The organism is Blastococcus sp. TF02A-30, from assembly GCF_003319185.1.
Classification (GTDB): Bacteria; Actinomycetota; Actinomycetes; order Mycobacteriales; family Geodermatophilaceae; genus Blastococcus.
In genome coordinates, this window is record NZ_QOHJ01000003.1 from 165,304 (window position 1) to 274,433 (window position 109,130).

Consider the following 109,130-nt stretch of genomic DNA (forward strand, 5'->3'; position numbering starts at 1 on the left):
CGACGGAGAAGTCAGCTGCCACGTCTAGCCAGGGTAGTGCGCTCGCGCCAGGGGTAGTCACCGTGCCGTGGACGAGCCGCGGCGACCCCGCTCCCGGGAGGACTACGAGCGCGGCCTCCCCGGCTACCACGACCCCACCGCCGGCTTCGGTGGCGCGGCGCCGGCGCAGTCGGCGCTGACGCTGCGGCTGGTGCTCGCCCTGTTCGGGCTGGTCGTCTGCCTGGCGGGCGGCATCGGCTGGCTGGCCACCGACCTGCCGGCGTGGCCCGGGGTGCTGCTGCTGGTCGCCGCCGCGGTCGCCGTCGTGGACCTCGTGGTGATCATCCGCCGGAAGGCGCGCGGCGAGCCGGGCTGAGGGTCAGGCCCCCGACCGGGCGTAGCGCTCCGCGGAGGTCTCGCGCAGCCAGCGGGCCAGCTCGCCGGCCGCCATCGGCCGGGCGATGTGGAAGCCCTGCGCGAACGTGCAGCCCAGCGCGGAGACGACGGCGAGCTGCTCGGCGGTCTCCACCCCCTCGGCCAGGCTGCGCATCCCGAACGCCTCCGCGAGCCCCACGACCGCGCTGATCGCCGCGGCGGACTGGCTGGTCAACCGGTCGGCTCCGGCGACCAGGCTGCGGTCGATCTTGAGCGACCCCGCCGGCAGCGACATCAGCTGGCTGATCGAGGAGAACCCGCACCCGAAGTCGTCGATGGAAACCTCCACGCCGCTCACCCGCAGCTGGGCGAGCTGCGCCGCGGCCGCGACCGGGTCCTCGGCGACGCTGGTCTCGGTCAGCTCCACCACCAGCCGGTCGGCGGCCAGCCCGGACCCCGCCAGCGCGGAGGCGACGTCGTCGACCAGCGTGCCGCCGGCGAAGTGCTCGGCGGCGATGTTCACACCGACGATCAGGGGCAGGCCCTCGGCCTCCCACGCCACCGCCTGCCCGGTCGCGGTGCGCAGCACCCACCGGGTCAGGTCGGGCATGAGGTCGTGCTGGGCGGCGAGCTGGACGAAGTCCGACGGCGGCAGCAGCCCGCGTTCGGGGTGCTGCCAGCGGACCAGCGCCTCCACGCCGGTGCAGCGGCGGCTGGGCAGGTGCAGGATCGGCTGGTAGTGCAGGACCAGCTGGTCGCCGGCGATCGCGTCCCGCAGCTCCGCGGCCAGCTGCATCTTCTGCTCGGCAGCGGTGCGCAGCTCCGGGCTGAACACGCGGACCCTGCCCCGCCCGGCAGCCTTGGCCGCGTACATGGCCAGGTCGGCGTCGCGGACCAGATCGGTGGACCGGACGCCGCGCCGGACGCCGCGCGCGGTGCCGGCGATGCCGATGCTCGCGCCCAGCCGCAGGCTGCGACCGCCCAGGAGGAAGGGCTCCTCGAACGCCGCGTGGCAGCGGGCGGCGAGCACCTCGGCGCCGTCGGTGTCGCAGTCGCGGCACAGGACGACGAACTCGTCGCCGCCGAGCCGGCCCACGGTGTCCTGTCCGCGCGAGGCCCGGAGCAGCCGGGCCGAGAGCTGGCGGAGGAGCTCGTCACCGACCTCGTGCCCGAGGGAGTCGTTGACCGTCTTGAAGCCGTCGACGTCGAGGAACAGCACCGCCACGGCGGGACGGTCGGGGCGCTGGAGCTCGCGGTCGATCAGCTCGTGCAGGTGGGCGCGGTTGGGCAGCTCGGTGAGGTGGTCGTGCCGGGCCTGCCAGGAGGAGGCGCGCTCGGCGAGCACCCGCGCGGTGACGTCGGTGTGCGTGACGACGACGTGCCCGCGGCTGCCGACCCGGGTGGCCTGCACGTGGAACCACAGCCGCCCGCCCCCGCCGCCCGGGCTGGGCATCGAGCGGTCGATGGACACCTCGGTCCGCAGACCGGCGATCAGCTCGCGCAGCTCCGAGACGAGCGTGCGGCCCTCCGGGTCGTCGGCGAGCCCCACGGCCTCGGCGTAGTAGTCGGCGCCGGGCCGGATCGCCACGCCGTGGTCGCGCCCGTCCTGCTCCCAGGCCCGGTTCACCATGACGATGACGCCGTCGGGGTCGAGCACCACGGTGGGCGAGGGCAGCGCGTCGACGATCGCCGCGACCAGCCCGGCGTCCCGGGCGCGAGTCGCCTCGCTCTCCGGCACGTCGAGCGGCGGCTGCACGTCGCCCGCGTCTGCTGCCACGTCTCCCCCGGCCTCGAGGGGCACCTCGCCGGTGCCCTGTCCCGTTCCCTATCGGCAACCGTGACCGCGCCCACAGGTCGCCAGGAGGGTTCTCCCCGCAAAGGGTGAGCGGCAATCAGGCGGGCGCGACCGTCTCCTCCGCGATCCAGGCGAGGTAGTCGGGGTTGCCGCCCACCAGCGGCAGGGCGATCACGCAGGGGACGTCGTAGGCGTGCAGCTCGCGGACCCGGGCGGTCACCGCGTCGACCAGCGACCGCCGGGTGTGCAGCGCGACCCGCGCCTCGGCCTCGTCGTGCACCGCGCCCTGCCACCGGTAGACCGACCGGATCGGGGCGATCTGGTGCCCGCAGGCGGCCAGCCGCTCCTCGACGAGCGTGCGCGTCAGCCCGGCCAGCCGGCCGGCGTCCGCGGCGGTGACCACGACCTCGCAGAACTCCTCGTCCACGCCGGCATCCTCGCGCCTTCCGGGCTCGCCGCGCGTATCGCGGGGCCGGCCCGGGGTAGGGGTCGGCCATGACCGACGACATGACGTGCGAGATCGACGGCGAGGAGTACGTGCTGCGCCGGGACGGCGAGGGCCTCCAGGTGGGCCGCCGGGTGGCCGGCGACGTCGCCTGGCTGGACACGGTGGACCCGGGCCTGCTGCCGGACGCGGCGCGGGCGGCCCTGGAGTCCGGCGACACCTCCGACCAGGCGCTGCTGACCGCCGTCCGCGGCGTGGTGCAGGCCGAGGTCCAGCGCGGCGGCTGAGCGGACCGGTGCCGGCGGCCGCTCAGGCGGCCGCCAGCACCGTCGGCTGCCCCAGTGGCAGCCACCGGAAGAGCCGGCGCAGCTCCTCCGGCGCCTCGGCGATCTGCCGCTCCGCCGCGGTCCGCCCCTGCCGGAAGTGCGACCACCCCTCGTAGTGGACGGGCACGACCGTCGCCGGGCGCAGCTCCCGGCACAGCTCCACCGCCTCCCGGCCGGTCATCGAGTACCGCAGCGGGCCGCTGACGGGGAACCGCACCCCGCCCAGGTGCAGGACCGCGGTGCGGACGTCGAAGCGCCGGGCCACCTCGCGCACCCCGTCGAAGAACACGGTGTCGCCGGAGATCCACAGCACGCCGTCCGGGTCCGGCAGGTGCAGCGCGAACCCCACGACCTCGCCGACGACCGGCCGGCTCAGCGGCGGACCGTGCCGCGCCGGCGTGGCGGTCACCTCGATCGGTGCCCGGCCGGGCGCGGTCAGCGTCGTCGTCCCCCAGGGCGGCAGCCCCCGCGCGTGCCCGCCGAGCCGACGGGCGCCGGGCTCGGTGGTGACCACGGCGCCGGCTGCGGCCAGGAGCCCCCGGCCGGCGTCGTCGAGGTTGTCGGCGTGGTGGTCGTGGCTGAGCAGCACCGCGTCCACCGGCAGCACGTCGTCGGCCGGTACCGCCGGGCCGGTCACCTTCCGCGACGACGTCCCCCAGCCGAAGGCGTACCTCCGGCCGGCGGCGTCGAACGTCGGATCGGTGAGCAGCCGCCAGCCACCCACCTCGATCAGCAGCGTCGGGCCGCCGACGTGCGTGAGCCGCAGGCCGGTCACTGCGCCCCGGCGGGCTCGGGCCTCGTGCCGGCGTGCGCGACCGCCCACTCCAGCGCGACGTCGGCGATCTCCTGCCAGCCCTCCTGCGCCGGGAGCAGGTGCGCGAAGCCGGGGTACTCGCGGTGCTCGACCACGCCGGTCGTGTAGTGCTTGACGTTCGACCGCTGCACGCTCGGCGGCATGATGTGGTCCTCGGTGCCGGAGATGAACAGCAGCGGCGCGCGGTCGGGCCGGGCGTAGTCGACGGCGGCGTCCTGCGGGCCGGGCATGAAGTTGGCGAGCACGGAGCTCCACAGGATCCGTCCCGAGGCCGGTACGTGGTACCGCTGGTAGAGCCGCCGCGACTCCTCCTCCGAGAACGTGTTGGTGAACGCGTAGCGCCACTGCTCCTCGCTGAGCCCGACCGCGCGGTGCCGGTTGGCCGGGTTCTTGAACGCCACGAAGGTCGACCGCAGCTGCGACAGCGGCAGCACCCGCACGCCCTCCGTCGGCGCGGAGTTGAGGACGACGGCGGAGGCGCCGTAGCCGCGGTCGAGGAGCAGCTGCACGAGGGTGCCGCCGGCGGAGTGGCCGATGAGGATCGGTGGCTTCTCCAGCGCCTCGACCACCGCCGACAGCGACTCGACGATCGGGGGCAGGGTCAGCTCGGCGATCGGCGTCGGATCGGCGTTGAGCGCCTCCACCTCGACCTGGAGGCCCGGGTAGGCGGGGGTGATGACGCGGTAGCCCTTGGCCTCGTAGTGCGCCTTCCACTCCTCCCAGCTGCGGGGGGTCACCCAGAAGCCGTGGACGAGCACGATGGTGTCCGGCGCACCGGGGACCGGGCCCGAGGACGCGCGCGGGGTGGGGATCTCGGTCATGCCGGTTCTCCTCTCAGGCCCGCGCGAAGGCGAGCAGATCGGCGTTGAACTCCTGCTCGTGCGCCCCGGTCAGGCCGTGCGGCTGCCCGGGGTAGACCTTGAGCTCGGCGTTCTTGAGCAGCTCCGCGGTCTTGGGCGCGGAGTCGGCGAACGGCACGATCTGGTCGTCGTCGCCGTGCGCGACCAGCACCGGGACGTCGATCTGCGCGAGGTCGTCGGTGAAGACCGTCTCGCTGAACTGCGCGATGCAGTCGTGGGCTGCCACGAGGCCGGCCATCATGCTCATCCGCCAGAAGTCGTCGATCACGCCCTGCGGCAGCTCGACGCCGTCCCGGTTGCCGCCGTAGAAGGGCACGGCGAGCTCCCGGTAGTACTGCGACCGGTTGCCCAGGACACCGGCGCGGATCTCGTCGAAGACCGCCATCGGCAGGCCGTCCGGGTTCGCCTCGGTGCGCAGCATGGTCGGCGGGATCGCACCGAGCAGGACCACCTTCGCGACGCGCGCCGTCCCGTGCCGGCCGACGTACCGGGTGACCTCACCCCCACCGGTCGAGTGGCCGACCAGGATGGCGTCGTGCAGGTCGAGCTCCTCGATCAGCCCGGCGAGGTCGTCGGCGTAGGTGTCCATGTCGTTGCCCTGCCACGGCTGGTCGGAGCGGCCGTGCCCCCGCCGGTCGTGCGCGATGGCCCGGAAGCCGTTGCTCGCCATGTGGAACAGCTGGCCGTCCCAGGCGTCGGCGCACAGCGGCCAGCCGTGGCTGAAGACGACGGGCTGCCCGCTCCCCCAGTCCTTGTAGAAGATCCGGGTGCCGTCGGCGGTCGTGGTGGTGGGCATCGCTCCCCCTCGGTGGATTCGGCTGTCGGCCATCCGATGCGGCGAACCCTGGCAGCGGACCGGCTCGGCTGATCGGCTGTGCGTGCAGACCTCCGGCCCCTGGGTGCACGGTGGCCCGTGCGCGAGGCGGTTCCTGGAGAGGCGGTCGTCTGCGAGGCTGGTCGGCGCGTTCGACGGGGAGCGCGACCGGGCCGTGCACGTCCCTCCACCGGGAGACGCCGATGCTGCTCCTCGACACCGCCGCCGTCGCGCCCGAGCACCGGGTGAGCGCCTTCCGGGGGGCGTTCGACCTCGCGTCGGTGCCCTGCCGCATCGAGCACCTCGGTCCGGACGAACGGGTGCACTCGCGCATGCACCTGTGGCAGTTCGGCAGGGGGAACGTGTTCAGCACCGACGCCTCGGGGTTCCGGCTGGTCCGCACGCCTCGGCACGTGCGGATGGAGAGCCCGCAGATCGTGGCGCTGGCCGTGCAGACGCGGACGGTGGCCCGGTTCAGCCAGTTCGGGACCGACCACGTGGTGCGGCCGGGCCAGCTCATGCTCAACGACCTGACCGCCCCGTACGGCTTCTCCTGGTCGGGGACGGGCGGCTCCCGCGCCTTCCAGGCGCCGGTCGAGCAGCTCGGCCTGCCGCTGCCGGTGGTGCGCGCGGCGGCCCTGCGGCTGGCCGCCAGCCCGCTGCACGACCTGGTGCGCGACCACCTGGACCGGCTGGCTCGCGAGGGCGACGTGCTGGCCGCCGGGCCGGGAGCGGCCGCCCTCGGGACGGCGACCGTCGAGCTGGTGCGCGCGCTGCTGGTGTCCGCCGCCGGGGACACCGCGCTCGCGCCGGCGGTCCGCGCGGAGACCCTGCTCAGCCGGGTCCTGACCTACGCCGGGCAGCACCTGGGCGAGCCGGATCTGGGACCGGCCCGGTTGGCCGCCGTGCACAACGTCTCGCTGCGCCAGCTCTACAGCGCCTGCGCCGCCGGCGGCGTCCGGCTCGAGCAGTGGCTGATCGAGCAGCGGCTGGAGGCGGCGCGGGCGGAGCTGGCCTCCCCCTCCGGGCGGCGGCGCCCGGTCGCCGCGGTGGCCCGTTCGGCCGGCTTCGCCGACCCCAGCCACTTCGCACGCCGTTTCCGCGGCGCGTTCGGGGTGAGCCCCCGCGAGTGGCAGCGGGCCGCCGCGGAACGGCGGTCTCCCCCCGAGGGGTGAGATCCCGTCAATCCCCACTCCGGGGTACCCGATGGATCGGGCATGGAGCTCCGTCCGCGCCGTCACCTGCGCCGCACCGCGCTGGCCGCCCTCGTCCTCGCGGGCGCCGCGCTGACCGCCGCGTGCCAGTCGGCGATCGCCGCTCCCGCGGCACCGGACGACGTCGTGACCGGCACGCCCGTCGTCGTCACGGGCGTCGACTGGAAGGCCGTCGCCTACGACGCGGCGGGCTGTCCCAGCCGCGAGGCGTGGCTCGCCGACGGCCTGCCGGCCGCCGACTGGGACGACGCCACCGTGACGACGACGTCCGCCGACGTCACCTCGGACGGGCGGCCCGAGACGCTGATCGCCCTCGCCTGCCCCGCAGCCGTGTCCGCGCCCTCGCAGCGGGTCGTCGTCCTCGACCTGTCCGGTTCCGCCCCGCGTCCGCTCGGCGTGCTCGGCGGCGAGCTCGGCTTCTCGGCCGTGGACGTCGCCGCCGGACCCGGCACCGTGACGCTGACCGGGCCGACGGTGGGCGGCGACGACCCGACCTGCTGCCCCACGCACGAGGGCACGCTCGTGCTGCGCTGGACCGGGAAGGGCTTCGCCGTCGACTCGCGGATCGAGACTGCCTCCGCCGGCCCGGCCCTCCCCGACGGCGAGCACGTCGGCGTGCTCCGCTCCGCCGCCACCGGCACGGTCGAGGTCGACCTGGTCGAGTGGTTCGAGGGCGACGACGCCGCCGCGGCCTGCACCGAGGACGGCGTCACCGACCTCGGGGTCGCCTGGTGCACCCAGTACTACGTCCGCGACGCCGACGCCGCGGTGACCGCCCTGCCGGTGCGGGACGGCGCGCGGCTGGCCTACCTGGACCTGGCCGACCTCACCCAGGTGCCGGTCGCCGGTGCCACCGACCTGGTCGGCACCTCGGCGCTGCCCGCCGACCCGGAGGCCGCCACCTACGTGCGGCTGACCACGGTCGGCGGGAGCGTCACCGCGCTCGAGGGCGTCTTCACCCCCTGACCCTCACACCGGCTGGAAGTCCCGGCCCTCGCTGAACCAGGTGGCGCGGCTGGTCGGGTGGTTCAGGTCGCGGGTCTCGCCGGCGAGGTGGAACCCGGGGAGCGCGAACTTGTTCGGCCTCAGGTCGCCGGTGTACTGCCCCTTCGACCCGTCGCTCCAGACGATGGTCATGTCCAGGTGCGTGCCGCGGACGACCCCCGCCGTGGGGTGCAGGCTGAACACCCGCCCTCCGGAGTGCGACGCCTGCACGTCGAGCTGGTCGCCGCGCTGCGCGACGTTCACCGCCACCCGGAACCCGTTGCTCTGGACGATGTCCCACCGGCCGTCGACTCGCATGGCTACCTCCCTCGAGGGTCCGGCGCGGGGGCAGGGACCGGGTCGCGTCGGTGGATCCCGCCTGCGTGGCTGCCCGACCCTCAGAGGGCGGTACCGGGCTCCTGGATGCGGTCGCGCGGCGGCTCGACCCGCGCCGGCCGTCCCGGATCTACCCTTCCCCCGACGGCCGGGCAGGTGCCCGTCCTGCCCCCGTCGTGGGGGCCGCGGTGTTCACCGTGATGACCTGGAACGTGGAGAACCTGTTCCAGCCGGAGCCGGACCAGCAGGCGGACTTCGACGCGAAGGTCGACGCGCTCTGCGGCGTGATCGCCGACGCGGCGCCGGACGCCGTCGCCCTGCAGGAGGTCGGCGACGAGGAGTCCTTCGAGCTGCTCCGCTCCCGGCTCGGCGACGACTGGGGAGGGGCGCTGGCGACGCGGTTCGAGAAGAGCCACCCGATCCGAGTCGGCTGGCTCTCACCGCACCCGCTCGTCGACGTCGCGGAGGTGGTGGACCTGCCGGCGTCGCTGTCCCCGGTGAAGGTCGCCGACGACGGCCGGACGATCCGGCAGCTGGGCCGCGGGGCGCTGGCGGTGACCTGCCGGACCGGCGACGACGCCGAGGTGCGGGTGCTGACCGCGCACTTGAAGTCCAAGCTGCTCAGCTTCCCCGGTGGGCGATTCAGCACCGGCGACGAGGACGAGCGGGCGCGCTACGGCGTCTACGCCCTGAACCGGCGGGCGGCCGAGGCCGCGGCGGTGCGGGAGTGGGTGACCGACGAGCTGGCCGGGGACTGGGCCGGCGGGCCGCTGCTGGTGTGCGGCGACCTCAACGACACGACCGACGCCGCGACGAACCAGCTGCTGCTGGGGCCGCCCGGGTCGCAGTTCGGCACGGGCGGGTTCGACCGGCCCGACCGCGGCGATCGGCAGCGGCTGTGGGCGGCCGGCCACTGGATGGACCCACCCGACGACTGGTCGCGGATGCACGAGGGACGGCCGGAGCTCATCGACCACGTGCTGGTCTCGCACGCCCTGGCCGCGTGCCTGAGCGAGGCGCGGACCGTGCCCATCGACGTCCCCAGCATGGGTTCGCGGCCGCAGCTGACGGCCCGGGCGGCGGGCGAACCGCCGTCCGACCACCGCCCCGTGGTGGTCCGCTTCGACCTGTGACCGCTCAGCCGTCGACGGCCGGCGGTGGTCCTCCTCGGACGGACCGCAGCGCGATCGGCAGACGTCCGCAGTCAGATCGTCACATCGCTCCGGCAGGCTCTCGCCCATGACGGCGACCCTCTCCGCGACGACCACCTACGCTGCCTCGGCGGCCTTCTCCCCGGACGCCGCGTCCCTCGGGCACGCCGTCGCGCGGCCGGTCGTCGATGGCCTCGACCAGTCGGTCTGCGGCGTCCTGGTGACCGTCCGCGCCGACGAGCACTGGGTGGCCGAGCCGGGCAGCGACCGCTGCGCGGAGTGCCTCCGCATCACCGGCTGAGGGACGCGGTCGTCCCCTCGGTCCCGGGAGCCGCTCAGCCGGCCTCCGCGATCCGCCGCACCGCCTCCAGAGTTGCCGGGATGCCCTCGTGCGCCATGCGGGTCCGCTCGGCGATCTGGTTGTCGGCGTCCTCGCCGTAGACCCGGTGGAACCGGGCGATGCCCGCGGGGAGGAACTCCCACGACTCGGTGAGCCGGGTGCCCTCCTCGACCGGCTCCATCGTGAACGCCCAGCGGACGAAGCCCTCGCCGACCACCCAGGCGAACTCCCGGCCGCGGTCGGCGACCACGACCTCGCTGCGGGTCTCCCACGTCCGGCCCGGCACCTCGTTGCGCCCGGTGAACCGCGCGCCGACCCGGGGCGCATCGCCGTCGTCCCACCAGCAGGCCCGGCACACCGGGCTCCACTCGCCGGTCCGCGTCACGTCCGAGACCAGGTCGTACACCGCCTCCGGCGACGAACGGACGACGACCGACGACGCGTGCGCGAGGGTGTCCACGACCCGCATCCTGGCAGCCTGCGTCCGGGCGGTCCGCCCCCGAGGAGCGGGCTCAGCCGTCGACGTAGCGGTCGCGCTCGACGACGAACTGCCCGGTCGCGGTGTTGGCGTCGACGAATTCCGGCAGCATCGGGATCCGCACGGTCACCGTCACGCAGACCGAGAACTCCTCCCCCGGCGTCAGCGTCGGCGTGTAGCCGCCCGCCGCGTCGCAGCCCGCCCCCGCCGGCGCGAACGCCAGCCGCAGGTCCGTCGGCCGGATCGACTGGTCCTCCACCGCCAGCTCAGCCGCCCGCAGCGCCCGCTCCTGCCCGCTCACCGGGTCGGCCGCCGTCCCCATCGCCCGGCCGGCCTCCCGCGCCGCCGCGTTCGCCGCGAACACGCCGCGCTGCACGGCCGAGAACCCGGCGACGACGTAGACCAGCGGCACGAACACCACCAGCGCGATGAAGACGAACTCCACCAGCGCCGAGCCGCGCTCGCCGTCCACCTTGCCCAGCCGGGCGCGCAGCCACCTCACGAGCCCTCCTTCACCGCACGGCCGGTGGCCTCCAGCGGCAGCAGGTCGCCCAGCGACGCCAGCAGCGCCGGCACCGACCCCGAGCAGCGCACGACCACCACGGTCAGCCCGGTGGGATCCGTCTCCTCCCCCGACGAGCACGACAGCCCCCGCGCCGTCCGCTCGCTGGTCGCCCGGCCGACGATCTCCACCGCGCGCCCCGCCCCGGCCGCCGAGTCGACGTCGGCGTTGGCCGCGTACCGGGCGCCCTCCTGCGCGCTGGCGGTCACCACGTTGCGCACGTGCACGTAGACGGCCACCTGCAGCACCGCCAGCAGCAGCGTCATGATCAGCAGCGAGACCATGACGAAGTCGACGACGGCGCTCCCGCGCTCGCCGCCGTCGTCCGCGATCCGTGCCGGCTCAGCCACCAGCGCCGGTGACGGAGTTCAACGCGTTCGTCACCGCGTCGACGATCGCGTCCTGGAAGACGGCGAGGATCGCCAGCACGAGCGCCGCCGTCATCACGGTGATCATCACCCAGCCGGGGACGTCGCCCCGCTCCGGATCGTCGTCGCGAGCCCGCTCGGCGAGCGCCGCCAGGGCGGCGGTCAGGAATGCGTAGGCACGCATGGGTCGTCCTCTCTCCTGCTCACTGCGTGAGCGACACGATGCTGATCAGCCCCGGGTACAGGGCGAACAGGACGGTGACCGGCAGCACCAGGAAGACGACCGGGACCATCATCCCGATCTCCTTGCGGCCGCCGGCCTCGAGCAGCCGCCGCTTGCCGGCCTCGCGGACGTCGGCGGCCTGGGCGCGCAGCACCTCGGCCAGCGGGGTGCCCCGCTCGATGGCGACGAGCAGCCCGTCGATGAAGCGGGCCAAGGGGTCCAGCGAGGTGCGGTCGGCGACCTCCTGCAGGGCCTCCGTCAGCGGCACGCCGGCGCGCGCCCGGCCCAGTGCGCCGCCGAGCTCGCGCGCCAGCTCGCCACCGGACAGCCGGGTGACCCGGGCGATGGCCGCGGTCGGGCTCTCCCCCGCCGTCACCGCGAGGGCCAGCAGCTCGGCGACGACGGGGAACTCGGCGAGCAGCAGCTCCTCGCGCCGCGACACCTGCTGGGTCAGCCACCAGTCGCGGCCCAGGACGCCGCCGACGAGCCCCGCCACGCACAGCAGCCCGGCGGACAGCACGTTGAGGCGACCGGCCGACAGCGAGGCGGCTCCGGAGACGACGACGCCGCCGAGCAGCCCGAGCCCGCCCCAGACCACCTGCTCGACCCGGAAGTCCTCGACGGTCGTCTCCCCGCCGAGCGCGTCGAGCCGCCGCCGGACCGCCGAGCGCCCGCCGAGCACCCGGTCGACCAGCCGGGCGCCGTCGCCGATGGCCGGGCCGAACACCCGGCGCACGGCGGTGAGCAGCCCCGGTTCGGTCGCGGTGCCGAGCAGCCGCGACGGCGGCGGGGTGTCGTGCACGTAGGGCGCCAGCCGGTCGACCAGCCGGACCGACCGGAACGGCGGAGCGAACCGGACCGCCAGGATCAGCCCGCACGCCGCCGTCAGGCCGAGCAGCATGCCGAGCACAGGGCCGCTCACTGCAGCACCCGCACGTCCTCGGGCAGCCGCCCGATCCGCAGCATCACCCGGTAGGCGAGCAGGCAGACCGCACCGCCGGCGACGAGGACGACCGTCCCCGTCGGTGAGTCGTACGCGGTGAGCGTCGTCGACTGGGTCGCCAGCAGGAGCAGCACGATCCACGGAGCCGCCACCGCCAGCCGCGCGGCCGACACCACCCAGCCCTGCCGGGTCTCCAGCTCCGCCCGGGCCCGGGCGTCCTCGCGCAGGAAGGTCGCCAGCGTGCGCAGCACCCGGCCCAGGTCGGTGCCGCCCACCTCGCGGGCCACCCGCAGCGTCTCCACGATCCGGTCCCCCACCGGGTCGGCGAGGTCGTCCTTGAGCCGGTCGAGCGCCTCGGCGAACCGGCCGCTGGAGCGGTAGTGGGCGGCGAACCGGGCGAACGGCGGGCGCAGCACCTCCGGCCCGCGGGTGGCCAGCGCTCCCAGGGCCTCGGGGAGGGAGAGCCCGGCCCGCACGGCCGACGACAGGTTGTCGACCACCTCGGGCCACACCTCCCGCAGGTCCGCGCGCCGCTTGCCCGCCAGCCGGCGCACCTGGGCGTGGGGCAGCAGGACGCCGAACAGGCCGAAGACGAGGCTGACGGTCACCGTGCCGGTGGCGAGGAGGACGACGACGAGGACCACGACGCCGAGCCCGATCTGCAGCGCGAGCAGCTGTGCGGCGTTCATGCCGGTGAGCCCGGCCGCGGCGATCAGCTGCTGCCGCCGACCCGCGCGGCGCACCGTCGAGGACCGCTGCGGCGCCCGCGGCCCGCTGCGCCAGATCAGCAGCAGGCCGATGCCGAGGAGCAGCCCCAGCAGCGCACCGGACTCCGTCATGCCAGCAGCCCGGCGAGGTCGAAGCCGCGGGCGGCGAACCGGTCGGGGTGCGGCGGGAAGCCCTCGGCGCGGACCAGCCGCCCGTCCCGGGTGGTGAACACGTCGGCGGTCTCGACGACCCCGCCCTCGGCACGACCCGGCAGCGCCACGATCTCGCGCACCCGGCGCTGCCCCGACGGGTCGGTGCCGACGTGGACGACGAGGTCGACGCTGGAGGCGACGGTGGGCACCACGAACGACGTGCCGATGTTCTCGCCGGCCAGCAGCGGCAGGGTGCACATCTTCACCACGGCCTCGCGGGCGCTGTTGGCGTGCAGCGTGCACATGCCGGGCAGGCCGGAGTTGAGCGCGATCAGCAGGTCCAGGCACTCCTCCTGGCGCACCTCGCCGACGACGATCCGGGAGGGCCGCATGCGCAGCGCCTCCTTGACCAGCCGGCGCAGCGGGATCTCGCCCGCGCCCTCGAGGTTGGGCTGGCGGGTCTGCATCGCGACGACGTCGGGCAGGGGCACCCGCAGCTCGAAGACCTCCTCGCAGGTGATCACCCGTTCCCGGGCCGGGATCGCCGCGCAGAGGCAGTTGAGCAGCGTCGTCTTCCCGGCCTGGGTGCCGCCGGAGACCAGGATGTTGAGCCCCGCGGCGACCGCCGCCTCCAGGAACCGGGCGGCCTGCGAGGTGATCGTGCCGAGCGCGACCAGCTCGTCGAGGGAGTGCGCCTGCAGCACGAACTTCCGGATGTTGACCGCCATGTGCCGGCGGGTGATGTCCGGGATGACCACGTGCAGCCGCGAACCGTCGGGCATCATCGCGTCGACGAACGGGGTCGACATGTCGATCCGTCGACCCGAGGTGCGCAGCATCCGCTCCACCAGGTCGGCCAGCTCGCCCGGCGCCAGGATCGTCGTCGTCAGCTCCGAGCGGCCCCGGCGGGCCACGAAGACGCGGCCCGGCTCGTTGACCCAGATCTCCTCGACCTCGGGGTCGTCCAGGAAGCGCTGCAGCGGCCCGAACCCGGCCACCCGGTCGAGCACGTCGCGGACCACCGACTCGACGTCGCCGATCGGCGGCAGCGCAGAGGTCAGCGCCCGCTCGGAGTAGTCGGCGACGACGTCGCGCACCAGCACCCGCACCGGAGCCGGGTCGGTGAAGGGGTCCAGGCCGCGCCGGCGGATCAGCTCGCGGACCTCGCCGTCCACGACGTCCAGAGCGCTCGCCACGCCCGGGACTGTAAGAGAACCGCGCAGTCCGAGGCCCGGTGCCGACCGGTTCCTGTGGACGACGGGAGCGAGCTCCACCCGGCCGGGTGAACGGGCGCGGTCGACGGCCGCCGCTCAGGCGGGGCGGGAGCCGTCCGGAGCGATGACCACGCGCCCGTGCTCGTCCGCGACCGTGTAGTGGATGGTCTGCACCCGGATCCGGCCGTCCTCGATCAGGTACGAGTCGGCGCCGTCGCGGATCCGGAACGGCCCCTCGTCGACCGTCCACTCCAGGAACGCCATCCGGTCCTCGACCAGCTGCGTGGTGTAGGTCCACCGGCCGCTCGGGATCTCCGACATCAGCTGCCGGGCCAGCTCCCGCACGCCCTCGTGACCGCGGAACACCCCGCGCCCGGTGAGGACGACGACGTCGTCGGCGACGTTGCGGGCGAGGTCGCCCTCCAGGTCTCCCTCGTCGGCCGCCCGCAGGTGGTCCTCGTACACCTCACGGGCGGAGCGGGCAGCGAGATCCATGACGACCTCCCGGGTCCGGTGGCGCCCGATCCTGCTCCGATCGGGCGCCAGCGTGAACCCGGTCAGCGCAGGACGGCGTCGATGAGGTGCGGCCCCGGTTCGGCCAGCGCCGTCCGCAGCTGGTCGGCCAGCTCCTCCGCCGTCGTCGCCCGGGTCGCCGGCACGCCCATCCCCTGCGCCAGCGACACGAAGTCGAGCGCCGGCCCGCCCAGGTCGAACAGCTTCCGCGCGCGCTCCCCGTCCGAGGAGGCGCCCACCTTCTCGAGCTCGTGCTCGAGGATCGCGTAGGACGCGTTGTCGCAGACGATCGTGGTGATGTCGGCCTGCTCGCGGGCGTAGCTCCACAGTGCCGAGATCGTGTACATCGCGCTGCCGTCGGCCTGGATACCGATCACCGGGCGGTCCGGGCACGCGACCGCCGCGCCCAGCGCCATCGGCAACCCGTCACCTATCGCCCCGCCGGTCAGCGACAGCCAGTCGTGCCGCGGCCCGGCGGAGGTCAGCTCGGTCAGCCCCACCCCGGAGGTGAGCGCCTCGTCGACGACGATCGCCCCCTCCGGCAGCAGCGCCCCCACGACGGCGGCCATCGTCCGCGGGGTCAGGGGACCGATGGGCAGCTCGGGCTGCTCGAACTCCGCGACCTCCGGTGTCGCGTCGGGGGCGACCAGCTCCGCCAGCTCGCGCAGCGCGGCGACGCCGTCCTCTCCCGGCTCGCTGAGCACGTGCACGGTGCAGTCCTCCGGCACGGGCGTGCCCGGGGTGTCCGGGTAGGCGAAGAAGTGCACGGGCGCGGTGGCCCCGGCGAGCACCAGGTGCTTCGTGCCGGCCAGCGCGGCCATCGCCATCTCCGGCGGGTACGGCAGCCGGTGCAGGTCGGGCAGCCCAGCACCCCGCGCCGACCGCGCCGGGAAGGTCTCCGCCACCAGCCGCGCCCCGGTGCCCGCGGCGACCTGCGCGGCCGCCAGCTGGCCATCGGCCGTCATCACGTCACCGCCGACGAAGAGCACCGTCGGCTCGCCCGACCGCAGCGCCTTCGCGACGTCCTCGAGCACCGGGGAGGCGACCCTCGGCCGCGGGCGTCCCGGCACCGGCGAGGCCACCTCGGCGCCGTCACCCCAGGAGACGTCGGCCGGCAGGACCAGCGTGGCGATGCCGCCGGTGCTGATGGCCGCGACCGCCTCGGCCGCGTCGGCGGCGACGTCGGCCGGTGACAGCGAGCGGCGCACCCAGCGCGACACCGTGCCGGCGAGGGCGTCGATGTCGGACTCCAGCGGGGCGTCCAGCCGCTTGTGCGACCGGCCGTGGTCACCGACGACGTTCAGCAGCGGTGCCTTGCCGCGGCGGGCGTTGTGCAGGTTGGCCAGCCCGTTGCCCAGGCCCGGGCCGAGGTGCAGCAGGGTCGCCGCCGGGCGGCCGGTCATGCGCGCGTAGCCGTCGGCCGCCCCGGTCGCGACGCCCTCGAACAGCGTGAGGACGGCGCGCATCTCGGGCACGTCGTCCAGCGCGGCGACGAAGTGCATCTCCGACGTGCCGGGGTTGGCGAAGCAGACGTCGACCCCCGCGTCGACGAGGGTGCGGATCAGGGCCTGGGCGCCGTTCACCGGCCGCTCACCACCTGGACCTCGTAGTGCACGAAGGTGGCGCCGCCGGTGGCGAAGTTGGCGAGGTCCTTGCCCGCGGCGCGACCCTCGGGCGAGGACAGCGACTCGTTCATGACCTGCTCGGAGTCGAAGTCGAGCTCGGCGACGAGGTAGGGCGCCGGCTGCTGCGGGTCCAGCGACCGCGGGTGGCCCACGCTGATCCGGACCAGCCCGGGCTGCTGCAGCGCCAGCGGCGTGTGCGTCTCCCGGTAGTAGGCGTCGAACGCCTCCGGATCCGCCGGCTGCCCGTAGCTGACGACGAGCCTGTGCACCATTCCGAGCTCCCGTTCCGCGGGCTCCGCTGCCCGCCCCGACCCCAGCCAACCGGTCCGGGCCACGGCGCGCGACCGGGACCGGCGGCGAGCCGGAGCGCTCCGCCGGAAGCGACCCCGGCAGACTCACGTGCATGGCCGAGACCACCGCGACCCCGACCGCACGCCGCGCGCACCCCGCGCACAGCGCCCTCGTGGGCCTGGCCTCCCTCGGCGTCCTGCTCCAGGGCGTCTGGGCCGGGCTGTTCATGGGCGGCTCCGACGACTACGGCACCTGGGTGGAGGTGCACCAGCACGGCGCCGAGGCCACCGTGGCGCTGGCCGCCCTGGCCACGATCGCGGCGCTGGTCTGGCTGCGGCACCGGACCGCCGTCGTCGTCGGGACGGCACTGCTGTTCGTCCTCGCCCTCGCCGAGATGCTGCTCGGCATGGCGATCGACGACGCCTCGTGGGCCGTCGTCGTCCACGTGCCGCTGGCGATGCTGCTGCTCGCCCTGGCGGTCTGGCTGCCCACCCAGGCGCGGCGGGGCTGAGCCCCGTGCCGGCCGCCGGGCTCGCCGCGGCCGTGCGCCGGGCGCTGCGCGCGGCGGCCGATCCCGAGCGGACGCCGGCGATGCAGGCCTACATGAAGTCGGCGCAGCCGTTCCTCGGCGTGCGGCTGCCCGAGGTGAGCCGGCTGACCCTGGCCGCGGCCCGGGAGCACCCACCGGCCTCGGCGGAGGAGGTGGGCGCGGTCGCCGCCGACCTCTGGCGGGGAGCCACCCACCGCGAGGAGCGGTACGCCGCCGTCGCGCTGACCGGGCTGCCGGTCGCCCGCGGCGCGCTGGAGCTCCTCCCCCTCTACGAGGAGATGATCACCAGCGGCGCCTGGTGGGACCACGTCGACGCGATCGCGGGCCGCACCGCCCGGCTGCTGGTCGAGCACCCGGCGCAGATGACCCCGGTGATCCGCGGCTGGGCCCGCTCACCGGACAGGTGGCTGCGGCGCAGCGCCGTCCTCGCCCAGCTGGGGCTGAAGGACCGCACCGATCGCGACCTGCTGGCCGAGGTCATCGGGGCCAACGCCGGCGACGGCGAGTTCTTCGTCCGCAAGGCGATCGGCTGGGCGCTGCGCGACTTCGCCCGCACCGACCCCGCCTGGGTGCTCGCCTTCGTCGACGAGCACCCGCTCAGCCCGCTCTCGGTCCGCGAGGCGACCAAGCACCTCAGAAGGTGAGCACCAGCCGGCCGCGGACGCCGCCGCGCTCGAGCAGGCGGTGCGCCTCGGCGGCCTGCTCGACGGGGAACGTGCGGGCCACCCGCAGGGTCAGCACCCCCTCCTCGACCTGCTGCCGCAGCCGGTCCAGCGAGGCCCTGTCCTCGGCCACCTTGCGCACCATCGTCGGGAAGAACCGCAGCCCGCGCTGCCCGTCGCCGCGGTAGCCGCGCACCGTCGCCACCGCCCCGCCGTCCTTGACCGCCGGCAGCACGAGCGCGTCCTGCACCGAGCCGTCGGCCAGGCCGTCGACGCCGTCGGGGAACTCGGCCCGGATGCGCTCGGCGACGTCGTCCCCGCGCCGCACGACGACGTCGGCGCCGAGGTCGCGCACCAGCTGCTCGTCGGCCTCGGACGCGTCGGCGACGACGGTGAGCCCGTCGGCCTTGGCCAGCTGCACCACGTAGCCGCCGTACGCGCCGGCCGCACCGGTCACCGCCAGCACCTGCCCCGGCTCCAGTCCCATCAGGTCGAGCGAGAAGCGCGCGGTGAGCCCGTTCATGGGCAGAGTCGACGCCTCGACCGTGGTGGCACCCCGCGGCGTCCGCACGACGGAGTTCGCCGACAGCACCTTGTCCTCCCGGTAGCCGCCGTAGGGGCCGAACGGGACGACGAGGCCCATCGCCGCGTCGCCGACGGCGAGGTGCTCGACGCCGTCCCCCACCTCGGTGACGACGCCGGCGACGTCCATCCCGGGCACCCACGGCGGCGTCTTCACCGGATCACGGTCGGCGTAGGCGCCGGAGCGGGCGTGGGTGTCGGTCGGGCTCACCGCGGCCGCCTCCACCGCCAGCCGGACCTGCCCGGGACCCAGCGGCTCCGGCTCGACGTCGACGATCTGCAGGGCCTCGGGCCCACCGAACTCCATCACTCCCGCGGCACGCATGCGACGTGCATACACCGGCCGCGGGGGCCCGGGCCGACCGGGCCGTCGCCAAGTGACACCACGAAGGGGCTTGCGCTGACGTCATCGTGGTGTCACAGTGACGTCATGAACCTCGACCCCTTCGTCGACCAGCTCCGCCGCGATCTGCTCACCGCGGCCGACGCCGGCGGCGAGGAGGCCCGCGCCCTGGCGGAGCGGCTCACCGCCCCGCTGGAGTCCTCGGTCCGCCTGGCGCTGCTCAGCGCGCTGTCCCAGGCCGCCGAGGAGATCACCGGCCAGCTCGCCCCCGGCACCGTCGACGTGCGGCTGCGGGGGGACGACCTCGGCTTCGCCGTCACCCCTCCCCCTGCACCCGAGGCGCACGAGGCCCCGGCACCGGGCACCCCCGAGCCGGCCCCGGACGTCGACGAGGGCGAGACGGTCCGCATCACCCTGCGGCTGCCCGAGCAGCTCAAGGCCCGCGTCGACGAGGCGGCCACCCGTCTCGGCGTCTCGGTGAACACCTGGCTGGTCCGCGCCGTCGCCAACGCCGTCGAGCCCCAGCCCCGCCCGACGTCCGCACCCCGCCGCGGCCGCCGCTCCTCCGGCTCCGAGTTCACCGGCTGGGCGCGCTAGCACCCGCTCCACCCGCGCACCGCGCACCACCGACCCCGACCGACCGGTCCGGGGGCGATCCCCCCTGCCCCGAGGAGGGCGCAGCCATGCCCACGTTCGACACCCCCGGGCCCATCGCGGCCCGCATCGAGGTCGTCCACGGAGCCGTGCTGGTCCGTGCCGGCGACCGGCACGACACCACCGTCACGGTCCGGCCGCGCAACGCGGCCAGCGCCGCCGACGTCGCCGCCGCGCAGCAGACGCAGGTGACCTTCACCGCGGGAGAGCTGGTGGTCCGGTCGACCAGCCGGCCCCGGCTGCTGTTCTTCGGGTCCAGCCCGGAGATCGAGGTCGACGTCGTCCTGCCCGCGGGCTCCTCGCTCGACGTCCACACGACCTCCGGCGACATCACCTGCACCGGCCGGCTCGGCCGCGCCGAGCTGGAGAGCAAGCACGGCGGGGTGCGGATCGAGCAGGCCGGCAGCCTGCGCGCCCGCAGCGCCAGCGGCAGCATCTCCGCCGTCGCGGTCGCCGGTGAGACCGAGGCGACCACCGCGTACGGCGACGTCCGGGTGGGCGAGACCGCCGGCCCGGCCCGGCTGGAGACGGGGTACGGCGACGTCACCGTCGACCGGGCCCTGGGCTCCCTGACCGGCACCACGCAGTACGGCCAGGTGCGCGTCGGCCAGGCCGTCCGCGGCTCGCTCGTGCTCCAGACCGCCTACGGCGAGGTCGAGGCCGGCGTGCGCGAGGGGACGGCGGCCTGGCTCGACGTCTCCGCCGGCGCCGGGCGCATCCGCAACCTGCTCACCGAGACCGAGGGACCCGAGGGCGCCGACGAGACCGTCGAGATCCACGCCCGCACGTCCTACGGCGACATCCTGATCCGCCGGGCCTGAGAGGACCTGACCGTGACCGCTACCGCCATCGCCGTCCGCGGCCTGCGCAAGTCCTTCGGGGCGAAGGTCGTCCTCGACGGCCTCGACCTGACCGTTCCCGAGGGCACCGTCTGCGCCCTGCTCGGCCCGAACGGGGCCGGCAAGACCACCACCGTCGACATCCTGTCCACGCTCACCCCCGCCGACGCCGGGGAGATCCGCGTCGCCGGGCACGACCTGCACCGCGAGCCGGACGCCGTGCGCGCCTCGATCGCGCTCACCGGCCAGTTCTCCGCCGTCGACGACCTCCTGACCGGGGCGGAGAACCTGCGGCTCATGGCCGACCTGCTGCACCTCGGCCGGAAGGAGGGGCGGCGCCGGGCCGCCGACCTCCTGGAGCGGTTCGACCTCGTCGACGCCGCCGACCGGGTGCCGAGCACCTACTCCGGCGGCATGCGCCGCCGGCTCGACCTGGCCATGGGGCTCATGGGCGACCCCCGCGTCGTCTTCCTCGACGAGCCGACGACCGGGCTGGACCCGCGCAGCCGCCGCGCGATGTGGGACGTCGTCCGCGGGCTCGTCGCCGACGGCGTCACGATCCTGCTGACCACCCAGTACCTGGAGGAGGCCGACCAGCTCGCCGACCGGATCGGCGTGCTGGACGCCGGCCGGCTGGTCGCCGAGGGCACCGCCGACGAGCTGAAGCGGCTGGTCCCCGGCGGGCACGTCCGCCTGCAGTTCTCCGACGAGCCCGCGCTGCACGAGGCCGCCCGCCTGCTCGGGTTGCCGACCCCCGAGGCGGCCGCGCTGGCGCTCGAGGTGCCCGGCGACGGCGGGGTCGCCGAGCTGAGGACCCTGCTCGGCCGCCTGGACGACGCCCGGATCGACGTCGCCGGGCTGACCGTGCACACCCCCGACCTGGACGACGTCTTCCTGGCCCTCACCGGCCGGCCGACTCCCGAGGAGGTGCCCGCGTGAGCACGCTGGCCCTGACCCTGGACGACTCCGCCACCATGCTGCGGCGCAACCTCGTGCGCGCCGTCCGCTACCCCGGGCTGACCGTCATCGTCGCGGCGATGCCGATCGTCTTCCTGCTGCTGTTCGTCTTCGTCTTCGGCGGCACGCTCGGCGCCGGGCTGGGCGACCCCTCCGGTGGGCGCACCGAGTACCTCGCCTACGTCGTCCCCGGGATCCTGGTCCTCGCCATCACCGGCGGCGCCCAGGGGACGGCGATCGGGATCGCCATGGACATGACCGAGGGCATCATCGCCCGGTTCCGCACCATGTCGATCGCCCGTGCCGCGGTGCTGACCGGCCACGTCGTCGGCGCCGTCATCCAGACGGTGGTCGGACTGGCGCTCGTCGTCGCCGTCGCGCTGCTGATCGGCTTCCGGCCCGACGCGAACGCCGTCGAGTGGCTCGCCGCGATCGGCGTCCTGGCCCTGACCAGCTTCGCGCTGTCCTGGCTGTCGGTGGCGATGGGCCTGTCGACGAAGACCGTCGAGGCGGCCAGCAACGTGCCGATGCCGCTGATGCTCCTGCCGTTCTTCGGCAGCGGGTTCGTGCCGGTGGAGTCGATGCCGGCCGGGCTGCGCTGGTTCGCCGAGAACCAGCCGTTCACGCCGATCATCGAGACGGTGCGCGGCCTGCTGACCGGGACCGCGATCGGGTCCAGCGGCCTGGTCGCCATCGCCTGGTGCGCCGGCATCGCGCTGGTGGGCTACCTGTGGGCCCGCCGGAACTACGAGCGCCGCCCCGCCCGCTAGCCGGCTTTCGGTACCGAAAGCCGAACGCCCGCGCCCAGCTCTCGGCACCGAGGGCTGGGCGCGGGCGTTCGTGGCGCGGTCAGCGCTTGAGCTGGTACTCCTTGAGCAGGCCGCGGCTGATGATCGTCTTCTGGATCTCGCTGGTGCCCTCGCCGATGAGCAGGAACGGCGCTTCGCGCATGAGCCGCTCGATCTCGTACTCCTTGGAGTAGCCGTAGCCACCGTGGATGCGGAACGACTGGGTGGTCACCTCGGCGCAGTACTCGCTGGCGATCAGCTTGGCCATGCCGGCCTCGACGTCGTTGCGCTGGCCGCGGTCCTTGAGCCGGGCGGCGTTGACCATCATCAGGTGGGCGGCCTCGACCTTGGTGGCCATCTCGGCCAGCTGGAAGGCGATCGCCTGGTGCTGGGCGATCGGCTTGCCGAAGGTCTCCCGCTGCTGGGCGTAGGCGACGGCGAGCTCGAAGGCCCGGATGGAGATGCCGCAGGCGCGGGCGGCCACGTTGACCCGGCCGACCTCGACGCCGTCCATCATCTGGCTGAAGCCCTTGCCGGGCTCCCCGCCGAGGATGTCGGACGCCTCGGCCCGGTAGCCGTCGAACACCAGCTCGGTGGTGTCGACGCCCTTGTAGCCCATCTTGTCGATCTTGCCGGGGATGGTGATCCCGGGCTTGACCTCGCCGAAGCCGGCCGGCTTCTCGACCAGGAACGTCGTGAGGTTCTGGTGCGGCTTGTCCGCGCCCAGCTCGGTGCGCACCAGCGCGGCGACCAGGGTGGAGCTGCCGCCGTTGGTCAGCCACATCTTCTGGCCGTCGATGACGTAGCCGCCGTCGTCCTGCTTGGTCGCCTTGGTGCGGATGCCGGCGACGTCGGAACCGAGACCGGGCTCGGACATCGAGAACGCGCCGCGCACCTCACCGGTTGCCATGCGCGGGAGGTAGTACTCCTTCTGCTCCGGCGTCCCGTGCTGCTTGAGCATGTAGGCCACGATGAAGTGGGTGTTGATGACGCCGGAGACGCTCATCCAGCCGCGGGCGATCTCCTCGACCACGAGCGCGTAGGTGAGCAGCGACTCCCCGAGACCCCCGTACTCCTCCGGGATCATCAGCCCGAAGATGCCGAGCTCCTTGAGGCCGTCGACGATCTCCTGCGGGTAGGCGTCGGCGTGCTCGAGCTCCTGGGCGTTGGGGATGATCTCCTTGTCCACGAAGCTCCGGACCGTCGACAGGATCTCCTGCTGGATGTCGGTCAGGTCCGCGGTCTGCGCGAGGCGGGTCATCGGTCTCCTCCGGGACTCCGGTGTCCGTTGTTACCCGGGAGTATGGGCCACGCCGGCGCACCCTCCGGCGTGTGCCTGCTCACGGCCGCCGCCCCGGCGAGGAGAGGAGCACGCAGTGACCACGCTCAGCACCGAGGAGCAGGCGGTCGTCGCGGCGGTCCGGGAGTTCGTCGACCGCGACGTCCGGCCGGTCGCCCGCGAGCTGGAGCACGCGGACGCCTACCCCGAGAAGCTGATCGAGCAGATGAAGCAGCTCGGCATCTTCGGCCTGGCGGTGCCCGAGCAGTGGGGCGGGACGCCGGTGTCGATGCCCTGCTACGCGCTGGTCACCGCCGAGCTCGCCCGCGGGTGGATGTCACTGGCCGGGGCCATGGGCGGGCACACCGTCGTCGCGAAGCTGCTCGTCACGTACGGCACGCAGGAGCAGCAGGACCGCTGGCTGCCGCGGCTGGCCACCGGCGAGGTGCGCGCCACCATGGCGCTCACCGAGCCCGGCGGCGGGTCGGACCTGCAGGCGATGACCACCACCGCCCGCCGCGACGGCGACGACTACGTGGTCGACGGCGCCAAGACCTGGATCACCAACTCCCGCCGGTCCGGGCTGATCGCGCTGCTGTGCAAGACCGACCCGGCCGCGCAGCCCCGCCACGCGGGCATCTCGATCCTGCTGGCCGAGCACGGGCCGGGGCTCACCGTCTCCCGCGACCTGCCCAAGCTCGGCTACAAGGGCGTCGAGAGCTGCGAGCTCTCCTTCGACGGCTACCGGGCACCGGTCGACGCGCTGCTCGGCGGCGTCGAGGGCCGCGGGTTCGCGCAGATGATGAAGGGCCTGGAGACCGGCCGGATCCAGGTCGCCTCGCGCGCGCTCGGCGTCGGGCAGGCCGCGTTCGACGACGCGCTGCGGTACGCCCAGGAGCGGGAGAGCTTCGGCAAGCCGATCTGGCGGCACCAGTCGATCGGCAACTACCTCGCCGACATGGCCACCTCGCTCACCGCCGCCCGCCAGCTGGTGCTGCACGCCGCGGAGGTCTCCGAGACGGGCCGGCGCTGCGACCTGGAGGCGGGCATGGCCAAGCTGTTCGCCTCCGAGACCGCCATGCAGATCGCGCTGAACGCCGTCCGCATCCACGGCGGTTACGGCTACTCGACCGAGTTCGACGTCGAGCGCTACTTCCGCGACGCGCCGCTGATGATCGTCGGCGAGGGGACCAACGAGATCCAGCGCACCGTCATCGCGGCGCAGCTGGTGGAGCGCGGCGGGCTGGGCTGAGCGCCGGTTCGTGGTGGAGTGTCCGCAGCCGACCACGGGGAGGACGCGGTGAGCACACCGGAGGACGCCGGCCGCACCGAGCACTACGGGCAGGCCCCGCAGCACGGCTACCCGCCGCAGCAGAGCGCGCCGCCGCCGTACGGGCAGCCGCCCTACGGCCAGCCCGGCTACCCGCCGCCGGGCTACTACCCTCCCCCGGGCTACGCCCCGTACGGCCGGCCGACCAACACGCTGGCGATCGCCTCGCTCGTGCTCGCGTTCGTCTTCGCGCCGGCCGGGCTGATCACCGGGATCGTGGCGCGCAGGCAGATCAAGCAGACGCACGAGGACGGCGACGGCCTCGCGCTGGCCGGGATCATCGTCGGCGGGATCGTCACCGCCTTCTTCGTGCTCTTCATCGTCATCTGGATCGTCGCGGTGATCGCCCTGAGCCGGAACGGGTTCAGCTGACGCGATGACGCTCGCGCTGCCGGACACCGCGTTCCACTGCGCGGACGCGGAGCCGGGCGAGGCCTCGCGGAGGTAGCGCTCAGGAACTCGGCCGGATCTCACCCACGAGCACTCGACCGAGCGTGTGGATGATGTGCGGGATCCTCGAGTGGTCGAAGCCGACGCTGGCGATGCTCGTCTCGTCGGTCTCCGGGTCCCACACGATCTGGATCACCGGCTTCCCGCCGGACGCGGCGAGGAGCGCCGCGATCGTGGCTTCCCGGCTGCTCGTCAAGACGTCGTCGGCCATCGTGACCCTCCGCCCCCGCTGTCGCTGCGGTCGCGTGCGACGGTCACGGTGGACCGCCGGGTCCGGTTCCGCAACGACCTGAGAACTCCGCCGGGCGGCCAGCGACGGGTCGTGACCGACCGCACCGGCGGAGTTCCGAACGGTTCCGTTCCATGCTCCTGTCAGCGACCGGTCACGCCTCCGGCGGGGTGAACGACGACGTGCGGGACATGCCCGCCGCGCGGCCCTTGCCGGCGATGACCAGCGCCATCTTGCGGCTGGCCTCGTCGATCATCTCGTCGCCGAGCATCGCCGAGCCCTTCTTGCCGCCGGCCTCCGACGTGTACCAGTCGTAGGCGTCGAGGATCAGCTCGGCGTGGTCGTAGTCCTCCTGCGACGGCGCGTAGATCTCGTTGGCGGCGTCGATCTGGCCGGGGTGCAGCACCCACTTGCCGTCGAAGCCGAGGACGGCCGACCGCTTGGCGACCTCCTCGAACGCCGGCACGTCGCGCACCTGCAGGAACGGGCCGTCGATGGCCTGCACGCCGCGGGCGCGGGCGGCCATGAGGATCTGCATGAGGATGTAGTGGAACGGGTCGCCCGGGTAGTCGGGGTGCAGGGCACCCACGACCAGCGACTTCATGTTGATGCTGGCCATGAAGTCGGCCGGGCCGAAGATGATCGTCTCGATCCGCGGGCTGGCGAACGCGATGTCGTTGACGTTGATGAGGCCCTGCGCGGTCTCGATCTGCGCCTCGATGCCGATCCGGCCGACCTCGAGCCCGTTGCTCTTCTCGATCTGGGTGAGCAGGAAGTCCAGCGCCCGCACCTGGGCGGCGTCCTGGACCTTCGGCAGCATGATGCAGTCGAGGTTCGCGCCCGCGCCCTCCACGACCTCGATGACGTCGCGGTAGGTCCACTCCGTCGTCCAGTCGTTGACCCGGACGGTGCGGATCTTCTCGCCCCAGCCGCCCTCGTTCAGCGCCGCGACGATGTTCTTGCGGGCGCCGGGCTTGGCCAGCGGCGCGCACGCGTCCTCGAGGTCCAGGAAGACCTGGTCGGCGGGCAGCCCCTTGGCCTTCTCCAGGAAGCGGGGGTTGCTGCCGGGAACGGCGAGGTTGGAACGACGGGAACGGAGCTCGGCCACGGTGCCTCTCTTCGTGCAGACGACGGCGTCTTCAGCTACCGGAGGGTAGCGACGCGGTGATCACGCCGCTCCCCCGCCGATGCCCCGGCCGGCGAGCCGAGCGGGCGGGTGTGGTGGACGCCACGCGCCGGCTCGCCGGATCGGGCGACGGTCAGCGGCCCACCCGCTCCCGGGAGACCTCGGCGACCCACTGCGCGAACGTCCGGACGCCGAGGTCGGCGCCCGGTCCCGCGGTGAGGGTGCCGTCGCGGAACGCCCTCCCCAGCTTGCCGGGCAGCGGGACGGGCAGGACGAACCCGCCGCGGCCCGCGGCCCGGGCGTAGGACCGCACCATGTCGGTCATGCGCAGGACCTCCGGGCCGGCGAGGTCGGGCACCCGCCCCGCCGGTGCGCCCTCGGCCAGCGCGACCAGGCGCTCGGCCACCTCCCGGGCGGCGACCGGCTGGGACCGCATGACGGGGGCCGCGTGGAGCGGGCCGATCCCGAGCTGGCCGTGGAGCTGCTGCGCGAACTCGTGGAACTGGGTGGCCCGCAGCAGGGTCCAGGCGACGGGACCCCGGGCCACCAGCTCCTCCTGCACCACCTTGCCGGCGTAGTAGCCCCACGGCGCGCGGTCGGCGCCGACGACGGACAGCGCGACGTGGTGCGGCACACCGGCCCGCTCCTCGGCGGCCAGCAGGTGCGTGGTGACGGCGCGGAAGAACCGCACGGACGACTCCGCCGACTGCGTCATGACCGAGGCGACGTCCAGGACGGCGTCGACGCCGGCCAGCGTCGACCCGAGGCCGGTACCGCCGACGAGGTCCACGCCGGCGGAGCGCGACAGGACGAGGACCTCGTGGCCGCGGTCGCGGGCCACCTCGACGACGTGCCGCCCGACGGTGCCGGTCCCCCCGGCGACGGCCATCCTCACCGGGCCACCTCCACGCCGCGGTCGGGCGCCGCGGCGCGGACCGGCAGGAGCAGCGGGAGCGCGAGCACCAGCGTGGAGCTCAGCGAGACGACCTGCCCCACGACGTCGGCGGCCCCGAGGTGGTCGAGGTGCCGGAGGTGGTAGCCGAGGTGCGGCAACGAGTAGACGATCCACGCCAGGCCGACCACGAGGCCGGGGGCCGGATCCCGGTACCGGGTGGCCGCCGCGCTGGCCGCGGCGAGGCCCAGGTTGAACGTCCCGACGTCCCGGATGAGGTGCTCGTTGTAGGGGCCGTCGAGCGCGATCCAGGAGCTGAACGGCCCGGGGAAGGACTCGTAGAACGATGCGGGGAAGAAGGCGGCCCAGGTCCCCACGTAGAGCCCGAGAAGGACCAGGAGCCACAGCAGGGTGCGGCGTGCAGTCGGCGTCATGCCCTCCAGACGATGCGGGGCGCCGAAGTGTGAGGCCGGACCGCCTGACATCCGGGACGGCCGCCTCGTCATGCAGGTGACCGACCACCACCCGGAGCCCGAGGGAGCGCCGTGAAGCACATCCTGATCGTCGGAGGCGGGTACGCCGGCTTCTACGCCGCCCGGGGCCTCGAGCGCCGGCTGCGACGCGGGGAGGCCCGGGTCACCGTGGTCGACCCCCGCCCCTACATGACCTACCAGCCGTTCCTGCCCGAGGTCACGGCCGGCTCGGTCGAGGCCCGGCACGCCGTCGTCCCCCTGCGCCGCCACCTGCGGCGCACCCGCGTCGTGGCCGGCTCGGTCACCCGCGTCGACCACGCCCGGCGGACCGTGCAGATCACCACCGCGGACGCGACGCGGTGGGAGGAGTCCTACGACGAGCTGGTCGTCACCGCCGGCGCGGTGACCCGGACCTTCCCCATCCCGGGGCTGGCCGACACCGCGATCGGGCTCAAGCAGATCGAGGAGGCCGTGGCGATCCGGGACGGCATCATCACCGGCTTCGCCCGGGCCGCGGCCCTCCCCCACGGACCGCTGCGCCGCAAGCTGCTCACGGTCACCTTCGTCGGTGGCGGGTTCACCGGCGTCGAGGGCTTCGGCGAGACGCTGTCGCTGGCCGCCGCGCTGCTGCGCCGCCACCCCGAGATCGCGCCGGGCGAGGTGCGGTTCCACCTCGTCGAGGCCACCGACCGGGTGCTGCCGGAGGTCTCCGCAGCGCCGGGGCGGTGGGTCGTGCAGCACCTGCGCGACCGGGGCGGCCTGGTGCACCTCGGCACCCAGCTCGTCTCGGCGGTCGACGGGCACGTGGTCCTGTCGGACGGGCAGGAGTACGACTCCGGCCTGGTCGTGTGGGCCGCCGGGAATGCCGCCAACCCCGTCATCGCCACGCACACCGACCTGCCGCTGGACGCGCGCGGTTTCGTGACCGTGCGACCGGACCTGCGGGTCGTCGACGGCGACCGGGTCGTCCCCTCCGCGTGGGCGGCCGGTGACGACGCCGCCGTGCCCGACCTGGCGTCATCGAGCGAGGGAGCCAGGACCGTGCCCAACGCCCAGCACGCCGTGCGGCAGGGCCGGCTGCTGGCCCGGAACCTGGTGGCCGTGCTGCGCGGGGAGGAACCCCGGCACTACGTGCACAGCAGCCTCGGCGTCGTGGCCACGTTGGGCATCGGCCACGGCCTGTTCCAGTGGCACCGGGTTGTCGTGCGCGGCCCGCTGGCGTGGCTGATGCACCGCGGCTACCACGTCCTCGCCGTCCCCACCTGGGAGCGGAAGGTGCGCGTGCTGCTCGACTGGGCGGGCGCCCTCGTCGGGGGCCGGGACACCGCCTCGCTCGCCGACGTGGTCCACCCGCGAGCCGCTTTCGTGGCCGGTGCCCGCGGCCCGCACGACGACGAGCGCGCCGCGTGAGCGCGGGCACCCTCGGCCTGCCCGAGGTCGCCGACGAACGGCACCGCCTGCTGTCCCTGGCCTACCGGATGCTCGGGACCTTGGCCGAGGCCGAGGACGCGGTCCAGGAGACCTACCTCCGCTGGTACCGGATGACCGACGCCGAGCGCGCGGCGATCACCACCCCGCAGGCGTGGCTGACCCGCGTCGCCAGCCGGATCTGCCTCGACGTCCTGGCCTCGGCCCGTCGCCGCCGCGAGCGCTACGTCGGCGAGTGGCTGCCCGAGCCGGTCCCGGCGGACCTGTTCGCAGGCAGCCCCTCCCCCGCTCCCGGCGCCGACCCGTTCGACCGGATCAGCCTCGACGAGTCGGTGAGCACCGCCGTCCTCGTCGTCATGGAGGCCATGACCCCCGCCGAGCGCGTCGCCTTCGTCCTGCACGACGTGTTCGCGCTGCCGTTCGCCGAGATCGCCGACGTCGTCGGGCGGACGCCGGCCGCCGTCCGGCAGCTCGCCTCCTCGGCGCGGCGCCGGGTGCGGGAGCACGGCGCCGTGGGCGCGGGACGGCACGAGCACGACGCCGTCGTCCGCGCCTTCGCCCACGCCGCCGGCACCGGCGACCTCGACCGGCTCGCCGGCCTGCTCGACCCCGCGGTGACCCTGCGGTCCGACGGCGGGGGCGTGGTCAGCGCGGCCCGCCGCCCGGTGCTCGGCATCACCAACGTCGCCCGGTTCGTCCTCGGGGTGGTCCGCAAGTCCCCCGGCCTCGCGTTCGTGGAGGAACGCACCGGCGACGGCCTGGCCTACCGGATCGTCCAGGGCGACGCCGTGCGGGGCGTGCTCAACGCGCACGTCGTCGACGGCCGCATCACCGACGTCTGGCTGCAGGTCAACCCGGAGAAGCTGGGCAGCTGGCACGGGGCGGGCCGGACGTGAGGCTGTTCGTCGCGGGCGGGCAGGGGCTGGTCGGCGGCCGGCTGGTGGAGCGGCTGCGCGCCGCCGGACACGAGGCCGCGGCCGGATCGCGCCGGACCGGGGTGGACGCGCTCACCGGTGCCGGGCTCGGCGCCGCGCTGGCCGGCGTGGACGTCGTCGTCGACGTCCTGGACACCCCCGACATGACCACCGAGGCGGCGACCGCCTTCTTCCGCGGCACCACGACCCGGCTGCTCGCCGCCGAGCAGAGCACGGGGGTGCGGCACCACGTCCTGCTCTCGGTGGTCGGCGCGGACCGCGCGCTGGCCAACGGCTACCACGCCGGGAAGGTCGCCCAGGAGGACGCGGTGCGCGACGGCGACGTCCCGTTCTCGATCGTGCGCGCCACCCGGTTCCACGAGGTCGTCCCCCTGCTCGCGGACCTCCTGACCGTCGAGGGCGTGGTGCACGCGCCGCGCACCCGCGTGCAGCCGGTGGCCCTCGACGACGTGGTGGACCTGCTCGCCCGGGTCGCCGTCGGGCCGCCGACCGGCGACACCACCGACCTGGCCGGCCCGGAGGTGTTCGACCTCGACGACCTGCTGCGCACCGCCCTGACCGCCTCGGGGGACCCCCGCCCGGTCCGGACCGTCGGGGGCCAGGCGTTCGGCGCGGAGTCGGCGGACGCCCTCCTCCCGCTCGGGGACCACCTCACCGGCGCCCGCCCGTTCCCGGGGCGGCCCGCCGGCTGACCGGCCTCAGGTCGCGGGCTCGACCAGCGTCGTCGGCCGGCTGGCCCGCACGACCAGGGCGACCCCGGCGACGACGGCCGCCATCCCCGGCAGCGCCAGCAGCGGCGGCGCCTGCTGCAGGAGGATCAGCGCCACCAGGGTCGCCCCGGGCACCTCGAGCAGGATCACCAGGCTCACCATCGTCGGGCCCACGGAGGAGAGCACCAGGTTGAGCAGCGTGTGGCCCAGCAACTGGGCGCAGAAGGTGATGCCCGCGATGAGCAGCCAGTCGCGCCCGGAGAAGCCGAGCAGCGGGACGTCGGCGAGCACCGCGCCGACCGCGACGGCCACCGCGCACACCGAGTAGGCGACGACGGCGTAGGCGGAGGTGGACAGCCGCTCCCGGGCCCGGGCGCCGGCCAGCACGTAGCCGCCGGCGAAGATCGCGCCGAGCAGCGCCAGCCCGTCCCCGGCCAGGGCCTCCAGGCTGACCGAGACGTCGACGCCGGCGATGAGCCCCGCGCCGACGACGGCCAGCGCCAGCCCCCACCACACCGCCGCGGACAACCGCACGCCGGAGAAGTGGGCGACCAGCGCCGTCCAGATCGGCGTCGTGGTGACCAGCGCCGTCGAGGCGGCCACCGACGTCATGTTCAGGCTGGGCAGCCAGGCGGCGAAGTGCGCGGCCAGGAAGAGCCCGGCCACGACGGAGCTGCGCAGGTCCCGCCACCGCAGCCCGGCCACGGCGGCCCGCTCGCTGGTGAGGAGCACCGGCAGCAGCGCGGCGGCGCCGGCGGCGTTGCGCCAGAAGGCGACGGCGAGCACCGGGGCGGCGACCAGGGCGGTGAGCGGCCCGGACATGGAGACCCCGACGACGGCGATCGCCATCAGCCCCACGTCCCGGCCGCCCGGCCGGTGCACCGCCCAGGCCGCGTTGGCCTGCGCGGCCGTCACAGCTCGGGCACCCGGATCCGGCCGGCGGCGACGGGGACGACGGCGCCGCGGACGGTGGCGGCCACGGCCCGCCCACCCGAGGCGGTCACGGTGCACTCGAGCAGCGACGGCCGGCCCATGTGCTCGCCCTGCCGGATCGTGTACGACGACGTCCCCTCGCCGTCGAGCAGCCCGGCGCTCACGAGGAAGACGCCGGTGCCCAGCGCGGCCGAGCCGGTCGCCGGGTCCTCCCACGCGTCGGCCTCGGCGAACACGCGGGCGTAGGCGGTCGACGTCGCGGCGTCCCAGGACAGCACCGAGACGCCGTCCCCGACGCCGAGGCCGCTCAGCGCGGCCGGGTCGGGCGTCGCGCGGTCGACCACCTCGGGGTGCACGAGCAGGTAGCTGAACGGCAGCCCGCACCCGGCGACGGCGCTGGGCGGGCCCACCAGGTCGGCGGCGCTGAGCCCCATCGCCCGGGCCAGGACCGCGGCCTCCGGCCCGTCCTCCAGCGTCGGGCGGCCGCCGGTGAGCGTCGCGCCGTCGCCGTCCACCACGACGTCGAGCACACCGGCGCCGCACTCCTGGTGCAGCGTGCCGGCGGCCAGCCGGCCGGTGCGCACGAGGGTGTGCGCGGCGCCCACGCTCGGGTGACCGGCGAAGGGCAGCTCGGCGGACACGGTGAAGATGCGCACCCTGTAGTCGGCGCCGGGCTCGGTGGGCGCGCAGAGGAACGACGTCTCCGACAGGTGGAACTCGTTCGCCAGCGCCTGGCACTGCTCGGTGGAGAGGTCGTCGGCATCGAAGACGACGGCCAGCGGGTTCCCGGCGAACGCCCGCGGCGCGAACACGTCGACGATCTCGTAGTCCAGCATCCGCAGGCCGCTCACGGCGCCGACGGTAGCCTCCACAACCGTGACCACGGCGACCAGGGCGTACGTCTCCCGGCTCGCCGGGCTGACCGTCTTCGACCCCAACGGCGACCGGGTCGGCAAGGTGCGCGACGTCGTCGTCGCCCTGCGCGTGGGCACCGCCTGCCCGCGGGTCCTCGGGCTCGTCGTCGAGGTCGTCGCCCGCCGCCGCATCTTCGTGCCGATGGGACGGGTGACCGCGATCGACCCCGGCGCGGTGATGCTCGCCTCGGGCACCCTCAACCTCAAGCGGTTCGAGCAGCGCGGGGGTGAGACGCTGGTGCTCGGCGAGCTGCTGGACCGCTCGGTGCGCATCGCCGAGTCGGGGAAGCCGGCGACGGTCGTCGACGCGGGCATCGAGCAGACCCGCACCGGCGACTGGCAGCTGTCCAAGGTCGCCGTCCAGGAGCCGGGGCGGCTGGGCCGTCGCGGGCAGCTGCAGACGCTGGCCTGGGACGAGGTCGAGGGCCTGGCCGTCGCCGAGACCGGGCAGGGCGCCGAGACGCTGCTGGCCACCTACCGCGAGCTCAACGCCGCCGACCTCGCGCACGCGCTCCAGGAGCTGCCGAGCAAGCGCCGGCACGAGGTCGCCGAGGCGCTGGACGACCAGCGGCTGGCCGACGTCCTGGGCGAGCTGCCGGAGGCCGAGCAGATCACCATCCTCGGCACCCTGCAGGAGAGCCGCGCCGCCGACGTCCTCGAGGAGATGGACCCCGACGACGCCGCCGACCTGCTGTCGGAGCTGTCCAACGTCGACCGCAACCGGCTGCTCGAGCTGATGGAGCCCGACGAGGCCGAGCCGGTGCGCCAGTTGCTGAAGTACTCCGAGGACACCGCCGGCGGGATGATGACCAGCGAGCCGGTGATCCTCGCGCCGGACGCCACGATCGCGGAGGCGCTGGCCCGCGTGCGGGAGCCCGAGCTGACCCCCGCCCTGGCCAGCCAGGTGTACGTCTGCCGCCCGCCGTCGGCGACGCCCACCGGCCGCTACCTGGGGCTGGCGCACATCCAGCGGTTGCTGCGCGAGCCACCGTCCAACCTGGTCAGCGGCGTCCTCGACGACCTCGAACCGCTGAAGCCGGAGGCCCCGCTGGCCGAGGTGACCCGCTACTTCGCCACCTACAACCTGGTCGCGGCGCCCGTGGTCGACGAGCTGGGCCACCTCGTGGGCGCCGTGAGCGTGGACGACGTCCTCGACCACCTGCTGCCCGACGACTGGCGCGAGCGGGCACGCCGTGCCTGACGGCCGGCGGCTCGACGTCCCCAGCGGCGGCCCCCGCCGGTTCACCGGGTTCCTGCGGCTGAACCCGGACTCGGTCGGGGCCTTCGCCGAGAGCATCGCCCGCTTCCTGGGCACCGGCCGGTTCCTCGCGGTGCAGACGATCATCGTGGTCGTCTGGATCACGCTGAACGTGGCCGCGGTGAACCTGCGCTGGGACCCCTACCCGTTCATCCTGCTCAACCTGGCGTTCTCCACCCAGGCCGCCTACGCCGCGCCGCTGATCCTGCTCGCGCAGAACCGGCAGGCCGACCGCGACCGCGTGCAGGCCGAGGAGGACCGGGCCCGCGCCGCCTCGACCCGCGCCGACACCGAGTACCTGGCCCGGGAGCTGGCCTCGCTGCGGGTGGCCGTCGGCGAGCTGGCGACCCGCGACTTCATCCGCGGCGAGCTGAACCGGCTGACGTCCGACGACGGCGAGGACGTCGAGAAGCGCGAGAAGAAGCGCCGGAAGCGGGAGCGCGAGGAGCGGGAGCGCATGGAGGCCGAGGCCCGGGGCGGCGTGGCCCCCGCCTGACCGCTAGCCGATCAGCCCGCCGAAGGCGTCGAACAGCCGCAGCGCGACGGCGGTCGACGGGGCGAGGAGCAGGAGCCCCCAACCCCGGGTCGACCGGTGCCGCGGCAGGGCCACGACCAGGACCAACGCGACGACGGCGTCGACGACGCCCTGCACGGGGTGCACCAGCGGCGCCCCGTCGCCGGTGCCGGTGAGCCGGTACCAGAGCGGCAGGAACTCCCCACCGGCCAGCACGATCCCGCCCGCCAGCGCGACGGCCGCACCGGGCAGCAGTCCTGCTCGCCCGGTCGCCCACGAAGCCACGGCGGCGGTCGCCGCCACGGCCGTCGCGGAGAGCACCAGCCAGATCGGCAGCAGGCGGTTCCAGCCGAAGCCCAGCACCCACGCGGCCCAGGCGTAGTAGGCCAGCGTCATCGCGGCGAAGAAGGCGGCCGCCCGTGCCGCGGCGACCAGCGGCGCGGGCGCGAACCGGCCGATCAGCGCGACGGCCAGCACCCAGGCCGCCGGGTAGCTGCCCAGGTCGGCCGCCCAGCGCCAGCCGGACTCGTCGGCCGCCTTCGCGGCGACCCCGGCGAGGAGGCCCGCGCCGACGGCGACGAGGAACGACGTCGAGGTGGACCGCGGGAGCGCGGCGGTGGCGGTCATCGCGACGGATGCTGCCGGAGCGGCGATGGCCCGGGGAGCCGGACGCGCCGGGACCGGTTCTGTCGGTGGCCGGAGGGACCATGCGCGCATGCGCTCGCACGCGGTGCTCGGGTCGCCCATCGGGCCTCTCACGGCGGTCGTCGAGGACGGCGACCTCGTCGCGCTGTTCCTGCGCCCGCCCGACGCGTCGGCCGACCTCGGACCACGGGACGACGCCGGGTGCGCGGCGGTCGCCCGCCAGCTGGCCGAGTACTTCGCCGGCACCCGCACCGTGTTCGACCTGCGGCTGCGGCCGAGCGGCGACGACTTCGCGCTGGCCGTCGGCCGGCTGATCGCCGAGATCCCCTACGGCGAGACGCGCACCTACGGCGAGCTGGCCCGGCGGCTCGGCGACCGCTCCCTCGCCCAGGCGGTCGGCGGGGCGTGCGGGCGCAACCCGCTGCCGATCGTCGTGCCGTGCCACCGGGTCGTCGGCGCCGACGGCAGCCTGGTGGGGTTCGGTGGCGGCCTGCCGAGCAAGCGCTTCCTGCTCGACCTCGAGCAGCGCGCGCAGCGGTTGTTCTGAGGCCGTCAGCCGGCGAGGAGGTGCACGCCGGCGCCGGTGGCCCCGGCGAGGAGGAGCACCACGATGAACGGGGCCCGCAGCGCGAGCGCGGCCGCCGCGACCGCCAGCCCGGCGAGCCGGCCGTCGACGACGATCGCGCCGTCGGTGGTCAGCGCCTGCACCGCCACGAGGGCGGCCAGCAGCGCGGCGGGCACGAAGTCGACGACCCGCGCCACCCACGGCTGCTCCACCCAGGCGGCCGGCACCGAGAGCCCGGCCAGCTTGAGCAGGTAGCAGCCGACAGAGGCGACCAGCACCGCCGTCCAGAGCGCGGACGGGCTCATGCCGGCCGCTCCACCCGCGGCCGCCCCGCCAGGGCGACCGCCACGACCGCGGCGATGACCTGCACGCCGGCGGGCACGAACGGCGTCAGCGCCAGGGCGACCACGGCGCCGCCGAGCGCCACCCGCCGCTGCACGGCCGGCTCGGCGAAGCCCGCCCGCAGCCGGGGCCAGAGCAGGGCGAGGAACGCGGCGGGGACGATGGAGTCCAGCGCGGCGCCGGCGGTCTCCCCCAGGCCGGAGGCGCCGAGGACGCCGACCAGCGTCATCGCGTTCCAGCCGAGGTAGATGGTGGCGCCGGTGGCCCAGAAGGCCAGCCGGCCCAGCTCCCGGTCGGGGGCGGCGACCGCCATCGCCGTCGTCTCGTCGATGACCCAGTGCGCGGCACCGGCCCTGCGCAGCAGGCCGCGCGGGGCCAGCAGCGGCGCCATCCGCACGCCGTAGACGGTGTTGCGGGTGCCGAGCAGCAGGGCGCTGCCGACGGCCGCCGCCGCGCTGCCACCCGCGCCGAGCACGCCGACCATCGCGAACTGGGACGCCCCGGTGAACATCAGCGCCGAGAGCACCATCGCCTGCCAGGCGTCCAGGCCCGCAGCGTCGGCCGCGGCGCCGAACGCGATGCCGTAGAGGCCCACGGCCAGCCCGAGCCCGACGGCGTCGCGCAGCGTGGCGGAGCGCTCGGGGGACGGCACGGCCGCGACCCTAGTTCGCGCTCGTGTGCGGCCCGGATCACCCTCCGGCGGGCCGCCCCGCCGATCACCCGCCGTACAGTGGCAGGCGATCCGAGTGCGCTGGTCGCGCTGCACGGCACCGGCCCGGATCCCCCCGTCGAAGGAGACACACACCGCATGTCCGACACGCTGACCGGCACGCCGGCGCTCGACGCCGTGAACGCCGCTCTGGCCACCGTCCAGGACCCGGAGATCAACCGCCCGCTCACCGAGCTGGGCATGGTCAAGGACGTCCGGATCGGCGCCGACGGCTCCGTCGCCGTCGAGGTCTACCTGACCGTCGCCGGCTGCCCGATGCGCGAGACCATTACCAACCGGGTCACCACCGCCGTCTCCGCCGTCCCCGGCGTGACCTCGGTGCAGGTGGCGCTGGACGTGATGAGCGACGAGCAGCGCGCCGAGCTGCGCAAGACCGTGCGCGGCACCGACGCCGCCGACCCGGTCATCCCCTTCGCCCAGCCCGGCTCGCTGACCCGCGTCTACGCGGTCGCCTCCGGCAAGGGCGGCGTCGGCAAGTCGTCGGTGACGGTGAACCTGGCCGCGGCGCTGGCCAAGCGCGGGCTCTCGGTCGGCGTCGTGGACGCCGACATCTACGGCCACTCGGTGCCGCGGATGCTGGGCGTGGACGACAAGCCCACCCAGGTCGACAACATGATCATGCCGCCGCAGTCGATGGGCGTGAAGGTCATCTCGATCGGGATGTTCACCCCGGGCAACACCCCGGTGGTGTGGCGCGGGCCCATGCTGCACCGCGCGCTGCAGCAGTTCCTCGCCGACGTGTGGTGGGGCGACCTCGACGTCCTGCTGCTGGACCTGCCCCCGGGCACCGGCGACGTCGCGATCTCGATCGCCCAGCTGCTGCCGAACGCCGAGATCCTCGTCGTCACGACCCCGCAGCTGGCCGCCGCCGAGGTGGCCGAGCGGGCCGGCGCCATCGCCACGCAGACCCACCAGCAGGTCATCGGCGTCATCGAGAACATGAGCTGGATGGAGCTGCCCGACGGTTCCCGCATGGAGGTCTTCGGCTCCGGCGGTGGTCAGACGGTGTCCGACGCGCTCACCCGCACCCTCGGCGCCCGCGTGCCGCTGCTGGGCCAGGTGCCGCTGGACACCCGGCTGCGGGAGGCCGGCGACGCCGGTGCCCCGATCGTCCTGGCCGAGCCGGAGTCACCGGCCGCGCAGGCGCTGACGAAGATCGCCGACGGGCTGGCCAGCCGCCAGCGCGGCCTGTCCGGCATGTCGCTGGGGCTCACCCCCGTCAAGCACTGAGCTGAACCGCCGAGAGGCCGGAACCCCGACGGGGTCCCGGCCTCTCGCGCTTCCCGGGATCAGCCGAAGACCGCCATCAGCAGCAGCCCGACCGCGATGACCATCAGCAGCGCCGCGAGCATGCGGAGGCCCCGCCGCCGTCCTCGGCGGTTCGTGACCAGGCCACCCATGAGGTCGCTCAGCCCCTGCAGCTGCCCGCTCGGCGACAGGCTGTTGACCTCCTTGCCCGGGGAGGGTTCGTGCACGACGGGCCTCCTGCCTCGAAGCGGGCTCGCCCCGAGGGTCTCCCGCTCCGCACGAGCGGACGCCGGGCCAGCTAGGTCGCGTCCCAGTCGAAGGGCGGTGGGGTCGAGCGGTCGCGGGGACGTCCGGCGTCGCGGGCCGTGACCGCCCCGGTGGCGGCGGCCAGCCCGGCCGAGCCGGTGGCGCTGCCGCGGTGCACGGTCGGGGCGTCGTCGTCGAGCAGCAGCTGCTCGCGGATGAACGTCCGCGGGTGGTACCTGCGCAGGTCGAGGTCGCGCAGCTCCGGCAGGTCGTCGCCCAGGGTCTCGTTCACCTGGGCGCGGACGCCGGTGATCGCGGTGCGCAGCTTCTTCAGCCCGGACGCCGCGTCCTTGGCCAGGTGCGGCAGCCGCTCGGGGCCGAAGATGAACAGCGCGGCGAGCGCAAGGACGACGATCTCGCCCCAGCCGATCGAGTCGAACACCTCGCCCCCTCCCTCCGGATGCGTCCCAGCCTAGGTTCAGGCCGCGTCGAGGATGGCGCGCACCTCGCGGGAGCTGCCGTCGCGGACCAGCTCGATGGTCACCTCGTCGCCGGGGGCGAACCGGTCGACGGCGACCACCAGCTCCTCCGACGAGCCCACCGGCCGGCCCTCGACGGCGATGACGACGTCCTGCTGCTGGATGCCGGCGTTGGCCGCGGCGCTGCCGGGCTCCACGTTGAGCACCAGTGCGCCGTCGCGGGTGCCGTCGGTGACCGACCGGGCGTTCACCCCCAGCGAGGCGTGCACGGCGCGGCCGTCGTCGATCAGCTGCTCGGAGATGTCGCGGACGGTGTCGACCGGGATGGCGAAGCCGAGGCCGATCGAGCCGCCGCCCGTGGACGCGATCGCGGTGTTGATGCCGACGAGCGCCCCGGTGGCGTCGACCAGCGCGCCACCGGAGTTGCCCGGGTTGATCGGGGCGTCGGTCTGCACGGCGCTGATGACGGCGTTGGTGTCGCTGCCCTCGCCGGCCAGCCGCACCGGCCGGTCGAGCGCGCTGACGATGCCGCTGGTCACCGTGCCGGCCAGCCCCAGCGGGGAGCCGACGGCCACCACGGGGTCGCCGACGACGACGTTCTCCGACCGGCCCAGCGACAGCGCCACGAGGCCGGGCTTCTCCACCTTGATGACGGCGAGGTCGCTGGCCGGGTCGCGGCCCACGATGCGCGCCTCGGAGCCGCTGCCGTCGGAGAACACGGCGCGGATGCCCGCCCCGTCGACCCCGTCCGCGCCGGACACCACGTGGTTGTTGGTGACGACGTAACCGTTGTCGGCGTCGACGACCACGCCCGAGCCGGTGGCGCCGGCCTGGCCGACGCGGACCTCGATGGAGACCACCGCGGGAGTGACCTTCTCCGCGATCTCCGACACCGAGCCGGGCTCGCGGGTGATGCCGGGGTCGACCTCGGACAGCTGCGTGCCGGGCGCGAAGAGCGGTGACTCGGGGGTGGCGCGGGACAGGTACCAGCCGACGGCGCCGCCGACCGCCCCGACGAGCAGCACGGCGAGCAGCACGAGGGCGGACAGCCGCACCGAGAGGTCGCCGAGCCGCAGCTTCCTGCGCCCCCGGGGGTCGACGACGACCGGCCCCTCCTGCTCGTCCTGCTCCACCGGGTAGACGGCGGGGGCGCCCAGGCCGGCGGGGGCGTACGGGTCGCGCCACGGATCGGTGCGGGCGTCGGGCTTCCACCACGGACCCGACGCGGTGCGGCGCCGGCCGGCGCGGCCCGACGGCGGCTCCTGGAGACCGCGCTGCCCGGGGGCGGCGGGTCCGAACGCCCGGATCAGCGCCTCGGCGGGCGGCGGCGGGGGCGGCGGGGTGGGTGCCACGGGGCGGTCGGCGGAGAAGCTCCCGGTCACGCTTCCCGGGCGGCCGAAGGCGGCCTGCTGCCCGGCGGTCGGCTCGGGCGCCGGCACGGATCGCGGTGCCAGCCGGTCGGGCACCTCGCCGAACGGGCCGGAGGCGCCCGCGGGACGGGCGAAGGCGCCGTCGTCCCCGGGCTGCGCTCCGCCGCGGTCGTCGGGACTGGTCAGGGGGTCCCGCCCGGACCGGTGAAGGCGGTGGTGGTCGTCGGAGCGCCGACGGTGACGGTGCGGACCACCGGAGGCACGACCTCGGTGTGCTGGCGCACCTCGGCGCCGGCGGTCGTCCCGGAGCCGCCCGTGCCGGGGCTGCCGGGCAGCGTGAGCGCGAGAGCGGCCACGCCGGCACCGAGCCCGGCGAGCGCGCCGACGAAGCCGCGGCGCAGCCAGCGGGCGTGGTCCGGTCGCTGCGGCGGGTCCTGCGGGCCGAGGTCGACCTCCCACGAGCCGCCGCCGTCCTGGACGGTCAGCCCGCGCGGCCCGGCCGACAGCGAGCCCAGTCCCCCGCCGGAGCCCGGCACGTCGGCGGTGAACGGGATGGCGCACAGCCGCGACACCAGGTCACCGGGCACCGCGACCTGCTGGGAGCCGTGCAGGGCCTCCTTGGCCTCCCGCTGCGCCTGCACCGCCATCCGGCACTGCGGGCAGCCGGCCAGGTGCCGGGCCGCGCGCGCGGCGGGACCGGCGGCGAGCTCGCCGTCGACGAGCGCTGCGATCGCCTCCTGGGCCAGGTGGCTCTCCGCGATGCTCACCCCTCGCCCCTCCCGGGGAGCGCGACCGCGTCGTCCTCGGACGCCGGCACCCGGCCGGGGGCCAGGTGCGCGAGCGCCTGCCGCAGCTGCACGCGGCCGCGGTGGATGCGGCTGCGGACGGTGCCGAGCTTGATGCCGAGGGTCGCCGCGATCTCCTCGTAGGTGAGCCCCTCGATGTCGCAGAGCACGACGGCGACGCGGAACTCCGGCGACAGCGCGTCCAGCGCGGCCTGGATCTGCGGGTCGAGGTGGGTGTCGGCGTAGACCTGCTCGGGGCTGGGCGCCCGGCCGGGCAGCCGCTCGGTGTCCTCCGGCAGCGCGTCGAACCGGATCCGCTGCCGGCGGCGGACCATGTCGAGGAAGAGGTTGGTCGTGATCCGGTGCAGCCAGCCCTCGAAGGTTCCGGGCGAGAAGTCGGCCAGCGAGCGGAAGACCCGGACGAAGGTCTCCTGGGTCAGGTCCTCGGCGTCCTGCGGGTTGCCCGAGAGGCGGTAGGCCAGCCGGTAGACCCGGGCGGAGTGGTCGCGCACGACCTGCTCCCAGGTCGGGGCGACCCAGACCTCGGGGCTCGGTGCGGACTCCGTCACGTCCTCAGGATCGCAGACGGCAGCCGTCGCGACCCCTTCGGCGTCGATGGGGCGGGCTGCGGCGTCTCGTCGGAGCACATCGTGATCAACGGGCCGCGGCGCGACGGGTGTTCCCGCCGCACCGGATTCCCAGCGAACGCACAGGATGCGGCGAGCGTCTCGCACCGGGCGCCCGCGGCCGCGGTGCCCGGGCCACTACCCTCGGCCGGTGATGAGCGCCCACCCCCCGCCGCCGGGCAGCGGCAGCGAAGGCGCCGCGTACGCCGACCGCTTCGCCGCCGAGCCCCCCGAGATGACGGCGGCCCGCGAGCGGGCGGCGCACCTCCCCGGGCCCGCCCCGGTCCAGCCGGCGGTCGGCGCCACCCTGGCCGTGCTGGCGGCGCAGGTCGAGGCGCGGTCGGTGGTCTCCATCGGCAGCGGCGGCGGGCTGGCCGGCCTGTGGCTGCTGCGCGGCATGCGCCCGGACGGCGTCCTCACCGCCCTGGACGGCGACCCCGAGCAGCTCCGGGCCACCCGCCGGGCGTTCGCCGACGCCGGGATCGCCCCCGGCCGGGCGCGGATGATCTTCGGCACCCCGGCCGAGGTCCTCCCCCGGCTCTCCCCGGGCGCCTACGACCTGGTCGTCTGCGCCGGCCCGCCCCGCGAGTACGCCGCCCACCTGGGCGCGCTGCTGGACCTGGTCCGTGTCGGCGGCACGCTGGTCTGCCACGGGCTGCTGGCCGGCGACCGGATCGCCGACCGCACGGCCCGCGACCCCGACACCGTCGCCTGGCGGGAGATCAGCCGCGCCGTCCGGGAGGACGAGGGGCTGCTGCCCGCCGTCCTGCCCATCGGCGCCGGCCTGCTGGTGGCCACGAAGCGCTAGAGGAGCGCGCGGGCGCCCTTGCCGAGCACGGTGATGCCACCGGCGCTCACGTGGTACCGCTCGCGGTCCGCGTCGAGGTCGACCCCGATGCGGGCTCCGGCCGGGACGACGGCGTTCTTGTCCAGGATCGCCCGGCGCACGACGGCGCCCTCGCCGATGAAGACGCCGTCCATGACGACGCTGCCCTCGACCCGGGCACCCCGCTCGACCCGCGCCCCCGGCGAGATCACCGAGGTGTGCACGGAGCCGCCGCCGATGATGGCGCCGGCGCTGACCATCGACTCCTCGGCGCGGCCGCCGAGCACGAACTTCGCCGGCGGCAGCTGCGGCGGGAGGGTGTAGATGGGCCAGCGGTCGTTGTAGAGGTTGAAGACCGGGGTGACCGACACCAGGTCCATGTGCGCGTCGTAGTACGAGTCGATCGTCCCCACGTCGCGCCAGTACCCGTGGTCGCGCTCGGTGGCACCCGGGACGACGTTGGTCGAGAAGTCGTAGACCCACGCCTCCCCCGCGTCGGCGAGCATCGGCATGATCGAGCCGCCCATGTCGTGCACGGAGCTGTCGTCGGCGGCGTCGGTGCGCAGCGCCTCGAGCAGGGCGTCGGTGGTGAAGACGTAGTTGCCCATGGAGGCGAAGCTCTCCTCGGGCGAGTCCGGCAGGCCGGGCGGGTCGGCGGGCTTCTCCAGGAACCCGAGCACCTTGCCCGCGGCGTCGGCGTCGATGACCCCGAACTCGGTCGCGTCGCGCCGCGGTACCCGCAGCCCGGCGATCGTCACGCCGGCACCGGTCTGCAGGTGCTGGTCGATCATCTGCCGCGGGTCCATCCGGTACACGTGGTCGGCACCGAAGACGACGACGATGTCGGGCCGCTCGTCGTAGATGAGGTTGAGGCTCTGGAAGATCGCGTCGGCGCTGCCGGTGTACCAGCGCGGGCCGAGCCGCTGCTGCGCCGGGACCGGGGTCACGTAGTTGCCCAGCAGCGCCGACATCCGCCAGGTCTGGGTGATGTGCCGGTCGAGGCTGTGGCTCTTGTACTGGGTGAGGACGGCGATCTGCCGGATGTCGCCGTTCACCAGGTTCGACAGCACGAAGTCGATCAGCCGGTAGTTGCCCCCGAACGGGACAGCCGGCTTCGCGCGGTCCTGGGTGAGCGGGGACAGCCGCTTGCCCTCACCGCCCGCCAGGACGATGCCGAGAACCCGAGGACCGCCGCGCATGGACGCAACGTATCCGCTGGCCGTGATCACCGCGCCCGGTGGAGCTGCGATCCGCCCCCTAGGGTGAGGAATGTGCGCATCGGCATCGTGACCAGGGAGTGGCCGCCGGACGTCTACGGCGGCGCCGGGGTGCACGTCGAGCACCTCGTCGCGGCGCTGCGCGAGCTGCCCGACGGCCCCGGCATCGAGGTGCACACCTTCGGCGAGCCGCGCTCCGACGCGACCGCCCACCCCGTCCCGGCCGGCCTGCGCGGGGCCAACGGCGCGCTCCAGGCGATCGGCGTCGACGTCGAGATGGCCGCGGCCCTCGGCGGTGTCGACCTGGTGCACAGCCACACCTGGTACGCCAACACCGCGGGCCTGCTGGCCTCGCTGGTGCACGGCGCCCCGCACGTGGTGACCGCGCACTCGCTGGAGCCGCGCCGACCGTGGAAGGCCGACCAGCTCGGCGGCGGCTACCGGCTGTCCTCCTGGGCGGAGCGGACCGCCTACCTGGCCGCCGACGCGGTGATCGCGGTGAGCCGCGGCATGCGCGACGACGTGCTCGACGCCTACCCCGAGCTCGACCCGGCGCGCGTGCACGTCGTCGGCAACGGCGTCGACGCGCAGGCCTACCGGCCGGTGCACGACCCCGACGTGGTCCGCTCGCTCGGCGTCGACCCGGACCGCCCGTACGCGTTGTTCGTCGGTCGGATCACCCGGCAGAAGGGCGTCATGCACCTGCTGCGGGCCGCCGAGCAGCTGCCCGCCGACGCCGGCCTGGTGCTCTGCGCGGGGGCGGCGGACACCCCGGCGGAGCGCCAGCAGGTCGCCGACGCCGTCGCCGAGCTCCAGCAGCGGCGCAGCGGGGTCGTGTGGATCGAGGAGATGCTGCCCCGGGAGAAGCTGGTCCCGCTGATCACCGGTGCGACGGTCTTCGTCGTCCCGTCGGTCTACGAGCCCCTCGGCATCGTGAACCTGGAGGCCGCCGCGTGCGGCACCGCCGTCGTCGCCAGCGCCGTCGGCGGCATCCCGGAGGTGGTCGCCGACGGCCGCACCGGGCTGCTCGTCCCCTACGACGCCGCCGACCCCGGCGCCTTCGAGGACGGTCTCGCGGCGCGGATGGCCGAGCTGCTGGCCGACCACGACCGGGCCGCGGGCATGGGTGCCGCCGGGCGCGACCGGGTGCTCGCCGAGTTCGGCTGGGCGGCCATCGCGGAGCAGACGGTGGCGGTCTACTCCGCCGTCCTGGCGGCCCGGGCGTAGCGCCTGGCGCTGGTACCTTTTCCCCGCCGGCCCGTGCGCCGGCGGCGCAGGCGCAGCGAAGTCCGGTGAGATCCCGGCGCTGTCCCGCAACTGTGGTGGCCGCCCGCGCAGCGGAGGGCCCGAGCCAGATCGCCTGCCCTGCGCCGTGCAACCGACCCTCGCGGCAGGGGTCGCGCATCGGGCGTCGGGTCAGCTCGGAAGCGGCCCGCCGCCTCCTGGAGGCCCTCCTTGTCCGGCACCACCCCCCGCGCGGCGCGGTCGACGTCGCGCGCCCTCCTGGCCCTCCCCGCGGCCCTCGCGCTGGTCCTGACCGGCTGCGGCGGCTCCTCGTCCGACGACGACGCGGCCGCGGCCCCGTCGTCCTCCGGCGACGCCTTCCCGGTGACCGTCACCGGCGACGACGGCGAGCTCACCCTCGACGAGGCGCCGGAGAACATCGTCTCGATGTCGCCCACCGCCACCGAGATGCTCTTCGCGATCGGCGCCGGCGACCAGGTCGAGGCCGCCGACAGCTACTCGACCTACCCCGAGGAGGCCCCGGACACCGAGCTCTCGTCGTTCACCCCGAACGCCGAGGCGATCGCCGGCTACTCCCCCGACCTCGTGGTGCTCAGCGACGACCTCAACGGCATCGTCGACGCCCTCGACGCGCTGTCGGTGCCCACGCTGCTGCTCGGCGCCGCCGAGGACCTCGACGAGAGCTACGCGCAGATCGAGACGCTCGGCCAGGCCACCGGCCACACGGAGGAGGCGGCCGAGGTGGTCGCCGACATGCAGCAGCGCATCGAGACGGCGGTGGCGTCGGTCCCCGCCGAGGCCGAGGGGCTGCGGGTCTACCACGAGCTCGACCCGAGCTTCTACTCCGTGACCAGCGGGACGTTCATCGGCAGCGTCTACTCGCTGTTCGGCCTGGAGAACGTCGCCGACGCCGCACCCGACGCCGCGGGCGGCTACCCGCAGCTGTCCGCCGAGTACGTCGTCGGCCAGGCGCCGGACCTGATCGTGCTGGCCGACACGAAGTGCTGCGGCGAGAGCGCCGCGACCGTGGCGGAGCGCCCGGCGTTCGGCTCGGTCCCCGCGGTGCAGCAGGGGCGGATCGTGGAGGGCGACGACGACATCGCCTCGCGCTGGGGTCCGCGGGTCGCGGACTTCGCCGAGCAGATCGCCGCGGCGCTGCAGGGCTGAGCGGCAGGGGAGGACGGCGATGACGGCGACGGCGAGCCCGCGCACCGGTCCGGCTCCGGCCGGGTCGGTGCGCGGGCACCGCCGCGCCCGGCTGGTGACGGCGGGCTCGCTGCTGAGCCTGGTGCTCGTCGTCCTGGCCGGCATCTGGGTCGGTGCGCTCCCGCTGCCGCCCGGCGCCGTCGTCGCCACCCTCCTGGACCGGCTGCTCGCCCCGTTCGACCTCGACGTCGCCGGGGGGCTGGAGCCGACGGGCGAGGCGGTCCTGCTGCAGCTGCGGCTGCCCCGGGTGGTCATGGCGGTGCTCGTGGGCGCGGCCCTGGCCGTCTCGGGTGCGGCCTACCAGGGCGTCTTCCGCAACCCGCTCGCCGACCCCTACCTGCTCGGCGCCGCCGCCGGCGCGGGCCTGGGCGCGACGCTGGTCATCGCCTACGCCCCGGCCCAGTCGCTGGGCCCGGTCGGCCTGGTCCCGCTGGCCGCCTTCGCCGGGGCGCTGCTCGGCGTGGGCTGCGCGGTGCTGCTGGGCAGCGCGGCGGGGGGCTCGCACAGCCCCACGCTGCTGCTGGCCGGGGTCGCGGTCGCCGCCTTCCTCTCCGCCGCGCAGACGCTGGTGCAGCAGAACAACACCGACGACCTGCGCGAGATCTACGGCTGGCTGCTGGGCCAGCTGGGCCGGTCCACCTGGGACGACGTGCTCCTGGTGCTGCCCTACCTCGGGGTGTCCTGCCTGGTCCTGGTGCTCTGCGCGCGTGCCCTCGACGTCCTGGCCGTGGGCGATGACGAGGCGAGCTCGCTGGGCGTGCACCCGCAGCGGCTGCGGCTGCTCGTCGTCCTCGCCGCGTCGATGGCCACCGCGTCCGCGGTCGCCGTCAGCGGCCTCATCGCCTTCGTCGGTCTCGTGGTGCCGCACATCGTGCGCCGGCTGCTCGGTGGCTCGCACGCCCGCGTGCTCCCGGTGTCCCTGGTCGTCGGCGGCGCCTTCCTCGTGCTGGCCGACCTCGTCGCCCGCGTCGTGCTGGCGCCGGCGGAGCTGCCCATCGGCGTGGTCACCGCGTTCGTCGGCGCCCCCTTCTTCGCCGTGCTGCTGTGGCGCGGGGCGCGGCACCGGTGACCCGCTCCCCCGCCGCCGGCGCTGCCGTGGAGGTCGTCGGGCTGCGCGCCGCGCACGGCCGCACGCAGGTGCTGCACGGCGTCCGCGTGCGGGTGGAGGCCGGCGGCTGGCTCGGCATCATCGGCCCCAACGGCGCCGGCAAGTCGACGCTGCTGCGCTCGCTGCTCGGCGTGCACCCGCACCAGGGCGAGGTGCGCGTCGACGGGGTCCCCACCAGCGGGATGCCCCGGCGCCAGCGGGCCCGGCTGCTCGCCTACGCGCCCCAGCTCCCGGTCCTGCCCGAGGGCGTGACCACCCGCGACTACGTCGCGCTCGGCCGCACGCCGCACCGACCGCTGCTGGCCGCGCCGCGGGCGGTCGACCGGGTCGTCGTCGCGGACGTCATGGGCCGGCTGGGCCTGGACGCGCTGGCCGACCGGCCGGTGCTCACGCTGTCCGGCGGCGAGCAGCAGCGCGCGGTCCTGGCGCGGGCGCTGGCCCAGCAGCCGCGGGTGCTGCTGCTCGACGAGCCGACGGCGGCCCTCGACCTCGGCCACGCGCAGCAGGTGCTCGACCTCGTCGACCGGCTGCGCCGCCAGGACGGGCTGACGGTCATCAGCACGCTGCACGACCTCACGCTCGCCGGCCAGTACGCCGACCGGCTGACGCTGCTCTCCGAGGGGCGGGTGGCCGCCGAGGGCAGCCCCGCCGAGGTGCTCACCGCCGCGACCCTGGCGGCGCACTACGGCGCGCGGGCGCAGGTCGTGACCGGGCCGGACGGCCCCGCCGTCCTCCCCATGAGGTAGCTCAGCCCCGGAACCGGACGACGTCGCCGGGCCGCAGCTGCCCGGCCGCCGGCAGGTCGGCGGTGCGGACGACGGCGAGCACCGGGTAGCCCCCGGTCACCGGGTGGTCGGCGAGGAAGAGCACCGGCGCACCGTCCGGCGGCACCTGCACCGCACCGGGCACCAGCCCCTCGCTCGGCAGCTCGCCGGTCCGTTCCCGGGGCAGGACGGGGCCGGACAGCCGCAAGCCCACCCGGTCGCTGTCCTGACCGACCCGCCACGCGCTCGAGGTCAGCGCGGTCCACGCCCCGGGGGCGAGCCAGTCCGCCCGCGGCCCCGGCAGCACCCTGAGCACGGGGTGCTCGGCCGGGCCGCCCACCGGGGCGACGTCGACGACCGGCTCGGCGCCGGACACCGCCCCGACCGGCAGCCGGTCCCCCACCGCGAGCGGGGCGGGACCGAGACCGGACAGCGTGTCGGTGCTGCGCGACCCGAGCACCGGCGGGACGTCGATGCCGCCGCGCACCGCCAGGTAGCTCCGCAGCCCGCGCGGCGGGGTGCCCAGGGCGAGGACCGCGCCTGGGCGCAACGTCGTGGGCGCGGCGAACGGCGCGGGACGGCCGTCGAAGGCGACCGGCACCGGAGCCCCGGTGACCGCGACGAGCAGGAACCGCTCGGCGCGCAGCCGCAGCCCCCCGGCGGTCGCCTCGAGCACCGCGGCGTCCGCCTGGTTCCCCACGAGCCGGTTGGCGAGCGCGGCGGCGTCGGCGTCCGCCGCACCGGAGCGGGTCACCCCGATCGCCGCCCACCCCGGGCGGCCGCGGTCCTGCACCGTGGTCAGCGGACCGGTCGCGAGCACGGTGAGCATCAGCGCACCTCGCGGAAGCGCACCCGTGCGCCGGGCACGAGCAGCGCGGGCGGATCGCGGTCGGCGTCGAAGAGGAGCGCGTCGGTGCGCCCGACCAGCTGCCAGCCGCCCGGCGAGGCCCGCGGGTAGGCGCCGGCGAACGGTCCGGCCAGGCCCACCGCGCCCGCGGGCACCCGCGGGCGCGGCGTGGACCGGCGCGGGACGTGCAGGTCCTCCGGCAGGCCGGTGAGGTAGCCGAACCCGGGGGCGAAGCCGCCGAAGGCGACGGTCAGCTCGACGGCGGTGAGCGCGGCGACGACCCCGGCCTCGTCCCGGCCGGTCAGCCGGGCCACGTCGGCCAGGTCCGGACCGTCGAAGACGACCGGGAGCTCGACCGCGGGCCCGGTCGCCGGGGCCACCGGGCCCGCGAGGTCGAGCCGGCGCAGGAGGGCCGCGTCGGTGTCCGCCGGCGGGCGGTCCAGCCGCACCAGCACCGTGCGGGCGGCGGGCACCAGCTCCACCTGACCCGGCAGCGGCGCGCGGTCCAGCGCCGCCCGCAGCCGCTGCACCGCCGCGAGGTCGGCCACCTCGACCAGCAGCGCCCGGTCGCCGTACGGCAGCACGCGCACGGCCTCCTCCACGGGCCCATGATCGCCGACCGCGGCCGGCCGTGGATCATGGAGCCGGCCCGGAACCGGGCCGAGGGACACGAGGGGGCACCGGGTGACGGACGCGACCGCGCCCGGGATCGTCGTCGGCCTGGTGGCCGCGCCGGGTGCGCCGGCCCAGCTCGCGGCCGAGGTCCGCGACGACCTGGCCCGGGAGCTCGGCGCCCGCCACCCGGAGGTGACGTGGCAGGTGACCGTCGTCGAGGACGGGCTGGTGCAGCCCCCGGCCGACGACGCCGAGCTGGTCGCCGCCACCCGCGCCCGGCTGCTCCGCGAGGACTGGGATCTCGCGCTCTGCCTCACCGACGTGCCGCTGGAGCTGGACCGCCGTCCGGTGGTGGGGCACGCCAGCCCCCTGCACGGCGTCGCGTTGCTGTCGCTGCCGGCACTGGGCGCCGTGGGCCGGCGCCGGCGGGCGGTCGGGACGGCGGTCGGTCTGCTGCAGGCCGTCGTCGGCGACGGCGAGCCGGAGGACGAGGACGACCGCGCGGCCCTGGGACGTCGGCTCCGCCAGCTGGCGACCGACCCGGACGACGACGCCGAGGGCGTGCAGTTCACCGCCCGGGTCCTGTCCGGAAACCTGCGGCTGCTGGTCGGCATGGTGCGCGCCAACCGGCCGTGGCGGCTCGCGGTGCGGCTGTCCCGCGCGCTGACCGCCGCCATCGCCGCCGGCGTGTTCGCCCTGGTCACCCCCGACATCTGGCGGCTGGCCGACGCCTTCGGCTGGGCGCGGCTGCTCGGCGTCGCCGTCGGCTCGGTCGTGGCGACGGCGGTGACCCTGGTGGTCGGCGCCGAGCTGTGGGAGCGGGCCGGCTCGCGCCGGGTGCGCAAGCAGGTGGTGCTGTTCAACCTCGCCACCGCGGCGACGGTCGCCATCGGCGTGCTCACCTTCTACGCCGCGCTGTTCCTCCTCGCGCTGCTGGGCGCACTGCTGCTGGTGGTCAGCCCGCTGTTCACCGAGGCGCTCGGGCACCCGGCCGGCTTCTCCGACTACCTGGAGCTGGCCTGGCTGGTCAGCTCGCTGGCCACCGTCGGCGGCGCCCTCGGGGCCGGCCTGGAGACCGACGAGGCGGTGCGAGAGGCGGCCTACACCTACCGCCCGGACGCCTCGATCGCCGAACCCGCCGCCCCCTGAACGCGTACCCCGCGGCATCCGGGGCAGACCAGAGGGGTGACCATCGCCGACCGGTTCGACGCCGCCCTCGCGGCGGCCGCCGAACCGCACCTGGCCGGTCCCGAGCTGCTGCCGGTGCGCCTCGCCCGGGCCTGCACGGCGGTCCTGCGGGTCGACGGCGCGGGGCTGAGCCTGCGCGACGCGGAGAACCGCCGCGTCCCGCTCGGCGCCGCACCCGACGACGCCGCGGTCGCGGAGCGGCTGCAGTTCACCGTCGGCCGGGGGCCCTGCGCCACGGCGGAGGACACCGGCCAGCCGGTGTTCGCCGTCGAGGAGGACCTGCACCGGCGGTGGCCGGTGTTCGCCTCGGTGCTGGTCGACGCCACCCCGTACCGGGCCGTGGTCGCCCTCCCGCTCCAGCTGGGCATGAGCGGCCCGGCCGCCATCGACCTGTACTTCCGTCGCTCGCAGGACGTGCTCGGGCTCGACGTGTTCGAGGCGATGGCCGTCGGCGAGCTGGTGGGCTCCGCGCTCAGCGACGCCGCCGTCTGGTCGACCTGGTCGGCCGAGCGCGGCCCCGAGTGGATGCACGGGCCCACCCCGCAGCGCCGCCTGGCCGTGTGGGAGTGCGTCGCGAAGGTCGCGATGGAGCTCGAGATCGACCCGGCCGTCGCGCTCGTGCTGCTCCGCGCCCGCGCCTACGCGGAGGGGGTCACGGCCGACGAGGTCGCCGCCGACCTGCTGGCGGGGAAGCGGGCCGCCCGCGACCTGGGTCCCTGATCAGCCGGTGAACGGGGTGACCGCCAGCCCGGCGTCCTCCAGGGCCGTCCGCACCGCCCGGGCCAGCGCGACGGCGCCGGGGGTGTCCCCGTGCACGCACACCGACTCCACGGCGACCGGGACCGTGCCGCCGTCCACGGCGACCACCGCCCCCTCGGCCGCCATGCGGACCGCCCGCTCCGCCACCGCGGCCGGGTCGGTGACCAGCGCGCCCGGCTCGCGCCGCGGCACCAGCGTCCCCGCCGCCGTGTACCCGCGGTCGGCGAAGCCCTCGGGCACGGTCCGCAGCCCGGCGGCCGCGGCGGCCCGGAGGAGCGCGGAGCCCGGCAGGCCCAGCACGGGCAGCGCCGGGTCGTAGGCCACGACGGCGTCGACGACGGCGCGGGCCTGCTCCTCGTGCGCGACGACGGCGTTGTAGAGCGCGCCGTGCGGCTTCACGTACCGGACCCGGGTGCCGGTCGCCCGGGCCACGCCGTCGAGGGCGGCCAGCTGGTACAGGACGTCGTCGGCGAGCTCGGCCGGGGCGACGTCGACGAACCGGCGACCGAAGCCGGCCAGATCCCGGTAGGAGACCTGGGCGCCCACCGCCACCCCCGCGGCCGCGGCGCCGGCGCACACGCGGCGCATCGTCGAGGGGTCGCCGGCGTGGAAGCCGCAGGCGACGTTGGCGCTGGAGACGACGCCGAGCAGCGCGTCGTCGTCGCCGAGCCGCCAGACGCCGAAGCCCTCGCCGAGGTCGGCGTTGAGGTCGATGCGCCCGGTCCCGGATGTGGTCACCGCGGCAGTCTCGCACCGGAATGGCCGCGCTCCGCGGGGCGCTGGAACCGGCATGGGCCCCGCGCCGCTGACCCTGTTCGACCTCGAGCCGCCGTCCACCCCGGTCCCGCCGAACCCGCTGCTCGCCGTCCGGCAGGTCTACGCCGAGCCGGCCGCGCTGGACTCGCCCCGCGGCCGCCAGGTGCTCGCGCGCTTCCCGGACGCCGAGGTCGTCGAGGTGCCCTCGCACTGGCAGATCCCCGAGCTCCACGGCAACGAGGGCAACGTGCAGCGGTGGGTGCGGGTGAAGACCGAGACGCTGGTGCTGGGCGTCAAGAAGTCGCTGTCCGCCCGGCCCAACGGCCGCTCGGCGCACTTCATCGCGCCGTCGACCGCCAACGGCTGCGCGATGGCCTGCGCCTACTGCTACGTGCCGCGGCAGAAGGGCTACGCCAACCCGATCACCGTCTTCACCAACATCGAGCAGATCACCGGCTACCTGCGCCGGCACGTCGCCCGCCAGGGCGTGCTGACCGAGCCCGACCAGGTCGACCGGGACAGCTGGGTCTACGACATCGGCGAGAACAGCGACTGCTCGGTCGACGCGCTGGTCAGCGACAACGTCGCCGACCTGGTCGCCACCTTCCGCGACCTGCCCACCGCGAAGGCATCCTTCGCCACCAAGTTCGTCAACCGGCAGCTGCTCGACCTGGACCCGCGCGGGCGCACCCGGATCCGCTTCTCGGTCATGCCGGACGCCGACGCGCGGGTGCTCGACGTGCGCACCAGCCGGGTGGCCGACCGGATCGCCGCGGTGGACGACTTCGTCGCCGCGGGTTACGAGGTGCACCTCAACCTCTCCCCCGTCGTGCTCCGCGAGGGGTGGGAGGCGGACTGGGCCGGGCTGCTCGACCACCTCGACGACGTCCTGTCCCCCGCCGCCAGGGCGCAGGCCGCGGCGGAGGTCATCCTGCTGACGCACAACCGCGCGCTGCACGAGGTGAACCTCGGCTGGCACCCCAAGGCCGAGGAGCTGCTCTGGCGGCCGGAGGTCCAGCAGCCCAAGCGCAGCCAGAACGGCCAGGAGAACGTGCGCTACCGCAACGAGGTCAAGCGCGCGGGCGTGGCCCGGCTGCGCGAGCTGGTCGCCGCGCACGCCCCGTGGCTGCGGATCCGGTACGCCTTCTGATCAGCCGGTCTGGCCGGTGTCCGCGTGGGCCACGCCCACCGGCTTGGACTCCGGGGACCCGCGCTGCCGCAGGTACACGGCGAAGATCGCCATCGAGCCGACCGCGAGCATCTCGGACTGCCAGTTCTGGAAGCTGCGGTTCCAGAAGTCGGCCTCCGTGAGGTAGCCGGCGAAGCCGACCGGGTCCTGCCGCTGGCCCAGCTGCTCGCCGTTGAACGCCACCCAGCCGGTGACCGCCGACGCCGCCCAGGTGAGCAGGAACAGGCCGCCCATGAGCAGGCCGAGCGATCGGGAGAACAGCGTCGTCCGCCAGCCGCCGGTCCTCGCCCAGGTCGGGGAGTCGGCGTTCGCGTGCCGGCCGACCACCTGCTCGCGGTCGGTCTCGGTCCCCTCCTGCCCCGGCTCCTTCGACTCGCTGGAGCCCTTCTGGACCAGCCACACCGTGGCGAAGATGTAGAGGAAGAACTGCAGGTACTCCGACTGCCAGTTCTCCATCACGTCGACCATGAACGACGACGAGGTGACGTAGCCGGCCAGGCCGATCGGCTCCAGGCCGTTCGCCACCTGCTGGTCGTTGAACTGCGCGGTGCCCGACACCGCCTGACCGGCCAGCGTGGCGAGGAACAGGCCGCCGAACGCCAGGCTCAGCGCGTTGTTCCGGAGGAAGCCGTAGGTGGGCTCGTCGACGCTGCTCACCGGCCCACCGCCCCCAGCAGGAACGCGTAGCCGACGCCCAGCGCGATGACCGCCAGGTAGACCAGGAAGACCGCCCGCACACCCCTCACGGCCCCTCCAGCTCGCAGTCGTAGGGCGCCTCGCCGCGGGGTTCGCAGGCCGCGGCGGTCACCTTCCAGCCGGCGCCGGTCTCGGTGAGGAAGACGACGTCGTCGCCGATCCGCACCTGGGCGTCGCCGCCCCACACCTCGACGGCGGTGACCTCGCCGCCGTCGAGCGGGAGCTGGTCGATCGCGTCGGCGCACGGCGCCGACTCGTCGGACTCGAGGGCCGCGCGGGTGGCCGGCGCCAGCATCGCGCAGCGGTCCGCCGGATCCCCGGCCGGGTCTTCGAACGCCGTCGTCACGGCCCGGACGTCGTCCTCGGCGGCGCCGGCGCAGCCGGTCAGCAGCGCCACCGCGGCACCGGCGAGCAGAGCGGCAGCCCCGCGCACGGATCCTCCTCGGGCATCTGGATCCGGCGCGCTGCTCGGCCGGACCACCAGGCGCTACCCCGCCCGCTCGCCAGGGCAAACGGGCCGGTCCCCCGATCCGGTTACCGTGACGGGGTGGCGCGGGTGGCGGTGGTGGGCGCCGGGCTGGGCGGGCTCGCCGCGGCGGCCCGGCTGGCGGCCCTCGGCCACCGGGTGACCGTGCTGGAGCAGGGACCGTCCGTGGGCGGCAAGCTCGGCCGGCTCGACCTCGAGGGCCACGTCTTCGACACCGGCCCGAGCCTGGTCACCCTCCCGCAGGTGTACCGCGACCTCTTCGCCGCCACCGGCGGGCCGCTGGAGGACGTCCTCGACCTCGTGCCGCTCGACCCCGCCGTCGGCTACCGGTTCGCCGACGGGACGTCGCTGCGCATGCCCGGCAGCCCCCGGGCGGTCCCCGAGGCGCTGGACGCCGGCCTCGGGGCGGGCGCCGGGGAGCAGTGGTCGGCGCTGATGGCCCGGGCGCGGCGCATGTGGGAGATCAGCGAGCGGCCGTTCCTGCGCACCCCGCTGGCCGGGGCCGCCACCCTCGCCCGGCTGGCCCGGCGCCCCTCCGACGTCACCACCATCGCGCCCTGGCGCTCGCTGCGCGGGCTGGGCGAGGAGTACCTGCGGGACCCGCGCCTGCGCACCCTGCTCGACCGGTACGCCACCTACTCCGGATCCGACCCGCGGCGGGCGCCCGCGGTGCTGGCGACCGTGCCGTACGCGGAGCAGGCGTTCGGGTCCTGGTACGTGCCCGGCGGGCTGCACCGGCTGGCCACGGCGGTGGCCGACCGCGCCGTCGAGCGCGGTGCGGAGCTCCGCCTCGGCTGCGCGGTGCGGCGCGTCCGGCTCGCGGGTGGCCGGGTCTCCGGGGTGGAGCTGGCCGACGGCGGCGAGCTCGACGTCGACGTCGTCGTCTCGGGCGTGGACGCCGCCGCGCTGTACGCCGACCTGCTCCCGCCGGAGACCGTGCCGGCTCCGCGCCGGGCGCTCGCCCGCGCGACACCCTCGCTGTCGGGCTTCGTGCTGCTGCTCGGCCTGCGCGGGCGGACGCCGGACCTGGCCCATCACACGGTGCTGTTCCCGGCCGACTACGACGCCGAGTTCGACGCGGTGTTCGGCACCGGGCGGCACACCGGCCGGCCCCGCCCGGTCGAGGACCCGACGGTCTACGTGAGCGCACCCGACGACCCGGAGCTGCGACCCGACGAGGACAGCGAGTCCTGGTTCGTGCTCGTCAACGCCCCGCGGCACGACGCGGAGCGCGGCGTGGACTGGGACGAGCCGGGGCTCGCCGAGCGCTACGCCGCCACCGTGCTCGACGTGATGGCCCGCCGGGGGCTCGACGTCCGCGACCGGGTGCGGGTGCGCGCGGTGCGCACGCCGGCCGACCTCGCCCGGGCGACCGGCAGCGTCGGTGGCTCCATCTACGGGACGTCGAGCAACGGCGCACGGGCGGCGTTCCTGCGCCCGGCCAACGCCTCGCCCGTGCCGGGCCTGTTCCTGGTCGGCGGCTCGGCCCACCCCGGTGGCGGCCTGCCGCTGGTCACCCTGTCGGCCGAGATCGTGGCCGGCCTCATCGGTCCGGCCTAGCGGGAGCCCGTCACCGAACCGCTTGGCGGCGGCCCCACCGGCGGTGCACGGTGGACCCGTCGAGGAGGAGGGCGATGCCGGCACCGGGGTCCGTCGGGTGTCTCCACGGCGATGTCGCCTGCCTGGAGGTCGGGTCGGGCCCGCCGCTGGTGCTGCTCCCGGGGCTGAGCCCGGACAACGACGTGCCGGGCGGCTGGGAGCGCCGCATGCTCCTCGGCACCGCGCGGTCCTTCGCCGACGACTTCTCGGTCCACGTCCTGACCGGCAAGCGGGGACTGCGGCCCGGCGAGTCGATGTCGGGCATCGCCGGGCACCTGGCCGACGCGATCGAGCGCGACCTCGGCGGGCCGGTGTTCCTGCTCGGCCTCAGCACCGGTGGCTCGATGGCCCTGCAGCTCGCGGTCGACCGGCCGGACCTGGTCCAGCGTCTCGTGCTGGTCGCCGCGGCGTACCGGCTGGGCCCGCGCGGGCGTGAGCTGCAGGCCGAGCTCGCGCGGATGATCCGGGCCGGACGCCCCCGGGAGGGGTGGGCGCGCCTGATGACGGCGACGCTCCCCCGACCGCTGCGCGGCCCGGCCCGCCCGCTGTCCTGGCTGGTGGCCGGCTCCATGGTCTCCGCGGATCCCGCGGACCTGCTGGTCACCCTGGACGCCGAGGACGTGTTCGATGCCCGGGCCGGCCTGCGGCGCGTCACGGCGCCCACCCTGGTGATCGGCGGCAGCGCCGACGTCCTCTACCCCGAGGAGTTCTTCCGGGACACCGCCGCCGGGGTGCAGGACGGGCGGGTGCACGTCTTCCGCGGCTGGGGGCACGTGCGGACCGGCAGCTCGAGCGCGACCACGCACCTCGCCCTCGGCTTCCTGCTCGCCGGCCTCCCCGTCGTCGCTCCGGGGTGAGCGCCGCCCGTCTCCGGGGGCGACCGGTCCCGCGGGCCCCGACCAGCGCGGATGCGGGTTCCGGTCCGGTCCGTTTTCGCCTTCGGCCGGCACGTGTCACGCTCGGGTGTGCGCACCGACCCGCCGTCCTGCGGCGCCGAGCTGCTCCAGCTGACCGCGTTCCTCGACTACCAGCGCGAGACGGTGCTGCAGAAGGCCGAGGGGCTCTCCGACGAGCAGCTGGCCCGGGCGCTGCCGACGTCGTCCCTGACGCTCGGCGCCCTCCTCAACCACCTGGCCCGCACCGAGGACAGCTGGATGCGGGTCCGCTTCGCCGGGGAGGAGCCCGACCCGCTGTGGGCCGATCTCGAGCCGGAGGCCGAGTTCGCCGCGGCGGCCACCGTGCCGGGGAACGAGCTGCGCCGCCGCTACCGGGCCGCCTGCGCGGCCAGCCAGGAGGTGGCGCGCAGCGCACCCTCCCTGGGCCAGCGGTCCGAGCGGCCGCGCGGTGACGACCAGTACTTCGACCTCCGCTGGGTGCTGCTGCACCTGCTCGAGGAGACCGCACGGCACGCCGGTCACGCCGACCTGCTCCGCGAGGCGGTCGACGGCACCGTCGGGGAGTGACCGGGCGGCCCCGGACGCGGCACGGCCCCGGTCACCGGTGGATCACCGGCGGCCGGGGCCGTGCCGTTCGCGCGGCTGCGACGCAGCCGCGCGGGTGTCAGCTGGTGGCGCCCTTCAGGGCCTCCGACAGCGCCGCCGCCTCGTCCGGCGACAGCTCGACGACCAGGCGGCCGCCGCCCTCGAGCGGAACGCGCATGACCAGGCCGCGCCCCTCCTTGGTGACTTCGAGGGGACCTTCACCCGTGCGCGGCTTCATGGCCGCCATGCGTGCCTCCTTCGCCAGCCACCCCACCGCCGGGACGGGTGGGATGGCGCTGTCGTTGCAGTGAGCTCCGTACCCATGATCCCGTATCGCGGCCCCGGCGTCCAAGCCGAGGTGCTCAGGACGTCACCCGGTCGATGGCCCGGAAGCAGTCGGCGACGTGGTCGTCGACCATGCCGGTCGCCTGCATGAGCGCGTACGCCGTCGTCGGACCGACGAACACGAACCCCCGCCGCTTGAGCTCCTTGGCCATCGCCACCGACTCGGGGCTCGTCGCCGGGACGTCGGCGAGCGTGGCCGGTCGCGGCCGGGGGCCGGTGGGCGCGAAGGACCACAGCAGGTCGGTCAGGCCCTCCGGCTGCCGCTGCGCGGCCCGGGCGTTGCCGATGGCCGCGGCGATCTTCGCGCGGTTGCGCACGATGCCGGCGTCGGCCATCAGCCGGGCCTCGTCGTCGGGGCCGAACTCGGCGACGGCGGCGATCGAGAAGCCGGCGAACGCGGCGCGGAACGCCGGCCGCTTGCGCAGGATGGTGATCCACGACAGCCCCGACTGGAACGCCTCGAGGCAGAGCCGCTCGAACAGCGCGTCGTCCCCGCGCAGCGGCGTCCCCCACTCCTCGTCGTGGTAGGCGACGTACTCGGGAGCGGAGGTGGCCCAGGCGCAGCGCTGCACAGCGGGAACGCTAGCCGGGGGCACCGACGGCCACCGGCGCCGCCGGCCCGCGCCGCGTCGCGAGCACGCACCCGGCCAGCACCAGCGGCAACCCCAGGGCGATGCCGAGGGTGAACGGCTCGTCGAGCAGCAGGACTCCCAGCAGCACCGCCACCGCCGGGTTCACGAACGTGATCACCAGCGCCCGCTGCGGTCCGGCCTCGCGGATGAGGGCGAAGAAGAGCGCCAGCGCCAGCGCCGTGCACACCACGCCCAGCGCGAGCAGCGACAGCTGCGCGTCCGCCGGCGCACCGGCGGCCTCGCCCAGCTGCGGGACCGCGAAGGGCGCGTAGACGACGGCGGTGACCGCCAGGGCCACCGAGCTGGCCGCGACCCCTGGCACGTCGGGCAGCTTGCGGCTGACCACCAGCGGCGCCGTCGCGTACCCGACGGCGACCAGGGCGACGGCGACGACGGGCAGCAGGTGGGCGCCGTCGAGGTCCAGGCCCAGGAGCGCCGCGATGCCGACGACACCCAGGCCCATGCCGGCCAGCCGCACCGGCGTGAGCCGCTCCTCCTCGCCCACCAGCCGGGCGGCCAGCGCCGCGACGAAGGGGACGCCGGCCACCAGCAGGCCGGTCAGCGAGCTCGACAGCGTCTGCTCGGCGTAGGAGAGCAGCAGCCACGGCAACGTCATCTCCAGCACCGTGAACACCAGCAGCCAGCGCCAGGCCCGCAGCGCCGGCCCCAGCTGCCCCCGGGCGATCGTCCACGGCAGGAGCAGCGCGGCCCCCACGACGCAGCGGGCGAAGACGACCACCACCGGCGACACCTCGCCGACGGCCACCTTGATCAGCAGGTACGGCACACCCCAGATGACCGACATGGCCAGGAACAGCGCCCAGCCACGCCGGCTCACGGTCTGCGGGCGGCGACCGCCGCGAACCGGCGCAGCGACCGGCGCACACCCCAGGAGACCAGCGGCCGCGACAGCCGCCAGCCCAGCTCGCCGAGCAGACCGAAGGGCGGGTACATCCGCTCGGTCCAGACGAACGTGCTGCCCGCACCGCGCGGCTCGATCTCGAAGATGCCGGGGCCGCGCACGATCCGGCCGGTGTGCTGCACCTCGACCAGCCGCGGGGGGTCCCACTTGGTGATCACCATCGTGTCCTTGAGCCCGAGGTGCCGGCCGCCCGGCAGCGGGAGCCCGGTGCGCGCGACGAGCCGGCCGCGGACGCCCTGCGCCGGCCCGTCCACCGTGCGGACGTCGGTGGCGAGCATCCACTCGCCCTGCGCCTCCCAGTCGGTGAGCACGGCCCACACCCGCTCCGGCGGTGCGTCCACGTCGATCCGCTCCACCAGGTCAGACATCGGGTTCCTCCTCGGATCGGTCGGCATCGGCCGCCGCGGGCCCGGGGTGCGCACGGGCCCGCAGCGCCGCGATCTCGGCGTCGCGCTCGTCCAGCGTCCGGGCGAACTGCTCCAGCAGCCAGTCCACCTCGCTCATCCGGTAGCCGCGCAGCGCGACCGTCATCCGCAGGCCGCGCACGTCGTCCCCGGTGACGGCCCGGTCGACCGGCAGCTCGACCGGTGACCGCTCGGGGTCCGCGGGCGGCTGCGTCTCCCCGCGCCCCAGCAGGACGGAGGCCCCGAGGAACAGCAGCCCGGCGACGACGAGGACGCCGACGACGAAGAGGACGAACCCGAGCACGTCAGGCGTCGGACGGGCCGAGCGGTGCCCGCATGCCGCCCCCGCCGTCGCCCTGCGCCCGGGCGGCCTCCGTGGCCTGGACGGTGGCCACCACCTCGGCGACGTCGTCGGTGACGGTGAGCAGGTCGAGGTCGGCCGGGTTGATCGTCCCGGTCGCGGCCATCGTGGAGCGGATCCAGTCCAGCAGCCCGCCCCAGTAGTCGCGGCCGAACAGGATCACCGGGAAGCGGGTGACCTTGCCGGTCTGCACGAGCGTCAGCGCCTCGAACAGCTCGTCGAGGGTGCCGAAGCCGCCCGGTAGGATCACGAAGGCCTGGGCGTACTTCACGAACATCGTCTTGCGGACGAAGAAGTAGCGGAACGTGATGCCGACGTCGACCCACTCGTTGAGCTCCTGCTCGAACGGCAGCTCGATGCCCAGCCCGACCGACAGCCCACCGGCCTCGGAGGCGCCGCGGTTGGCCGCCTCCATCGCCCCCGGGCCGCCACCGGTGATCACCGCGTAGCCGGCCTGCGCCAGCGCCGCCCCGATGGCCACACCGGCGCCGTAGTGCGGGTGGTCGCGGGGCGTGCGGGCGCTGCCGAACACGCTGACCGCCCGGGGCAGCTCCGCCAGCAGCCCGAAGCCCTCGACGAACTCGCTCTGGATGCGCAGCACCCGCCACGGGTCGGTGTGCACCCAGTCGGTCGGTCCGCGCCGGTCGAGCAGCCGCTGGTCGGTGGTCGTGCCCCGCAGCCGGGGGTCCGGCTCACCGCCGCGCAGCATGATCGGACCGCGGTGCCGGGTCGGGCGGTTCCGGCGGCCGTCGTTCGGCTGCGCCGGGGGCGGGGGCGGGACGGTCATCTGCGCTGCTCCTCAGGCCGGCGGCGTCGACAGGTAGGCGGTCAGGGCGTCCTCGACCGGCTGCAGCCGGTCGACGAGCACGTGCTCCTCGCGGGTGTGCGCCAGCTGCGGGTCGCCGGGGCCGTAGTTGACCGCCGGGATGCCGAAGGCGGCGAAGCGGGCGACGTCGGTCCAGCCGAGCTTGGCCCGCGCCGGGCGCCCGACGGCTGCGACGAACGCCGCGGCGGCCGGCTCGGACAGCCCGGGCAGCGCTCCCCCGGCGTTGTCCACGAACTCCAGCGTGGCGCCGGCGGCGAGAGCGTCGGCGAACACCTCGCGGACGTGCGCCTCGGCGGCGTCCTCGTCGCGGTCGGGCGCGTAGCGGAAGTTCACCGTCAGCGACGCCTCGTCCGGGATCACGTTGCCCGCGACCCCGCCCGCGATGCCGACGGCGTTGAGCCCCTCCCGGTAGAGGCAGCCGTCGATCTCCACCTCCCGCGGCCGGTACGCGGCCAGCGCGGTGACCGCACCGGTCAGGGCGTGGATCGCGTTCTCCCCCAGCCAGCTGCGTGCGCTGTGGGCCCGCTTGCCCGTCGTCCGCAGCACCGCGCGCAGCGTGCCCTGGCAGCCGGCCTCGATCTCGCCGTCCGTGGGCTCCATGAGGATGGCGAGGTCGCCGTAGAGCCAGCCCCGCCGCTCGCGGGCGACCCGGCCGAGACCGTTCTTCACCGACTCGACCTCCTCGTTGTCGTAGAAGACGAACGTGAGGTCGTGGGCCGGGCCGGCCCCGGGGACGCCGAAGCGCCCGGCCAGCCGCAGCATGACCGCGTCGCCGGACTTCATGTCGCTGGTGCCGCAGCCGTGCAGCCGGTCGCCGTCGAGGCGGCTGGGCACGTTGCCGGCGATCGGCACGGTGTCGAGGTGACCGGCCAGCACGACGCGGGTCGGCCGGCCCAGGTTGGTGCGGGCGAGCACGGCGTCGCCGATCCGCTCGACCTCCAGCCCGCCCAGCGCGCGCAGCGCGGCCTCGACGGCGTCGGCCAGCGGCCCCTCCGAGCCGGAGACCGACGGCGTGTCGACCAGCGCGCGGGTCAGGGTGAGCACGTCGGCGGAGAGGTCCAGCGGGGTGGGGTCGCTCACGGTCACCGAGCCTAAGGGGCGCTGCCGCGCGGCCGTGGAGCGGCGCTCGGTAGCGTCGTCGTCGTGACTGCGCCCCGATCCGCCGTAGCCGCCGGCCTGGCCACCGTGACCCCGACGGGCACGGTGCTGGACACCTGGTACCCCGAGCCGCGGCTCGGTGCCCCGGAGGGCGCAAAGGCCGGTACCACCCGGCTGGGCGCGCTGGAGCTCTCGGGCGAGCTCGGCCCCGACTACGGCGGCCTGGTGCGCACCGACGAGGCGCGCGGGGTGGAGGTCATCGCCGTCCGCACCGTCATCCCCGACCTGTCGCAGGCCCCGGTGGACACCTACGACGTGTGGCTGCGGCTGCACCTGCTCTCGCACCGGCTGGTGAAGCCGCACGAGGCCGACCTGACCGGCATCTTCGGCCTGCTCACCAACGTCGCGTGGACCAGCGCCGGCCCGGTCGAGGCCGCGTCGTTCAACGCGCACCGGCTGCGCGCCGCCGTCGGGCACGTGACCGTGTTCGGCGTCGACAAGTTCCCGCGGATGGTCGACTACGTCATCCCCTCCGGCGTCCGCATCGCCGACGCCGACCGGGTCCGCCTGGGCGCGCACCTGGCCGAGGGGACGACGGTCATGCACGAGGGCTTCGTCAACTACAACGCCGGCACGCTGGGCCCCTCGATGGTGGAGGGCCGGATCAGCGCCGGCGTGGTCGTGGGACCCGAGAGCGACATCGGCGGCGGCGCGTCGATCATGGGCACGCTCTCCGGCGGCGGCAAGGAGGTCATCTCCATCGGCAGCGGCTGCCTGCTGGGCGCCAACGCCGGCATCGGCATCTCCCTCGGCGACAACTGCGTCGTGGAGGCCGGTTGCTACGTCACCGGCGGCTCCCGGGTCACCCTGCCCGACGGCTCGGTGGTCAAGGCCCGCGAGCTCTCCGGCCGCAGCGGGCTGCTGTTCCGCCGCAACAGCGTGAGCGGCGCGCTGGAGGTCGTCGTCCGCGAGGGCACGTGGGGCACGCTGAACGCGGAGCTGCACAAGAACTGACGGCCACCCTTCAGGGGCCCGCGGCGAGCCTGCGAGTTGCGGGGGGAAGGGGGGTCCTTTAACTACAGTCGGTCGCGATGTCGACGACCACCGCGGTGCGGGCCGCCGCGCCCGCCCGCCGCCGGCCCGCGCGCCGGCCGGTCAAGCGGAAGCGAGCGGGCCGCCGCGACAACTGGTGGCCCCTGGTGGTGGTCGCCCTGGTCGTGCTCGTGGGCGTGGCCTGGGCCCGTGCGGACGGCGAGGTCCCCGCCGGGACCAGCTGCGCAGTCGAGGGCGGCACGGTCGCCCTCACCGCCGAGCAGGCCACGAACGCGACCACGATCGCCCGCGTCGGCCGCGACCGCGGGCTGCCCGACCGCGCCATCGTGATCGCGCTGGCCACGGCGCAGCAGGAGTCCGGGCTGCGCAACCTCGACTACGGCGACCGCGACTCCCTGGGCCTGTTCCAGCAGCGACCCTCCCAGGGATGGGGCAGCCCGGCGCAGGTGCAGGACCCGGTCTACGCGGCCGGCATCTTCTACGACCGCCTCGTGCAGGTGCCGGGATGGGAGACGGGGGAGCTGACGCTGGTCGCTGACGCCGTACAACGCAGCGCCTTCCCGCTCGCATACGCCAAGTGGTCGGGGATGGCCGAAGAACTCACCGCGGCGCTCGATGCCGGAACACTGACGTGCGAATGAGGACGTCCAGGGACGGGACGTGTCATACGTCCACGCCAGGATCGGATCATGCCCGCCGTCGCCGCCGAGAAGTGGCCGAGCCGCTGGCGTGACGTCGACAAGGTCGCTCTGACCCGACTCCTCGCGAGCGGCCTGACGCCTGCTGAGGTCGGAGCCCACTTCGGACGAAGCGCCGATGCGGTGCGCCTGTTGGCGCGGCGATGGCAGCTCGACACCCGGGCCCTTCGCGCGCGGTCGATCGGACTGGCGGTTCGGCATCCGCGGATCGCCCGTGAGTTCCTGTGCGTCATCGACGGCGCACCCCCGCACTACGAGGCACAGGACCTCCTTGCCGGCAGCGGAGCCCGTTGCCGGTGGCGGTGTGACCGATGCGGCGAGGAATGGACCACGTCGGTCGCCAACCGAACGACACGTGGGTCCGGCTGCCCTGCTTGCGCCGCGCGCGGCGCGCCGGCGAGAGCTCGGAGCCGACCAGTGGCATCCGCGCCACTCGCCCATGCGGAGCCACAGCTCGCGCGGGAGTTCGTCCGGAATGTGAGTCGTCCGGATCGAGATGCCCTGACCACGCCCAGCGGATCGAACGACCGGATCGTGTGGCGCTGCGGGCGCGGTCACGAGTGGGAGACCGCAGCGAGGCAACGGGCCCGATACCGCACCCAGTGCCCGGCCTGCCTCGCGGGGGTATGGAGCAGCCGGCTGGAGCACCAGGTAGCCGAGCTGGTCCAGCTGGCGACGGGCTTCCGGGTGGAGGTAGGTGTCCGCAGGCCGCGGGCTGACCGGGCCTCAGTGGAGCACGTGGATCTCCTGGTCGTGGATGCCGGCTGTCTCGTCGACCTCGATCCGAGCAGATGGCACCGCACGCCGTCCGCGAGAGCTCGTGACCTCCGCAAGCTGGAGCGACTTGCCGGAGAACGCTATGTCCGGATCCGCCCCAGGCGCCTCGGTCGGCTACCCGGCGTCGGGGCTCGGCCGGAGCAACAGGTGGTGCTGACGAGCGACTCCGAGCGAGATCCCTGGTTGTGGGCTGCGGCCGTGATCCGAGCGCTGGAGACCTTCTGCGTGGTGCCATCGTCCACTCCCCCGGCACCGTCCGACCGGGAGGAGGCCCTCACTCGGGCCGACAGGAGGTGGAGGCGGCTCGGGTCGGGGGTACGGGAACGGAGTCTGCTGTCGGTGTTCCCGGCCATCGCCGCCCAGCTCGTCGAGGTCGCCGGACGACCAGAGCTGACCGCGGCCGATCTGGCTCCGTCCGGAGACGAGCGAGCGGTCTGGCGCTGCCCCGACTGCTTGCACACGTGGGAGGCGCGGGTTGCCAACCGGACGGTCGCCGGAACCGGATGTCCGCCGTGCTCGTACGAGCGCGGCGCCTCCCGAGGCGCGCTCGCCTTGCCCGGCGCGAGCTTCGCGGACAAGCATCCGGAGCTCGTCCAGTTCTTCGTGTGCGACGAGACCCGACCCGGACGGACTCTGTCCGAGTTGAAACCCAGCAGCACCGACAGGTGCCGGTGGCGGTGCCCCCACCGCGGGCGTCCATGGGTCACGACACCGCACGCCCTGCATCGACGGCCCCGTTCAGGATGCCGCACCTGCAGCGCCAGTCGGAGCACTCGGCCATCTCTGCCCGTCTGACACGACCGCCGCTGACGAGGTCCCCCGCGCGGGGGAACCCGGTCAAGCCGCGCGCCGCGGGCGTCGATCAGGCCGGCATGACGATCGCGCACCCTCCTCTCCCCGCGGCCCCGGCCGCGCGCACCGACGACGCCGCGGTCGCCGATGTCACCGCCCTGCTGCCGACCCGCGAGGCGCTGCTCGAGCGGCTGGCCGAGCGCCTCCCGACCGCGGGCGAGGCGCCGGCCACCCTGCTGATCATCGGTCTGCTGCGCCGCGACGACGGCTGGCCCACCCCCGCCACGACCATGGCGCGGGTGACCTCGCTGTTCGCCCGCTCCGTGCGCGGGGACGACTGGCTGGGCTCCCCCGGCGCCGCGGAGTTCGCCCTGGTCCTCGAGGGCCCCGTCCTCGCCGCGGAGACCGCCGGCGCCCGCCTGGTCGACGCCGTCGTCGCCCTGGGCGTGCCGGGCCTGTCGGCCGCCGCCGGGATCGCGCCGCTGTCGCCCGAGCTGCCGGCCCGCGAGGTCTTCCGCCGGGCCACGCTCAGCCTGACCGCCGCGCGCCGCGTCGGCCCGACCACCGTCATCCGCTACCGCGAGCCCGTCTGACGGATCAGCCCCCGAGGCGCTCCACCGCGGCGTCGATCCGCTCGTCGGTCGCGGTGAGCGCCAGGCGCACGTGCCGGCCGCCGGCCGGGCCGTAGAAGGCGCCCGGCGCGGCGACGATGCCCAGCCCGGCCAGCCAGTCGACGGTCGCCCAGCAGTCCTCGTCGCGGGTCACCCACAGGTAGAGCCCCGCCTCGGAGTGGTCGATCCGCGCGCCGGTGCCGCGCACCGCCGCGGCCAGCCGGTCGCGCCGGCCGCGGTAGCGCTCGCGCTGGGCGTCGACGTGCGCGTCGTCGGCCAGCGCGGCCGTCATCGCCGCCTGCACCGGCGTGGGCACGAGCAGGCCGAGGTGCCGGCGCACCTCCCAGACCCGGCGCACCAGCGCGGGGTCACCGGAGAGCAGGCCGGCGCGGTATCCGGCGGCGGTGGACTGCTTGGACAGCGAGTGCACCGCCAGCAGGCCGGTGTGGTCCGGTCCGGCGATGTCCGGGTGCAGGACCGAGCGCGGCTGCACGTCCCAGCCGAGCGTCACGTAGCACTCGTCGGCGACCACGGGGACGCCGTGCGCCCGCCCCCACGCCACCCACTGCCGCAGCTGGTCGTCGGTCAGCACCCGCCCGTGCGGGTTCCCCGGGGAGTTCAGCCAGACCAGCACCACCCCGGCGGCGTCGGCCGGCGGGACGTCGGTGCGCCGCACCGCGAGCCCGGCCAGGACCGCGCCGACCTCGTAGGTGGGGTAGGCGACCTCGGGGATGAGGACGGTGCCGCCGCCGGAGAGACCGAGCAGCGTGGGCAGCAGCGCCACCAGCTCCTTGGAGCCGACCGTAGGGAGCACCGACGGGTCGGCGCCCAGCGGGTCGGCGACCTCGACCCCCAGCCGGCGCCGCAGCCAGCCGGCGGCGGCGGTGCGCAGCGCCGGTGTGCCGAGGGCGGTCGGGTAGCCGGGGGCGTTACCGGCCCCGGCCAGCGCCTCGCCGAGGAGGGCCGGGGTGTCGTCGACCGGCGTGCCGATCGACAGGTCGACGACCCCGCCCGGGTGCTGCCCCGCCCGGGCGCGGGCACCGGCGAGGGAGTCCCAGGGGAAGTCCGGCAGCGCGCGCGGCGCGCCGGGGACCGGAGCGGTCAGTGACCTTCGCCCTGCGGCGGCAGGGCGGCCACCAGCGGGTGGTCCTTGCCGACCTTGCCGGTCTTGGCCGCGCCACCGGGGCTGCCCAGGTCGGAGAAGAACTCCACGTTGGCGTTGTAGAAGTCCTTCCACTTGTCCGGGACGTCGTCCTCGTAGTAGATGGCCTCCACCGGGCACACCGGCTCGCAGGCGCCGCAGTCCACGCACTCGTCGGGGTGGATGTACAGCATCCGGTCGCCCTCGTAGATGCAGTCCACCGGGCACTCGTCGATGCACGCCTTGTCGAGGACGTCGACGCAGGCCTGTGTGATCACGTAGGTCACGGTGGTTCCCTCCCGGGGACGGTGCGAGAGCGCGGTAGCTGGCCAGGCCAGGGTCCGGTTGTGCGCACCCAGTATCACCCCTGCCCTCCTGGCCAGGCGCGACGGGTGCCGCGACGGCCCGGCTCACCCCGAGGGGGGAGGCCGGGTGGCCCCGCTCAAGCAACGGCCCGTTGCGCCGATGCTGAACCCGTGTCAGAGGTGTGGACGCACAGCGGCAGGACGCCGCGGCCTCCCTCGGCGTCGCCCTACGACGCCCAGGCTGCCGTGGCGCACCTGCTCGCCCGGCTGCGCGCCGCCGCCGGTGCGACCCGGGTGTCGGTGTGGGTGCACGAGGCGACCACCGAGACCCTGGTCCCCTTCACCCAGTCGGTGCGCGACAGCGGTGAGCCGGTGTTCGAGCACCCGCAGCTGCGCACCCCCATCGCCGTCCGCCGCTCGCCGTTCCTCTCCGCCGCCGTCGAGTCGCGGCAGGCCGTCACCGCCCGGGCCGACGGCCGCCGGGCGCCCGACCGCGAGCTCGCCGAGCTGGGCATCCGGTCGGCGCACGCCGAGCCGCTGCTCGTCGACGGCGAGGTCGTCGGCGTCCTGACCGTGGAGCCCTCCGCCGCCGCCGCACCGCACCTGCTGCGCCAGGTCGCGCCCAAGCTCGCCGTGGCCACCGCCGAGGCGTGGGAGCGGCGCTCGGAGAAGCGCCGGCTGCGCCAGGCCTCGGTCCTGCTCGGGCTGATCGAGTCCGCCGCCCAGGCGCAGTCGATGGACCACCTCCTCGCCACCGCCTGCCGCCAGCTGGCCGAGCTCGGCGAGGTGGAACGCGTCTGCGTCTTCCTGGTCGAGGACGGCCGGCTGGTCCCCCGCATGGCGAGCTACGCCGACGGGCGCCGCGATCCCGCCACCTGGGAGCGGTTCCGCAACGCCCCCGTCGGGCTGCAGCTGGCCGAGACCGTGCTGCGCACCGGCCAGCCGCTGGCCGCCGACCGCGACTCCGGGCTGCTGTCGGGCTGGTGGGTGGACCAGTTCCACATCGCCTCCGGCCTCGCCGTCCCGCTGGGCCGCTCCCCCAACCTGGCCGGGGTCCTGACCCTCGACAGCACCCAGGTGCGGCCGTTCTCCGAGGACGTGCGCCGGCTGGCCGCGGCCGCCGGGGCGCACCTTGGCGGCGTCATCGAGCAGGCCCGCACCAGCCAGGCCCGCGCCACGTCGCTCGACACCGCCCGGGTGGTGCGCCAGCTGCTGGTCGACGGCGCGCAGGCGACCGGCGTGGCCGAGGCCGCCGAGGTGCTCGCCCGCGCCGTGCAGCGCCTGGTGGGCACCGAGCGCAGCGCCGCCTACCTCATCGCCGACGACGACCGCATCGGCGAGGTGCGGCACGTCGACTGGCCGGACACGCACAAGGCGGTGATCCAGAACCAGCTGGTGGGTCAGCCCGCCGCCGACGTCGCCCTGTGGCGGCTGACCACCGAGGAGCGGCTCCCCGTCTTCGTCGAGGACGCGGGCCAGAGCCAGCTGCTGGACCCGCGGCTGGTCGCGGCGCTGGACCTCTCCTCCTACGTCAGCGTGCCGCTGCTGTCCGGCGACCGGCTCCTGGGGCTCATCGTCACCGGCTCGGTGAGCGACCGGATGACCTGGAGCGCCTCGGTGCGCGAGTCGGTGCGCCAGGTGACCCTCGAGGGGTCACTGGTCATCCAGAACGCCGAGCTGCGCGCCGTCGAGCAGCTGCGCCTGGCGCAGCTGGCCACCGAGGCGCACCACGACCCCCTGACCGGCCTGGCCAACCGCCGCCGGTTCATCGAGCAGCTCGAGGCCACCGTGTACGCCCCCGCCCAGCCCTCGTGCGCGGTCCTCATGATCGACCTGGACCGCTTCAAGGAGATCAACGACAGCTTCGGGCACAGCGTCGGCGACGACCTGCTGTGCCTGGTCGGCCCGCGCCTGGCGCAGGCGCTGCGACCGGGCGACCTGTTGGCGCGCATGGGCGGGGACGAGTTCGCCGTCCTGCTGCCCGGCGCCGACCGCGAGCAGGCCCGGGCCGTCGCGGCCGCCATCGGCGCGGCGCTGCGCGAGGCCTTCGTCCTGGGCGGGATGTCGCTGCACGTCGACGCCAGCGTCGGCATCGCGCTGTGCCCCGAGCACGGCCGCGACCGCTCGCTGCTGCTCGCCCGCGCCGACACCGCCATGTACGGCGCCAAGCGCGGCCGGCACGGCTTCGAGGTGTGGGCGCCGGACGGCACGCCCGACTCGCGCGACCGGCTGCAAACCCTCGAGGAGCTGCGGACAGCGCTGGACACCGACCAGCTCGACGTCCACTACCAGCCCAAGCTCGACCTGCGGACCGGCACGGTGACCGGCGTCGAGGCGCTGGTGCGCTGGAACCACCCGGAGCGCGGGCTGCTCTTCCCCGACGTCTTCCTGCCGCTGGCCGAGCAGGCCGGGCTCATGCGCCGGCTGGCGCTGCGCGTGCTGGAGCGCTCGCTGCGCGACCTGCGCGGCTGGCGGGACGCCGGCCACGACCTCTCCGTGGCGGTCAACCTCTCCGTCTCCAACCTCCAGGACGTCGGCCTGCCCGAGCAGGTGGCCATGCTCCTGGACGCCGTCGGCGTGCCGGCCGGCGCGCTCGTCCTGGAGATCACCGAGGACGTGCTCATGGCCGACGCCGCGCGCAGCCAGCAGGTGATGGCCGCGCTACGCGCCCTCGGGGTGCGGCTCTCCGTCGACGACTACGGCACCGGCTACTCGTCCCTGACCTACCTGCGGGCGCTGCCGGTCGACGAGCTGAAGCTCGACCGGAGCTTCGTCACCTCGCTCACCACCGACCGGCGGGCCGCCGCGATCGTGCGCAGCACCCTGCAGCTCTCCCGCGACCTGGGCATGTGCCTGGTCGTCGAGGGGGTGGAGGACGCCGAGACGCTCGACGCGCTGCGCGCGTGGGGCTGCGACCTGGCCCAGGGCTACCACATCGCCCGTCCCATGCCGGCCGCGCAGGTGCCCGGCTGGCTGGCCCTGCAGCGGGTGCCGGCCCAGCGTTCCTGACCCCGTTCTGCAGGATGGTCGCCGTGCCCGACGTCGCCGCCCTCGAGGAGCTGGCCGCCCGCACCTGGCGCGGGCTCGAGGAGGAGCGCTGCGGCGACTGGCTGCTGCGCGCCGGGAGCGGGTTCAGCGGCCGCGCGAACTCCGCACTCGTGCTCGGGACGCCGCCCCTGCCGCTGCCCGACGCGGTGGGCACCGTGCAGCGCTGGTACGCCGACCGCGGTCTGCGGCCCCGGGCCCAGCTGCCCGGTCCGCTCGCCGCACCGGCCGACGCCGCCTTCGCCGCCGCCGGGTGGACGCGCGGTGAGGACGTCCTCGTCCTCACCGCCCCGCTGGAACGGTGGCCCGCGCCGGAGGCCCCGGTGGCGCTCGCCCCCGCGCCCGACGACGCCTGGCTGGCCGGCTACCGCTACCGCGGGGCACCGCTGCCGGCCGCGGCCCGCGCGGTCCTGCTCAACGCGACCGACCCGCTGTTCGCGTCGGTCCGGCTCGCACCCGCCCCGGCACCGCTCGCCGCCGTCGCGCGCGGGGTGGTGGCCGAGGACTGGCTGGTCATCACCGCCGTGACGGTGTCCGAGGGGCACCGCCGCACGGGCCTGGCCCGCGCCGCGATGGCCGCGCTGGCGGCCGCCGGTCTCGACCGCGGCGCCCGGTCCTGCCTGCTGCAGGTCAGCGACGACAACGCCCCCGCGCTCGCGCTCTACGGCCGCCTGGGGTTCACCGAGCACCACCGGTACCACTACCGGCTCGGCCCGGCACCGGGGTAGCCAGCACCCGGCCCGCCGCGGCCGAGGCGGCCACCACGCCGACCAGCAGGAAGGCCAGCCCCACGGTCCCGGTGGTGCCACCACCGGCCATCACGATGTCGCCCTCGGGCCGGCGCACCATCGAGGCCACCGCCACGACCAGCCAGACGACGGCCGGCAGCGCGCCGACGACCCGGGACCCGGACAGCCGGTGGGCCGCCGTCACCAGCAGCACGTTGCCCACGGCGGCCCCGACGACCGACAGGGGCAGCGGCACCGGGCCGACGCGCAGGGGCAGCCAGAAGACCTCGACCAGCGCCAGCCAGGCGGAGACGACGAAGGCCGCCACACCCCAGCCCACGACCTCGAGGGACCTCACCGGTGCGCGCTCACCGGTCGAGACCGGCGAAGAGGTCGTCCTCCCACCCCTGCGGGCCGCTCCCCGGGCCGCGCTCGCCGCGCACCAGCCGGTAGTGCTCGGTGCCGAGCACCTCCTGGCCCAGGTTGTTCGACAGCGCGAAGAAGGGACCGTCGACGAGGATCTGCGTCGGGTGGGCGCGCATCGCCGCGTCCTTCTTCCCGGCGTGCGCGCGGCCGTCCACCGCGGTGGTGACCACCTCGTCCGGCACCGCGAACGGCACCTCGTCCAGGTCGCCGAGGCCGTCGAAGGGCGAGGCCTCCCCCAGCGCCGCCATGGCGTCGATGCCCTCCTGCACCACCGAGCGCGGCATGGCGTTCCAGTAGACCTTCGCCACCTGCCACGCCGTCCCCAGGTCCGGCCGCCAGGCCGGGTCGGCGGCCAGCTCGACCGCGCGCATCGCCACCCGGTGCGCCTGGATGTGGTCGGGGTGGCCGTAGCCGCCGTTCTCGTCGTAGGTGACGAGCACCTGCGGGCGCACCTCGCGGACCACCGCGACCGCGTGCGCCGCCGCCTCGTCCAGGTCGGCGTTCCAGAACGCCCGGGGGTGCTCGTTGGCCGGGGTGCCCATCATCCCGGAGTCGCGGTAGCGGCCGGCGCCCCCGAGGAAGCGGAAGTCGGTCACGCCGAGGGCGGCCATCGCGTCGCGCAGCTCGCCGATCCGGTACCCGCCGAGCTGGTCGGCCTGGTCGGCGGCCAGCTGGGCCAGCTCCGGGACGAGGATCTCGCCCTCCTCGCCCAGGGTGCAGGTGAGCAGGGTGACCGAGACTCCCTCGGCCACGTAGCGCGCCATCGTGGCGCCGTTGCCGATGGTCTCGTCGTCGGGGTGGGCGTGCACGAGCAGCAGGCGGCGGTCCACACCGCGATCCTGCCCGATGCCCCTGGACGCGGAACGGGAGGCCGGCCCGAGGGCCGACCTCCCGCTCCGTGCTGGGGACTACTGCCTCACTCGGTGAAGCCGATGTCCTGGTAGCGCTCCGAGGCGAAGCCCAGGGCGCCGGTGTTGGCCAGCGTGGACTTGGCCGCGATGATGTCCGGCCGCTGGTAGAGGGTCAGCGAGTGGACCTCCTCCCAGATGGCCGCGTCGATCTCGTTGGCGATCTCGCGGGCCGCCTCGGCGTCGAGCTCCTGCGTCGCCTGAGCGAACAGGTCGTCGATCTCCTGCGAACCCACGCGGGCGTAGTTCTGCTGGATGTCCTCGCCCTGCGGCATCTCGTAGATCGAGGAGCTCGAGCTGATCGGGAACGGCGTGCCGATCCAGGAGAACACGGTGAAGTCGAAGTCACCGGTGTTGACGTACCGCTCGAAGAAGTCGTCGCTCGGCACGGTCTGGATGTCGACGCGGGCACCGACCTCGGCCAGCATGCTCTGCACCAGCTGCGACTCCTGGGCGCTGGTGGCCACGCCCGAGGGGATCACGAAGCGGATGACCAGCTCCTGGCCGTCCTTGGTGCGGGTGCCGTCGCCCTCACGGGTCCAGCCGGCCTCGTCGAGCTGCGCGTTGGCGGCCTCGACGTCGGGCTCGGACAGGTCACCGGCGTTGTCCTGGTAACCCTCCTGGTTCCGCATGAAGATGTGGTTGTCGAGCTTCTCGGTGTCGCCACCCAGCGGGCCGATCATGGCGTCGGCGATGACCTGACGGTCGATGGCCTTGGCCAGGGCCTGGCGGACGTTCACGTCCGACAGCACCGGCGAGGTGCCGTTGATGGTGATGTGCCGGAAGTTCGGGCCACCCGCGCGGCGGATGTCGACGCCCTCGAGGCCCTCGGCGCGCTGCAGGCCGTTCACGTCCGGGCCGACGTCGATGAAGTCGACCTCCCCGTTGGCCAGGGCGTCGATCTGGGCGTCGATGTCGATGACGCGGTAGATGATCCGGTCGAGGATCGCCGGGTCGCCCCACCAGTCGTCGTTGCGCTCGATGGTGACCGTCTGCGCCGTCGTGTCGATGCTCCCGAAGGAGAACGGACCGGCGGTCACCAGCGGGCCGTTCAGCCAGCCGGTGTTGAAGACGTTCGGGTCGCTGTTGGTCGACGCCGGGTACAGCGGGGCGTACAGCGCCTGCCAGTCCGCGTAGGGGTTGGCGAAGGTGACGACGGCCTGCTTCTCGCTGTCACCCTGCTCGACGGAGGCGATCTCCTCGTAGCCGGTGGTCGAGGAGACGATGTAGGCCGGGTTGGTGCCGTTGAGCGCCTGCCACTGCGCGATGAGGTCCTGCGCGGTGATCGGGGTGCCGTCGGACCAGGTGGCGTCCTCGTTGATGTCGTACGTGATGACCTGCGGGTCCTCCGAGGTCACCTCGATGCTGGTGAAGTAGTCCTCGTTGACGACCTGGTTGGAGTCGGCCTCGGCGATGAACGCCGACGGCATCAGCGCCTCCATGACGTCCCAGTTGTCGTCGAGCGTGCCGTCGAGGTGGTGGTAGTTGAAGTTGGGCGGGATCTCCGACAGCGCCCAGCGCAGGTCGCCGCCCTCGACGAGGTCCTCGCGGGCGACCGGGTTGATCTGGTTCTCGGTCGACGAGGCAGCCTCGCCGCCGCCACCGCTACCGCCGCCGTCGGAGTCGGATCCGCCGCAGGCGGACAGCACGAGCGCGGCGGCGGTCACGGCCGCCGCCGCGCTGATCGAACGAAGTCTCAAGGAACGCTCCATGGTCAGGCCTCCCACCCCGGTGAACGGGGAGCGAACGGCCGATTGCCGGGGACGACGGGAGAGTAGGCACGCGTCCGCGTCGTTGCGGTCACGTCGCCATAACGATCCGTGCTGAGTCGAACTAATCAGTCTGGTGCGTCACTCGGGGACGACGACGACCTCGCGGGCCCAGTGGCAGGCCGACTCCTGGGTGCCGCCGCCGTGGTCGGCCAGCGGGGGGTCCACGTCGATGCACTTCTGCTGCCGGTCGGCGGGCAGCTCGGCGTACAGCGGGCACCGCGACCGGAACCGGCAGCCCGACGGCAGGTTGGCCGGGCTGGGCAGGTCACCGCGGACCAGGATCCGCCGCCGCTGCCGCTCGGCCACCGGGTCGGGGATCGGCACGGCCGAGAGCAGCGCCTGCGTGTACGGGTGGGTCGGCCGCTCGAAGACGTCGTCGGAGCTGCCCACCTCGACCAGCCGGCCCAGGTACATGACCGCCACCCGGTCGGCGATGTGCCGCACCACCGAGAGGTCGTGCGCCACGAACAGGTAGGACAGCCCGAGGCGGACCTTGAGGTCCTCCAGCAGGTTGAGCACGCCCGCCTGGATGGACACGTCCAGCGCCGACACCGGCTCGTCGAGCACCAGCAGCTTCGGCTCCAGGGCCAGCGCCCGGGCGATGCCGATGCGCTGGCGCTGGCCGCCGGAGAAGTCCGCCGGGTAGCGGTTGGCGTGCTCCGGGCTGAGCCCGACCAGCTGCAGCAGCTCCCGCACGCGCGCGCGCCGCTGCTCGGCCGGCATGCCGAACACCCGCAGCGGCTCGTCGATGATGTCGCCGACCGGCAGCCGCGGGTCCAGCGAGGCCATCGGGTCCTGGAAGACCACCTGGACGTCGCGGCGGAGCTCCTTGCGGGCGCCGGCGTTGAGGCCCGAGACGTCCTTGCCGAGCACCCGCACCGTCCCCTCCTCGGGGGCGGTGAGGTCGAGGATCTGCATGATCGTCGTCGTCTTGCCGCAGCCGGACTCCCCGACCAGGCCGAGCGCCTCGCCCTGCCGGATGTCGAAGCTGATCCCGTCGACGGCGGTGATCGTGCCGATCCGGCGGCGCAGCACCGCCCCCTTGGTGATCGGGAACCGCTTGGCCAGCCCCTCGACCTCCAGGACCGCGTCGCGCTGCTCGCGCGGTACCTCCTCGCGCACCTCGGCGATCGCCGGCGGCGGGAAGACCGGCGCGCCGTGGATCAGCCCCAGCTCGATCTCCTCGCTGCGGTGGCAGGCCGCGCGGCGGCCGCCACCGGCGGTCTCCTCCAGCGCCGGCTCCACCTCGGAGCAGATGCCGATGCGCACCGGGCAGCGGGTCACGAACGGGCACCCGGTCGGCAGGTGGGCCACGTTCGGCGGGGTGCCCTCGATCGGGGTCAGCGACTGGCCGGGGCGGTCCAGCCGCGGTACCGAGCCCAGCAGGCCGATCGTGTACGGCATCCGCGGGTCGGCGTAGACCGGGCCGACCGGGCCGCTCTCCACCGCCTTGCCGGCGTACATGACCACGATGCGGTCGGCGATGCCGGCCACGACGCCGAGGTCGTGCGTGATCATGATCGTCGCGGCGTTGGTCATCTGCCGCGCGGTGTCGAGCAGCTCGAGCACCTGGGCCTGGATGGTGACGTCCAGCGCCGTCGTCGGCTCGTCGGCGATGAGGACGTCGGGGTCGTTGGCGATCGCCATGGCGATCATGACCCGCTGCCGCATGCCGCCGGAGAACTCGTGCGGGTAGGCCTTCGCCCGCTGCACGGCGTTCGGGATGCCGACTGCGTCCAGCAGCTCCACCGCGCGCGCGGTGGCCGCCTGCTTGGACAGGCCCTGGTGCACCTGGATCGTCTCGGCGATCTGGTCGCCGATGGAGTAGACCGGCGTCAGGGCCGACAGCGGGTCCTGGAAGACCATCGCGACCTTGCGCCCGCGGATCCGCGCCAGGTCGCGGTCGGACCGGCCGACCAGCTCCTCCCCGCGCAGCTTCGCGCTGCCGCGGACGGTGGCGTTGCCGGGCAGCAGGCCCATGACCGCCAGCGACGAGACCGACTTGCCCGAACCGGACTCCCCGACGATGCCGAGCACCTCTCCCGGCTCGAGCGTGTAGCTCAGCCCGCGGACCGCGGGGACGGGCCCGTCCTCGCCGGCGAACTCGACGGTGAGGTCTCGGACCTCGAGGAGCGGTGCGCCGAGGGCCGCCTGCTGGGTGGTGGACTGCTCCTGGATCGTCACTTGCTTCCTCCGGCGCGCTGGGAGTTCGGGTCGAGCGCGTCGCGCAGGCCGTCGCCGAACACGCTGACCGCGAGGGTGGTGAGCACCAGCAGCCCACCGGCGAACATGAACAGCCACGGGAACGTGAAGGCCGACCGGGTGCCCTCGGCGATGAGGGTGCCGAGGGAGATGTCCGGCGGCTGGACGCCGAAGCCGAAGTAGGACAGTCCCGACTCCGCGATGATCGCCGTCGCCACCGCGATGGTCGCGTCGATGATCAGCAGCGAGGACATGTTCGGGATGAGGTGCCGGAACACGATGCCGACGGTGCCGACGCCGGAGTAGCGGGCGGCGAGCACGAACTCGCGCTCCCGCAGGCTCAGGGTCATGCCGCGGATGATGCGGGCGGTGATCATCCACCCGAACCCGGCGATGAGGAAGACCAGCACCAGCCACCCGGCGTCGCGGAACTCGCGGCCCAGGATGGCGATGATGAGGAACGACGGGATGACCAGCAGCAGGTCGACGATCCACATCAGGACCTTGTCGGTCCAGCCGCCGAGGTAGCCGGCGAAGGCGCCGACGATGGCCGCCAGCCCGGTCGAGATCAACGCGACCAGCAGGCCGATGAGCAGCGACTTCTGCAGCCCCCGCATCGTCTGCGCGAACACGTCGCTGCCGATCTGCGTGGTGCCGAACCAGTGCTCGGCCGAGGGCGGCTTGAGGAAGGCGCGGAAGTCCTGGTTGGCGTAGGTCCAGCCGGTGATCGCCTCGTAGATGTGCGGGCCGACGAACGCGATCACCCACAGCAGCACGATGAGCACCAGCGCGGCCATGGCGCCCTTGCGGCGCCGCAGCCGGCGGAACACCAGCTGCCGTCGGCCGCGGACGACGACGTCCGGACCGGGCGGTGTCTGACCGGGCGAGTCGGAGAGCGCGACGTCGTCGGCGATGACGAGCGGATCTGCAGGCAGCGACATGGTCTGTTCCCTCAGCCGATCACGAGACCCGGACCCGCGGGTCCAGCAGGGCGTAGGCGACGTCGGACAGGAACGCCGACAGCAGGATGAACACCGCGGTGAACAGCGAGACCGTCGCCGTCACGTTGATGTCGTTGTTGCGGATGGACTCCACCAGCCACTCCCCCATCCCGTGCCAGCCGAAGATGGTCTCGGTGAAGGTGGCGCCGACCGCCATCGTCCCGAAGGAGAAGGCCAGCAGCGTGGCCATCGGGATGAGCGCCGTCCGCAGGCCGTGCTTGTAGAGCGCCCGGCGCCGGGTCAGCCCCTTCGCCTGCGCCGTCCGCAGGAAGTCGCTGCCCATGACGTCGAGCATCGCGTTGCGCTGGTAGCGGGAGAACAGCGCGACCAGACCCAGCGCGATCGACAGCGAGGGCAGGATCAGGTGCGCCACCTGGTCCTTGACCGATCCCCAGAAGCCGGCGTCCAGCCCCGGGGTCTCGTAGCCGGTGTAGTAGAGCAGCGTCGTCCCCGCGGCCTCGTTGACCTCCAGCGCGCCGAACTTCAGCAGCACCGCGGTGAAGAACACCGGGGTGGCGATGAAGAAGAAGGAGAAGGCGGTGAAGAACCGGTCGGTGAACCGGTACTGCCTGATCGCGCTCCAGACCCCGACCAGGATGCCGAAGATGGCGCCGAGGATCGAGCCGACCAGCAGCAGCCGCAGGCTCACCATCGCCCGCGACCCGAGCTCACCGTTGATGTCGCCACCGGTGACGGTCTTGCCGAAGTCACCGGTGAGGACGCCGCCCATCCAGTCGAGGTAGCGACCGAGGAGCGGGTCGTTGTCGTTCACCCCGTACTCGGTCAGCTGCTGCTCGACGACGGCGGGCGGGGGTGGCGGGTTGCGCCCCTCGTAGCGGACGCGCGGGTTGAGCGCCACGGAGGCGACGAAGTAGGCCAGCGTCGTCGCCACCAGGATCAGCACCAGGTAGTTGGCCAGGCGCCGGAGCAGGAACCGCCCCACGGATCACTCCGCTCTTCGATCGGGACCAGGAGGACGGGCGCCTCCCGGGGGTTGCGTGGACCGAGGGGTCAGACCTCGGTGGGGACCACCTCGCGGGCCTCGGCGAAGTGGCAGGCCGACGGGTGCCCCTGGCCGCGGTCGACCAGCGCCGGCGCCTCGGTGGCGCAGATGTCCTGCGCCTTCCAGCACCGCGTCCGGAACCGGCAGCCCGAGGGCGGGTCGGCCGGGCTCGGCACGTCGCCCTGCAGCAGGATGCGCTCCTTCTGCCCCCGCAGCTTCGGCTCGTGCACCGGCACCGACGACAGCAAGGCCTGCGTGTACGGGTGCGACGGCGAGCCGTAGACCTCGGCGTCGGTCCCGGTCTCGACCACGCTGCCCAGGTACATCACCGCCATGCGGTCGGAGATGTGCCGGACCACGGACAGGTCGTGGGCGATGAAGACGTAGGACAGGCCGAACTCGTCCTGGAGGTCCTCCAGCAGGTTCACCACCTGCGCCTGCACCGACACGTCCAGCGCCGACACCGGCTCGTCGCAGACGATGACCTCCGGCCGCAGGGCCAGCGCGCGGGCGATGCCGATGCGCTGGCGCTGACCGCCGGAGAACTGGTGCGGGTAGCGGTTCACGTAGTCGGGGTTCAGGCCGACCCGCTCCAGGAGCTCGCGGGCCCGGGACCGGCGGTCCTTCTTCGGCACGATGTCCGAGTGGATCTCCCACCCCTCGGCGACGATGTCGCCGACGGTCATCCGCGGGTTCAGCGACGAGTACGGGTCCTGGAAGATGATCTGCACGCGGCGGCGGTAGTCCTTGAGCTGCCGGCCGTTCATCTTCGCGACGTCCTGGCCGTGGAACAGGATCTGCCCGTCGGTCGGCTTCTCCAGGCCCATGAGCAGCTTGGCCACGGTCGACTTGCCGCAGCCGGACTCGCCGACCAGCCCGAGGGTCTCCCTCGGGTGCAGGACCAGGTCCACGCCGTCGACGGCGTGCACGTGGCCGACGACCCGCCGGGCGATCAGCCCGGAGGTCAGCGGGAAGTGCTTGACCAGGCCCTTGACCTGGAGCAGCGGGGCCTCAGACGCCGGCTGCGGTGCTGCGGGCACGGAGGACCTCCTCACGGTAGTGGCAGGCGCTGGCGCGCCCGGGGGCGCCGACCGGCAGGAGGAGCGGGACGTCGTCGTCGCAATCCTTGCCGGGGGGCGCGCCCTCGAGGACGCGACGCGGGCAGCGCGGGTGGAACGAGCAACCGGTCGGGATCCGCGAGAGGTCCGGCGGCGTGCCCACGATGGGCCGCAGCCGGGTGCTCACGCCCTCGACCGAGGGCACCGAGGCCATGAGGCCCTCGGTGTAGGGGTGGCTGGGGTCGGAGAAGACCTCGTCGACCGTGCCGGTCTCGACGACCCGGCCGGCGTACATGACCAGCACCTTGTCGGCGACCTCGTTCACCACGCCCAGGTCGTGGGTGATGAGCAGCAGGCCCATGCCGGTGTCGCGCTGCAGGTCCTTGAGCAGGTCCATGATCTGCGCCTGGACGGTCACGTCGAGGGCCGTCGTCGGCTCGTCGGCGATGAGCAGCTTCGGGTCCAGCGCCAGCGCCATCGCGATCATCACGCGCTGGCGCATGCCGCCGGAGAACTGGTGCGGGTAGGCGTTCGCCCGCCGGCGCGCATCGGGGATGCGGACCCGGTCCAGCAGCTCGACCGCGGCCTCCTTGGCCTCCTTGCGGCTGGCGCCGCGGTGGGCCCGGAACATCTCGCCGATCTGGTGGCCGACGGTGAACACCGGGTTCAGCGACGACAGCGCGTCCTGGAAGATCATCGCGATCCCGGGGCCGCGGACCGCGCGCTGCTCCTCGGGGGTGGCCGTGAGCAGGTCCCGGCCCTGGAAGAGGACCCGGCCGTTGGTGATGTGGCCGGGAGGGGAGTCGAGGATCCCCATGACCGCCTGCACGCTGACCGACTTGCCGGACCCGGACTCACCCAGGATCGCGACGGTCTCGCCCTCGCTGACCGAGTAGCTGATGCCGTTGACGGCGTTGACGACCCCCTTGGGGGTCCGGAACTCCACCGTGAGGTCGTCGACCTCGAGCACCGGCGTGGTCGACGCCGGCCTCGGGGTGGACGTGATTGCGGACGACGTCGTGATCACCGCAGCTTCGGGTCGAGGGCGTCGCGCAGGGCGTCGCCGATGAGGATGAAGGACAGCACCGTCAGGGACAGGAATGCGCTCGGGAACAGGATCAGGTGCGACGCGTCGCGCAACCGGTTCTGCGCCGAGTTGATCTGCAGGCCCCAGGAGATCTCGGGCAGCTGCAGGCCGATGCCGAGGAACGTCAGCGTCGCCTCGGCCGCGATCAGCGTCCCGATGTAGATCGTCGAGTAGACGAGCACCGGCGCGATGGCGTTGGGCAGGATGTGCCGGATCAGGATGCGCGGCGTGGACGCGCCCAGGGCACGGGCGGCCTGCACGTAGTCGGCGTCCTTGACCGACACCACCGTCGAGCGGACCAGCCGCATCGCGGTCATCCAGCCGAACACGATCAGGGCCAGCGACACCTCGGGCACCCCGCGGTCGGGCAGCACCGACAGCAGGATGAAGGCGCCGAGGATGAGCGGCAGGCCGTAGAAGATGTCGGTGATGCGGGCCAGGACGCTGTCCAGCCACCCGCCGTAGTAGCCGGCGATCGCGCCGACGACCACGCCGATGACCAGGGTGCCGAGCATCGACAGGAAGCCGATGGTCACCGAGACCTTGGCGCCGTAGACCACGTTCGCGTAGTAGTCGCAGCCCTGGACGTCGTAGCCGAACCAGGCGCTGCCGCTCGGGCCGTCCGCCGACCGCGACAGGTCGCAGGCGCGCGGGTCGGCGTTGGTGAACAGCTGCGGGAACAGCGCCATCACCAGGAAGACCAGCAGCAGCACCGAGCCGACGATGAAGAACGGGTTCTTCCGCAGGCTCTTCCAGGCGTCGGACCACAGACTGGCCTCGGCGATCGGCGCGGAGCCCGCGACCTCCGCCTCCAGCGTCGAGGTGACGCGCTCGGTCTGGGGCTCAGTCATAGCGGATCCTCGGGTCCAGCAGGGCGTACAGGACGTCCACCACCAGGTTGAAGAAGATGTAGAAGAAGACGAACAGCGTCACGATCCCGACGACCACCGCCCCCTCCTGGCGCAGCACCGCGTCGTACACGGCGCGGCCGAGGCCGGGGATGTTGAAGATCGACTCGGTCACGATGGCGCCGCCCATGAGCGCGCCGATGTCGGCACCGATGAAGGTCACGACCGGGATCAGGCTGTTGCGCAGGGTGTGCTTGCCGATGACGACCGAGGGCTTGAGCCCCTTCGCCCGCGCGGTGCGCACGTAGTCCTGGCGCAGGTTCTCCGCCAGGCTCGTCCGGGTCAGCCGGGCGACGTAGGCCAGGGACAGGCTGGCCAGGACCAGACCGGGCAGCACGTAGCTGTACCAGCCGTCGCCGATGCCCGACGTCGGGAACCAGCCGAACTTCAGGCCGAGGACGTACTGGGCGATGAAGCCGAGGACGAACACCGGCACCGAGACGATCAGCGTCGTCGAGACCAGCACCAGGTTGTCGAACCACGAGCCGCGGCGGATACCGGCCAGGATGCCGGCGATCAGGCCGATGACGGCCTCGAAGATGACCGCGGCGAGCGCCAGCTTCGCCGTCACGGGCAGCCGCTGCTCGATGGTGTCCGAGACGGGGCGGCCGGAGAAGTCGGTGCCGAAGTCGCCCTGGACCAGGTCGCCGACGTACTTGACGTACTGCAGCCACAGCGGGTCGTTCAGGTTGAACTCGTCCGCGAGCTGTGCCTGCACGGCCGGGGCGAGCGGCCGGTCACCGGCGAGCGCGCGGATGGGGTCGCCCGGGAGGGCGTAGACCATCGCGAAGATCAGGAACGTGGCCCCGATCAGGACCGGGATGGTGAGCAGGAGTCGCCGGGCGACGAACCGGCCCATGCACTGCCTCCTGGATGTGGGGGGTGGACGGCCCGAGGGGCCGGGCCAAGGTTAGGCGCCCTGACGCGGAGGTGCGCCCGGCCCGTCAGGACCGGACGCACCTCCGAATCAGGGGTCGTGCTCCAGCGGGACCGAGGTCAGTCGTTGACCGTGACGGCCGCCGCGTCGATGCGACCGAACGCGTTGATGATCACGTTGCTCACGCGCTCGGAGTGCGCACCCTGGTTGAGCCGGTAGAACAGCGGCGCAGCCGGGAAGTCCTCCAGCAGGATGTCCTCCGCCTCCTGGTAGGCCGTGATGGCCTCGTCGATGGACGCGGCCGAGTTACCGGCCTCCAGGGCGGCGTCGAACTCCGGGTTGCTGTAGAACGTCACGTTCGACCCGGCCGGCGGCAGCGCCGCCGTCGAGTACAGCGGGCCGAGGAAGTTCTCCATGACCGGGTAGTCCATGATCCAGCCGGAGCGGAACGGGCCGGTCATGCCCTGGGCGTCCTGCAGCGGCAGGTACTCGGCGAACTGCAGGTCGCCGCGGAGCTGGTACTCGACACCCAGGTTGGTGCGGATCTGGTTGCCGACCGCCTGCATCCACTCCTCGTGGCCGCCACCGGCGTTGAACCACAGGTCCACCGGCTGGGTGCGGTCGAAGCCGGCCTCGTCGAGGAGGCGGTTGGCCTCGTCCACGTCGAGCTCGCAGGCCTCGCACGCGTCGTCGCGGTAGCCGTCGACGACCGGGCTGACGTAGGACGTCGCCGGGGTGCGGGTGCCGTTGAAGATCGCGTCGGAGATCGACTGGCGGTCGATCGCCATCGAGAACGCCTTGCGGACGTTCGGGTCGGCGAACCGCTCGTCGTAGGTCGGGAAGCCCAGGGAGGTGATGTCACCCTGCGCCGTCTCGATGTAGCGGTCGCCGAACTCGCCCTCGGCGGACGCGATGGCGTCCGGCGGCAGGGTGTCGACGATGTCGAGCGTGCCGCCCTGCAGGTCGGTGTAGGCGGTGTTCAGCTCGGTGTAGACGACGTACCGGACGGCGTCGGCCTGGGCCTCGTCCTCACCGGCGTAGTCCTCGAACTTGGTCAGGGTGATGCCCTGGCCCTCGATGAAGGGCTCCTCGGCCTGGAACGGGCCGTTGCCGATCGGCTGCGAGCCGAACGCCTCCGGGTCGTCGAAGAAGGCCTCGGGGAGCGGGAAGAAGGCGGTGTAGCCCACCGTGGTCGGCCACTGGGCGTACGGCGCGGACAGCTTGACCTCGAAGGTCAGGTCGTCGACGACGGTCAGGCCCGACATGGCGTCGGCGGCGGGGGTGCCGCCCTCCTCGGCCTGCAGCTCGTCGTAGCCCTCGATGTTGGCGAAGAAGTAGGAGTTGCCGGCCGCGTTCGGGCTGTAGGCGTTCCAGTTCCACGCGTTCACGAAGGACTCGGCGTTGACCGGGGTGCCGTCGTGGAAGGTCCAGCCGTCCTTGAGCGTGACGGTCCAGGTGGTCTGGTCGTCGGACTCGATCGACTCGGCGACACCGTCGAAGGTGGCCTCGCTGGTCTCGTGGTCGTAGGTGACCAGACCGGTCCACAGCGTGTCGACGACCTGACCGCCCTCGGTCTCGGTCGTGTTGCCCGGGATGAGCGGGTTCTCGGGGTCGCCGATGTAGATGCTGAACTCGCCGCCGCCCGAGGCGCTGCCGCCGTCGCCGCCTTCGTCGTCGCCGCCGCCGCAGGCGGACAGCACCAGCGCGGCCGACAGCGCGGTCGCGACGAATGCACCCCTTCGCTTGGTCAACTTCACGTGCAATGCCTCCCTCGTCCCGCATCCGCGGGGGGAACGGACAGGTCCGTCCACGCCCGTGCGGGCGATCGGACGGCTGGGTTGGTCAGGAGCAGGCGCACCCGAAGGCGCCGCCTCCCCGAACGGACGGGGCGAACCCTAGGCACCCCCGGGAGGGAGCGTCCACGCTCGACACCGATTTGTGACTAAGGCTCACGATCCGCGGCACAACCGTAACTTCGCCGTCGCGCACCGCCGTCGCCGGGCAGGTCTTCCCGCCTCCGCCCCTCCCCGCCGGACGCCTTGCTGCCCGTCCCGACCTGCGGGTGTCGTCCCGGGCGTCCGGGGTACGGGACGGGGACGGCACGACGACGAAGGAGTGCGCAGATGAGCGGCATGGACAAGATGAAGAACAAGGCCGAGGAGCTCTCGGGCCGCGGGAAGGAAGCCGTCGGCGACGCCACGGACAACCGCGACCTGCAGGCCGAGGGTCAGAAGGACCAGGCCTCCGGCAACCTCAAGCAGGCCGGCGAGAAGGTCAAGGACGTCTTCAAGTAACCGCTCCTCGCCGACGCCACGACGGGCGCCGCTCCCCCACCGGGAGCGGCGCCCGTCGCGTCTCCCCGCTTTACCGCGATAAAGCAGCCCGTCGCGGGCATCAGACGGCAGGGAGCCCGCCGGCCAGGGCGTCGGCGATGCGGCGCACGAGTGCGTCCAGGTCGCGCAGGTCCGCGGCAGACACCCGGATGACCCGCCAGCCCGCCGCCACGATGCGCCCCAGCCGGACGTCGTCCTTGGCGATCTGCAGCCCCTCGAAGTGGTGCTCCCCCTCGTACTCCACCACCAGGCGCGCCTCCGGCCAGGCGAGGTCCACCCGCCCGAGCCACACGCCCCGCTCGTGGACCTCGTACTGCGGAACCGGGGGCGGAAGGCCGGCGAGTGCGCACGCCACCCGGACCCACGACTCCGGAGGCGACTCGCTCCGCCCGTCGACCAGCCCGAACGCCGTGCGGACGCGCCTGGACCGCCACGCCCCGAAGCGCTGGGCCAACCGCGGGTTCAGCTGCGCGGCGTCCACGACGCCCGCCCGCACCATGGCATCAAGGACGCCCACCGCCGTCGCCGTGGTCTCCAGCGCAGCGACGTCCCACGCGGTGCGCTCCCCGGCCGTGAAGCGGATGCCCCCGTCGTCGGTCCGGACGTCGACCGGTGACAGCGCGGACGCGTGGACGCGCACTCCCTGGGGTCCTCTCCACACCACCCCCGGAGGGACGAGGACGGTGACCCGCTCGGCGTACGCGGGCGCCGGCGCACCGAGCAACGTCGCGGCCGAGCGACCGCCCAGCACCGCCTCCGCCGGCATGAGCAACGCGGCCGCCTGGCACTTCAGGCGGTGGTCCCGAGGTAGGGAGGGGTCGGCGTAGACGCCGTGCAGCACCCGGACGTAGGGGCCGTTCTGCAGCTGGTGCCGGGTCAGCACGCCTTCCGAGACGGCGTGCGCACCCACGAAGACCCCGTGCAGGCCCTGGGAGCGGAGGAGCATCCGGGCATCCTGCTCGCCGCCGGGTCGCTACCGGAGCGGTTGTCCACAACCCCGCTTCATCGCGGTAAAGCACCCCGCTTTATCGCGGAAAGGCGGAGGTCAGAGGCGGGTGAGGAGGGCGCGGACGGCGGGGAGCAGCGGGCGGTCGGCGGGGATCCAGTCGATGGCGTCGAGCTCCTCGGCGCCCACCCACCGCAGTGCGCTGTGCTCGTGGGCCACCGGCTCCCCCGCGGCCACCCGCGCCCACCAGACCCGCATCGTCGAGGCCCCGGGCGGCCCACCGGCCACGACGCCGTCGAGCGGGACCTCACCGAGGAAGGCCTGCGGCTGGATGCGGACGCCGAGCTCCTCGGCGCACTCCCGGACCAGCGCCCCCAGGTCGGACTCCCCGCGCTCCACCTTGCCGCCGGGGAACTCCCAGCAGCCGTCGTAGGGCCCGCCGGAGCGCCGGGCCACCAGCACCCGCCGTCCGTCGACCAGCGCGGCACCGACCACCTGGACGACGTCGCGCGCCCGGGCCGACGCCGCCGCCGCGTAGGCGTCGAGGTGGGCCTGGAGCGCCCGCACGACCCGCCGCCGGACCAGGCTCTCGACCAGGCCCGCGAGCGGCCGGGGCAGCCCCGTCTCGAGGTCGACCTGCTCGTCGACCAGCGTGCCGGCGCCGGTGGCGCGGAAGCGCCGGGAGTGGACCACCCAGCGCCGCCCCGGTCCCGAGGTGAACACGTCGCGGGCGGGGCGCACCGACAGGACCTCCTCCAGCGGCCGGGCCCACGGCCGCCCGAGGTCCTGCGCCACGTCGAAGGCGACGGTCAGGGGCGCCTCCACCAGAGTGGTGAATCGCAGCCGCAGCACCGGATCAGCCAACCAGACAGGGCAGGATGGCCCTCGTGCGCATCACCGCCCGGGTCGACTACGCCGTGCGCGCCGCCCTCGAGCTGGCCGCCGCGGCACCCGACGCGCTGACCAGCGACCGCATCGCCGCGGCCCAGGGCATCCCGGCCCGCTTCCTCCAGGCGATCCTCGGCGACCTGCAGAAGGCCCGCCTGGTCACCAGCCAGCGCGGGCGCGAGGGCGGCTACCGCCTGGCGCTGCCCGCGTCGGAGATCTCGATCGCCCGCATCATGCGCGTGGAGCAGGGCTTCCTCGCCGAGGTGCACGGCCAGCGGCCGGAGGACGTCGAGTACCCGGGCACCGCCGCCACCCTGGCCAACGTGTGGGTGGCCGCGCGGGAGACCTACCGCCGGGTCCTCGAGGGCGTGACGCTGGCCGACGTCGTCAGCGGCCGGCTGCCCCCGCACGTGGCGGAGCTGGTCGAGATGGAGAACGCCTGGAAGTCGTTCGGGGACCGCTCGGAGGTCGACGCCCCCCGCGGGGTGTGAGCCGGTCCACCGCGCTCCTCCCGCGTCCTGTGGCACGATCGACGCATGACCGACCGCGGTGTGCTCCTCGTCGCACGCCTGCACGTCGATCTGGCGCTCGTCTGCAGCGCCGCCTGTCGCGCCTCGCGCTGACCCAGGACCCTCCGCGCAGCGACCGCTGCGCCCCCGATCCGGCAGCGCCCCGCCTCCCCGGCCGTCGCCGCGGGGGCCGGTGAGCGCAGGAAGAAGCCACGCGACGTGACCACCCCCACCCGTACCAGCTCACGCCCCCAGCGCGGCGAGGGCCAGTGGGCTCTGGGCTACCGGGAGCCGCTCAACCCCAACGAGCGGATGAAGAAGGACGCCGACGGGCTCACCGTCCAGCAGCGCATCCTCGACATCTACTCGAAGGCCGGCTTCGACTCGATCGACCCCGGCGACCTGCGCGGCCGGATGCGCTGGATGGGTCTCTACACCCAGCGCGCCCAGGGCATCCCCGGCGGCAAGACCGCCGTCCTGGAGCCCGAGGAGCTCGAGGACAGCTACTTCATGATGCGCGTGCGCATCGACGGCGGGCAGCTGACCAGCGACGCGCTGCGGGTCATCGGCGGCATCAGCACCGAGTTCGGCCGCGACGTCGCCGACGTCACCGACCGGCAGAACGTGCAGTACCACTGGATCCGCATCGAGGACGTGCCCGAGATCTGGCGCAGGCTGGAGTCGGTCGGCCTGTCGACGATGGAGGCCTGCGGTGACGTCCCGCGCGTCATGCTCGGCTGCCCGCTGGCCGGGATCCTCGAGGACGAGGTGCTCGACGCCACCGACGTCATCGCGCAGACCGTCGCGAAGTACGTGGGCAGCCCCGAGTTCAGCAACCTGCCGCGCAAGTGGAAGACGTCGATGTCCGGCTGCGTCGACCACTGCACCGAGCCGGAGATCGACGACGTCGCCTTCGTCGGCGTGCGCAACGAGCAGGGCGAAGCCGGCTACGACCTGTGGGTCGGCGGCGGGCTCTCCACCAACCCGAAGTTCGCCCAGCGGCTCGGCGTCTTCGTGCGCCCCGACCAGGTCACCGACGTCTGGGCGGCGTGCACCGCGGTCTTCCGCGACTACGGCTACCGCCGGCAGCGCAACCGCGCCCGCATCAAGTTCCTCATGGCCGACTGGGGCCCGGAGAAGTTCCGCCAGGTCCTGCAGGACGAGTACCTGCACGAGGCGCTGCCCGACGGTCCGGCGCCCGCGCCCGCCAAGCACGACCAGCGCGACCACGTCGGCGTCAGCAAGCAGAAGGACGGCGCCAACGCCGTCGGCTTCGCGCTGCGCACCGGGCGGATCAGCGGCTCGCTGCTGACCACGATCGCCGACCTCGCCGACGAGTACGGGCAGGGCCGGATCCGGACGACGACGCAGCAGAAGCTGGTCATCCTCGACGTGCCCGACGAGCGGGTCGAGGACCTGGTGGCGGCGCTGGCCGAGCACGACCTGCAGGTGCGGCCCAGCGCGTTCCGCCGCGGCACGATGGCCTGCACCGGCCTGGAGTTCTGCAAGCTGGCGATCGTCGAGACCAAGCAGCACGCGCAGGACCTCTACGCGGAGCTGGAGAAGCGGCTGCCCGGCTTCGACACCCCGATCGGCATCAACGTCAACGGCTGCCCGAACAGCTGCGCCCGCTTCCAGACCGCCGACATCGGCTTCAAGGGGTCGATGGTCCGCGACGCGGACGGCGAGATGGTCGAGGGCTTCCAGGTGCACCTCGGCGGTCACCTCGGCGTGGAGAAGACCTTCGGCCGCAAGTTCCGCGGCCACAAGGTGACCAAGGCCGAGACCGCCGACTACTGCGAGCGGGTGCTGCGCGGGTTCCTCGAGCGGCGGACGGAGGGCGAGTCCTTCGCCCACTACGTCTCCCGCGCCGAGGAGGACTGGCTGCTGTGACCGAGGACGCGGGCACGGGAAGGGGCCGGCAGCTGCCGGTGTTCCACTGCCCGTACTGCGGGGACGAGGAGCTGACCCCCTACGAGGGGGAGTCGGCGAGCGGCTGGCGCTGCGGCGCCTGCCTGCGGGCCTTCTCGGTCCGCCTGATCGCGACGGGGGTGCAGGAGTGACCGGTGCAGGGGTGACCGCAGCCGTCGGGGCGACCCCGGAGCTGGCGGCGGAGGCCGACGCCCGCTTCGCCGGCATCGCCGACCCCGTGGATCAGGCGCTCGCCGTGCTGCGGTGGGCCGGCGACACCTTCGGCGAGCGGTTCGCCATCACCTCGTCCATGGCCGACGGGCTGCTCGCGCACCTGGCCAGCACCGCGATCTCCGGGGTGCACGTGGTCTTCCTCGACACCGGCTACCACTTCGCCGAGACCATCGGCACCCGCGACTGGATCACCGGCGTCCTGCCGATCACCCTGGTCAACGTCACGCCCGAGCAGACCGTCGGCGAGCAGGACCTCTCCTTCGGGGCGAAGCTGCACGACCGCGATCCCGACCTGTGCTGCTCGCTGCGCAAGGTCCAGCCGCTGGCCGCCGCGCTGGCCGGCTACGCGGCCTGGGGGTCCGGCGTGCGCCGCGACGAGTCGCCGACCCGCGCGGGCACCCGGCTGGTCGACTGGGACGCCAAGCGCGGGATGGTGAAGGTCAACCCGATCGCCGCGTGGACCCAGGCCGACGTCGACGGCTACATCGCCGAGCACCAGGTGCCGGTCAACCCGCTGTTCGAGCTGGGCTACGGCTCGATCGGCTGCGAGCCCTGCACCCGCCCCGTCGCACCCGGCGAGGACCCGCGCGCCGGGCGCTGGGCCGGCCGCGGCAAGACCGAGTGCGGCCTGCACACCTGAGCCGATGCCCCGCCCACCGCGCCTCTCCCCCGACGCCGTCGCCGCCGCGCTGACGGGCCTCCCGCGGTGGTCCGGGAACGCCGACGGGCTGCGCCGCACCGTCGAGCTGCCCAGCTTCCGGGACGCCGTCGCCGCGATCGTCGCGATCGCCGACGTGGCCGAGGAGCTGGACCACCACCCCGATGTCGACCTGCGCTGGCGCACCCTGCACCTGACCCTGGTCAGCCACTCCGCCGGCGGCGTGAGCGAGCTCGACCTCGAGCTCGCCCGCCGCATCGACGCGCTGCTGCCCTAGCTGCCGACCCGGCCGCCGTCCTCCCGGAAGACGACGGCGACGCTCGGCCGCGGGAACGGCCGCGCCGCCCGCCGGTCGGGCCAGGTGCTGGCCGGCGTGTCGACCGTCGACCCGGTGAGCTCGCCCGGGTGCTGCACCGCCACGAACACCGACTTCGCGTCCGGGGAGACCAGCGGCCCGCTGCACTCCGCGCCCCGGGGCACGGTGAGGAACGCCGCCAGCCGCCCCCGCTCACGACCCGTCGTCGGCACGGCGAACAGCCCGTCGTTCGTCCCGGTGCCCTGCGGCCCGGCCAGCGCGGTGCCGTCCGTGGAGATCCACAGGTTGCCGGCCGGGTCGAACTCGAGGTTGTCCGGGCAGGAGAAGGCGCTCACCTTCGACTTTGTCGAACCCGGCGAAGAAGGTGTCGGGCTGCTGCGGGTCGCCCGCCACCAGGAAGATCCGCCACTCGAAGCGCTTCCCGGCGATCCCCTGCGTCTCCTGCCACTCGATCACGTGCCCGTGCCGGTTGGCGTGCCGTGGGTTGGCCTCGTCGGCCTTCGGGTTGCTGCCGGTCCCCCGGTTGGAGTTGTTGGTCAGCGCCGCGTACACCCGGCCGTTGACCGGGTTGACCTGGATGTCCTCCGGCCGGTCCATCTTCGTCGGCACCGCCGCCGGGTCCACGACCACCGGCGCCGCCGGGTCGGGGAAGTTCCCGGCGCGGTCGAGCTGCTTGCCCAGCCGGTCGGCGGCCAGGCGGGTGAAGGTGAGCACCCAGGCGACGTCCTTGCCCGGGACCATCGAGCGGCCGTTCTCCACCAGCGGGATCCACTGGCCGGTGCCGTCGAACTCGCCGTCGGAGGGCAGCTTCCCGCTGCCGTCGATCTCGGCGGCCGGGGAGTCCCCGATGAACCGGGCGACGTAGAGGTCACCCTCGTCCAGCAGCGTCAGGTTGTGCGCCCGTGCCGCCCGGTCGCTGCCCGGCCGGTACCTCTTCCGCGAGACGAACTTGTAGATGTAGTCGAACCGCTCGTCGTCGCCGGAGTAGGCGACCACCCGGCCGTCGTCGGCGATCTGCACGGTGGCGCCCTCGTGCTTGAACCGGCCCAGCGCCGTCCGCTTCTTCGGCGTGGAGCGGGGGTCGTAGGGGTCCACCTCGACCACCCAGCCGAAGCGGTTCACCTCGTTGGGCTCCCTGCTCAGGTCGAACCGCGGGTCGACCACGTCCCACCGGCGGCCGGCCGGCGCGGTCGTGGAGATGCCGTAGCGGGCGAGCTTGGGCTCCTTCGGGTCCTCGGTGATCGGCGTCGTCGTCCCGAAGTACTGGTTGAAGTTCTCCTCGCCGTGCAGCGTGGTGCCCCACGGGGTCATGCCGCCGGCGCAGTTGTTCAGCGTGCCGAGCACGGTGCGCCCACGCGGGTCGGCGCTCGTGCGCAGGTAGGGCGAGCCGGCGGCGGGTCCGGTGAGCTCCATCGGCGTGGCGGCGGTGATCCGGCGGTTCCGCTGGCCGTTGCGGACCGGGCGCCAGTTGCCGGAGCGGCCCTCGCGCTGCACCTCCACCACCGAGATGCCGTGCGCCATCATCGCGATGCGCTTCTGCTGGTCGGTCGTGGGCGCGGTCTCGCTCGCGACGCCGGAGAACATCAGCTGCTCGTTGGTGTACTCGTGGTTGACCACCAGCAGGAACCGGCTGCCGCCGCCGTCCAGCGGCAGGAACCCGATGTAGTCGCAGTTGTAGCCGAACTGCTTGGCCTGCGCCTCGGGCGTCTGCCGGTCGATGTCGAACTCCGGCGCGCCGCGCTCCACGGCGTCGCCCCAGCGCATCACCACCGACGCGCGGTAGCCGACGGGCACGACGAGCTCGTCGAGCTGGTTCTGCGCGACCGGCTGGAAGGTGAGCGCGCCGTCCCGGCTCCCGCCGGACGGGCGACCCGGGCGCCCGCGGTCGTGCGCGGCGGCCGGCAGCGCCGGCCCCGCCACGACCAGCAGCGCCCCGGCGCCGGCGGCCTTGAGCATGCTGCGCCGGTCGAAGGCGGTGCTCACGACGTCGGCGAACGTCGGGTTGTCCGTCTGGTTGGGGACGACGGCGTCGCAGGCGTTCCCGCACTTGTAGAAGCACGTGCTGTGGCTGCGGCTGCCGTGCCGCAGCGAGCTGAGGAGGGGCAGCAGCCCCCGGGGGCGCGGTTCCTGGACGTCGGTCATCGCAGCCTTCGCTCGGAGGGGGGCGGGTCGCTCCGACGCTAGGAAGCCGAGGGCGCGGCCGGGTGGCCGCCGGGTGAACTCCGGGGGACCGCCGGGACACGCCTCGGGTCAGCCCGGCACGGCCCGGCGCAGCGTCCGCCGGCGGACGGCGGCGACGACGAGCAGCACACCCCACAGCAGGAACCACGGATCCCAGAGGAGGACGTGCCAGCGCAACGACGACCGGTCGGCCACGTCACCGAACACCCCGGCGAGGGCGAGCCCTCCGACGAGCACCAGCAGTCCGCCGTAGAGGGCGAGCAGGCCGCCGGCGGCCACCGCGGTCCCCTCGAGCAGCCGCGGCGGCAACCGGCGGCCGAACGGCCGGACCAGGGCCAGCGCCAGGGCGCAGCCGGCCGCCTTCAGGACGACGACCCCGAGGCCGACGGCGACCGCGGCGGTGCCGCCGCGCCGGGCGAGCTCCTCCAGCGCACCGCCGACGGTGTCGAGCAGCCAGGTGCCACCGGCGGTCCAGTACGCCGTGGTCAGCGCCGAGAGCGCGGCGAGCACGGCCGCGCCGTACGCCCCGACGAGGAGGGGTGCGCGGCGCGGCACGGGTCAGCCCTCGACGGGCAGCACGAGCAGCCGGAACAGCCGGTCGGCCTCGGCGTCGGGGTCCCGGGTCAGCCCGGTGTGCACCGGCCCCGGCTGGACGACGGTGCTCCGCGGGGCGGTGAGCCAGCGGAACCGCGAGCCCAGCGCCTCGCGCCCGGCCGCGCCGGCACCCGGGTCGGCCGCGCAGACGTCGGCGGCCGCCTGCAGCGCCTTGCCGATCGCCGCGGCGTCGGCGGTCGGGTCCAGCGCCCGCAGCCGCTCGGGGTCCAGCTGCACCCGGGAGCCCAGGTAGTCGCGCTGGCGGCAGTAGACCAGGACGCCGGCGTTGAGGAACTCCCCCCGCTCGACGCGGGGCACGACGCGCAGCACCGCGTACTCGAAGGTGTCGCGGCTCATCGCTGGGTCACCCCCTCGGGTGGGGGCGGCCCCAACCACGACGGCCGGTTCTCCCCGCGCGGCGCCCGCCGGCGGCCCGCTCCCCCCGCGGCGGCCGCGGCGACCAGGCCGGGCAGCCAGGCGTCGCGCGCGGCGAGGCGGGCCAGCAGCTGCTCGGCGTACCGGGCGCGGACGGCGTCGGGCGAGTCCCCGGCCTCGGGGTCGTCCAGCCACTCGTCGGGCACCTGCTCCAGCACGCCGTCCAGCAGCCCGCGGGTGACCCGCGGGGCGAGCTCGGCGTCGGCGGACGGCACGTCGGGCTCGCACTCGACCAGCGCGTGCGTCGAGGCGTCGTAGGGCCGGGAGACGGCAGCGGCCGCACCCGCCCACGCGTGGTGGAAGGTGAGCGCCGCACCGTGGTCGATGAGCTGCAGCCGACCGTGCCAGAAGAGCATGTTGGGGTTGCGCCACGAGCGGTCGACGTTGCCGATCAGCGCGTCGAACCACAGCACCCGCCCGGCCAGCCCGCCGTCCACCCCGTCGGCGCCGGCCTCGAAGTCCAGCGCACCGGGGAGGTAGTCCAGGCCCAGGTTGCGCCCGGCCGAGCGCTGGAGCAGCTCCTGGACCTCGAAGTCCGGCTCCCCCACCGCCAGCTCCGGAGCCACGTCCACGGTGACCAGCGCCGGCACCGGCAACCCGAGCGCGCGGGCCAGCTCACCGCAGACCACCTCGGCGACCAGCACCTTCACGCCCTGCCCGGCGGCCCGCCACTTCACCACGTAGGTGCCGAGGTCGTCGGCCTCCATGAGCCCAGGCAGCGAGCCACCCTCGCGCAGCGGGGTGACGTAGCGGGTGGCGGTGACGGCGGGCAGCACAGTGCCCGGGACCCTACCGGCGCCGGCGGCGAGGAGACTGCAGGCCGTGGGCCTCCTCCGCGCGCTGTCCCCCGCCGACCTCGTCGACGCCCCGTTCACCTACGCCGAGGTCGGGGCGACCGCCGCTCCCGAGCTGCCCGCCGGGTACCACCACGCCGTGAGCACCGCCGTCGTCGGGCACGGCCGGGCGGCGTTCGAGCGGGCGGCCGCGGCGGTCCTCGACTGGCGGCAGCAGCAGGCCTCCGGGCTGCGGGTGCGGGCGACCGGACCGGCCGGCCGCCCCGGGACCGTCGTCGTCCTCACCGCCGGGCTCCCCCGTGCCGGCTACGACATCCCCTGCCGGGTGGTGTGGGCCTCGACGGAGGGCGACGAGCGCGGCTTCGCCTACGGCACGCTGCCCGGGCACCCGGAGAGCGGCGAGGAGCGGTTCACCGTCCGGCTCACCCCGGACGGGGCCGTGGTCCACGAGATCCGGGTGTTCTTCCGGCTCGCCTCCCCCGCGGCCCGCCTGGCCGGCCCGGTGAGCCTGGTGCTGCAGCGGCTGGCCACACGGCGCTACGCCGCCGCGGTGCGGGCGGCTGCGCGCGGCTGACCGCTCCACCGCCCGCAGCCCGACCGCTCCGCAGGGTGGCGCCCCGCCGCGCACCGCACCGTCCCACCCGCCGTGACGACGGCGAGCGGGGGATTCGCCCGTCCGCTCCGCCAGGGTGCCGTCGCAGACGGGCAGCACCGGCACCGGGAGGCAGTCGTGGGTTCGAGGCGCGGGACCGGGCGGCGGCCGGCGGTCGTCCACCGGCTGCGCCTGGCGCTCTCGCGGCAACCGCTCGACGTGCCGCTCGCCGTCGTCGTCGTGGCGGCGGTCGCCTGGGTGGGCGTGGTGGCGCTCCCCGCGGCGTCGAGCCGCGACGCGGCGGAGGACGCGCGCAGCGCTGCCGCGACGTCGGCGCCGGCGTCGGCGTCGGCGTCGGCGTCACCGGAGGACGTCGCCAGGGGGCCGTTCGTCCCGGAGCAGCCCCCGTCGCAGGCCGCTCCCCCCTCTTCCGTGCCGGATGCGGCCGCCGCGGCCATCGCGGCCATCGCGGCCATCGCGGCCCCGGCGGCGGAGCCGGTACCGCCGGCCGGGGGCGCCACGACCCGGGCGACCAGCACCCCGCCGCCCACCACGCGGCCGACGACCGGGACCACCGCGCCGACCTCCGCGACCGCCCCTGCCGCCCCGACGGCAGCAACCGCCGCGCCCCCGAGGAGCAGCGCACCGCCGGCGACCACCGCGCCGCCTCCCAGCAGCCCACCGACCACGTCGGCGCCGCCCACGTCGAGCGCACCCCCGACGACCACCGCGCCGCCGCCCAGCAGCCCACCGACCACGTCGGCGCCGCCCACGTCGAGCGCACCCCCGACGACCACCGCGCCGCCGCCCAGCAGCCCACCGACCACCACGGCGCCACCGACGTCGAGCGCTCCGCCCACCACGGCGCCACCGACGTCGAGCGCCCCGGCCACCACGGCACCGGCGGACCCGGCGGACCCGGCCGTCGGCGGCTAGACGTCGCGGCGTTCCAGCAGCACCGCGCCCGCGGCCCAGGCCCCGATCGCCCAGGCCGCGACGACGGCCGTGCCCACCTCCCACGACGTGGGCACGGCGAAGAACGCGTCCTGGCCGACCCGCACCATCGGGAGCGCCTGCGAGAGCCGCTCGGCCCACCGCGGCCCGGACAGGGCGAGCACCGGCGGCAGCACCAGCACCAGCGCCGCCCCCACGCCCGCCGCCCCCGCGGTCGAGCGCAGCACCGCGCCCAGCGCCACCCCCAGGACCCCGACCAGCACGGCGGCGGCCACCTGGAGGCCCAGGGTGCGCAGCACCTCCGGATCGGTCGGACCGACACCGCCCGGCACCGCGGTGAACGTGCGGGCGGCGAGGAAGCACCCCGCGGCCAGGACGGCGGCGAGCACCAGGCAGTACGCCCCCACCACGAGCGTCTTGGCCAGCAGCAGCCGGGTCCGCCGCGGGACGACGGTGAAGGTGGCGACCGCGCTGCCCGACGCGAACTCCGCGCTGACCGCGAGCACGCCGACGACGAGCAGCGCGAGCTGGCCGACGCCGAAGCCGATCAGCGCCGTCTGCACCGCCACCTCGGCCCGCTCCTCGGTGTCGGTGCTCGCCGCCGCCAGCGCGCCCACCCCGGCCACCACGACGACGAGCACGACGGTGGCCCACCAGGTGGAGCGCACCGACCAGAGCTTGGTCCACTCGCTGCGCAGCACGGCGCCGAACGGCACGCCCCGGCTCACCGGGACGCCGCCCGGTACTCGACCTCGTCGCCGGTCAGCTCCAGGTAGGCAGCCTCCAGCGAGGCGGTGACGCGGGCCAGCTCGTGCACCCGGACCCCGGCGAGGAAGGCGACGTCGCCCACCTGGTCGCAGTCCAGCCCCTCGACCCGCAGCGCGCCGTCGATCTCCAGCTCCACCACCGCGCCCGCGCGCTGCAGCGCCGAGGCCAGCAGCGGCGCCTGCGGGCTGCGCACCCGAACGGCGGCGTGCGCGCCCAGCAGCTCGGCCATCGGCAGGTCGGCGATCAGCCGGCCGCGGCCCAGGACGACGAGGTGGTCGGCGGTGTCCTCCATCTCGCTCATGAGGTGGCTGGACACGAGCACCGTGCGCCCCTCGTCGGCCAGCGCCCGCAGCAGCTCCCGCACCCAGCGGATGCCCTCGGGGTCCAGCCCGTTGACCGGCTCGTCGAGCAGCAGGACGTCGGGGTCGCCGAGGAGCGCCGCCGCGATGCCCAGCCGCTGCCCCATGCCCAGGGAGAACCCGCGCACCCGCTCGTGCGCCACGCTCTCCAGCCCGACCAGCTCCACGACGTCGTCCACCCGCGCGGCGGGCAGCCCGTTGCTCTGCGCCAGCGCCAGCAGGTGCGCGTAGGCGGTCCGCCCGGGGTGCCGCGCGCGGGGATCGATCAGCGCACCGACCCGGCGCATGGGGTGGGCCAGCTCGCGGTAGGGCCGGCCGAGCACCCGCGTCGTCCCCGACGTCGGCCGGGTCAGCCCGAGGACGCAGCGCATCGACGTCGTCTTGCCCGACCCGTTCGGGCCGAGGAAGCCGGTGACCCGGCCGGGGTGGACCGTGACCGTGAGGTCGTCGACGGCGACGCGGGAGCGGTAGTCCTTCGTCAGCCCGTCGAGCTCGATCACGGGCGACAGCATGGCCAGCCGCGCGCGCCCGGGGGAAGAGGCGCGCCCTCAGTCACCCGTGCGGGCGTCGGCGCGTTCCCGCTCGATGAGGTCCTTGCTCCGGACCAGCCGCAGCGTGGTGACCACCAGCAGGCCGCCGGCCATGTTGAGCAGCGTCGTGTACCAGAACCAGGCCAGCCAGTCGCCGTACCCGATCGCGGCCCCGGCGTGGATCGCGCCGAAGATGATCAGCGAGTCCAGGATCGAGTGGAACAGCACCAGCCCGGCCAGGACGAACGCGCCGGCGACCGCGGCGACGATCTTCCCGGTCTCGCTCTCGGCCCCCTGCTGCATGCGGGTCATCAGCGTGATGGCGCTGCCGGCGAGGAACGCCAGGGCCAGCGCCCGGCTGTCCAGCGGGGCGTCGACGAAGGAGAGCGCGGACTCGGTGGCGGTGGCGCCCAGCTCCGGGAGGGCGAGCACGACGAGCCACATGACCAGCCACCCGCCGATCAGGTTGGCCACCAGCGTGCCGCTCCACAGCTTGGCCAGCTGGCCGGGTCCGGCCCGTCCGGCCACGACGGCGGTCACCGGCACGAGGAAGCCCTCGGTGAACAGCTCGCTGCGGGCCAGCAGCAGGGCGATGAAGCCGATGGAGAACGCCAGCCCGGCCAGCAGGTGGCTGCCGGTCTCGGCGTAGACGGCCAGCAGTGCCAGCACGCCGATGCCCACCTCGAGCCCGCCGGCCAGGCCCGTGGTCAGGACCTCGCGCCAGGTGCGGTGCAGCCGCTGCGCCCCCTGGTCGACGATGCGGTCGAACGCCCGGGCGACCTCGTCCTCCTCCGGCGCGTCGGTCTCGCCCAGCTCGGTCCGCGCCTCGTCGATGGCCACCCGCAGGCGCTACCCGGGCGCTCCCCCGCCACACGTGCGGTCGCGCCCTGCCCCGGTGCACCGACAGGATGCGCCTCGTGGACCGCGCCCTGCTGGAGTACGCCGTCGAGCTCGTCGAGGAGGCCGGCGGCCTCGCCGCGCGCCGGTTCACCGAGGGGGCCCGACGGGACGGCGCCGGCGCGGCGCCGGTGGAGGTGGAGGTCGAGCAGCTGCTGCGCCGCCGGATCGCGGCCCGCTACCCGGACGACGTCGTCCTCGGGGAGGACGCGGCACCGGCGGGTGCGGGCGGCGGGCGCCGGTGGGTGCTGGACCCGATCAACGGCACCAGCCTGTTCGCCGCCCGGGTGCCGACCTTCAACGTGCTCCTCGCCGTGGAGGACGCCGACGGCCCGCTGGTGGCCGTCGTCGGCTACCCGATGAGCGACGAGGTGCTGCACGCCGCCCGGGGAGCCGGCTGCTGGCACCAGGTGGCCGGCGAACCGGCCCGGCAGGTGCGGGTCGGCGACCGCACCCGCCGGCGGGGGGCGCTGGTCGAGATGCTCAACCCGCTGGCCTGGTCGGAGGAGCTGCTGCTGGCGCTGCACCGGGAGGTGTACCTGCAGCCGTGGACCAAGGGCGACGTGGACCTGGTCACCGGCCGCGCCGACGCGCTGGTCATCGCCGGGTACCCGATCGGCTACCAGGACCTCGCCGTCCTCCCGCTGCTCGTCGGCGAGGCCGGCGGGCGGGTCACCGACCTGAACGGGCGCGACGTGCTCGGCGGCGACGGCTCCGTGCTGGCCACCAACGGCCACCTGCACGACGAGCTGCTGGAGCTGGTCGCCGGGCTCCCGCACGGCCGCGACTTCCACGCGCTGCGCGAGCCCCGCTGACCGTCAGGACGGCGCCCCGCTGGGGCCGAAGCGCTCCACCCGGATGGACTCGGCCGGCACGCCGGTGCCCACCAGCAGCTGGGTGGCCGCCTCGGCGAAGGACGCCGAGCCGCACACGTAGGTGGTCTGCCCGGGTTCCCACAGCGGCACCAGCTCGGCGGCGGTGAGCCGGCCCGCCGGGCGGATGCCGTGCGCCTCCCGGGTGAGCACGACGAGCGCTCCCGCGGCGACCAGCTCATCGGCGTAGGGCAGCTGCGCCATGGTCCGCGCCGACACCGCGATGCGGAGCAGGTCCTCACGGCCGGTGGCCCGGGCGTGCCGCAGCATCGAGATGAAGGGGACGACGCCGTACCCGCCGGCGATCAGCAGCGCGGGCGTCTCGCCGTCCCAGACGAACCAGCCGCCGATCGGGCCGCGCACCTCGAGCTCGTCGCCCGGCTCGACGACGTCGGCCAGGAAGGTGGACACCTCGCCGTCGTCCAGCCGCTCGACGAACAGCTCCACCAGCGGGTCGCCGGGAGCCGAGGCGATGGAGTACGAGCGCTGGGCGGTGTACCCGTCCTCGGCGGTGAGCCGGACGACGTAGTGCTGACCGGGCAGGTGGTCGACCCGGTCGTGCACGTCCAGCCGCAGCTCCACCGAGCGCTGGAGGGGCCGGCGGACACCGGACACGGTCGCCGTCCGCCAGCCCCCCGCCGGCGCGGACGGGACGCCGGCGCCGAGGACCTCCGGCTCAGTCACCCTGGTAGCGCTGCTGGCGCCAGGGGTCACCGAGGTCGTGGTAACCGTTCTGCTCCCAGAACCCCTGCTGGTCGCGGGTCAGCAGCGTCAGCTTCGTGACCCACTTGGCGCTCTTCCAGAAGTACAGGTGCGGCACGAGGAGCCGGACCGGGCCGCCGTGCTCGATCGGCAGCGGCTTGCCGTCGTACTCCCACACCACCCACGCCTTGCCGCCGGTGACGTGCTCGAGCGGCAGGTTGGTGGTGTAGCCGGTCTTCGACGTCGCCATCACGAAGTGCGCGTCGGCCGTGGGGCGGGCGGCCTCCAGCAACGTGTCGACGCTGACCCCGGCGAACCAGGTGTCGAACTTCGACCACGTGGTGACGCAGTGGATGTCGCCGCGGTACTCCGACCGCGGGAGGGCGTGCGCCTCGTCCCACGTCCAGGTGGTGGGCTCCTCGACGTGGCCGTCGACGGTCATCGTCCAGGTCTCGGGAGCGATCCGCGGGGTCGGCTCGGCGGTGAGCACCGGCCAGTCGGCCCCGACGTCGTACTGGCCCGGAGGGAGGCGCGGATCGCGCTCCCGGCGGCGTCCGAGGAAGCCTCGCGTGGGTGTCGGCATGGTGTCCTCTCTCCCCCCGTCCCGCGACGGGCGACCGCACGGACGTGGACCACCGCTCAGTCAACGGGGCCCCTGGCCGGTAAGGCAATCCTTACGAGAGGCGTGTCACCTCGCGTTAACGTGGTGGCTCGACGGGAAGAGTCATAGCTTTGTCGCCGTGGTCACGGTGACGGACTCGACGCAGCGCAGGACACCGAAGGCGGCGAAGACCAACTCGGTCTTCAAGAAGGCCGTCATGGCGATCAGCGGCATCATCCTGGTGCTCTACCTGATCGCGCACATGATCGGGAACCTGAAGGCCTTCGCCGGCGCGGAGGACTTCAACCACTACTCCCACTGGCTGCGCACCATCGGGAACCCGGCCCTGCCGGGCGCCACCGCGCTGTGGCTGATCCGCATCGTGCTGCTCGTCGCCGTCGTGGCGCACATCTGGGCGGCTGTCTCGCTGTGGCGCCAGGCCCGGCGCGCCCGCCCCGAGCGGTACGTCACGAAGAAGGCCGTGGCCCAGAGCTACGCCTCGCGGACGATGCGCTGGGGCGGCGTCATCATCCTGGCGTTCGTCATCTTCCACATCCTCGACCTGACCCTGGGCGCGGTGAACTCCGCCGGCTCCGACGGCGAGCCGTACGACCGGCTGCTGGCCAGCTTCCAGAACCCCGTCGTGACGATCTTCTACGCGGTCGCGGTGATCCTCGTGGGCATGCACCTGCGCCACGGCATCTGGAGCGCGACCCAGACCCTGGGGCAGAGCAACCGCCGGCGCGAGCTGACCGTGAACTACACCGCCACCGCGATCGCCACCGTGCTCACCGTCGGCTTCCTGCTCACGCCCTTCGCCGTCCTCTTCGGTCTGATCGACTAAGGAACCCAGGCATGCCTCTCGACCTCTTCACCGTCGGCGACCCGATCGCCGACACCAAGGCGCCCACGGACGTCCCGATCGGCGAGCGCTGGAGCGAGCGCAAGTTCCGCGGCCGGCTGGTCAACCCGGCCAACCGCCGGAAGATGACGATCATCGTCGTCGGCACCGGCCTGGCCGGCGGCTCGGCCGCCGCCACGCTCGGCGAGGCCGGCTACAAGGTCAAGTCGTTCTGGTACCAGGACAGCCCGCGCCGCGCGCACAGCGTCGCGGCGCAGGGTGGCATCAACGCCGCGAAGAACTACCGCAACGACGGCGACAGCGTGCACCGGCTGTTCTACGACACGGTCAAGGGTGGCGACTTCCGCGCCCGCGAGAACAACGTGCACCGCCTCGCCGAGGTCAGCGTCAACATCATCGACCAGGCGGTCGCGCAGGGCGTGCCCTTCGCCCGCGAGTACGGCGGCCTGCTCGACAACCGCTCCTTCGGCGGCACCCAGGTCTCGCGCACCTTCTACGCCCGCGGCCAGACGGGCCAGCAGCTGCTCTACGGCGCCTACCAGGCCCTGGAGCGGCAGATCGCCGCCGGCACCGTCGAGCAGCACGCCCGCACCGAGATGCTCGACCTGATCGTGGTCGACGGGCGCGCCCGCGGCATCGTCGCCCGCGACCTGGTCACCGGGGAGCTGAGCACGCACTTCGCCGACGCGGTGGTGCTGGCCACCGGCGGCTACGGCAACGTCTTCTACCTCTCCACCAACGCCATGGGCTCCAACACCACGGCGATCTGGCGGGCGCACAAGCGGGGCGCGTACTTCGCCAACCCCTGCTACACGCAGATCCACCCGACCTGCATCCCGGTCAAGGGCGACTACCAGTCCAAGCTGACCCTGATGTCGGAGTCGCTGCGCAACGACGGCCGCGTGTGGGTGCCCAAGGAGCGCGGCGACACCCGCGACCCGCGGCAGATCCCCGAGGCCGAACGCGACTACTACCTCGAGCGGATCTACCCCTCCTTCGGCAACCTGGTCCCGCGCGACATCGCGTCCCGCGCGGCCAAGAACGTCTGCGACGAGGGCCGCGGCGTGGGCCCCGGCGGGCTCGGCGTCTACCTGGACTTCGCCGAGGCGATCGAGCGTCTCGGCCGCCCGGCCGTCGAGGCCAAGTACGGCAACCTCTTCGACATGTACGCCCAGATCACGGGCGAGGACCCCTACTCGGTGCCGATGCGGATCTACCCCGCCGTGCACTACACGATGGGCGGCCTCTGGGTGGACTACGACCTGCAGTCCTCGATCCCGGGCATGTTCGTGATCGGCGAGGCGAACTTCTCCGACCACGGCGCCAACCGGCTCGGCGCCAGCGCCCTGATGCAGGGGCTCGCGGACGGCTACTTCGTGCTGCCGGCCACGATCACCGACTACCTGGCCGACGCGCCGTTCGAGCAGATCGACGACTCGCACCCGGCGGCGGTCGAGGCGCTGCAGGGCGTGCAGGAGCAGGTGCAGAAGCTGCTCAGCATCAACGGCACCCGCACCCCCGCGTCCTTCCACCGCGAGCTCGGCAAGCTCATGTGGGACCTGTGCGGCATGGAGCGGACCGACGAGGGCCTGCGCAAGGCCCTCGACCGGATCCCCGAGATCCGCCAGGAGTTCTGGACCAACGTCAAGGTGTCCGGCGACTGGCACTCCTTCAACCAGACCCTGGAGATGGCCGGCCGGGTCGCCGACTTCATCGAGCTCGCCGAGCTCATGTGCGTCGACGCCCTGCACCGCCGCGAGAGCTGCGGCGGCCACTTCCGCGCGGAGAGCCAGACCCCCGACGGCGAGGCGCTCCGCGACGACGAGAACTTCGCCTACGTCGCCGCCTGGGAGTGGACGCCGGAAGGCCAGCCTCCCGTCCTGCACCGGGAAGCCCTCGAGTACGAGTACGTCCACCTCGCCCAGCGGAGCTACAAGTGACCATCACCGATCAGGGCCCGCACTCGGCTCCGGCCGGCACGCAGGAGAAGCGCGGCATGAACCTGACCCTGCGGGTCTGGCGCCAGAAGGGGCCGCAGGTCAAGGGGAAGATGGTGACCTACAAGGTCACCGACATCTCCCCCGACATGTCCTTCCTCGAGATGCTCGACGTCCTCAACGAGCAGCTCATCGAGCAGGGCGACGACCCGGTCGCCTTCGACCACGACTGCCGCGAGGGCATCTGCGGCATGTGCGGTCTCATGATCAACGGGCAGGCGCACGGTCCTCAGCAGACCACCACCTGCCAGCTGCACATGCGCTCGTTCAAGGACGGCGACTCGATCGACATCGAGCCGTGGCGTGCCTCCGCCTTCCCGGTGATCAAGGACCTCGCCGTCGACCGGCGGGCGTTCGACCGGATCATCCAGGCCGGTGGCTACATCTCGGTCCCGACCGGAACCGCCCCCGAGGCGCACTCGGTCCCGGTGCCGAAGAAGGACGCCGACAACGCGTTCGACGCCGCCACCTGCATCGGCTGCGGCGCCTGCGTCGCGGCCTGCCCGAACGCCTCGTCGATGCTGTTCACCGCCGCCAAGGTCACCCACCTCGGGCTGCTCCCCCAGGGCCAGCCCGAGCGCAACGACCGCGTGGTCAACATGGTGGCGCAGCAGGACCGCGAGGGCTTCGGCGGCTGCACCAACATCGGCGAGTGCTCCGCCGCCTGCCCGAAGGGCATCTCGATGGAGACCATCTCGCGGCTCAACCACGACCTGCTCGGGGCCCTGCGCGCCGGAGCCCGCCCGAAGAGCTAGAGCACCAGGCACCGCTGACGACGGGCGGGGATCCCACGAACGGGATCCCCGCCCGTCGCAGTTCCCGGCCCTGCTAGGTTCGCCGTATGAACTCAGACTCGTGGGGCGAGCCGCGCTCGCGCACCGTCACCTGGCACGACCCGATGCTCACCGCGGCCGGCGCCGCGAAGCTGTCCGGGCTCGCGGCCATGGAGGCCATCCGCGACGGCGTGCTGCCCCCTCCCCCCATCGCCATGCTGGTGCAGATGGGCATCACCTCGGTCGAGGAGGGCCGGGTGGAGTTCACCTGCGCCGTCGACGAGTCGGTCTACAACCCGATCGGCGTGGTCCACGGTGGTCTGGTGTGCACGGTCCTCGACACCGTCGCCGGGTGCGCGGTGCACACCACGCTCCCGGCGGGTGTCGGCTACACCTCGATCGAGCTCAAGGTCAGCTACCTGCGCGCGGTCGAGGTCGGCTCCGGACCGCTCACCGCGACCGGCCGGGTGGTGAAGCCGGGCCGCCGGGTTGCCTTCGCCGAGGGCGAGGTGACCGACGCCGCGGGCCGCACGGTGGCCACGGCCTCCAGTTCGCTGCTGGTGTTCCCCCTGCCGCGGGTCTAGCTCAGCCGGCGGGGACGGTCGAGCGGGCGTCCAGCCACGACTCCAGCTGGGCGGCCGGCAGCGGGCGGCTGAGGTGGTAGCCCTGGACGACGTCGCAGCCGATGCTGGCCAGCGCGTCGACGGTGTCCTGGTCCTCGGCGCCCTCGGCCACGAGCACCAGCCCGAGGGCGTGCGCCAGCTGCAGCGTGGAGGTCACGATCGACTCGGCCCGCGCGCTGCCGGTGAGCGCGGACACGAAGGTGCGGTCGAGCTTCAGCTCGGTCACGGGCAGCGACGCCAGGTAGGCCAGGCTCGAGTAGCCGGTGCCGTAGTCGTCGATGGCCACGCCCACGCCGTCGTCGCGGAGGCGGGACAGCACGCGCACGGCCCGCTCCCGGTCCTCCATGAGCAGGCTCTCGGTGACCTCCAGGACCAGCGCGGAGGCCGGCAGGCCGTGCGCGGCCAGCAGCCCCCGGACCTGGTCGGGGAACTGCTCGTCGACCAGGTTGGACGGGCTGACGTTGACCGCCATGGTGAGCTGCCGCCCCGCGTCCGCCCAGGCCCGGCACTGCGCCAGGGCCATGTCGACCACGCGGCTGGTGAGCTGGGCCATGAGACCGGCGGACTCGGCCAGCTCGAGGAAGGCGTCGGGGAACAGCAGCCCCCGGGTCGGGTGCTGCCAGCGGACCAGCGCCTCGACGCCGTCGACCGCGCCGGTGGGCAGCGCGAGCTTGGGCTGGTAGTGCAGCACCAGCTCGCCCTGCTCCAGCGCCCGGCGCAGCTGGGCGACGTCCTCCAGCCGGTGCCGGCCGTGCCCGTCGCGGGCCTCGTCGTAGACGGCGACGCCGCTGCGCCCGGCCTTGGCCGAGTACATGGCCAGGTCGGCCAGCTGCAGGAGCTCCGCTGCGCTCGCCGAGTCGCCGGGGCCGACCGCGATGCCGATGCTGGCGTCGACGCTCAGCCCCATGCCGGCGAAGCGGAACGGGCGCTGCAGCCGTTCCCGCAGGCGCTCCGCCAGCCGGCGGGCGCCCTCGGCGTCGAGGTCCTCGGCCAGGACGACGAACTCGTCGCCGCCCAGGCGGGCCAGCAGGTCGCCCTCGCGCAGGTGGCTGCGCAGCCGCGGGCCGACCCGGCGCAGCAGCGCGTCACCCACCGCGTGGCCGAGTGAGTCGTTGATCTCCTTGAACCGGTCGAGGTCGAGCACGAGGACGGCGGTCTGCGCCCCGGTGGCCAGCCGGGCGTCCAGGGTGTCGAGGGCCTCGAACACCGAGCGCCGGTTGGGCAGCCCGGTCAGCTCGTCGGTGCGTGCCTGGCGGCGGCTGTCGGCCAGGGCCTTGACGTCGCGGTAGGTGAGCCCCGCCCGGCCGAGCGCGGCCAGGACGGCGACGAGGGCGAGGACGCCGGCCAGCGGGTCACCGCCGCTCATGTAGCCGCGGAACAGCAGCGCGAGTGCCACCAGCGCGCACACGGTGGGGAGCACCAGCGCACCGCGCCCCTCGACGCGGGTGCCGGCGCCGAGGCGGGCCCGCTGGGTCGCGGCCATGCCGCAGCAGACGAACGCCAGACCCCAGGCGATGTCGAGCGGTCCACCGACCCGGTAGGTGCCGTGCGCCAGCTGGAAGGCGTAGACGGTGTCGGTGGTGACGAAGAGCGTGAGCCCCGCGGTGACCCACCACCAGCCCGGGCCCGCGCCCCGGCCGATGAGGGTGAGCGCGGCGGCCACCAGGCTGAGCAGCAGCAGGTCGCCGATCGGGTAGGCGAGGCCGGTGGCCACGACCAGCGGGTCCCCGCTGGCGGCCCGCAGCTGGGCGCCGAAGCCGGCGGCCGACGCCACGGCGGCGGCGGTGCACGCGGTCACGACCACGTCGAGGCCCGTGCTCGGCGTCAGCCTCCGGACCCGGGAGCGCAGCATGAGGAAGAAGGCGGTGAAGGCCAGCGGGTAGAAGCCCATGTAGCCGAGGTCGGCCCACGACGGGTGCGGCACCACGTCCTGGCCCCGGTAGTGGAACTCGTAGGTGGCGGCGCCGCCGAGGTAGGAGCCCACCGCGGCGGAGAACAGCCACCAGGCGGTGCGGTCCCCGTGCGCGCCGTGCGCGCGCACGGCCAGGACCAGGGTCGCGCCGGCGAGGAAGACGAGCTTGCCCTGGGCGGCGAGCAGGTCACCGACCGCGGCGACCCCGGCGGCCGCCAGGGCCAGGGCCAGCACCCAGGCGCCGACGAAGCCGGCGGCGAGCACGCGGGCGGCGCGCAACGACCCGTCGCCCTCGCGCTGCCGGGCGGTCGGGTCCTCCAGGACCTCCGCGGTGCGTTCCCCCATGCCCGCTCCATCGGCGCCGGTCCCTGTGCTCTGGAGCACACGAGCCCGCCGGCCGCCGCGATTCCCCCGGTCGGGTCAGGACCTTCGTCCCGGTGCCCGTGCCCGTGGACACCGGGCGGCGCAGCTGGTCCACTCCGGGCCATGGCCGGCTGGGACGACGTCGCGCGGGTGTGCCTGGCGCTGCCGGCCACCGCGGAGGGGACGTCCCGCGGGTGGCGGCAGTGGCAGGTCCGCGGCAAGGCCTTCGTGTGGGAGCGCCCGCTGGGGAAGAAGGACCGCGCCGAGCTGGGCGACGCAGCACCGCGCGGACCGGTGCTCGCCGCGTACGTGCCCGACGAGGGGGCCAAGCGGGCGCTGCTCGCCGCGGAGCCCGGCGTGTACTTCACGACGTCGCACTTCGCCGGCTACCCGGTCGTGCTGTGCCGGCTCGACGAGCTGGGCGAGGAGGAGCTCACCGAGCTCGCGGGCGAGGCGTGGGCGTGCCGGGCGCCGCGCCGGCTGGTCGCCGAGCACCTCGGCTGACCACGGGCCCGGCCGTCAGGCGGGCGGCACGATCCGCTCGATGACGTCGGCCGGCATCAGCCCGGCCTTGCCGAACCGACGGGTGGCCTCGAGGAACTGCGGCGCGGACCTGCCCAGCTCGACCAGCATCTCGCGGGCGGCGTCCTCCCGGCCGGCGAGCGCGGCCACCACGGCCCGCCACATCAGCTGGTCGGGCTCGGTGACCGGGTCCATCGGGCGCAGCAGCTCCAGCTCCCGGTCCGCGGTGACCGGGTCGCCGTCGATCGCCTGCTGGAAGTAGCGCACCACGTCCTGGTACCGGGCGCGGGTGACCAGCAGGTCGGCGAGGGCGGTCAGCGGATCCGCGGAGTCGTCCACCCGCAGGTCGACCACCATGTCGTGCCAGGGGCGGCCGGTGGTGGTGGCGCGGATGACCATGATCGCCGCGGACCGCCGGCCGCGGAAATCGCCGCCGGCCTCCTCCCCCGCCTGCAGCGAGCTGAGCAGCCGCTGCGCCAGCGGACCACCGGAGCCCTCGAACTGCTCGACCATCGCCTCCCACACCGCGGGCGAGGCGGCCATGTTGGCCAGCGCCACGCAGGTCTCGCCGGTGAGGTGCCCGGCGGCGTCGACGCACTGCGCACCGGTGTAGGCAGCGAGGTCGCCGTTCACGCCGAGGATCGCCAGCTGCCGCCGCTCGGGCTGCGGGTCGACGCTGCTCAGCGCGGTGAGCACCTCCTGCGCGGTGAAGCCGCCCTGCAGCAGGTCCAGCCCGACCGCGCCGTACATCGGCTCGGCCATCGACTGGGTGGCGATGACCCCGTGCCCGGGCAGGGCGAACGGGACGCTGTTGCCGACGGCGAAGGCCTGGGACTGGGTGGCGACCCCCATCTCCCCGGTCTCGGGGTCGCGGGCCACGATCGAGTACGTCACGGACCACGCCTACCCGGAGCGCCCCCCGGGAGCAAACACCTTCCCCCGCGGCCGGGGAACCGGTAGGCCAGGCGCATGCGCCGAGCCGCCGCCGTCCTGCTGCCGGTGCTCGCCCTGGGTGCGCTGGTCGCCTGCAGCGACGACACCGGGCCGACCGCGGCCGCCTCGTCGTCCGAGGAGCGCACACCGGAGTCGTCGCGGACCGCGTCACCGTCGACGAGCGCACCGTCGACGAGCGCGCCGTCCGGCTCCCCCGGCGCCGCGAGCCCGGGCCAGGTCCCCCGGCCGGCGCCGGGCACCTGCCAGCCGGTGGCCGAGTCCCCCGACGGGGTCTACCAGGTCGCCGACGCCGGCACCGTCACCCTGCGCCGGCAGGACGGCGGGCTCGGCGTCTCCGTCCGCTCGACCGGCGGCTGGGGGGTGTCCTCGCGCAGCAGCGGCGGCGAGGCCGACATCGAGTTCGGCCGCGACGGCGAGGAGATCGACTTCGAGGCCGAGGTGGAGGGCGGCCGGCTGGTCCTCCAGGTGTGCGACGACGACGACTGAGCGCCGCCGCCCGGTCAGCCGGCCAGCGCCTGCGCGGTGAGCTCCACCGACCGCAGCCGGCCCTCGACCGTCGGCGACTGGAAGGCGACGATCAGCTCGTCGGCGTCCGCGGTCTTGCGGAAGCCCTCCAGGTGGTCGGCGACCTGCGCCGGGGTGCCGACGGCGGTGTGCGTGAGCATGGAGCCCACGTGCTGCCCGGCACCCTGCGC

Annotated in this window: 127 protein-coding genes (2 of these 127 only partly in view); 52 read left to right on the plus strand and 75 right to left on the minus strand. The window is 74.4% G+C overall.

Features of this window, described 5'->3' with window-relative positions; translation table 11 throughout:
- Window positions 1-22, minus strand: the beginning of a protein-coding gene (prfB, locus tag DQ241_RS07900; RefSeq protein WP_113829638.1) for a peptide chain release factor 2. 1,091 nt of this gene lie to the left of the window's left edge; only the first 22 of its 1,113 coding nucleotides appear in the window; the start codon lies at window positions 20-22; its stop codon lies beyond the left edge, outside the window.
- Window positions 23-67: 45 nt separating this feature from the next.
- Here prfB and DQ241_RS07905 point away from each other — a divergent pair, with 45 nt between their 5' ends.
- Window positions 68-355 (plus strand): DUF6343 family protein, encoded by a 288-nt coding sequence (locus tag DQ241_RS07905; RefSeq protein WP_113829639.1) that lies wholly within the window; start codon window positions 68-70, stop codon window positions 353-355.
- Between the two features lie 3 nt (window positions 356-358).
- On the opposite strand, the gene DQ241_RS07910 is transcribed toward DQ241_RS07905, so the two are convergent.
- Together DQ241_RS07910 and cutA are read right to left on the minus strand one after the other, a co-directional pair.
- Window positions 359-2,131, minus strand: coding sequence for a bifunctional diguanylate cyclase/phosphodiesterase (locus DQ241_RS07910; protein ID WP_113829640.1), 1,773 nt, complete (start codon window positions 2,129-2,131; stop codon window positions 359-361).
- 115 nt (window positions 2,132-2,246) lie between these two features.
- Window positions 2,247-2,576 (minus strand): divalent-cation tolerance protein CutA, encoded by a 330-nt coding sequence (gene cutA, locus DQ241_RS07915; protein ID WP_113829641.1) that lies wholly within the window; start codon window positions 2,574-2,576, stop codon window positions 2,247-2,249.
- A gap of 68 nt (window positions 2,577-2,644) precedes the next feature.
- On the opposite strand from cutA, the gene DQ241_RS07920 reads away from it, so the two are divergent.
- Window positions 2,645-2,881 (plus strand): hypothetical protein, encoded by a 237-nt coding sequence (locus DQ241_RS07920; protein WP_113829642.1) that lies wholly within the window; start codon window positions 2,645-2,647, stop codon window positions 2,879-2,881.
- A 22-nt stretch (window positions 2,882-2,903) separates the two neighbouring features.
- Here DQ241_RS07920 and DQ241_RS07925 read toward each other — a convergent pair whose 3' ends face one another.
- The 3 genes from DQ241_RS07925 to DQ241_RS07935 are packed head-to-tail and all read right to left on the minus strand — an operon-like array spanning window position 2,904 to window position 5,390.
- On the minus strand, window positions 2,904-3,695 hold the full coding sequence (locus DQ241_RS07925; protein WP_113829946.1) for an MBL fold metallo-hydrolase: 792 nt from the start codon (window positions 3,693-3,695) through the stop codon (window positions 2,904-2,906).
- On the minus strand, window positions 3,692-4,555 hold the full coding sequence (locus tag DQ241_RS07930; protein WP_113829643.1) for an alpha/beta hydrolase: 864 nt from the start codon (window positions 4,553-4,555) through the stop codon (window positions 3,692-3,694). Before DQ241_RS07930 ends, DQ241_RS07925 begins: the two co-directional genes overlap by 4 nt.
- 13 nt (window positions 4,556-4,568) lie before the next feature.
- The gene (locus DQ241_RS07935) at window positions 4,569-5,390 is read right to left on the minus strand and encodes an alpha/beta fold hydrolase (protein ID WP_113829644.1); all 822 of its coding nucleotides are present in this window, start codon (window positions 5,388-5,390) and stop codon (window positions 4,569-4,571) included.
- A gap of 221 nt (window positions 5,391-5,611) precedes the next feature.
- On the opposite strand from DQ241_RS07935, the gene DQ241_RS07940 reads away from it, so the two are divergent.
- Both DQ241_RS07940 and DQ241_RS07945 read left to right on the plus strand, forming a co-directional pair.
- Window positions 5,612-6,583 (plus strand): helix-turn-helix domain-containing protein, encoded by a 972-nt coding sequence (locus DQ241_RS07940; protein WP_113829645.1) that lies wholly within the window; start codon window positions 5,612-5,614, stop codon window positions 6,581-6,583.
- 42 nt (window positions 6,584-6,625) lie between these two features.
- A complete protein-coding gene (locus DQ241_RS07945) occupies window positions 6,626-7,588 on the plus strand; it encodes a hypothetical protein (RefSeq protein WP_113829646.1) in 963 nt (320 codons plus the stop codon).
- Window positions 7,589-7,591: 3 nt separating this feature from the next.
- Here the strand turns inward: DQ241_RS07945 and DQ241_RS07950 are convergent, their stop codons facing one another.
- On the minus strand, window positions 7,592-7,924 hold the full coding sequence (locus DQ241_RS07950; protein WP_113829647.1) for a hypothetical protein: 333 nt from the start codon (window positions 7,922-7,924) through the stop codon (window positions 7,592-7,594).
- A gap of 218 nt (window positions 7,925-8,142) precedes the next feature.
- Here DQ241_RS07950 and DQ241_RS07955 point away from each other — a divergent pair, with 218 nt between their 5' ends.
- Window positions 8,143-9,075, plus strand: a complete 933-nt coding sequence (locus tag DQ241_RS07955) for an endonuclease/exonuclease/phosphatase family protein (RefSeq protein ID WP_233492337.1) — start codon at window positions 8,143-8,145, stop codon at window positions 9,073-9,075.
- A 106-nt stretch (window positions 9,076-9,181) separates the two neighbouring features.
- On the plus strand, window positions 9,182-9,394 hold the full coding sequence (locus DQ241_RS07960; protein ID WP_113829649.1) for a hypothetical protein: 213 nt from the start codon (window positions 9,182-9,184) through the stop codon (window positions 9,392-9,394).
- A gap of 34 nt (window positions 9,395-9,428) precedes the next feature.
- Here the strand turns inward: DQ241_RS07960 and DQ241_RS07965 are convergent, their stop codons facing one another.
- The 10 genes from DQ241_RS07965 to DQ241_RS08010 form a co-directional block, all read right to left on the minus strand.
- Entirely contained in the window at window positions 9,429-9,893 is a 465-nt protein-coding gene (locus DQ241_RS07965) for an SRPBCC family protein (protein WP_199584201.1), read from the minus strand.
- Between the two features lie 52 nt (window positions 9,894-9,945).
- Window positions 9,946-10,413, minus strand: coding sequence for a hypothetical protein (locus DQ241_RS07970; protein ID WP_113829651.1), 468 nt, complete (start codon window positions 10,411-10,413; stop codon window positions 9,946-9,948).
- Complete coding sequence (locus tag DQ241_RS07975) at window positions 10,410-10,823, minus strand: TadE family protein (protein WP_233492303.1); 414 nt, start codon at window positions 10,821-10,823, stop codon at window positions 10,410-10,412. Before DQ241_RS07975 ends, DQ241_RS07970 begins: the two co-directional genes overlap by 4 nt.
- Window positions 10,816-11,025: a hypothetical protein gene (locus DQ241_RS07980; protein WP_113829652.1), complete on the minus strand. Its 210-nt coding sequence runs from the start codon at window positions 11,023-11,025 to the stop codon at window positions 10,816-10,818. Before DQ241_RS07980 ends, DQ241_RS07975 begins: the two co-directional genes overlap by 8 nt.
- Before the next feature lie 19 nt (window positions 11,026-11,044).
- Window positions 11,045-11,986: a type II secretion system F family protein gene (locus DQ241_RS07985; RefSeq protein ID WP_199584203.1), complete on the minus strand. Its 942-nt coding sequence runs from the start codon at window positions 11,984-11,986 to the stop codon at window positions 11,045-11,047.
- Window positions 11,983-12,846, minus strand: coding sequence for a type II secretion system F family protein (locus tag DQ241_RS07990; protein ID WP_113829653.1), 864 nt, complete (start codon window positions 12,844-12,846; stop codon window positions 11,983-11,985). Before DQ241_RS07990 ends, DQ241_RS07985 begins: the two co-directional genes overlap by 4 nt.
- On the minus strand, window positions 12,843-14,063 hold the full coding sequence (locus tag DQ241_RS07995) for a CpaF family protein (RefSeq protein ID WP_233492304.1): 1,221 nt from the start codon (window positions 14,061-14,063) through the stop codon (window positions 12,843-12,845). The genes DQ241_RS07990 and DQ241_RS07995 overlap by 4 nt, the downstream gene beginning before the upstream one ends.
- Before the next feature lie 114 nt (window positions 14,064-14,177).
- Window positions 14,178-14,576 carry a nuclear transport factor 2 family protein gene (locus DQ241_RS08000; RefSeq protein ID WP_113829654.1) on the minus strand — a complete coding sequence of 133 codons (399 nt, stop codon included), beginning with the start codon at window positions 14,574-14,576 and terminating at the stop codon, window positions 14,178-14,180.
- A 62-nt stretch (window positions 14,577-14,638) separates the two neighbouring features.
- Entirely contained in the window at window positions 14,639-16,177 is a 1,539-nt protein-coding gene (locus tag DQ241_RS08005; protein WP_113829655.1) for an acetolactate synthase large subunit, read from the minus strand.
- Window positions 16,174-16,491, minus strand: coding sequence for an EthD family reductase (locus DQ241_RS08010; protein ID WP_113829656.1), 318 nt, complete (start codon window positions 16,489-16,491; stop codon window positions 16,174-16,176). Before DQ241_RS08010 ends, DQ241_RS08005 begins: the two co-directional genes overlap by 4 nt.
- Before the next feature lie 131 nt (window positions 16,492-16,622).
- Here DQ241_RS08010 and DQ241_RS08015 point away from each other — a divergent pair, with 131 nt between their 5' ends.
- Window positions 16,623-17,021 (plus strand): hypothetical protein, encoded by a 399-nt coding sequence (locus DQ241_RS08015; protein ID WP_113829657.1) that lies wholly within the window; start codon window positions 16,623-16,625, stop codon window positions 17,019-17,021.
- Window positions 17,022-17,026: 5 nt separating this feature from the next.
- Window positions 17,027-17,704, plus strand: a complete 678-nt coding sequence (locus DQ241_RS08020; RefSeq protein ID WP_113829658.1) for a DNA alkylation repair protein — start codon at window positions 17,027-17,029, stop codon at window positions 17,702-17,704.
- Here the strand turns inward: DQ241_RS08020 and DQ241_RS08025 are convergent.
- Window positions 17,694-18,629, minus strand: a complete 936-nt coding sequence (locus DQ241_RS08025; RefSeq protein ID WP_113829659.1) for an NADP-dependent oxidoreductase — start codon at window positions 18,627-18,629, stop codon at window positions 17,694-17,696. The genes DQ241_RS08020 and DQ241_RS08025 overlap by 11 nt on opposite strands.
- Window positions 18,630-18,734: 105 nt before the next feature.
- Between DQ241_RS08025 and DQ241_RS08030 the strand changes: the two genes are divergently transcribed.
- The 4 genes from DQ241_RS08030 (at window position 18,735) to DQ241_RS08045 (ending at window position 21,867) form a co-directional block, all read left to right on the plus strand.
- Window positions 18,735-19,244, plus strand: a complete 510-nt coding sequence (locus DQ241_RS08030) for a toxin-antitoxin system HicB family antitoxin (protein WP_113829660.1) — start codon at window positions 18,735-18,737, stop codon at window positions 19,242-19,244.
- An 86-nt stretch (window positions 19,245-19,330) separates the two neighbouring features.
- A complete protein-coding gene (locus DQ241_RS08035; protein WP_113829661.1) occupies window positions 19,331-20,122 on the plus strand; it encodes a DUF4097 family beta strand repeat-containing protein in 792 nt (263 codons plus the stop codon).
- A 12-nt stretch (window positions 20,123-20,134) separates the two neighbouring features.
- Entirely contained in the window at window positions 20,135-21,079 is a 945-nt protein-coding gene (locus DQ241_RS08040; RefSeq protein ID WP_113829662.1) for an ATP-binding cassette domain-containing protein, read from the plus strand.
- Complete coding sequence (locus DQ241_RS08045; protein ID WP_233492305.1) at window positions 21,076-21,867, plus strand: ABC transporter permease; 792 nt, start codon at window positions 21,076-21,078, stop codon at window positions 21,865-21,867. Before DQ241_RS08040 ends, DQ241_RS08045 begins: the two co-directional genes overlap by 4 nt.
- 79 nt (window positions 21,868-21,946) lie before the next feature.
- Here the strand turns inward: DQ241_RS08045 and DQ241_RS08050 are convergent, their stop codons facing one another.
- Window positions 21,947-23,146: an acyl-CoA dehydrogenase family protein gene (locus DQ241_RS08050; RefSeq protein ID WP_113829663.1), complete on the minus strand. Its 1,200-nt coding sequence runs from the start codon at window positions 23,144-23,146 to the stop codon at window positions 21,947-21,949.
- A 115-nt stretch (window positions 23,147-23,261) separates the two neighbouring features.
- Here DQ241_RS08050 and DQ241_RS08055 point away from each other — a divergent pair, with 115 nt between their 5' ends.
- Together DQ241_RS08055 and DQ241_RS08060 are read left to right on the plus strand one after the other, a co-directional pair.
- On the plus strand, window positions 23,262-24,416 hold the full coding sequence (locus DQ241_RS08055) for an acyl-CoA dehydrogenase family protein (protein WP_233492306.1): 1,155 nt from the start codon (window positions 23,262-23,264) through the stop codon (window positions 24,414-24,416).
- A gap of 48 nt (window positions 24,417-24,464) precedes the next feature.
- Window positions 24,465-24,866 carry a DUF4190 domain-containing protein gene (locus DQ241_RS08060; protein ID WP_113829951.1) on the plus strand — a complete coding sequence of 134 codons (402 nt, stop codon included), beginning with the start codon at window positions 24,465-24,467 and terminating at the stop codon, window positions 24,864-24,866.
- A 79-nt stretch (window positions 24,867-24,945) separates the two neighbouring features.
- Here the strand turns inward: DQ241_RS08060 and DQ241_RS08065 are convergent, their stop codons facing one another.
- The 4 genes from DQ241_RS08065 to DQ241_RS08080 all read right to left on the minus strand — a co-directional run bounded on the left by DQ241_RS08065 (window position 24,946) and on the right by DQ241_RS08080 (window position 27,625).
- Window positions 24,946-25,155: a hypothetical protein gene (locus tag DQ241_RS08065; RefSeq protein WP_113829665.1), complete on the minus strand. Its 210-nt coding sequence runs from the start codon at window positions 25,153-25,155 to the stop codon at window positions 24,946-24,948.
- Between the two features lie 172 nt (window positions 25,156-25,327).
- Window positions 25,328-26,281 (minus strand): CoA ester lyase, encoded by a 954-nt coding sequence (locus DQ241_RS08070; RefSeq protein WP_113829666.1) that lies wholly within the window; start codon window positions 26,279-26,281, stop codon window positions 25,328-25,330.
- A 151-nt stretch (window positions 26,282-26,432) separates the two neighbouring features.
- Window positions 26,433-27,188, minus strand: a complete 756-nt coding sequence (locus DQ241_RS08075) for an SDR family oxidoreductase (RefSeq protein ID WP_113829667.1) — start codon at window positions 27,186-27,188, stop codon at window positions 26,433-26,435.
- Window positions 27,189-27,190: 2 nt separating this feature from the next.
- A complete protein-coding gene (locus tag DQ241_RS08080; RefSeq protein ID WP_199584206.1) occupies window positions 27,191-27,625 on the minus strand; it encodes a hypothetical protein in 435 nt (144 codons plus the stop codon).
- Between the two features lie 111 nt (window positions 27,626-27,736).
- Here DQ241_RS08080 and DQ241_RS08085 point away from each other — a divergent pair, with 111 nt between their 5' ends.
- Genes DQ241_RS08085 through DQ241_RS08095 form a run of 3 tightly spaced genes read left to right on the plus strand, consistent with a single transcriptional unit; the run spans window position 27,737 to window position 30,719 of the window.
- Complete coding sequence (locus DQ241_RS08085) at window positions 27,737-29,074, plus strand: NAD(P)/FAD-dependent oxidoreductase (RefSeq protein WP_113829668.1); 1,338 nt, start codon at window positions 27,737-27,739, stop codon at window positions 29,072-29,074.
- Window positions 29,071-29,988 (plus strand): RNA polymerase sigma factor SigJ, encoded by a 918-nt coding sequence (gene sigJ / locus DQ241_RS08090; RefSeq protein ID WP_199584207.1) that lies wholly within the window; start codon window positions 29,071-29,073, stop codon window positions 29,986-29,988. Before DQ241_RS08085 ends, sigJ begins: the two co-directional genes overlap by 4 nt.
- Window positions 29,985-30,719, plus strand: coding sequence for an SDR family oxidoreductase (locus DQ241_RS08095; protein WP_113829669.1), 735 nt, complete (start codon window positions 29,985-29,987; stop codon window positions 30,717-30,719). Before sigJ ends, DQ241_RS08095 begins: the two co-directional genes overlap by 4 nt.
- Window positions 30,720-30,725: 6 nt before the next feature.
- On the opposite strand, the gene DQ241_RS08100 is transcribed toward DQ241_RS08095, so the two are convergent.
- A complete protein-coding gene (locus DQ241_RS08100) occupies window positions 30,726-31,652 on the minus strand; it encodes a DMT family transporter (RefSeq protein WP_233492307.1) in 927 nt (308 codons plus the stop codon).
- Window positions 31,649-32,521, minus strand: a complete 873-nt coding sequence (locus DQ241_RS08105) for a PhzF family phenazine biosynthesis protein (RefSeq protein ID WP_233492308.1) — start codon at window positions 32,519-32,521, stop codon at window positions 31,649-31,651. Before DQ241_RS08105 ends, DQ241_RS08100 begins: the two co-directional genes overlap by 4 nt.
- Window positions 32,522-32,546: 25 nt before the next feature.
- Here DQ241_RS08105 and DQ241_RS08110 point away from each other — a divergent pair, with 25 nt between their 5' ends.
- Both DQ241_RS08110 and DQ241_RS08115 read left to right on the plus strand, forming a co-directional pair.
- On the plus strand, window positions 32,547-33,785 hold the full coding sequence (locus tag DQ241_RS08110; protein WP_113829670.1) for a magnesium transporter MgtE N-terminal domain-containing protein: 1,239 nt from the start codon (window positions 32,547-32,549) through the stop codon (window positions 33,783-33,785).
- A complete protein-coding gene (locus DQ241_RS08115) occupies window positions 33,778-34,338 on the plus strand; it encodes a DUF1003 domain-containing protein (RefSeq protein WP_113829671.1) in 561 nt (186 codons plus the stop codon). Before DQ241_RS08110 ends, DQ241_RS08115 begins: the two co-directional genes overlap by 8 nt.
- Before the next feature lie 3 nt (window positions 34,339-34,341).
- On the opposite strand, the gene DQ241_RS08120 is transcribed toward DQ241_RS08115, so the two are convergent.
- Entirely contained in the window at window positions 34,342-34,983 is a 642-nt protein-coding gene (locus tag DQ241_RS08120; protein ID WP_113829672.1) for a DUF6518 family protein, read from the minus strand.
- Between the two features lie 88 nt (window positions 34,984-35,071).
- On the opposite strand from DQ241_RS08120, the gene DQ241_RS08125 reads away from it, so the two are divergent.
- Window positions 35,072-35,548, plus strand: coding sequence for a methylated-DNA--[protein]-cysteine S-methyltransferase (locus DQ241_RS08125; RefSeq protein WP_113829673.1), 477 nt, complete (start codon window positions 35,072-35,074; stop codon window positions 35,546-35,548).
- 5 nt (window positions 35,549-35,553) lie between these two features.
- Here DQ241_RS08125 and DQ241_RS08130 read toward each other — a convergent pair whose 3' ends face one another.
- Both DQ241_RS08130 and DQ241_RS08135 read right to left on the minus strand, forming a co-directional pair.
- Window positions 35,554-35,871 (minus strand): AzlD domain-containing protein, encoded by a 318-nt coding sequence (locus tag DQ241_RS08130; RefSeq protein ID WP_113829674.1) that lies wholly within the window; start codon window positions 35,869-35,871, stop codon window positions 35,554-35,556.
- Complete coding sequence (locus tag DQ241_RS08135; RefSeq protein WP_113829675.1) at window positions 35,868-36,560, minus strand: AzlC family ABC transporter permease; 693 nt, start codon at window positions 36,558-36,560, stop codon at window positions 35,868-35,870. Before DQ241_RS08135 ends, DQ241_RS08130 begins: the two co-directional genes overlap by 4 nt.
- 156 nt (window positions 36,561-36,716) lie before the next feature.
- Between DQ241_RS08135 and DQ241_RS08140 the strand changes: the two genes are divergently transcribed.
- On the plus strand, window positions 36,717-37,868 hold the full coding sequence (locus DQ241_RS08140; protein ID WP_113829676.1) for an Mrp/NBP35 family ATP-binding protein: 1,152 nt from the start codon (window positions 36,717-36,719) through the stop codon (window positions 37,866-37,868).
- Window positions 37,869-37,927: 59 nt separating this feature from the next.
- Here DQ241_RS08140 and DQ241_RS08145 read toward each other — a convergent pair whose 3' ends face one another.
- The 5 genes from DQ241_RS08145 to sigE all read right to left on the minus strand — a co-directional run bounded on the left by DQ241_RS08145 (window position 37,928) and on the right by sigE (window position 41,335).
- Window positions 37,928-38,113: a hypothetical protein gene (locus tag DQ241_RS08145; RefSeq protein WP_113829677.1), complete on the minus strand. Its 186-nt coding sequence runs from the start codon at window positions 38,111-38,113 to the stop codon at window positions 37,928-37,930.
- 71 nt (window positions 38,114-38,184) lie between these two features.
- A complete protein-coding gene (locus DQ241_RS08150) occupies window positions 38,185-38,574 on the minus strand; it encodes a twin-arginine translocase TatA/TatE family subunit (protein WP_113829678.1) in 390 nt (129 codons plus the stop codon).
- A gap of 36 nt (window positions 38,575-38,610) precedes the next feature.
- On the minus strand, window positions 38,611-40,050 hold the full coding sequence (locus tag DQ241_RS08155; protein WP_233492309.1) for a S1C family serine protease: 1,440 nt from the start codon (window positions 40,048-40,050) through the stop codon (window positions 38,611-38,613).
- A gap of 113 nt (window positions 40,051-40,163) precedes the next feature.
- Entirely contained in the window at window positions 40,164-40,748 is a 585-nt protein-coding gene (locus DQ241_RS08160; RefSeq protein WP_113829679.1) for an anti-sigma factor, read from the minus strand.
- Complete coding sequence (gene sigE, locus DQ241_RS08165; protein WP_113829680.1) at window positions 40,745-41,335, minus strand: RNA polymerase sigma factor SigE; 591 nt, start codon at window positions 41,333-41,335, stop codon at window positions 40,745-40,747. The genes DQ241_RS08160 and sigE overlap by 4 nt, the downstream gene beginning before the upstream one ends.
- A gap of 211 nt (window positions 41,336-41,546) precedes the next feature.
- On the opposite strand from sigE, the gene DQ241_RS08170 reads away from it, so the two are divergent.
- Window positions 41,547-42,200: an O-methyltransferase gene (locus DQ241_RS08170; protein ID WP_113829681.1), complete on the plus strand. Its 654-nt coding sequence runs from the start codon at window positions 41,547-41,549 to the stop codon at window positions 42,198-42,200.
- On the opposite strand, the gene glgC is transcribed toward DQ241_RS08170, so the two are convergent.
- Window positions 42,197-43,417, minus strand: coding sequence for a glucose-1-phosphate adenylyltransferase (glgC, locus tag DQ241_RS08175; RefSeq protein ID WP_113829682.1), 1,221 nt, complete (start codon window positions 43,415-43,417; stop codon window positions 42,197-42,199). The two genes, DQ241_RS08170 and glgC, sit on opposite strands and share 4 nt — an antisense overlap.
- Window positions 43,418-43,489: 72 nt before the next feature.
- Here glgC and glgA point away from each other — a divergent pair, with 72 nt between their 5' ends.
- From glgA to DQ241_RS08195, 4 genes are all read left to right on the plus strand, one after another.
- The gene (glgA, locus tag DQ241_RS08180; RefSeq protein WP_113829683.1) at window positions 43,490-44,662 is read left to right on the plus strand and encodes a glycogen synthase; all 1,173 of its coding nucleotides are present in this window, start codon (window positions 43,490-43,492) and stop codon (window positions 44,660-44,662) included.
- A 228-nt stretch (window positions 44,663-44,890) separates the two neighbouring features.
- A complete protein-coding gene (locus tag DQ241_RS08185; protein ID WP_113829684.1) occupies window positions 44,891-45,847 on the plus strand; it encodes an ABC transporter substrate-binding protein in 957 nt (318 codons plus the stop codon).
- A gap of 19 nt (window positions 45,848-45,866) precedes the next feature.
- The gene (locus DQ241_RS08190; protein WP_233492310.1) at window positions 45,867-46,955 is read left to right on the plus strand and encodes an iron ABC transporter permease; all 1,089 of its coding nucleotides are present in this window, start codon (window positions 45,867-45,869) and stop codon (window positions 46,953-46,955) included.
- Entirely contained in the window at window positions 46,952-47,740 is a 789-nt protein-coding gene (locus tag DQ241_RS08195; RefSeq protein WP_113829958.1) for an ABC transporter ATP-binding protein, read from the plus strand. The genes DQ241_RS08190 and DQ241_RS08195 overlap by 4 nt, the downstream gene beginning before the upstream one ends.
- A 1-nt stretch (window position 47,741) precedes the next feature.
- Here DQ241_RS08195 and DQ241_RS08200 read toward each other — a convergent pair whose 3' ends face one another.
- On the minus strand, window positions 47,742-48,587 hold the full coding sequence (locus DQ241_RS08200; protein WP_113829685.1) for a biotin-dependent carboxyltransferase family protein: 846 nt from the start codon (window positions 48,585-48,587) through the stop codon (window positions 47,742-47,744).
- Window positions 48,587-49,207 (minus strand): allophanate hydrolase subunit 1, encoded by a 621-nt coding sequence (locus tag DQ241_RS08205; RefSeq protein ID WP_233492311.1) that lies wholly within the window; start codon window positions 49,205-49,207, stop codon window positions 48,587-48,589. Before DQ241_RS08205 ends, DQ241_RS08200 begins: the two co-directional genes overlap by 1 nt.
- Window positions 49,208-49,289: 82 nt before the next feature.
- Between DQ241_RS08205 and DQ241_RS08210 the strand changes: the two genes are divergently transcribed.
- Both DQ241_RS08210 and DQ241_RS08215 read left to right on the plus strand, forming a co-directional pair.
- Window positions 49,290-50,369 (plus strand): hypothetical protein, encoded by a 1,080-nt coding sequence (locus DQ241_RS08210; protein ID WP_113829686.1) that lies wholly within the window; start codon window positions 49,290-49,292, stop codon window positions 50,367-50,369.
- 36 nt (window positions 50,370-50,405) lie between these two features.
- Window positions 50,406-51,128, plus strand: coding sequence for a GAF domain-containing protein (locus DQ241_RS08215; RefSeq protein ID WP_233492312.1), 723 nt, complete (start codon window positions 50,406-50,408; stop codon window positions 51,126-51,128).
- Here the strand turns inward: DQ241_RS08215 and DQ241_RS08220 are convergent, their stop codons facing one another.
- Window positions 51,129-51,905 (minus strand): LamB/YcsF family protein, encoded by a 777-nt coding sequence (locus tag DQ241_RS08220; protein ID WP_233492313.1) that lies wholly within the window; start codon window positions 51,903-51,905, stop codon window positions 51,129-51,131. It abuts the gene before it with no gap.
- 52 nt (window positions 51,906-51,957) lie between these two features.
- On the opposite strand from DQ241_RS08220, the gene DQ241_RS08225 reads away from it, so the two are divergent.
- A complete protein-coding gene (locus DQ241_RS08225) occupies window positions 51,958-53,073 on the plus strand; it encodes a spore photoproduct lyase family protein (protein ID WP_113829688.1) in 1,116 nt (371 codons plus the stop codon).
- Here DQ241_RS08225 and DQ241_RS08230 read toward each other — a convergent pair whose 3' ends face one another.
- Window positions 53,074-53,769 (minus strand): DUF6766 family protein, encoded by a 696-nt coding sequence (locus DQ241_RS08230; protein ID WP_113829689.1) that lies wholly within the window; start codon window positions 53,767-53,769, stop codon window positions 53,074-53,076.
- An 85-nt stretch (window positions 53,770-53,854) separates the two neighbouring features.
- The gene (locus tag DQ241_RS08235; protein WP_113829690.1) at window positions 53,855-54,241 is read right to left on the minus strand and encodes a hypothetical protein; all 387 of its coding nucleotides are present in this window, start codon (window positions 54,239-54,241) and stop codon (window positions 53,855-53,857) included.
- Window positions 54,242-54,355: 114 nt separating this feature from the next.
- Between DQ241_RS08235 and DQ241_RS08240 the strand changes: the two genes are divergently transcribed.
- From DQ241_RS08240 to DQ241_RS08250, 3 genes are all read left to right on the plus strand, one after another.
- A complete protein-coding gene (locus DQ241_RS08240; protein ID WP_113829691.1) occupies window positions 54,356-55,855 on the plus strand; it encodes an NAD(P)/FAD-dependent oxidoreductase in 1,500 nt (499 codons plus the stop codon).
- Between the two features lie 74 nt (window positions 55,856-55,929).
- Entirely contained in the window at window positions 55,930-56,751 is an 822-nt protein-coding gene (locus DQ241_RS08245) for an alpha/beta fold hydrolase (RefSeq protein ID WP_113829692.1), read from the plus strand.
- Between the two features lie 93 nt (window positions 56,752-56,844).
- Window positions 56,845-57,357 carry a DinB family protein gene (locus DQ241_RS08250; protein WP_199584208.1) on the plus strand — a complete coding sequence of 171 codons (513 nt, stop codon included), beginning with the start codon at window positions 56,845-56,847 and terminating at the stop codon, window positions 57,355-57,357.
- 97 nt (window positions 57,358-57,454) lie between these two features.
- Here the strand turns inward: DQ241_RS08250 and DQ241_RS08255 are convergent, their stop codons facing one another.
- From DQ241_RS08255 to dapE, 7 genes are all read right to left on the minus strand, one after another.
- Entirely contained in the window at window positions 57,455-57,622 is a 168-nt protein-coding gene (locus DQ241_RS08255) for a DUF3117 domain-containing protein (RefSeq protein ID WP_012947303.1), read from the minus strand.
- A gap of 115 nt (window positions 57,623-57,737) precedes the next feature.
- On the minus strand, window positions 57,738-58,292 hold the full coding sequence (locus tag DQ241_RS08260) for a DNA-3-methyladenine glycosylase I (protein WP_199584209.1): 555 nt from the start codon (window positions 58,290-58,292) through the stop codon (window positions 57,738-57,740).
- A gap of 10 nt (window positions 58,293-58,302) precedes the next feature.
- Window positions 58,303-59,190, minus strand: coding sequence for a DMT family transporter (locus DQ241_RS08265; protein WP_113829695.1), 888 nt, complete (start codon window positions 59,188-59,190; stop codon window positions 58,303-58,305).
- Complete coding sequence (locus tag DQ241_RS08270) at window positions 59,187-59,642, minus strand: SRPBCC family protein (RefSeq protein WP_113829696.1); 456 nt, start codon at window positions 59,640-59,642, stop codon at window positions 59,187-59,189. The genes DQ241_RS08265 and DQ241_RS08270 overlap by 4 nt, the downstream gene beginning before the upstream one ends.
- Complete coding sequence (locus tag DQ241_RS08275) at window positions 59,635-59,982, minus strand: DivIVA domain-containing protein (protein WP_113829697.1); 348 nt, start codon at window positions 59,980-59,982, stop codon at window positions 59,635-59,637. Before DQ241_RS08275 ends, DQ241_RS08270 begins: the two co-directional genes overlap by 8 nt.
- Before the next feature lies 1 nt (window position 59,983).
- Complete coding sequence (locus DQ241_RS08280) at window positions 59,984-60,826, minus strand: TIGR00730 family Rossman fold protein (RefSeq protein WP_113829698.1); 843 nt, start codon at window positions 60,824-60,826, stop codon at window positions 59,984-59,986.
- 12 nt (window positions 60,827-60,838) lie between these two features.
- On the minus strand, window positions 60,839-61,945 hold the full coding sequence (dapE, locus tag DQ241_RS08285; protein ID WP_113829699.1) for a succinyl-diaminopimelate desuccinylase: 1,107 nt from the start codon (window positions 61,943-61,945) through the stop codon (window positions 60,839-60,841).
- Window positions 61,946-62,008: 63 nt separating this feature from the next.
- Here dapE and dapD point away from each other — a divergent pair, with 63 nt between their 5' ends.
- From dapD to DQ241_RS08305, 4 genes are all read left to right on the plus strand, one after another.
- Complete coding sequence (dapD, locus tag DQ241_RS08290; RefSeq protein WP_113829700.1) at window positions 62,009-62,977, plus strand: 2,3,4,5-tetrahydropyridine-2,6-dicarboxylate N-succinyltransferase; 969 nt, start codon at window positions 62,009-62,011, stop codon at window positions 62,975-62,977.
- 77 nt (window positions 62,978-63,054) lie between these two features.
- Window positions 63,055-63,657 carry a hypothetical protein gene (locus DQ241_RS20845; RefSeq protein ID WP_199584212.1) on the plus strand — a complete coding sequence of 201 codons (603 nt, stop codon included), beginning with the start codon at window positions 63,055-63,057 and terminating at the stop codon, window positions 63,655-63,657.
- Window positions 63,658-63,705: 48 nt separating this feature from the next.
- On the plus strand, window positions 63,706-65,286 hold the full coding sequence (locus tag DQ241_RS21445) for a zinc-ribbon domain-containing protein (RefSeq protein WP_113829701.1): 1,581 nt from the start codon (window positions 63,706-63,708) through the stop codon (window positions 65,284-65,286).
- 77 nt (window positions 65,287-65,363) lie between these two features.
- A complete protein-coding gene (locus tag DQ241_RS08305) occupies window positions 65,364-65,876 on the plus strand; it encodes a GGDEF domain-containing protein (protein ID WP_113829702.1) in 513 nt (170 codons plus the stop codon).
- A 4-nt stretch (window positions 65,877-65,880) separates the two neighbouring features.
- Here DQ241_RS08305 and dapC read toward each other — a convergent pair whose 3' ends face one another.
- Together dapC and fdxA are read right to left on the minus strand one after the other, a co-directional pair.
- Window positions 65,881-66,999 carry a succinyldiaminopimelate transaminase gene (dapC, locus tag DQ241_RS08310; protein ID WP_199584274.1) on the minus strand — a complete coding sequence of 373 codons (1,119 nt, stop codon included), beginning with the start codon at window positions 66,997-66,999 and terminating at the stop codon, window positions 65,881-65,883.
- Complete coding sequence (fdxA, locus tag DQ241_RS20385; RefSeq protein ID WP_091448234.1) at window positions 66,996-67,322, minus strand: ferredoxin; 327 nt, start codon at window positions 67,320-67,322, stop codon at window positions 66,996-66,998. The genes dapC and fdxA overlap by 4 nt, the downstream gene beginning before the upstream one ends.
- A 189-nt stretch (window positions 67,323-67,511) precedes the next feature.
- Here fdxA and DQ241_RS08320 point away from each other — a divergent pair, with 189 nt between their 5' ends.
- Together DQ241_RS08320 and DQ241_RS08325 are read left to right on the plus strand one after the other, a co-directional pair.
- Window positions 67,512-70,349: an EAL domain-containing protein gene (locus DQ241_RS08320; RefSeq protein ID WP_158545899.1), complete on the plus strand. Its 2,838-nt coding sequence runs from the start codon at window positions 67,512-67,514 to the stop codon at window positions 70,347-70,349.
- Window positions 70,350-70,372: 23 nt separating this feature from the next.
- The gene (locus tag DQ241_RS08325; protein ID WP_233492314.1) at window positions 70,373-71,113 is read left to right on the plus strand and encodes a GNAT family N-acetyltransferase; all 741 of its coding nucleotides are present in this window, start codon (window positions 70,373-70,375) and stop codon (window positions 71,111-71,113) included.
- Here DQ241_RS08325 and DQ241_RS08330 read toward each other — a convergent pair.
- From DQ241_RS08330 to DQ241_RS08380, 11 genes are all read right to left on the minus strand, one after another.
- Window positions 71,064-71,471 carry a hypothetical protein gene (locus DQ241_RS08330; protein ID WP_113829706.1) on the minus strand — a complete coding sequence of 136 codons (408 nt, stop codon included), beginning with the start codon at window positions 71,469-71,471 and terminating at the stop codon, window positions 71,064-71,066. The genes DQ241_RS08325 and DQ241_RS08330 overlap by 50 nt on opposite strands.
- A 10-nt stretch (window positions 71,472-71,481) precedes the next feature.
- The gene (gene mshB / locus DQ241_RS08335) at window positions 71,482-72,369 is read right to left on the minus strand and encodes an N-acetyl-1-D-myo-inositol-2-amino-2-deoxy-alpha-D-glucopyranoside deacetylase (RefSeq protein ID WP_113829707.1); all 888 of its coding nucleotides are present in this window, start codon (window positions 72,367-72,369) and stop codon (window positions 71,482-71,484) included.
- 86 nt (window positions 72,370-72,455) lie between these two features.
- Window positions 72,456-74,159, minus strand: a complete 1,704-nt coding sequence (locus DQ241_RS08340; protein WP_113829708.1) for an ABC transporter family substrate-binding protein — start codon at window positions 74,157-74,159, stop codon at window positions 72,456-72,458.
- 138 nt (window positions 74,160-74,297) lie between these two features.
- Window positions 74,298-76,403, minus strand: a complete 2,106-nt coding sequence (locus DQ241_RS08345) for an ABC transporter ATP-binding protein (protein ID WP_113829709.1) — start codon at window positions 76,401-76,403, stop codon at window positions 74,298-74,300.
- Window positions 76,400-77,362: an ABC transporter permease gene (locus tag DQ241_RS08350; protein ID WP_113829710.1), complete on the minus strand. Its 963-nt coding sequence runs from the start codon at window positions 77,360-77,362 to the stop codon at window positions 76,400-76,402. Before DQ241_RS08350 ends, DQ241_RS08345 begins: the two co-directional genes overlap by 4 nt.
- 19 nt (window positions 77,363-77,381) lie before the next feature.
- The gene (locus DQ241_RS08355; protein WP_113829711.1) at window positions 77,382-78,365 is read right to left on the minus strand and encodes an ABC transporter permease; all 984 of its coding nucleotides are present in this window, start codon (window positions 78,363-78,365) and stop codon (window positions 77,382-77,384) included.
- Between the two features lie 68 nt (window positions 78,366-78,433).
- On the minus strand, window positions 78,434-79,465 hold the full coding sequence (locus DQ241_RS08360) for an ABC transporter ATP-binding protein (protein ID WP_199584213.1): 1,032 nt from the start codon (window positions 79,463-79,465) through the stop codon (window positions 78,434-78,436).
- Window positions 79,437-80,453, minus strand: a complete 1,017-nt coding sequence (locus DQ241_RS08365; RefSeq protein WP_233492315.1) for an ABC transporter ATP-binding protein — start codon at window positions 80,451-80,453, stop codon at window positions 79,437-79,439. The genes DQ241_RS08360 and DQ241_RS08365 overlap by 29 nt, the downstream gene beginning before the upstream one ends.
- Before the next feature lie 53 nt (window positions 80,454-80,506).
- Window positions 80,507-81,421, minus strand: coding sequence for an ABC transporter permease (locus DQ241_RS08370; RefSeq protein WP_113829713.1), 915 nt, complete (start codon window positions 81,419-81,421; stop codon window positions 80,507-80,509).
- The gene (locus DQ241_RS08375) at window positions 81,414-82,337 is read right to left on the minus strand and encodes an ABC transporter permease (RefSeq protein WP_113829714.1); all 924 of its coding nucleotides are present in this window, start codon (window positions 82,335-82,337) and stop codon (window positions 81,414-81,416) included. The genes DQ241_RS08370 and DQ241_RS08375 overlap by 8 nt, the downstream gene beginning before the upstream one ends.
- A 137-nt stretch (window positions 82,338-82,474) precedes the next feature.
- Window positions 82,475-84,112 carry an ABC transporter substrate-binding protein gene (locus DQ241_RS08380; protein WP_113829715.1) on the minus strand — a complete coding sequence of 546 codons (1,638 nt, stop codon included), beginning with the start codon at window positions 84,110-84,112 and terminating at the stop codon, window positions 82,475-82,477.
- Between the two features lie 366 nt (window positions 84,113-84,478).
- Between DQ241_RS08380 and DQ241_RS08385 the strand changes: the two genes are divergently transcribed.
- A complete protein-coding gene (locus DQ241_RS08385; protein WP_113829716.1) occupies window positions 84,479-84,649 on the plus strand; it encodes a CsbD family protein in 171 nt (56 codons plus the stop codon).
- 100 nt (window positions 84,650-84,749) lie between these two features.
- On the opposite strand, the gene DQ241_RS08390 is transcribed toward DQ241_RS08385, so the two are convergent.
- The gene (locus DQ241_RS08390) at window positions 84,750-85,634 is read right to left on the minus strand and encodes a hypothetical protein (protein ID WP_113829717.1); all 885 of its coding nucleotides are present in this window, start codon (window positions 85,632-85,634) and stop codon (window positions 84,750-84,752) included.
- A 99-nt stretch (window positions 85,635-85,733) separates the two neighbouring features.
- Complete coding sequence (locus DQ241_RS08395; RefSeq protein ID WP_113829718.1) at window positions 85,734-86,486, minus strand: (deoxy)nucleoside triphosphate pyrophosphohydrolase; 753 nt, start codon at window positions 86,484-86,486, stop codon at window positions 85,734-85,736.
- 26 nt (window positions 86,487-86,512) lie between these two features.
- Here DQ241_RS08395 and DQ241_RS08400 point away from each other — a divergent pair, with 26 nt between their 5' ends.
- The 5 genes from DQ241_RS08400 to DQ241_RS08420 all read left to right on the plus strand — a co-directional run bounded on the left by DQ241_RS08400 (window position 86,513) and on the right by DQ241_RS08420 (window position 90,111).
- The gene (locus tag DQ241_RS08400; RefSeq protein ID WP_370444373.1) at window positions 86,513-87,013 is read left to right on the plus strand and encodes an Rrf2 family transcriptional regulator; all 501 of its coding nucleotides are present in this window, start codon (window positions 86,513-86,515) and stop codon (window positions 87,011-87,013) included.
- 237 nt (window positions 87,014-87,250) lie between these two features.
- Window positions 87,251-88,924: a nitrite/sulfite reductase gene (locus DQ241_RS08405; RefSeq protein ID WP_113829720.1), complete on the plus strand. Its 1,674-nt coding sequence runs from the start codon at window positions 87,251-87,253 to the stop codon at window positions 88,922-88,924.
- Window positions 88,921-89,094 (plus strand): hypothetical protein, encoded by a 174-nt coding sequence (locus tag DQ241_RS08410; RefSeq protein ID WP_199584215.1) that lies wholly within the window; start codon window positions 88,921-88,923, stop codon window positions 89,092-89,094. The genes DQ241_RS08405 and DQ241_RS08410 overlap by 4 nt, the downstream gene beginning before the upstream one ends.
- Before the next feature lie 11 nt (window positions 89,095-89,105).
- Window positions 89,106-89,816 carry a phosphoadenylyl-sulfate reductase gene (locus DQ241_RS08415; RefSeq protein ID WP_113829721.1) on the plus strand — a complete coding sequence of 237 codons (711 nt, stop codon included), beginning with the start codon at window positions 89,106-89,108 and terminating at the stop codon, window positions 89,814-89,816.
- Window positions 89,817-89,820: 4 nt separating this feature from the next.
- Window positions 89,821-90,111, plus strand: a complete 291-nt coding sequence (locus DQ241_RS08420) for a 4a-hydroxytetrahydrobiopterin dehydratase (protein WP_113829722.1) — start codon at window positions 89,821-89,823, stop codon at window positions 90,109-90,111.
- Here the strand turns inward: DQ241_RS08420 and DQ241_RS20850 are convergent.
- The 5 genes from DQ241_RS20850 to DQ241_RS08440 form a co-directional block, all read right to left on the minus strand.
- Entirely contained in the window at window positions 90,108-90,434 is a 327-nt protein-coding gene (locus DQ241_RS20850) for an alkaline phosphatase PhoX (RefSeq protein ID WP_370444375.1), read from the minus strand. The genes DQ241_RS08420 and DQ241_RS20850 overlap by 4 nt on opposite strands.
- Complete coding sequence (locus DQ241_RS08425) at window positions 90,343-92,292, minus strand: PhoX family phosphatase (RefSeq protein WP_199584217.1); 1,950 nt, start codon at window positions 92,290-92,292, stop codon at window positions 90,343-90,345. Before DQ241_RS08425 ends, DQ241_RS20850 begins: the two co-directional genes overlap by 92 nt.
- 108 nt (window positions 92,293-92,400) lie before the next feature.
- Window positions 92,401-92,886, minus strand: a complete 486-nt coding sequence (locus DQ241_RS08430; protein WP_113829723.1) for a DUF3995 domain-containing protein — start codon at window positions 92,884-92,886, stop codon at window positions 92,401-92,403.
- Between the two features lie 3 nt (window positions 92,887-92,889).
- Window positions 92,890-93,282, minus strand: coding sequence for a DUF3037 domain-containing protein (locus DQ241_RS08435; RefSeq protein ID WP_113829724.1), 393 nt, complete (start codon window positions 93,280-93,282; stop codon window positions 92,890-92,892).
- Window positions 93,279-94,136 carry a HipA family kinase gene (locus tag DQ241_RS08440; protein WP_113829725.1) on the minus strand — a complete coding sequence of 286 codons (858 nt, stop codon included), beginning with the start codon at window positions 94,134-94,136 and terminating at the stop codon, window positions 93,279-93,281. Before DQ241_RS08440 ends, DQ241_RS08435 begins: the two co-directional genes overlap by 4 nt.
- A 46-nt stretch (window positions 94,137-94,182) precedes the next feature.
- Between DQ241_RS08440 and DQ241_RS08445 the strand changes: the two genes are divergently transcribed.
- Window positions 94,183-94,728 (plus strand): DUF1990 family protein, encoded by a 546-nt coding sequence (locus DQ241_RS08445; protein ID WP_113829726.1) that lies wholly within the window; start codon window positions 94,183-94,185, stop codon window positions 94,726-94,728.
- Here DQ241_RS08445 and DQ241_RS08450 read toward each other — a convergent pair.
- From DQ241_RS08450 to DQ241_RS08465, 4 genes are read right to left on the minus strand one after another with little or no spacing between them, the layout of a single operon-like run.
- Window positions 94,692-95,639, minus strand: coding sequence for a hypothetical protein (locus DQ241_RS08450; protein ID WP_147252349.1), 948 nt, complete (start codon window positions 95,637-95,639; stop codon window positions 94,692-94,694). The two genes, DQ241_RS08445 and DQ241_RS08450, sit on opposite strands and share 37 nt — an antisense overlap.
- A 39-nt stretch (window positions 95,640-95,678) precedes the next feature.
- Window positions 95,679-96,428: an ABC transporter permease gene (locus DQ241_RS08455; RefSeq protein WP_113829728.1), complete on the minus strand. Its 750-nt coding sequence runs from the start codon at window positions 96,426-96,428 to the stop codon at window positions 95,679-95,681.
- A complete protein-coding gene (locus DQ241_RS08460; protein ID WP_113829729.1) occupies window positions 96,425-97,327 on the minus strand; it encodes an ABC transporter ATP-binding protein in 903 nt (300 codons plus the stop codon). Before DQ241_RS08460 ends, DQ241_RS08455 begins: the two co-directional genes overlap by 4 nt.
- 48 nt (window positions 97,328-97,375) lie before the next feature.
- Window positions 97,376-98,197, minus strand: coding sequence for a formate/nitrite transporter family protein (locus tag DQ241_RS08465; protein ID WP_113829730.1), 822 nt, complete (start codon window positions 98,195-98,197; stop codon window positions 97,376-97,378).
- 77 nt (window positions 98,198-98,274) lie between these two features.
- On the opposite strand from DQ241_RS08465, the gene DQ241_RS08470 reads away from it, so the two are divergent.
- Complete coding sequence (locus DQ241_RS08470; protein WP_158545901.1) at window positions 98,275-99,069, plus strand: inositol monophosphatase family protein; 795 nt, start codon at window positions 98,275-98,277, stop codon at window positions 99,067-99,069.
- Between the two features lie 3 nt (window positions 99,070-99,072).
- Here DQ241_RS08470 and DQ241_RS08475 read toward each other — a convergent pair whose 3' ends face one another.
- Entirely contained in the window at window positions 99,073-99,810 is a 738-nt protein-coding gene (locus DQ241_RS08475) for an FAD-binding oxidoreductase (protein ID WP_113829732.1), read from the minus strand.
- Window positions 99,803-100,411, minus strand: coding sequence for a sulfite oxidase-like oxidoreductase (locus DQ241_RS08480; RefSeq protein WP_113829733.1), 609 nt, complete (start codon window positions 100,409-100,411; stop codon window positions 99,803-99,805). Before DQ241_RS08480 ends, DQ241_RS08475 begins: the two co-directional genes overlap by 8 nt.
- Window positions 100,412-100,568: 157 nt before the next feature.
- Between DQ241_RS08480 and DQ241_RS08485 the strand changes: the two genes are divergently transcribed.
- The 4 genes from DQ241_RS08485 to DQ241_RS08500 all read left to right on the plus strand — a co-directional run bounded on the left by DQ241_RS08485 (window position 100,569) and on the right by DQ241_RS08500 (window position 104,645).
- On the plus strand, window positions 100,569-101,273 hold the full coding sequence (locus DQ241_RS08485) for a succinate dehydrogenase cytochrome b subunit (protein WP_113829734.1): 705 nt from the start codon (window positions 100,569-100,571) through the stop codon (window positions 101,271-101,273).
- Between the two features lie 11 nt (window positions 101,274-101,284).
- Window positions 101,285-103,231 (plus strand): fumarate reductase/succinate dehydrogenase flavoprotein subunit, encoded by a 1,947-nt coding sequence (locus DQ241_RS08490; protein WP_113829735.1) that lies wholly within the window; start codon window positions 101,285-101,287, stop codon window positions 103,229-103,231.
- Window positions 103,228-104,043, plus strand: a complete 816-nt coding sequence (locus DQ241_RS08495; RefSeq protein ID WP_233492317.1) for a succinate dehydrogenase/fumarate reductase iron-sulfur subunit — start codon at window positions 103,228-103,230, stop codon at window positions 104,041-104,043. The genes DQ241_RS08490 and DQ241_RS08495 overlap by 4 nt, the downstream gene beginning before the upstream one ends.
- 86 nt (window positions 104,044-104,129) lie before the next feature.
- The gene (locus DQ241_RS08500; RefSeq protein ID WP_113829736.1) at window positions 104,130-104,645 is read left to right on the plus strand and encodes a PaaI family thioesterase; all 516 of its coding nucleotides are present in this window, start codon (window positions 104,130-104,132) and stop codon (window positions 104,643-104,645) included.
- A gap of 1 nt (window position 104,646) precedes the next feature.
- Here DQ241_RS08500 and DQ241_RS08505 read toward each other — a convergent pair whose 3' ends face one another.
- Window positions 104,647-106,941 carry a bifunctional diguanylate cyclase/phosphodiesterase gene (locus DQ241_RS08505; protein ID WP_113829737.1) on the minus strand — a complete coding sequence of 765 codons (2,295 nt, stop codon included), beginning with the start codon at window positions 106,939-106,941 and terminating at the stop codon, window positions 104,647-104,649.
- Window positions 106,942-107,082: 141 nt separating this feature from the next.
- Between DQ241_RS08505 and DQ241_RS08510 the strand changes: the two genes are divergently transcribed.
- Window positions 107,083-107,463 carry an MmcQ/YjbR family DNA-binding protein gene (locus tag DQ241_RS08510; protein WP_113829738.1) on the plus strand — a complete coding sequence of 127 codons (381 nt, stop codon included), beginning with the start codon at window positions 107,083-107,085 and terminating at the stop codon, window positions 107,461-107,463.
- 15 nt (window positions 107,464-107,478) lie between these two features.
- Here DQ241_RS08510 and DQ241_RS08515 read toward each other — a convergent pair whose 3' ends face one another.
- Window positions 107,479-108,375: a DUF1028 domain-containing protein gene (locus tag DQ241_RS08515; RefSeq protein WP_113829739.1), complete on the minus strand. Its 897-nt coding sequence runs from the start codon at window positions 108,373-108,375 to the stop codon at window positions 107,479-107,481.
- Between the two features lie 75 nt (window positions 108,376-108,450).
- Here DQ241_RS08515 and DQ241_RS08520 point away from each other — a divergent pair, with 75 nt between their 5' ends.
- Window positions 108,451-108,921, plus strand: coding sequence for a hypothetical protein (locus tag DQ241_RS08520; RefSeq protein WP_113829740.1), 471 nt, complete (start codon window positions 108,451-108,453; stop codon window positions 108,919-108,921).
- 14 nt (window positions 108,922-108,935) lie between these two features.
- Here the strand turns inward: DQ241_RS08520 and DQ241_RS08525 are convergent, their stop codons facing one another.
- On the minus strand, window positions 108,936-109,130 hold the end of the coding sequence (locus DQ241_RS08525; protein WP_233492318.1) for an LLM class flavin-dependent oxidoreductase. It continues 804 nt past the right edge of the window; the window shows 195 of its 999 coding nt (coding positions 805-999); the start codon falls outside the window, past its right edge; its stop codon occupies window positions 108,936-108,938.

What these genes read in the sequence shown, in the direction of transcription:
- DQ241_RS07920 (WP_113829642.1), top strand. Translation starts at nt 2,645, where the DNA reads ATGACCGACGACATGACGTGCGAGATCGACGGCGAGGAGTACGTGCTG.
- DQ241_RS07930 (WP_113829643.1), bottom strand. Translation starts at nt 4,555, where the DNA reads ATGACCGAGATCCCCACCCCGCGCGCGTCCTCGGGCCCGGTCCCCGGT.
- DQ241_RS07935 (WP_113829644.1), bottom strand. Translation starts at nt 5,390, where the DNA reads ATGCCCACCACCACGACCGCCGACGGCACCCGGATCTTCTACAAGGAC.
- DQ241_RS07940 (WP_113829645.1), top strand. Translation starts at nt 5,612, where the DNA reads ATGCTGCTCCTCGACACCGCCGCCGTCGCGCCCGAGCACCGGGTGAGC.
- DQ241_RS07945 (WP_113829646.1), top strand. Translation starts at nt 6,626, where the DNA reads ATGGAGCTCCGTCCGCGCCGTCACCTGCGCCGCACCGCGCTGGCCGCC.
- DQ241_RS07950 (WP_113829647.1), bottom strand. Translation starts at nt 7,924, where the DNA reads ATGCGAGTCGACGGCCGGTGGGACATCGTCCAGAGCAACGGGTTCCGG.
- DQ241_RS07955 (WP_233492337.1), top strand. Translation starts at nt 8,143, where the DNA reads ATGACCTGGAACGTGGAGAACCTGTTCCAGCCGGAGCCGGACCAGCAG.
- DQ241_RS07960 (WP_113829649.1), top strand. Translation starts at nt 9,182, where the DNA reads ATGACGGCGACCCTCTCCGCGACGACCACCTACGCTGCCTCGGCGGCC.
- DQ241_RS07980 (WP_113829652.1), bottom strand. Translation starts at nt 11,025, where the DNA reads ATGCGTGCCTACGCATTCCTGACCGCCGCCCTGGCGGCGCTCGCCGAG.
- DQ241_RS07990 (WP_113829653.1), bottom strand. Translation starts at nt 12,846, where the DNA reads ATGACGGAGTCCGGTGCGCTGCTGGGGCTGCTCCTCGGCATCGGCCTG.
- DQ241_RS08000 (WP_113829654.1), bottom strand. Translation starts at nt 14,576, where the DNA reads ATGGATCTCGCTGCCCGCTCCGCCCGTGAGGTGTACGAGGACCACCTG.
- DQ241_RS08010 (WP_113829656.1), bottom strand. Translation starts at nt 16,491, where the DNA reads ATGGTGCACAGGCTCGTCGTCAGCTACGGGCAGCCGGCGGATCCGGAG.
- DQ241_RS08015 (WP_113829657.1), top strand. Translation starts at nt 16,623, where the DNA reads ATGGCCGAGACCACCGCGACCCCGACCGCACGCCGCGCGCACCCCGCG.
- DQ241_RS08025 (WP_113829659.1), bottom strand. Translation starts at nt 18,629, where the DNA reads ATGCGTGCCGCGGGAGTGATGGAGTTCGGTGGGCCCGAGGCCCTGCAG.
- DQ241_RS08030 (WP_113829660.1), top strand. Translation starts at nt 18,735, where the DNA reads ATGAACCTCGACCCCTTCGTCGACCAGCTCCGCCGCGATCTGCTCACC.
- DQ241_RS08035 (WP_113829661.1), top strand. Translation starts at nt 19,331, where the DNA reads ATGCCCACGTTCGACACCCCCGGGCCCATCGCGGCCCGCATCGAGGTC.
- DQ241_RS08050 (WP_113829663.1), bottom strand. Translation starts at nt 23,146, where the DNA reads ATGACCCGCCTCGCGCAGACCGCGGACCTGACCGACATCCAGCAGGAG.
- DQ241_RS08065 (WP_113829665.1), bottom strand. Translation starts at nt 25,155, where the DNA reads ATGGCCGACGACGTCTTGACGAGCAGCCGGGAAGCCACGATCGCGGCG.
- DQ241_RS08075 (WP_113829667.1), bottom strand. Translation starts at nt 27,188, where the DNA reads ATGGCCGTCGCCGGGGGGACCGGCACCGTCGGGCGGCACGTCGTCGAG.
- DQ241_RS08080 (WP_199584206.1), bottom strand. Translation starts at nt 27,625, where the DNA reads ATGACGCCGACTGCACGCCGCACCCTGCTGTGGCTCCTGGTCCTTCTC.
- DQ241_RS08120 (WP_113829672.1), bottom strand. Translation starts at nt 34,983, where the DNA reads ATGACCGCCACCGCCGCGCTCCCGCGGTCCACCTCGACGTCGTTCCTC.
- DQ241_RS08125 (WP_113829673.1), top strand. Translation starts at nt 35,072, where the DNA reads ATGCGCTCGCACGCGGTGCTCGGGTCGCCCATCGGGCCTCTCACGGCG.
- DQ241_RS08130 (WP_113829674.1), bottom strand. Translation starts at nt 35,871, where the DNA reads ATGAGCCCGTCCGCGCTCTGGACGGCGGTGCTGGTCGCCTCTGTCGGC.
- DQ241_RS08140 (WP_113829676.1), top strand. Translation starts at nt 36,717, where the DNA reads ATGTCCGACACGCTGACCGGCACGCCGGCGCTCGACGCCGTGAACGCC.
- DQ241_RS08170 (WP_113829681.1), top strand. Translation starts at nt 41,547, where the DNA reads ATGAGCGCCCACCCCCCGCCGCCGGGCAGCGGCAGCGAAGGCGCCGCG.
- glgC (WP_113829682.1), bottom strand. Translation starts at nt 43,417, where the DNA reads ATGCGCGGCGGTCCTCGGGTTCTCGGCATCGTCCTGGCGGGCGGTGAG.
- DQ241_RS08190 (WP_233492310.1), top strand. Translation starts at nt 45,867, where the DNA reads ATGACGGCGACGGCGAGCCCGCGCACCGGTCCGGCTCCGGCCGGGTCG.
- DQ241_RS08200 (WP_113829685.1), bottom strand. Translation starts at nt 48,587, where the DNA reads ATGCTCACCGTGCTCGCGACCGGTCCGCTGACCACGGTGCAGGACCGC.
- DQ241_RS08225 (WP_113829688.1), top strand. Translation starts at nt 51,958, where the DNA reads ATGGGCCCCGCGCCGCTGACCCTGTTCGACCTCGAGCCGCCGTCCACC.
- DQ241_RS08245 (WP_113829692.1), top strand. Translation starts at nt 55,930, where the DNA reads ATGCCGGCACCGGGGTCCGTCGGGTGTCTCCACGGCGATGTCGCCTGC.
- DQ241_RS08255 (WP_012947303.1), bottom strand. Translation starts at nt 57,622, where the DNA reads ATGGCGGCCATGAAGCCGCGCACGGGTGAAGGTCCCCTCGAAGTCACC.
- DQ241_RS08270 (WP_113829696.1), bottom strand. Translation starts at nt 59,642, where the DNA reads ATGTCTGACCTGGTGGAGCGGATCGACGTGGACGCACCGCCGGAGCGG.
- DQ241_RS08280 (WP_113829698.1), bottom strand. Translation starts at nt 60,826, where the DNA reads ATGACCGTCCCGCCCCCGCCCCCGGCGCAGCCGAACGACGGCCGCCGG.
- DQ241_RS20845 (WP_199584212.1), top strand. Translation starts at nt 63,055, where the DNA reads ATGTCGACGACCACCGCGGTGCGGGCCGCCGCGCCCGCCCGCCGCCGG.
- DQ241_RS21445 (WP_113829701.1), top strand. Translation starts at nt 63,706, where the DNA reads ATGCCCGCCGTCGCCGCCGAGAAGTGGCCGAGCCGCTGGCGTGACGTC.
- DQ241_RS08305 (WP_113829702.1), top strand. Translation starts at nt 65,364, where the DNA reads ATGACGATCGCGCACCCTCCTCTCCCCGCGGCCCCGGCCGCGCGCACC.
- DQ241_RS08340 (WP_113829708.1), bottom strand. Translation starts at nt 74,159, where the DNA reads ATGGAGCGTTCCTTGAGACTTCGTTCGATCAGCGCGGCGGCGGCCGTG.
- DQ241_RS08350 (WP_113829710.1), bottom strand. Translation starts at nt 77,362, where the DNA reads ATGTCGCTGCCTGCAGATCCGCTCGTCATCGCCGACGACGTCGCGCTC.
- DQ241_RS08370 (WP_113829713.1), bottom strand. Translation starts at nt 81,421, where the DNA reads ATGACTGAGCCCCAGACCGAGCGCGTCACCTCGACGCTGGAGGCGGAG.
- DQ241_RS08375 (WP_113829714.1), bottom strand. Translation starts at nt 82,337, where the DNA reads ATGGGCCGGTTCGTCGCCCGGCGACTCCTGCTCACCATCCCGGTCCTG.
- DQ241_RS08385 (WP_113829716.1), top strand. Translation starts at nt 84,479, where the DNA reads ATGAGCGGCATGGACAAGATGAAGAACAAGGCCGAGGAGCTCTCGGGC.
- DQ241_RS08390 (WP_113829717.1), bottom strand. Translation starts at nt 85,634, where the DNA reads ATGCTCCTCCGCTCCCAGGGCCTGCACGGGGTCTTCGTGGGTGCGCAC.
- DQ241_RS08400 (WP_370444373.1), top strand. Translation starts at nt 86,513, where the DNA reads ATGGCCCTCGTGCGCATCACCGCCCGGGTCGACTACGCCGTGCGCGCC.
- DQ241_RS08420 (WP_113829722.1), top strand. Translation starts at nt 89,821, where the DNA reads ATGCCCCGCCCACCGCGCCTCTCCCCCGACGCCGTCGCCGCCGCGCTG.
- DQ241_RS08425 (WP_199584217.1), bottom strand. Translation starts at nt 92,292, where the DNA reads ATGACCGACGTCCAGGAACCGCGCCCCCGGGGGCTGCTGCCCCTCCTC.
- DQ241_RS08435 (WP_113829724.1), bottom strand. Translation starts at nt 93,282, where the DNA reads ATGAGCCGCGACACCTTCGAGTACGCGGTGCTGCGCGTCGTGCCCCGC.
- DQ241_RS08480 (WP_113829733.1), bottom strand. Translation starts at nt 100,411, where the DNA reads ATGCCGACACCCACGCGAGGCTTCCTCGGACGCCGCCGGGAGCGCGAT.
- DQ241_RS08490 (WP_113829735.1), top strand. Translation starts at nt 101,285, where the DNA reads ATGCCTCTCGACCTCTTCACCGTCGGCGACCCGATCGCCGACACCAAG.
- DQ241_RS08500 (WP_113829736.1), top strand. Translation starts at nt 104,130, where the DNA reads ATGAACTCAGACTCGTGGGGCGAGCCGCGCTCGCGCACCGTCACCTGG.
- DQ241_RS08505 (WP_113829737.1), bottom strand. Translation starts at nt 106,941, where the DNA reads ATGGGGGAACGCACCGCGGAGGTCCTGGAGGACCCGACCGCCCGGCAG.
- DQ241_RS08510 (WP_113829738.1), top strand. Translation starts at nt 107,083, where the DNA reads ATGGCCGGCTGGGACGACGTCGCGCGGGTGTGCCTGGCGCTGCCGGCC.
- DQ241_RS08520 (WP_113829740.1), top strand. Translation starts at nt 108,451, where the DNA reads ATGCGCCGAGCCGCCGCCGTCCTGCTGCCGGTGCTCGCCCTGGGTGCG.